At 43.3% G+C, this 103,868-nt stretch carries 76 protein-coding genes and 1 rRNA gene (1 of these 77 cut by a window edge); 18 read left to right on the top strand and 59 right to left on the bottom strand.

All coding sequences use genetic code 11. The annotated features are described in order from the left end of the window. From M3629_RS23855 to M3629_RS23825, 7 genes are all read right to left on the bottom strand, one after another. A 16S ribosomal RNA gene (locus M3629_RS23855) occupies positions 1-115 on the bottom strand; the annotation flags it as partial. A gap of 713 nt (positions 116-828) precedes the next feature. Continuing rightward, complete coding sequence (locus M3629_RS23850; RefSeq protein ID WP_251510903.1) at positions 829-993, bottom strand: DUF3934 family protein; 165 nt, start codon at positions 991-993, stop codon at positions 829-831. A 140-nt stretch (positions 994-1,133) separates the two neighbouring features. Continuing rightward, positions 1,134-2,354: an MFS transporter gene (locus tag M3629_RS23845; RefSeq protein ID WP_090923097.1), complete on the bottom strand. Its 1,221-nt coding sequence runs from the start codon at positions 2,352-2,354 to the stop codon at positions 1,134-1,136. Between the two features lie 21 nt (positions 2,355-2,375). Next, positions 2,376-2,981, bottom strand: coding sequence for a TetR/AcrR family transcriptional regulator (locus M3629_RS23840; protein ID WP_251510915.1), 606 nt, complete (start codon positions 2,979-2,981; stop codon positions 2,376-2,378). A gap of 129 nt (positions 2,982-3,110) precedes the next feature. After that, entirely contained in the window at positions 3,111-4,262 is a 1,152-nt protein-coding gene (locus M3629_RS23835) for a S1C family serine protease (protein WP_251510901.1), read from the bottom strand. Between the two features lie 12 nt (positions 4,263-4,274). Beyond that, a complete protein-coding gene (locus M3629_RS23830; RefSeq protein ID WP_251510899.1) occupies positions 4,275-5,483 on the bottom strand; it encodes a hypothetical protein in 1,209 nt (402 codons plus the stop codon). A gap of 346 nt (positions 5,484-5,829) precedes the next feature. Continuing rightward, positions 5,830-6,255: a VOC family protein gene (locus M3629_RS23825; protein WP_251510914.1), complete on the bottom strand. Its 426-nt coding sequence runs from the start codon at positions 6,253-6,255 to the stop codon at positions 5,830-5,832. 275 nt (positions 6,256-6,530) lie between these two features. On the opposite strand from M3629_RS23825, the gene M3629_RS23820 reads away from it, so the two are divergent. Beyond that, positions 6,531-7,286 (top strand): class I SAM-dependent methyltransferase, encoded by a 756-nt coding sequence (locus M3629_RS23820; protein WP_251510898.1) that lies wholly within the window; start codon positions 6,531-6,533, stop codon positions 7,284-7,286. A 122-nt stretch (positions 7,287-7,408) separates the two neighbouring features. Here M3629_RS23820 and M3629_RS23815 read toward each other — a convergent pair whose 3' ends face one another. Next, positions 7,409-9,574, bottom strand: coding sequence for a penicillin-binding transpeptidase domain-containing protein (locus M3629_RS23815; RefSeq protein WP_251510896.1), 2,166 nt, complete (start codon positions 9,572-9,574; stop codon positions 7,409-7,411). A gap of 175 nt (positions 9,575-9,749) precedes the next feature. Here M3629_RS23815 and M3629_RS23810 point away from each other — a divergent pair, with 175 nt between their 5' ends. The 5 genes from M3629_RS23810 (at position 9,750) to M3629_RS23790 (ending at position 16,738) form a co-directional block, all read left to right on the top strand. After that, complete coding sequence (locus M3629_RS23810; RefSeq protein WP_090923108.1) at positions 9,750-10,154, top strand: CBS domain-containing protein; 405 nt, start codon at positions 9,750-9,752, stop codon at positions 10,152-10,154. Positions 10,155-10,539: 385 nt separating this feature from the next. After that, a complete protein-coding gene (locus M3629_RS23805; RefSeq protein WP_251510894.1) occupies positions 10,540-12,816 on the top strand; it encodes a glycosyltransferase in 2,277 nt (758 codons plus the stop codon). Between the two features lie 18 nt (positions 12,817-12,834). After that, positions 12,835-14,022 (top strand): hypothetical protein, encoded by a 1,188-nt coding sequence (locus M3629_RS23800; RefSeq protein WP_251510892.1) that lies wholly within the window; start codon positions 12,835-12,837, stop codon positions 14,020-14,022. Between the two features lie 41 nt (positions 14,023-14,063). Next, on the top strand, positions 14,064-15,485 hold the full coding sequence (locus tag M3629_RS23795) for an MBOAT family O-acyltransferase (protein ID WP_251510890.1): 1,422 nt from the start codon (positions 14,064-14,066) through the stop codon (positions 15,483-15,485). Positions 15,486-15,499: 14 nt separating this feature from the next. Then, positions 15,500-16,738, top strand: coding sequence for an alginate O-acetyltransferase AlgX-related protein (locus M3629_RS23790; protein ID WP_251510889.1), 1,239 nt, complete (start codon positions 15,500-15,502; stop codon positions 16,736-16,738). A gap of 76 nt (positions 16,739-16,814) precedes the next feature. Here M3629_RS23790 and M3629_RS23785 read toward each other — a convergent pair whose 3' ends face one another. Then, on the bottom strand, positions 16,815-17,264 hold the full coding sequence (locus M3629_RS23785; protein ID WP_154891686.1) for a hypothetical protein: 450 nt from the start codon (positions 17,262-17,264) through the stop codon (positions 16,815-16,817). 209 nt (positions 17,265-17,473) lie between these two features. Between M3629_RS23785 and M3629_RS23780 the strand changes: the two genes are divergently transcribed. The 3 genes from M3629_RS23780 to M3629_RS23770 all read left to right on the top strand — a co-directional run bounded on the left by M3629_RS23780 (position 17,474) and on the right by M3629_RS23770 (position 22,260). Then, the gene (locus M3629_RS23780) at positions 17,474-18,076 is read left to right on the top strand and encodes a hypothetical protein (RefSeq protein ID WP_251510887.1); all 603 of its coding nucleotides are present in this window, start codon (positions 17,474-17,476) and stop codon (positions 18,074-18,076) included. A gap of 214 nt (positions 18,077-18,290) precedes the next feature. Further along, complete coding sequence (locus M3629_RS23775; RefSeq protein WP_251510885.1) at positions 18,291-20,528, top strand: S-layer homology domain-containing protein; 2,238 nt, start codon at positions 18,291-18,293, stop codon at positions 20,526-20,528. A gap of 280 nt (positions 20,529-20,808) precedes the next feature. Beyond that, positions 20,809-22,260 carry a CAP domain-containing protein gene (locus tag M3629_RS23770; RefSeq protein WP_251510883.1) on the top strand — a complete coding sequence of 484 codons (1,452 nt, stop codon included), beginning with the start codon at positions 20,809-20,811 and terminating at the stop codon, positions 22,258-22,260. On the opposite strand, the gene M3629_RS23765 is transcribed toward M3629_RS23770, so the two are convergent. Next, complete coding sequence (locus M3629_RS23765) at positions 22,248-22,622, bottom strand: iron chaperone (RefSeq protein WP_251510881.1); 375 nt, start codon at positions 22,620-22,622, stop codon at positions 22,248-22,250. The two genes, M3629_RS23770 and M3629_RS23765, sit on opposite strands and share 13 nt — an antisense overlap. A 141-nt stretch (positions 22,623-22,763) precedes the next feature. After that, a complete protein-coding gene (locus tag M3629_RS23760; protein WP_435368263.1) occupies positions 22,764-23,423 on the bottom strand; it encodes a M48 family metallopeptidase in 660 nt (219 codons plus the stop codon). Between the two features lie 234 nt (positions 23,424-23,657). On the opposite strand from M3629_RS23760, the gene M3629_RS23755 reads away from it, so the two are divergent. Continuing rightward, positions 23,658-24,416 (top strand): GNAT family N-acetyltransferase, encoded by a 759-nt coding sequence (locus M3629_RS23755; RefSeq protein ID WP_251510878.1) that lies wholly within the window; start codon positions 23,658-23,660, stop codon positions 24,414-24,416. A gap of 135 nt (positions 24,417-24,551) precedes the next feature. On the opposite strand, the gene M3629_RS23750 is transcribed toward M3629_RS23755, so the two are convergent. From M3629_RS23750 to M3629_RS23610, 29 genes are all read right to left on the bottom strand, one after another. Next, positions 24,552-25,454, bottom strand: coding sequence for an SDR family oxidoreductase (locus tag M3629_RS23750; protein WP_251510876.1), 903 nt, complete (start codon positions 25,452-25,454; stop codon positions 24,552-24,554). A 226-nt stretch (positions 25,455-25,680) separates the two neighbouring features. After that, positions 25,681-27,057 (bottom strand): amino acid permease, encoded by a 1,377-nt coding sequence (locus tag M3629_RS23745; protein WP_251510875.1) that lies wholly within the window; start codon positions 27,055-27,057, stop codon positions 25,681-25,683. Positions 27,058-27,416: 359 nt separating this feature from the next. After that, the gene (locus M3629_RS23740; RefSeq protein WP_251510873.1) at positions 27,417-28,517 is read right to left on the bottom strand and encodes a hypothetical protein; all 1,101 of its coding nucleotides are present in this window, start codon (positions 28,515-28,517) and stop codon (positions 27,417-27,419) included. A 394-nt stretch (positions 28,518-28,911) separates the two neighbouring features. Then, positions 28,912-29,979, bottom strand: coding sequence for a hypothetical protein (locus M3629_RS23735; protein WP_251510871.1), 1,068 nt, complete (start codon positions 29,977-29,979; stop codon positions 28,912-28,914). 244 nt (positions 29,980-30,223) lie between these two features. After that, positions 30,224-31,129, bottom strand: a complete 906-nt coding sequence (locus tag M3629_RS23730; protein ID WP_251510869.1) for a serine hydrolase domain-containing protein — start codon at positions 31,127-31,129, stop codon at positions 30,224-30,226. Between the two features lie 19 nt (positions 31,130-31,148). Next, positions 31,149-31,865: a class I SAM-dependent methyltransferase gene (locus M3629_RS23725; protein WP_251510868.1), complete on the bottom strand. Its 717-nt coding sequence runs from the start codon at positions 31,863-31,865 to the stop codon at positions 31,149-31,151. Positions 31,866-31,993: 128 nt separating this feature from the next. Beyond that, a complete protein-coding gene (locus tag M3629_RS23720; protein ID WP_251510867.1) occupies positions 31,994-32,242 on the bottom strand; it encodes an acyl carrier protein in 249 nt (82 codons plus the stop codon). Beyond that, the gene (locus M3629_RS23715) at positions 32,223-33,032 is read right to left on the bottom strand and encodes a helix-turn-helix transcriptional regulator (protein WP_251510866.1); all 810 of its coding nucleotides are present in this window, start codon (positions 33,030-33,032) and stop codon (positions 32,223-32,225) included. Before M3629_RS23715 ends, M3629_RS23720 begins: the two co-directional genes overlap by 20 nt. Next, positions 33,022-34,062 carry a BtrH N-terminal domain-containing protein gene (locus tag M3629_RS23710; RefSeq protein ID WP_251510862.1) on the bottom strand — a complete coding sequence of 347 codons (1,041 nt, stop codon included), beginning with the start codon at positions 34,060-34,062 and terminating at the stop codon, positions 33,022-33,024. Before M3629_RS23710 ends, M3629_RS23715 begins: the two co-directional genes overlap by 11 nt. 26 nt (positions 34,063-34,088) lie before the next feature. Beyond that, the gene (locus M3629_RS23705; protein ID WP_251510845.1) at positions 34,089-35,594 is read right to left on the bottom strand and encodes a class I adenylate-forming enzyme family protein; all 1,506 of its coding nucleotides are present in this window, start codon (positions 35,592-35,594) and stop codon (positions 34,089-34,091) included. A 19-nt stretch (positions 35,595-35,613) separates the two neighbouring features. Next, positions 35,614-36,936 (bottom strand): nucleotide sugar dehydrogenase, encoded by a 1,323-nt coding sequence (locus M3629_RS23700; protein WP_251510843.1) that lies wholly within the window; start codon positions 36,934-36,936, stop codon positions 35,614-35,616. A 20-nt stretch (positions 36,937-36,956) separates the two neighbouring features. After that, positions 36,957-37,928, bottom strand: a complete 972-nt coding sequence (locus tag M3629_RS23695; protein ID WP_251510840.1) for an NAD-dependent epimerase/dehydratase family protein — start codon at positions 37,926-37,928, stop codon at positions 36,957-36,959. An 11-nt stretch (positions 37,929-37,939) separates the two neighbouring features. Further along, positions 37,940-38,563: a PIG-L deacetylase family protein gene (locus M3629_RS23690; RefSeq protein WP_353056774.1), complete on the bottom strand. Its 624-nt coding sequence runs from the start codon at positions 38,561-38,563 to the stop codon at positions 37,940-37,942. 54 nt (positions 38,564-38,617) lie between these two features. Next, on the bottom strand, positions 38,618-40,417 hold the full coding sequence (locus M3629_RS23685) for an ABC transporter ATP-binding protein (RefSeq protein ID WP_251510837.1): 1,800 nt from the start codon (positions 40,415-40,417) through the stop codon (positions 38,618-38,620). Then, complete coding sequence (locus M3629_RS23680) at positions 40,414-42,201, bottom strand: ABC transporter ATP-binding protein (RefSeq protein ID WP_251510836.1); 1,788 nt, start codon at positions 42,199-42,201, stop codon at positions 40,414-40,416. Before M3629_RS23680 ends, M3629_RS23685 begins: the two co-directional genes overlap by 4 nt. A 10-nt stretch (positions 42,202-42,211) precedes the next feature. Continuing rightward, positions 42,212-43,027 carry a 4'-phosphopantetheinyl transferase family protein gene (locus M3629_RS23675; RefSeq protein ID WP_251510835.1) on the bottom strand — a complete coding sequence of 272 codons (816 nt, stop codon included), beginning with the start codon at positions 43,025-43,027 and terminating at the stop codon, positions 42,212-42,214. Continuing rightward, positions 43,011-43,460: a 3-hydroxyacyl-ACP dehydratase FabZ family protein gene (locus M3629_RS23670; protein WP_251510834.1), complete on the bottom strand. Its 450-nt coding sequence runs from the start codon at positions 43,458-43,460 to the stop codon at positions 43,011-43,013. The genes M3629_RS23675 and M3629_RS23670 overlap by 17 nt, the downstream gene beginning before the upstream one ends. Before the next feature lie 10 nt (positions 43,461-43,470). After that, entirely contained in the window at positions 43,471-43,881 is a 411-nt protein-coding gene (locus M3629_RS23665; protein ID WP_251510833.1) for an acyl-CoA thioesterase, read from the bottom strand. Continuing rightward, positions 43,878-45,080, bottom strand: a complete 1,203-nt coding sequence (locus tag M3629_RS23660) for a glycosyltransferase (protein WP_251510832.1) — start codon at positions 45,078-45,080, stop codon at positions 43,878-43,880. Before M3629_RS23660 ends, M3629_RS23665 begins: the two co-directional genes overlap by 4 nt. Positions 45,081-45,100: 20 nt before the next feature. Then, a complete protein-coding gene (locus M3629_RS23655) occupies positions 45,101-45,559 on the bottom strand; it encodes a hotdog fold domain-containing protein (protein WP_251510831.1) in 459 nt (152 codons plus the stop codon). A gap of 84 nt (positions 45,560-45,643) precedes the next feature. Then, a complete protein-coding gene (locus M3629_RS23650) occupies positions 45,644-46,855 on the bottom strand; it encodes a beta-ketoacyl-[acyl-carrier-protein] synthase family protein (protein ID WP_251510830.1) in 1,212 nt (403 codons plus the stop codon). Continuing rightward, positions 46,852-48,129, bottom strand: a complete 1,278-nt coding sequence (locus M3629_RS23645; protein WP_251510829.1) for a beta-ketoacyl-[acyl-carrier-protein] synthase family protein — start codon at positions 48,127-48,129, stop codon at positions 46,852-46,854. The genes M3629_RS23650 and M3629_RS23645 overlap by 4 nt, the downstream gene beginning before the upstream one ends. A gap of 17 nt (positions 48,130-48,146) precedes the next feature. Then, positions 48,147-48,899: an SDR family NAD(P)-dependent oxidoreductase gene (locus M3629_RS23640; RefSeq protein WP_251510828.1), complete on the bottom strand. Its 753-nt coding sequence runs from the start codon at positions 48,897-48,899 to the stop codon at positions 48,147-48,149. Further along, on the bottom strand, positions 48,896-50,194 hold the full coding sequence (locus M3629_RS23635; RefSeq protein ID WP_251510826.1) for a twitch domain-containing radical SAM protein: 1,299 nt from the start codon (positions 50,192-50,194) through the stop codon (positions 48,896-48,898). The genes M3629_RS23640 and M3629_RS23635 overlap by 4 nt, the downstream gene beginning before the upstream one ends. A 14-nt stretch (positions 50,195-50,208) precedes the next feature. Then, positions 50,209-50,595, bottom strand: a complete 387-nt coding sequence (locus M3629_RS23630; protein ID WP_251510824.1) for an acyl carrier protein — start codon at positions 50,593-50,595, stop codon at positions 50,209-50,211. A gap of 26 nt (positions 50,596-50,621) precedes the next feature. Next, positions 50,622-51,875, bottom strand: coding sequence for a hypothetical protein (locus tag M3629_RS23625; RefSeq protein WP_251510822.1), 1,254 nt, complete (start codon positions 51,873-51,875; stop codon positions 50,622-50,624). 21 nt (positions 51,876-51,896) lie between these two features. Next, a complete protein-coding gene (locus M3629_RS23620) occupies positions 51,897-52,151 on the bottom strand; it encodes an acyl carrier protein (protein WP_251510820.1) in 255 nt (84 codons plus the stop codon). 381 nt (positions 52,152-52,532) lie between these two features. Further along, positions 52,533-54,314, bottom strand: a complete 1,782-nt coding sequence (locus M3629_RS23615; RefSeq protein ID WP_251510818.1) for a SulP family inorganic anion transporter — start codon at positions 54,312-54,314, stop codon at positions 52,533-52,535. 183 nt (positions 54,315-54,497) lie between these two features. Next, complete coding sequence (locus tag M3629_RS23610) at positions 54,498-54,827, bottom strand: ArsR/SmtB family transcription factor (protein WP_251510816.1); 330 nt, start codon at positions 54,825-54,827, stop codon at positions 54,498-54,500. 131 nt (positions 54,828-54,958) lie between these two features. On the opposite strand from M3629_RS23610, the gene M3629_RS23605 reads away from it, so the two are divergent. Then, on the top strand, positions 54,959-55,678 hold the full coding sequence (locus M3629_RS23605) for a suppressor of fused domain protein (protein ID WP_251510814.1): 720 nt from the start codon (positions 54,959-54,961) through the stop codon (positions 55,676-55,678). A 211-nt stretch (positions 55,679-55,889) separates the two neighbouring features. Here M3629_RS23605 and M3629_RS23600 read toward each other — a convergent pair whose 3' ends face one another. From M3629_RS23600 to M3629_RS23560, 9 genes are all read right to left on the bottom strand, one after another. Further along, entirely contained in the window at positions 55,890-57,467 is a 1,578-nt protein-coding gene (locus M3629_RS23600; protein WP_251510812.1) for a glycoside hydrolase family 43 protein, read from the bottom strand. Further along, entirely contained in the window at positions 57,464-58,363 is a 900-nt protein-coding gene (locus M3629_RS23595; RefSeq protein ID WP_186375587.1) for a carbohydrate ABC transporter permease, read from the bottom strand. Before M3629_RS23595 ends, M3629_RS23600 begins: the two co-directional genes overlap by 4 nt. 15 nt (positions 58,364-58,378) lie before the next feature. Further along, the gene (locus tag M3629_RS23590; protein ID WP_251510810.1) at positions 58,379-59,353 is read right to left on the bottom strand and encodes an ABC transporter permease; all 975 of its coding nucleotides are present in this window, start codon (positions 59,351-59,353) and stop codon (positions 58,379-58,381) included. A 312-nt stretch (positions 59,354-59,665) separates the two neighbouring features. Continuing rightward, the gene (locus M3629_RS23585; RefSeq protein WP_251510808.1) at positions 59,666-61,339 is read right to left on the bottom strand and encodes an extracellular solute-binding protein; all 1,674 of its coding nucleotides are present in this window, start codon (positions 61,337-61,339) and stop codon (positions 59,666-59,668) included. 152 nt (positions 61,340-61,491) lie between these two features. Beyond that, positions 61,492-63,096: a response regulator transcription factor gene (locus M3629_RS23580; RefSeq protein ID WP_251510806.1), complete on the bottom strand. Its 1,605-nt coding sequence runs from the start codon at positions 63,094-63,096 to the stop codon at positions 61,492-61,494. 11 nt (positions 63,097-63,107) lie between these two features. After that, on the bottom strand, positions 63,108-64,910 hold the full coding sequence (locus M3629_RS23575) for a sensor histidine kinase (RefSeq protein ID WP_251510804.1): 1,803 nt from the start codon (positions 64,908-64,910) through the stop codon (positions 63,108-63,110). Positions 64,911-64,991: 81 nt separating this feature from the next. Next, on the bottom strand, positions 64,992-65,699 hold the full coding sequence (locus tag M3629_RS23570) for a DNA alkylation repair protein (RefSeq protein ID WP_251510802.1): 708 nt from the start codon (positions 65,697-65,699) through the stop codon (positions 64,992-64,994). 439 nt (positions 65,700-66,138) lie between these two features. After that, positions 66,139-68,316, bottom strand: a complete 2,178-nt coding sequence (gnpA, locus tag M3629_RS23565) for a 1,3-beta-galactosyl-N-acetylhexosamine phosphorylase (protein WP_251510800.1) — start codon at positions 68,314-68,316, stop codon at positions 66,139-66,141. A 2-nt stretch (positions 68,317-68,318) separates the two neighbouring features. Then, positions 68,319-69,347 carry a glycoside hydrolase family 88/105 protein gene (locus M3629_RS23560; protein WP_251510799.1) on the bottom strand — a complete coding sequence of 343 codons (1,029 nt, stop codon included), beginning with the start codon at positions 69,345-69,347 and terminating at the stop codon, positions 68,319-68,321. Between the two features lie 178 nt (positions 69,348-69,525). Here M3629_RS23560 and M3629_RS23555 point away from each other — a divergent pair, with 178 nt between their 5' ends. Further along, the gene (locus M3629_RS23555) at positions 69,526-70,500 is read left to right on the top strand and encodes a helix-turn-helix domain-containing protein (protein ID WP_251510797.1); all 975 of its coding nucleotides are present in this window, start codon (positions 69,526-69,528) and stop codon (positions 70,498-70,500) included. A gap of 158 nt (positions 70,501-70,658) precedes the next feature. Here the strand turns inward: M3629_RS23555 and M3629_RS23550 are convergent, their stop codons facing one another. The 3 genes from M3629_RS23550 to M3629_RS23540 are packed head-to-tail and all read right to left on the bottom strand — an operon-like array spanning position 70,659 to position 84,309. Then, a complete protein-coding gene (locus M3629_RS23550; RefSeq protein ID WP_251510795.1) occupies positions 70,659-78,377 on the bottom strand; it encodes an S-layer homology domain-containing protein in 7,719 nt (2,572 codons plus the stop codon). 21 nt (positions 78,378-78,398) lie between these two features. Continuing rightward, positions 78,399-83,573, bottom strand: coding sequence for a hypothetical protein (locus tag M3629_RS23545; protein WP_251510792.1), 5,175 nt, complete (start codon positions 83,571-83,573; stop codon positions 78,399-78,401). Between the two features lie 34 nt (positions 83,574-83,607). Beyond that, on the bottom strand, positions 83,608-84,309 hold the full coding sequence (locus tag M3629_RS23540) for a S1 family peptidase (RefSeq protein WP_251510790.1): 702 nt from the start codon (positions 84,307-84,309) through the stop codon (positions 83,608-83,610). A 220-nt stretch (positions 84,310-84,529) separates the two neighbouring features. On the opposite strand from M3629_RS23540, the gene M3629_RS28750 reads away from it, so the two are divergent. Then, entirely contained in the window at positions 84,530-87,667 is a 3,138-nt protein-coding gene (locus M3629_RS28750) for an ATP-binding protein (RefSeq protein ID WP_251510789.1), read from the top strand. After that, positions 87,664-88,782, top strand: coding sequence for a response regulator (locus M3629_RS23530; RefSeq protein WP_251510788.1), 1,119 nt, complete (start codon positions 87,664-87,666; stop codon positions 88,780-88,782). Before M3629_RS28750 ends, M3629_RS23530 begins: the two co-directional genes overlap by 4 nt. Positions 88,783-88,889: 107 nt before the next feature. On the opposite strand, the gene M3629_RS23525 is transcribed toward M3629_RS23530, so the two are convergent. Continuing rightward, positions 88,890-90,062 (bottom strand): DUF4317 domain-containing protein, encoded by a 1,173-nt coding sequence (locus tag M3629_RS23525; protein WP_090923180.1) that lies wholly within the window; start codon positions 90,060-90,062, stop codon positions 88,890-88,892. A gap of 283 nt (positions 90,063-90,345) precedes the next feature. Between M3629_RS23525 and M3629_RS28745 the strand changes: the two genes are divergently transcribed. Next, positions 90,346-90,426 carry a putative holin-like toxin gene (locus M3629_RS28745; RefSeq protein WP_353056773.1) on the top strand — a complete coding sequence of 27 codons (81 nt, stop codon included), beginning with the start codon at positions 90,346-90,348 and terminating at the stop codon, positions 90,424-90,426. A gap of 393 nt (positions 90,427-90,819) precedes the next feature. Then, positions 90,820-91,989: a glycoside hydrolase family 27 protein gene (locus tag M3629_RS23520; protein WP_251510787.1), complete on the top strand. Its 1,170-nt coding sequence runs from the start codon at positions 90,820-90,822 to the stop codon at positions 91,987-91,989. A 200-nt stretch (positions 91,990-92,189) separates the two neighbouring features. On the opposite strand, the gene M3629_RS23515 is transcribed toward M3629_RS23520, so the two are convergent. Beyond that, entirely contained in the window at positions 92,190-93,026 is an 837-nt protein-coding gene (locus M3629_RS23515) for a helix-turn-helix domain-containing protein (protein WP_251510786.1), read from the bottom strand. A 199-nt stretch (positions 93,027-93,225) separates the two neighbouring features. Between M3629_RS23515 and M3629_RS23510 the strand changes: the two genes are divergently transcribed. Next, positions 93,226-94,761, top strand: coding sequence for a carboxylesterase/lipase family protein (locus tag M3629_RS23510; RefSeq protein WP_251510785.1), 1,536 nt, complete (start codon positions 93,226-93,228; stop codon positions 94,759-94,761). Between the two features lie 215 nt (positions 94,762-94,976). Here M3629_RS23510 and M3629_RS23505 read toward each other — a convergent pair whose 3' ends face one another. Together M3629_RS23505 and M3629_RS23500 are read right to left on the bottom strand one after the other, a co-directional pair. Beyond that, entirely contained in the window at positions 94,977-96,794 is a 1,818-nt protein-coding gene (locus M3629_RS23505) for an ABC transporter ATP-binding protein (protein ID WP_251510783.1), read from the bottom strand. Continuing rightward, the gene (locus M3629_RS23500; protein ID WP_251510781.1) at positions 96,787-98,523 is read right to left on the bottom strand and encodes an ABC transporter ATP-binding protein; all 1,737 of its coding nucleotides are present in this window, start codon (positions 98,521-98,523) and stop codon (positions 96,787-96,789) included. The genes M3629_RS23505 and M3629_RS23500 overlap by 8 nt, the downstream gene beginning before the upstream one ends. A 130-nt stretch (positions 98,524-98,653) precedes the next feature. Between M3629_RS23500 and M3629_RS23495 the strand changes: the two genes are divergently transcribed. Next, positions 98,654-99,490 carry a MerR family transcriptional regulator gene (locus M3629_RS23495; protein ID WP_251510779.1) on the top strand — a complete coding sequence of 279 codons (837 nt, stop codon included), beginning with the start codon at positions 98,654-98,656 and terminating at the stop codon, positions 99,488-99,490. A 126-nt stretch (positions 99,491-99,616) separates the two neighbouring features. Here the strand turns inward: M3629_RS23495 and M3629_RS23490 are convergent, their stop codons facing one another. From M3629_RS23490 to M3629_RS23480, 3 genes are all read right to left on the bottom strand, one after another. Beyond that, positions 99,617-100,195 carry a DUF4256 domain-containing protein gene (locus M3629_RS23490; protein ID WP_154960336.1) on the bottom strand — a complete coding sequence of 193 codons (579 nt, stop codon included), beginning with the start codon at positions 100,193-100,195 and terminating at the stop codon, positions 99,617-99,619. A 77-nt stretch (positions 100,196-100,272) separates the two neighbouring features. Next, positions 100,273-103,653 (bottom strand): HEAT repeat domain-containing protein, encoded by a 3,381-nt coding sequence (locus M3629_RS23485; RefSeq protein ID WP_251510777.1) that lies wholly within the window; start codon positions 103,651-103,653, stop codon positions 100,273-100,275. A 148-nt stretch (positions 103,654-103,801) separates the two neighbouring features. Further along, positions 103,802-103,868, bottom strand: the final stretch of a protein-coding gene (locus tag M3629_RS23480) for a sensor histidine kinase (protein WP_251510775.1). Its footprint extends 1,310 nt past the window's final position; the window shows 67 of its 1,377 coding nt (coding positions 1,311-1,377); its start codon lies beyond the right edge, outside the window — the gene reads right to left on this strand; its stop codon occupies positions 103,802-103,804.

The following is a 103,868-nucleotide window of genomic DNA, read 5'->3' as shown; positions in this document are numbered from 1 at the left end:
CACCCGTCCGCCGCTAACCATCCGAGAAGCAAGCTTCTCTTCAAGTCCGCTCGACTTGCATGTATTAGGCATGCCGCCAGCGTTCGTCCTGAGCCAGGATCAAACTCTCCAATAAAGATGAATTTCAAAGCGTGGTTAAACGCGGTGAAACTCATCGGGGTATTGAAAAGAGCGATAAGCTCATTTTGAATCTGACAAGATTAAATCTCATTGTTGCTTTCAAAATCATACAGTTCGAAGACTTGTACCGATTTTTCCAGCGTCGATCTTGCAAGCAAGATCGTTACTCACTCGTTGTTCAGTTTTCAAAGATCAAACTTGTTCTCGCCACCGAAATCAGTTCGTTTCAGCAACTCTTATATAATATCATGTCCAAACCAACTTTGCAAGCTCTTTTTTAAGTTTCTTTCGAAGCTTATTTTATTTGCTTGCCGCACCGTCGAAGCTGTGTTTTCTTGGCCGGAATAAGAATATAACATGGTTAGCTTCCCGTTGTAAAGTGTTATTTATGAATTTATTAATTCCATATTACGGAATTACTTTTGATGGTGAATATACTCCATATAAATACACTATGTTTTAAAGTCACATTGTCCTATGATACCAGCTGCTTACCTTAAGAACTAAACAAAGCAGTGCACCTTAATATTTACCTCTCTCTATATATATTTAGTACTTTCTTAAATGTCTGATCCATTAATCCCCCTTCCCCTAAGCCTGCATAAAAAAAACAACAGTTCTTCAGATATGATTACCACATCCGAAAACTGCTGTTTCTCTGGCAAACGGTGCACCTGTCTCCACTCTGCCTCTTCACATGTCCGTTTACTAGGACTTATCAGCAGCAGAGTCGGCGTTTTCCTTATTCTTGGTTCCCTTGCTTTTATAAGGTTTCGGAGCACTCTTCGCTCGGTTGGCACTGGCTTGCCAGCGATTCCAACCTTTTTTGCCCGTTCCGCGGCCTGTGCCGCCCTTACCTTTTGCTTTGCTCATATTATCACTCCATTAATCCTGTCTATGTCTAAAAATGATCTTCCTCGGTAATGTTCCAATGTAACTCAGCCCATGTGGTTCACTTCCAGCATTTCTTATTATACCAAACTTGAAGTGTTCACGTTTTATATTTAGAAGAATTACACTTGAACCTTAGGTTCTTGTACCGATTTAACACTTCTTAGCACACGTAAGGATAATAAGAAACAGATGCCAAGCACCGCCGCAGCCGATACATACGGATAGTTAATATTCACATCAAACAACGCTCCAGCTACGATGGGTCCAGCGATGTTGCCCAGACTTGTATACGCGGAATTCAGGCCAGCCACAAACCCCTGTTGTTCTTCAGCGAGCTTGGACATCTGCGTACTGATTGCAGGGCGTAAAATATCCATTCCCAAAAAGACGATAAATGTTACAACAACGATTAACCAGTACGTGTGAACGAACAAGGTTAGTAATACAAACACGGAAACAAACAGCAAACATACCGTGATAACCTTCTTTTCCCCAAATGTGTTCAGCAACCAGCCAATCAGGGATACTTGCACAACTGCTCCTGCAATGGAACCAAATGTAATGATAAACGCGATATCTTTGGTCGTAAAACCAAACTTGTGATCCACAAACAGGGAGAATACCGTCTCGTAGTTAGCCAAACCAAAAGCCATGACAAATACGATGATTAGACTGAAAAAGTAAGGTTCCCGGTAAGAGTTGATAAGCTGAGATACCATACCTGGTGCTTTTACTTTCGCCCCGCTAGTTTCAGGTGTAGTCTGCTCACTCGCGCTACGCTCGGATTCAGGCAAGATAATCAGTGTAATGATTGCAGCCAGCAAACCCGCAACCCCTGCCGCATAAAAAGGAACCCGTATGCCGAACTCGGCAATATAACCGCCGATCCCTGGCCCGATGATAAAACCTGTTGTGATCGCTGCATTAATAAGCCCCATGCCTTTACCGCGTTCTTCTTCCGTTGTGATATCAGCCGTATAAGCCATAACCGCAGGAAAGATCAACGCCGCGCCAATACCGCCCAGCATTCGGGCTGCGAAGAGCAGATAAGGCGCATTCACCGCACCGAACATAAATTCTGATACCGCAAAGATCAGCATCCCGAATACGATAATCTTTTTGCGTCCCCACTGGTCTGACCAACGACCTGCTGCTGGAGAGAACAAAAACTGTGTGAAAGAGAACGCCGCGAACAGAAGTCCCATCGTAAAGCCCGTAATATGAAGCAAGTTCATGTAAGCAGGCATGATCGGCACAACCAGACCAATACCCATAAATACGAGAAAAATATTCAACATCAACAGCAGCAACGCGCCCCTGTTACGTGTCAGTAAAGCCATGATTCCATCCTCCATCGTTGTCTAATTATGCTGTTTATCCTTGGCAATCCCGTGAAGAAATACACTGGCGGCCTGACGATACAACGCAAGAGCCTCGCCCGGTTCCAGCTTACGCGACATTTGACTAAGCCCTATAATGGTACTTTCCAAAATCAACGCAAGATACTCTACATTCTGATCATTGAACTCCCCGCTGTCTATTCCTTCTTGAATCAGCTGCTTATTGAATTGGATGTGCCGCTCAAACAATACTGCGATTCGTTCTTCAATATCATTCTCTTTCTTCTCTCCAGTGAAGAACTCATCAGCCGCTTTTGTTAAAGGATGGTTGATATCATCCATAATGAGCTGTTCCGCCAGTCCATAGATTTTCTCGGTGGAAGTGTGATACAGATGAACTTTTGATTTCCAGCTTGCTTCCCACTCCCGATCCCATTCATCAATGAGATAGAGGAAGAGCCCTTCTTTGCTTTTGAAATGATAATATATATTTCCCTTGCTACTTCCAGTCGCCGCGACGATGTCCTCAATAGACGTTGCTTTATATCCTTTTTGTACAAAAAGGGCTTTGGATGCATCCGCAAGTTTTTTCTTGGTCTGCTCGGACTGGAGCTGCTTTTTATTCAAACTCACTCACTTCACTCCATTCTTATATACTGAACATTCGTTCTGTATTCTAGCAAATATATGTTTAATCCGCAATATAAAAAGGAGAACCCGCCATGTGGCAAGCCCTCCTTTTATTCACGAATCCATTTATTTCTTCTTTTTACCCTGTCCATGTAATATCTTTAATTGGCCATTCTCGTATCCGACCTGATATGTCACGTTATATTGAGTCGTTACGTATTCCCCATCCTTGCGCTCCTCGGCAGCGATCACACCGCTCACTTCCATCTCTTCCTTACTCGTACTCGCAGACGAAATTTCCTCCACACTAACATAGCTCGTATACGTATAGCCTTCACGAAATTTAGCGTAACTTGTGCCCTTCTGCCAATCACTTCCGAGCAACGCATAGGCAGATACATAATCACTCATGTTCAGGTAGTTGTAAAAATCAGCAACCAGTGCTTCCGCTTCAGATAAAGCAGCGGACGACGTCTGCGAAGATGAGTCCCTTACCGTTTGTGCCCCTTTGGTATCAGGTGAGCGCTCTGACCATTGTTGCACCTGCTTCAATACACTGGTGATAGGAATGCTGAACCCTAGTCCACCTTCCTGTTTAACCACCGTCGAATTAATCCCCAGCACTTCTCCCGTTTCCGCGTTAATCAGCGGACCGCCGCTGTTACCGTTAGTAATCGGAGCAGATATCTGATACAAGTTGGTATAAATATAAGGCGGGATTTCAAAACTGCGGTCAAGTCCGCTAATAATGCCGGTAGTTACCGTATTTTCAAAACCAAGCGGACTGCCGAGTGCCAGAATTTCATCACCAACCTCCGCTTTAGCTGACGCAATAGGCAGAGGTTCCATTTTCACAAGATCAGGGACTCTGACAACAGCAACATCCGTCTCTTCGCCAAAACCAATCACTGTCCCCCGATATTCCTGATGATCCAAGGTGCGAATCGTCACTTCTTTGGAACCCTCGACGACATGCGCATTAGTGATGACATCGCCCTTGTTATTATATAAGAAGCCTGAGCCCAGACCATCGCTACTTTCAATCGTAACTACTTTTCTCTGACTATCTTCAATAATCTGTTTACGCGTTTTCTTTTCTGTGATTTTAGATGTTGTTTTTGTTTTGGGTTGCTCCGCCTGTTTCGAGGAAGCCACAGCCAGTTTGGGAGCTAGCGCCATCTCATCTGCTGTATGCTGGTGAATCCAGAATACGCCTCCAGCACCAGCACCAATAATGATTGCACTGGAAAGGATCGTTCCCCATACACGTTTGCTCATTTTGTCTTCCTCCTACTCCACATACCAAGATGCATTCGTAACTGTCACATTCGCGGCTTCATATACCCCATAATAGTAGGTTTCAAAATATCCTTCTTCGCCTACATCCAATATAGCTGGGTATACATAAACATCTGTCTCACCGATGTAATCGCCATTCGAGGAATTGATGCTAACAATAAGCGCCACGGATGATATAGGGCGTGTTCCCTGATTAAACACCGACCCGCTGATATACAAGTCTCCATACTCATCCAGCTTAGCAGACAGATCCGTTACGTATACAGCCCCTGTACGATTGCGAAGTTCCTCTTCAGCTGCTTGCTGTTCTGCAAGTCGAATACGTTCTTCCTCTGCTTGCTCAAAAGCTTTCTTCTCACGCAACACTTCATCCCGGTATTTGGTCAGCTTCTGATCCTCAGGCGCATAAGATAATCCATTGTCCACGGTTTGCAGTGCTGCTGTAAAATCACGCTTCTTCACTTGCTGCTCGGCCTGCTTATAACTGATACCTGCCAGCTTATCCGTAATCTGTTTCTTCACTGCTTCGGCTTCTTTACCGTTCAGCTTGGAGATCGTTTTGAGTTTATCAGCGAGTGCCTCGACGGTTGTTAACTGATCAATTTCCTTTTTCACTTTCAAAACAGCCAGGGTCACCTTTCGATTGTTCAAGGCTGACCTTACCTTATCAAACACCGGCTCTTGGCGTTCGTTTAATGTTTTAGTCGCGGTTTGAATCATTTTGTCCGCTTCCGACAGCTTACCTGTTTTGAGCAGACTCGCGGCTTCGTCCATTTGTTTTAGTAAATTATTTGCTTGCTCTGTAATTTTACGATCCTGAACGAGTGCTCCTACATTCGGTCTTTGAGCGAGAGCTTTGTCCAGCAAATCCAGAGCTTCTGAATATTTCCCGTCCAGTGCAGCCTTCTCTGCCTCAAGATGCAGTGTCTTCACATGAGCGTTAATCAGATTCTCCTCATTATAATAATACGCTAACAACGCCCCCATAATTGCTGCAAGTAGCAGCGGGATAATCCATACAAATGGACTGCTCTTGCGCTTGCTCATCGTTCCGGTTGCAGATGCATTACGTGGCTCCAGTCCTGAAGGCTCCGACCAGATTTGCTCCTCTGTGGAGCTATCTTGTTTCAATCGGGTTCCACACTTCTGACAGTGGTCTTCCCCAGAGCTATTTTTCGTGCCGCATATGTGACAATACATCCTGATCCCTCCAGCCTAAACGTATGTAAATTTAGATATATGTTATCTTTTGTTTTTCTGTTGTCGTTCTGTTACTTGATATCACTCCAGAATATGTGTTGCCTAATCTCGGGGTGAATCGACATTTATCATATAGCAAAAAGGTAAAATGCACCATATATTCTGAAGGAAAAATAAGATATATAGTAAGGATTCATACTGATCACTTATTTTGTAGCCTAAAAAAGACCTTCCTGTTTTTAAGGAAGGCCTTCATGTATATTCCGCAAGTCCATCTGATGCGGATCTATTTAGTTTCATTCATTTATCCATTCAGCGATAGTTAGAGGGCACAATTCATGCTGATCTATTCGGGCTGATTCGAAGGGAACGCGCTCAAATTGATATAAGAGACTTCCCATAGATGGTTGTCCAGGTCTTGAAAACTCCGTCCATACATAAATCCATGATCTTGAGGTTCGTTATATCGCTTCGCTCCAGCATCAAGGGCAGCTTGTACAATCGCATCCACTTCTTCACGGGAAGCAACAGATAAAGCGACGATCACTTCTGTTGTCTCAGCCGCGTTCGCGATTTTTTTCGTGATAAAGGATTGGAAACGTTCCTCCACCAGAAGCATTGCAAAGATATTTTCTCCGACAATCATACAGGTAGCCTTATCGTCCGTAAACTGGGCATTGAATTCAAACCCCACTTTCGTAAAGAAATCAACCGATCTCTTCAAATCCCGGACTGGCAAGTTGACAAAAATCTGATTAGCACGAACAGCCACCATTGATCACCTCGGATTCCTAGAATAGATTCCACCCCAAAATATCACCTCGCGTATGCGCTGTCAATTATGTATAATGGGACTATTCCAACATGTGAGGTGAAAGGGATGTTGTTCCCAATCGTTCGAAGTAATTAAATGTCGGGCTGGATCAAAACGCGTACCAGCTACCAAGGGGTAGCTCTGTCCTTTTGAGCCTGTTCGATGTGTAGATGAACGATGATTGAAAACAACAAATCCTAAATAACACATCACATACTGGAGGAAGAATTAATATGACAAAACAGTGGGATTACAACACATTTTATGAACGTGTCGGTCAACAAAATGGATGGGATTTCAGCACGATGAAGGTGATCTCTGAACCCACTGACTGGGACTTCTATGATGAGGTGACTCGTTGCACACAAACATCCGATCTGCTGCTGGACATCGGCACAGGTGGAGGCGAAGCCGTGCTCTCCATTGCTGAACATGCTCATCTGCTTGTCGGCATCGATTTGGCTCATGGAATGATCGAGACAGCTCAGCGAAATTTAAAGCGAACTAAAAAATGCTCCAATGTGCGATTCACTCAGATGGATGCGGACAACTTACAGTTTCCAAAGTCATTCTTTAATATCGTTTCTTGCAGACATTCCGCATTCTCCGCGTCAGAAGTGTACAACGTTCTCGCAGAGGATGGCGTATTCCTGACCCAGCAGGTCAGCGAGCACGATAAATTGAATGTAAAGCAAGCATTTGGACGTGGACAACATCTCGGAATAAAGCCCGGAACACTACTGCAAAAGTATAAACAAGAGCTGAAACATGCAGGTTTCCAGCACATCGAGGTCCGCGAATATAACGTAACCGAGTATTACGCTACACCGGAGGATCTCTTGTTCCTGCTGACACACACGCCTATCGTTCCTCAATTTGGAGAACTCGCGTCCGACCTGGATATCTTTGAACACTTTGTTCAAAATCACCGCGACGAAAAAGGGATTCGCACCAACTCGGCGCGGTTCATGATTACAGCCAGAAAATGATCTGAAATCTATTATGAAATTTTAGTATATAAAGTAAAATGAAAAACGCGTCTTGGCGACCTGTATGGTTCAAGCCAAGAACGCGTTTTTTGGTTATTTCTTATCGTTGCCAGATTTCATAGTCACGGCTCAAGCTGAAGTTTCTCCAAGAATGGTTTCAAGCGATCTACCACATAATGGCTGCCACCGCGCCCGTTCACCTCTTCGATTACGGCTGCCAACAGGAACGACGGTGATTGGGTATCAAAGGTAACGAAAAATCCGTTCTCCTGACCTTGCTCACCCTTCTTCGCTTTCAGTTCGGCCGTTCCTGTCTTGCCTGCAAGACCGCCAGCAATCGAGCTGAGGGCATGTGCCGTTCCGCCTTGACGAGACACCACCTGTTTCAGTGCGTCGGTAACGGTATTGGCTACATCCGGTGTGATAATCACCTCAGGATCGGGGGTCTCTTTTCCAACAATCAATACAGGTTTCACTAGCTTGCCTTCATTCACAAACGGCGTAAACGCAGTAGCAAGATGAATCGGCGACATTAACATCTCACCTTGACCATACGAAGTGTCGGCTAGCAGTACCTCGGAAGAAAGATCCCTGTTCGCCTCATTCGCATACTGACTAGGTTTCAAATAGAGTTCATCCAGCCCGAAATTGTCACCAAACCCGAACTTTTGAATGCCCTCGATAAACTTGGCGCTCCCCATCTCAGTCGCTTCCATTGCAAAATAAATATTGTCGGAGTATACGAGGGCATCCACCATATTTACGGGACTCAGGCTTTTCACCCGCTTGACGTAATATCCGCCCCAGCTATCATTCTTCCGCCATTGCAAACCAGAAATCTCATGGGTTTTGTCCGGTGTGGTCACCTTCTCCATCAACCCTGCAGCCGCAGTAATCGCCTTGAAGGTTGAGCCGGGAGCGTATCGTGTCGTTACTCGGTTGATAAAAGGAAGCTTCTCGTTCGCCGAATAGGCATCCCACTCGGCCTGCGTCAGACCGGTAACCATTTTATTCGGATTGTAGGAAGGCGCACTCACCAGAGCAAGCATATTTCCGTCCTTCGGATTCATCATCACCATCGCTCCGGCATCGCCGCCACCCGCCAGCGTTTGATACAGCTTTTTCTGCTCTGCAGAGCTGATCGTCAGCTGCACATCCTTACCGTCGACTGCATCTTTGCGGATCAATTCGGAACGCGTGTTGCCCGCTTCATCCGTAATCTCAATCAGACCGCCACGCTCCCCGCGTAGCTGCTTCTCCATGGACTGCTCCAGTCCAGCTTTGCCGATCCAGTCTTCCGCACGGTAATACCCTTCGGTATCTTTATCCAGGTCTTCCTTCGTGGCCTTACGTACATATCCGATCAGATGTGCCGCTGCTTCACCAAGCGGGTAATACCGAATTTCCTTACTTTGCAGAGCAACTCCGCTAAGAGAAGAAGGGACATCAAATTCCTCTGTCGAGGCCATTGGCACAAAAAATTCCGGTTTCACCCATGTCTGACCAAGTGTCTTCTGAATGGCTTCTACGGACACCTTGTAATGATCCGCGATGCGTGCAATCATCTGATCCGGGTTCTCTCCGAGCTTCTCGGGTACGATGCCCCACTCATTCATTGTGCCTTGGGTTGCAAGCGGCAACCCGTCACGATCTACAATATCCCCTCGATTCGGGAATAACGTCTTCACCCGAACTTTGCTACCTTTCACCATGTCACTGAGGATCAGGGACGGCTTCCAGTTAATCTGCCAGACTTTGCTCCCGTCCTCCAGCTCCTGTCGAACTAAATTAAGCGTATGTGTCTCGTTGACTTCACCTAAAAAGGTGGTCAGGTGTAGATCATAATCGGTCTGGTAGAGATCAGGGTTACTAGCCCCTTGTTCTGCCTGATTCGTTCCCTCTTTGTCCGTTGTTGCTTGTGATTCAACCTTAGTCTCGGTTCCACTTTCAGTCCCTGTTGTTTGAGCGCCAGAGTCAGCTTCCATTCCTGTCGTATTCGCTGCTGTCAGCTCAGCTTTAACAGCAGAGACCTGCATACCCGAGTAGATTGCATTGTATTTCTCAATAAACTGTTCCTTGGACATACCTGCCTCTGTCAACGAAGCAGGTGACATCAACGAATACAGCTGGCCGAACTCTTTCTTTTGTAAATGCTCTATGTACTGATTCACAGTTGTCTGCGGTTTCGGTTCCTCCGGTTTGCTATTCTGCATATAAAGATACATTCCAATACCGCCTGCAAATAGAATCGGCAAGAGTCCATATAATAATTTACGTTTCGATTTCATGTCACATCACCTCTACTCTATACTATAAATTTCCTGCGTCGATTAAACAATGTGACAAATCTGATGAATTTGTCATTAAAAATAGCCTTAAGCTCACATAATATGTTTAAATAAGAATAGTGAATTACATACTAAAGCTTTTTTGCGATGCAAAAGGCTGAAAAGGAGCCCGATGATGGAAATCAGCTATTTTTTACTCCCAAAAGCCGAAGTGGCCTATATCGAGTCTACCGCTTCCATGAAAGATGCTATTGAGCAGTTGGAATCGCACCACTACACCGCCATTCCCGTAATTGATCCGGATGGAAAATATGTTGCTACTCTGTCCGAAGGTGATCTGTTATGGAAAATGCGTAATACGCCTGGATTAACATTTGATAATATGGACCAAGTGCAGGTCGATGAGATTAGCCATCGTGTCTATAATGAGTGCGTGTACATCGAAGCAGAGATGGAGGATATGCTGACTCTTGCGGCAGACCAAAACTTTGTGCCCGTGGTGGATATAGATCGGGTCTTTCTTGGAATCATTCGTCGTAAGGATATCATTGAATATTACACCCGCAACATATCCGATTAATAAATCTCGGGTAGCATGGAAGTGCTACAGTGAGATTACGGTATCTGCAAAAGATCAACCAAAAAAAGGCGAGCCCATAGGCTCGTCTTTTTTATGTAATCATTCCACTAACGTAACAATTTCCACATTATGGACTTAAAATAAAAATGTTGCTAATTTCGCATGAAATAAATACAATAATCTTCACGATTCGACATATTTCGTCATTACCAGACTGTATTTAAACACCAAAACATGTCGTTTCCATCACATATAATGGATTAATACACAATTTCATTCATTTCTTTTGTTCAGAATTCGTTCAGAACGCTATTGTACGATAGACATATGGTTAGACTTGATGAACGTTGATTACTTTCACCAATTATAGAGAGAGGTATGCACCTTGAATCGTTTAAGCACACGCAAAAAAATGCTGGTTACCGCAACGGTGATCATGTCTTGTATTTACGTCATATGGCGTACCTTCTTCACCATTCCTTTCGGCCATGGCCCGCTTGCCGTGACCGCCGGTCTTGCCCTCCTGATTGTCGAACTCATTGGTATGTTTGAACTCGCTGTGCATTTTTATAACATGACCCGGCTTGAATATCCTGAACTTCCTGTCGTTGATGAGTCATTGTATCCTGACGTTGATGTTTTTATAGCTACATATAACGAACCTGCATCCTTGCTTTTCAAAACGATTAACGGCTGTCTCAATATGGATTACCCGGACCGCTCCAAAGTACATATCTACCTGTGTGACGACTCCAATCGTCCCGAGATGCGAGAACTGGCTGATCATATGGGGATTAACTATCTGACCCGGACAGAGCACATCCACGCCAAAGCTGGAAACTTGAACAACGCCATGAAACATACTTCCTCCCCTCTAATCGCCACGTTTGATGCCGATATGATTCCGAAGCATGATTTTCTGACGTCCTGCGTGCCTTATTTTCTGACAGGAGAAAAGATCGGCTTCGTGCAAACTCCGCAAAGCTTCTATAATCCCGATCAGTTTCAATACAATCTGTATTCCGAAGCTCGAATTCCGAATGAACAGGACTACTTCTATCGCGATGTGCAGGTCGGACGGAACAAGTCCAACTCCGTTATCTACGGCGGAACCAACACGGTACTTTCGAGGCAGGCACTCGAAGATGTGGGCGGTTTCTATACTGGTTCCATTACAGAGGATTTTGCCACTGGCATTGAAATGCAGAGCAAAGGGTATCGCTGTTTTGCCACCAATAAAGTACTTGCTTCCGGACTTGCTCCCGGTGATCTGAAAAGCCTGATCAAACAGCGCCAACGCTGGGCACGCGGATGTATTCAAACGGGCAGAAAAATGAATATCTTGTTCAAGCGCGGACTTACGTTTGCCCAAAGACTGAATTATATCTCTTCTATAACCTATTGGTATTCCGGTCTTAAACGAGTGCTGTATATCATGTCACCCATTCTGTTTGCTGTGTTCGGTGTGCTCGTGGTGAAGTGTACCATTTTGGAAATTCTCGTGTTCTGGCTGCCGATGTATCTATTAACGAATATGTGTCTGCGCATGTTGTCAGGTAATATTCGAACTACGAAATGGACGAATGTATACGAAACTATTCTTTTTCCTTCACTGCTACCTGCGGTCATTCTGGAAACACTGGGCATCACCATGAATAAATTTGCAGTGACTCGTAAAGACGGTGCTCATAACGATCGTAGCTACCAGCTCAAACAGATCATTCCACATCTGATCTTGGCTGTGCTCTCTATAATCGGCATCGTCAACTGCATTCACTGGACATTTAGTCAGGGCACCATTGGATTTCTCGTTGTTCTATACTGGCTGTTGATTAATTTCTACAACATTATGATGTCGATCTTTTTCCTGAGCGGACGTAAAGTGTTCCGCAACTATGAGCGTATTCTGGCTGCTGTGGACTGTACACTAACAACTGAAGGTGAAACGCTGTCCACGGTTACGCATGATATTTCGGAAGGCGGGATGGCCATCGTACTGGATACACCGAGATACATCCCGAGCGAAGCCGAATTTGCTGTACGTCTGGTAACGGATCATTATTCAAGCGAGTTTACAGCCAAGGTAACGCACGTAACTTCATTCGGTAATAAGTGGAAGTATGCATTCAAAGTGCACGAGATTACAGAACAGGATCAGCGTCAGTTGTTACATATTGTGTATGACCGCGAGCCTACGCTTCCGCAGAAGCTGGATAAAGATATCAGTACATTTGAGGACATCCGTCTGAATTTTGTAAAACGCGGACAAGTGGGCCTCATGTCCAACCGCAAGCTGGCACGCATTCCGCTGAACCATGAACTGGACACACCCGAATATGGAACCGTTATGCTGATGGACTTTAACTATGAATTTTTGCTTTTGAACATATCACGGCAGGAAATGGTCTATGAGCTTCGTTTGCCGCTTGCCGAGGGACTCGTTCTTGACTGTATGTGGGTGAAGTCGATGCGAAGCAAACATGGCATTCTGTACCAGATCAGAAATATTCAGGACATTGCCCGAAATGGACAAATGCCTGAACTGGAAGCTCTTTTGAAACAATGGAATGTGGCGTATACCGAGGCAGACAAACCGACACGCCCAGTACAGAATAAAAACTTCATCTCGAGTGATGAACTCGACGAGATGGCCTATTTATAACATGGAGGCAAAGAACGCATGAGTACCAAATGGCAGCAATGGCTGCTTGTCGCAGTCCTCACAGGTTTATCAAGCTTATACCTCATCACTGCTACTGCTTCGGCTCAGCCTGATCAGTTGCAGTGGAGCGAGAGTTCTATAAAGGTATGGAATAATGGAGCCAAAGTGCAGTCCAAGCTGAATCGTACCGGCAGCTTACAGATTAACACCTCGACACAGGAGCTACAAAAAGGCTATTACTCCGCCTATGTATATGAGCTGCAAAACAGAGATTGGTCGGGCTACAGCGAGTTAAGGTTTTCGATTCGCAGTGATTCCGATCAGACGCTGCCGCTAAACGTTGTCATCACACGAACGGATCAATCGGCACTGACGGTGGCGGATCAGCGCAATGTCATCCTCGTTCCCAAAGCAACCAAAGAGCCGAAGCTGGTTCATCCCGTAGATGGGTTGATAAGACTGGAGCCCGGGTTTGAGGGGGAGGTTCGTGTTCCCTTTTCCAGCCTCATGGTTCGAAATCATGCAGCTACGGTTGGCCGTGTCACACCAGAGAAAATGCTGAGCTGGGGCATCACAATGACCACGACTGAGAACGCACAGCTGAATTACCGCGTTGGAAATATCAAACTGGTACCTAGGAAAGAAGCTGTTGCAGAAAACCAATTATCTTCTGTAATGATCAAAGGTGATGAACGAGTCGTGAAACCAGTGGCCGGTGAATCGGTTGCAACGTATACCGTTAGTGGCCTGCAGGCGACAGCATCGAAAGCTTTGGAAACGCCAGAAGTAGAAGTGAATTTCCAGCTTGCTCATCCTGTACAGGGTGTAACCATCACATCGGATGGCCTACTAACCATTGGAACGGAAGCCGCAAAAGCCGAGGTGGTGACTGTTCGTGCGCTGGTGGACCAGAAGTGGAATCTCGATTATACCGTTAAACTTGATCGTTCCACGGCGATGCAGATGAAGGAAGCGGATGGAACACCGCGTTTCATCCCCTCGCCAGGCCAGGTTTCCAAAGTACTGAAACCTTCCACCGTATGGTTACAGCCATGGATGGAATGGATGATCCGAATCGGCCTTCTTCTGATTGGACTCGCGGTGGTTATTCCATATTGGCTGTGGCGCAAACTTCAGCACGGCTCACAAGCGGGGAAGCAACGTTCGATGAATCATCGCAGGTCCAAGCGGATATTTAAAATGTAGCTTTTTTATTTCATCATTAACATCATCAAGGAGGAAAGGCAGTGCTCTTTTCCAGTGTAGTCTTCTTATTTTATTTCTTGCCGCTTGTGCTCGGGCTGTATTATATATTGCGGTTTTCTGTGACGCTGAAAAATATGTTGTTGCTTGTGGCAAGCCTGTTCTTCTACGCATGGGGTGAACCACGCTTTGTGCTGGTTATGCTGGTCTCCATCGCACTGAATTACGTTTTCGCACTGCTCGTGGACAAGTACCGGGATCGGCGCACTGCCGCTTATACCGTTATCACCATGATGCTAGTTGCCAATCTGGGTATGCTGTTTGTTTATAAATACCTGGCGTTTGCCCTGCGCATTGTCAATGAAAGTACAGGCTTTGGCCTCAGCATTCCGCATATTGCGTTGCCGCTCGGCATTTCCTTTTTCACCTTCCATGCGATCTCCTACGTCATTGACGTGTACCGCGGACATGGAAATGTGCAGAAAAATCCGTTTTATGTCGCCCTCTATATTTCCTTCTTCCCTCAGCTTGTAGCTGGGCCCATTCTGCGTTACAACATGATTGCGGATCAGATGATGCATCGGAAGGAAAGCTGGGACAAGTTCGCGGTCGGCTGTTGCCGGTTTATTGTGGGTTTGAGTAAAAAAGTGCTGTTATCCAACAGCATGGCCATTGTGGCCGATCATGCATTCAGCATGGGCGGAACAGGCGATATCGCTTCAAGTCTGGCTTGGCTGGGAGCGATTGCCTATACATTGCAGATTTATTTCGACTTCTCAGGTTATTCGGATATGGCGATTGGACTCGCGCTTATGTTTGGTTTCAAGTTTGAAGAAAACTTCCGGTATCCGTATATCTCACGCTCCATCACCGAATTTTGGCGCCGCTGGCACATCTCGCTTGGCACCTGGTTCAAGGAATATGTTTACTTCCCGCTGGGAGGATCACGCGTTAGCAATAAAGATAAAATGATCCGCAATCTGCTGATTGTCTGGGGTCTGACGGGCATCTGGCACGGGGCAGAATGGACATTTGTCATCTGGGGTCTAATCAACTTCGCGTTCATTGCACTGGAGAAAATTTTCAACCTGGATAAGAGCACACGGTATGCTCCGCTCCGACATTTCTATGCCATGTTTATCGTAGTTATTGGATGGGTGATTTTCCGTTCACCAGACTTGTTACAGGCTGGCAACTACCTTGGCAATATGTTCGGACTGTATGGCAACGGGTTCTGGAGCGATACGACCTGGATGTTCATGAAAGAATACGCCCTTTTCTTCATTCTCGGCATTCTGTTCTCCACACCACTTGCCTTACGGATGAACAAATGGATGGTGGATGGTGTACGCTTCGGTAAACCGCTTGAACTGCTTTACCCGGTGACCATTATTGCTCTGTTCCTTGTGTGTGTATCCTACTTGGTCAAAGGAACATACAACCCGTTCATATATTTTAATTTCTGAGAGAAGGATTTCATATGCATAACTTTTTTGCCAAAAAGAGAATGACCGCCTTCCTCTTCATTCTTGTGCTCGCCACGTTCTCGATCTTGAATATGATTCATTCTTTCGAGCCCTTGAAAAAAACACTGGCGTCAGCGGACTACCGCTTCTCGAATGCCAAAGGTATCATCAACGAACTGGATGCAGATATTAATGAGCACGTTTTTGAAAAGTTTGGATTCGTGGAAGCCTACGGATACTTGCAGTCACTCATGTGGAAGAACGAAGAGAACAACTTCGAGGTCGTCAAAGATACGGAGGGTAAGCTTCACTATACGTATTTCGCCACGGGGCCAACGGATACGACAGAACTTTCTGATCGGGTTGCCGAGCTAGGGGCACAATTGGGGTCAAAAACCAAGCTTACGTATGTCATGACACCGGACAAATATGTACGTGGTTATACAACATTTCCGGAAGGCATCCCTTATAACTACAATAACGAAACGGCCGACGGTTTTCTGGATCATCTGAAGCAGAGCGGAATCGACACGCTGGATCTGCGCGAAGGATTATTGGAGAGTGGCATACCGGCGAAGGATTTGTTTTTCACAACCGATCATCACTGGAAAATCAAAACGGCCTTCTGGGCCTTCGGCCAGCTGGTTCAACATCTGGACGGGCTGTACCATAAGCCGCTCGATCCCGAGCATTATTTTACAGACATGAATAACTACAATGTAATCCCTTATAAGGATTTCTTTATCGGCTCACAAGGCCGCAAAACCGGGAAATTGTACGCCGGTGATGATGATTTTGATCTGATTTATCCTAAATTCAAAACCAACTATTCTTTTTATTTTAAAACAGGTGAGACGGAAGCTACCTTAAATGGTCGATTTGAGGATGCGTTGCTTACGACATATCCCCTGAATGTGAAGGGTGCTCCCTACGACCTGACAGCGGACAAATACTTTACGTATCTGTATGGCAATCAGGGTATCGTACATGTGACGAATAAAGACAATCCAAGCGGACTCAAGGTCATGTTTATCAAGGACTCCCTCGCCGTACCTATGATTTCTTTTCTCTCGACGGTTGTCTCCGATGTGTATCTGATTGATCCAAGATATTATACGGGTGACATTATAGATTTTGCGAAAAAGACCGACCTGGATCATGTCTTCGTATCGATCTCACCTCAAGATCTCGTCGATGAGTTTTTCCCTTACGGGAAGAAGAACGTAGAAGGCCCATTCAACAGCTCTAAGTAAAATATCGTTCATCAAATTGGAACATGCAAAAGGGTACTGCCTTGGCCTTCATAGCCACGGGAGTACCCTTTTACTGTTACAGTGTGGTCACTTCCGCCAAACCGAAATACCACTCCAGAAAGGCATTGAAATCCGCCCATTGCGGCTTGCTCTCTCCATTCAGGAAACGTTCGATGGACTCCCCCAGTTCAACCAGCACAACCTCGTCGGTCTGGCGATTATAGAAAAATCCACCTTCCCCTTCAAAGCTATCCAGCGGAATATATGCCTCTGGTAACCCCAGTGTAAGTTGCGATATATGCATATCCTGCAGATATACGGTATTCTCGATCACCCAGCAGATCTGGTAGAGCTCCTGATGCCGACTATAGAATGTCGGTCCATCCTCTGCATGAAGGTAGAATTGTGCAAAATCCGAGTTCAGATCCATGTCCAGCTTACGCAATGCTTCCTCATATTCAGCTGGCACATCTTCATGCCACCAGCCTTTTACGCGGCAATGTTCAATGACTTTAGTGGATAACATCAAAAGCCCCCTAATCCATGTTATACGTCGTTTAATATTACATTCTGACCCCAACGTTTTTCTATTTAGAGAGTAGCACGATTGTAGAGGACTGCACAAATGGGAGAGTTGGAGTTAAGGATAAAGCTTTAGATCCTGAAAACATATTGGTGAAACTTTCCTCCTGCATCTCCGTCTAAATAAAGGAATACACCTCCAAGGAGATGACTATGCGAATAAGTTGCAACCCCGGTTTTCCCGGCAGTATGATCGGTTCCATTGATCTGAGACCAACCAAGCATAACCAGCCCCCGTCCACGACAAGTCAAATTTCACAGTATGTTGATTCTGGACTGATTTCTATTCCCTATGTGACCGATCCGGAATTTGGATCACACTTTGATATGATGAAGATTATGAAAGGTACATATCAGGAAGAGTTCCACGAAAGCTACGATGTTGAATTTACGATCGATGTGGATCAAAAAGGTTATATTACACAGTTTGAGCATACCTTCCCACTGGAACGTTACATCGATCTGATTCGAACCCAGTCGTACCGGGTCATTCAGACGAACTGGCGTGGCCAGTCCTTTCATGTGATGACCTACAGTTATACGGAAGAGGTTATTAACCCGAACAATGTGATTTTCCGCTGTACGAATGCAGAAGATGTCTTCGTTGTGGCCGAGCTTGTCCCTTTTCGAGCAGGTGGCGTTGTGGAGCAGCCGAACAATCTGCATCTTCACTTCCGCGCATTGATATCAGCACGAGATGACCTATATCCCATTGATTATATGTGTCAGCCGGATTTCGACTTAAATCTGGAATGAACGAGTTGGATATGAGCGATATGAAAGAGGAGCATACGTTATCCTGCATCTAAGGATAGCCTGTGTTCTTTTTTTAATCCTTTCATTCTGGATTCACCCTAAGCAAAATCAACGAAACAGACGATAACATATATACATAAAGTTACTATACATAAAGTTACATTTGCGTATCCCTTTGGGTGTGCACTGAAGATGAGAGGAGTTTTAAAGGTTTATGATGGGTACAAAAATGAAAATCAGCTCACTGCTTGCACTGCCACTCGCTGGCCTGTTATTGCTTCTGGGCGGAACACAGACCGCTCATGCAGAACAGATCGATAGCTTGCTTCCCGAGCGTAGTCAGCAAGAAATCGACCAAAAGTGGAATGAGTGGATGAGGGTTGATCAAACGCTCCCTATGTTTACTGAATCACCTTCTACCGCTTTCCCTTATTCTGCCGGACTGCTCAATGAGAGATATCTGGAGCAAGGTCTGAATGCTGCCAACTTCTATCGCTTTATCGCAGGCATGTCTGGAGACCTGGTACTCGATCCGGCTTTGAATATGCAAGCCCAGCACGGAGCTGTTGTTGTCTCCACCGGAGGGCAGCTTAGCCATTCCCCTGAACAACCGGCAGATATGCCGAAGGATTTTTTTGATAAAGGCTATACCTCAGCTTCCTCATCTAACCTGCATGTCACCAGCAATGACAAATTCAATGTACTGGCTGGAAGCATCAAGGGCTACATGAATGACTCGCATGCATCCAATATTGATCGGGTAGGTCATCGCCGCTGGATTTTAAGCCCGAAGTTACAACGAATCGGATTTGGACTGGCTGCCCATCAAGAGGAAGAACAAACTCGTTATTATAGTGCCATGCAGGTTTTTGACAAAAGCAGAACTCAGGTGACACCGTATAACTACAGCCTGTTTCCCAACCAAGGTGACTTTCCCATTGAAGCCTTCGGCGCACTTCAAGCCTGGTCCGTTCAATTAAATAATGACGTGTTCGCAAAACCTGAATTGGAAAAGGTTCACGTCGAAATGATCCGAACCTCTGATCAGCGGAAATGGACGTTTAACCAGCAAGAGAACACGGAATTCCCTTTCCCTTTCGAATACTACAATGTAGACCCCTCAAACAAACGCTGGTTTGAGCAGGCCTATTTTAATGTCGAGACATCCAATTTCGGCGATAACAGCGCTATTATTTTTCGTCCTGACGATGTGCAGTTGTTGAAAAACGGTGATACCTTCCAAGTACATATTACAGGTCTGCAAAAGAAAGACGGCTCTCCCGCTGAAATCTCCTATACGACACATTTCTTCCATGTAGACGGCGGGCAGGATCCGACTTTAACCAAGATTACACCTGTAAAATCAAATCTAACTTTGCGAGTAGGAGACACTGTAGACACCCCCTCCGTAACAGCGATTCTCGGGGATGGAACGTTATACTCTCCATTTTCCAACCTGACCTACACAACATCTTCGGATAAGATCGCGATCCGGAATGGCAAAATTGTCGGAACAAAGGTCGGTAAAACCGATTTGCGAATCCGTTTTGCCGGGAAAGAAACGGTTGTCACGGTCATAGTTAAAAAAATGCTCCATTATACAGATATTCAGAATCATTGGGCCCAGAATGATATACTGTGGGCTATTCAGCAAAATATGGTTACCGGGTATGAAAACGACACCTTCAGGCCCAATGCTCAGGTGAGCGAAGCCGAGTTTCTTTCCATGCTGTTTAATATGTATGCCAACTCCAAATACCTACGGTATATGGATAAGACCGATGCTCCGGGTGCGAACTGGAGTGATCGTTACTATACCTATGCATCCAGACTCAATCTTCCTCTAGAGGCCAGCATTCGAAACCCTAAGCTACGCAATCATGCGCTGAATAGAACAGAGGTTGCTATTATTGTCGCCAGTCTTGGCGGTAGAAACTATGTTAACGATGAGGACAATATTCAGTATTTGCTGAACATGGGGTACTCCTCTGGCAAAACATCAGCCACTGTCGAAGGTTATGCAGGTAAGGAGTTATTTACTCGCGCAGAAGCTGTTGTGTTTCTGAGGAACTTGAAGGGAAAAGGATTTCAGCCTTGGGGTAGACCTGAACAAGTCACCGCAACAGGCGACAATGAGAAACAAGGGAACCTCCCGGATGGTACAGTTCAGGCCGAATATACGGTTGATCACATCTTGACTTTGCGAGGTACGTTTAAAGCCTATGCCGGTCACACCATTCCGATTGATATCAACGGACCAGCACCAGAGGTACTGCCTATTCAGACCGAAAACGTAACGCTGGATGCAGACGGAAGCTTCAAACTGACGGTCAAGGTAAATGAACAAAACACCAAACATCTTAACCTGTACTTGAATGTAAAAGAAGATTACGCCTACTTTATTCGTGTAGAGGAAGGAAAAATGGCCATTAACGAATACACGGAGAATTAAGAACGTTAAGAACAGCATCGTTAAACCAGCATTAGACTTCGGGTTCCGGTTAAACTGAAACAGCACCTTACGAACAAGCAAGCATGGGAGATCGTTATCCGGCTTGTACGTTTCGAGAGGTGCTTTTTTCATGGAATCAACGGTTCATTTACGCATAACTTCATCCAATGGTACAAAAGGTTCATTTTATTAGAATCAACTAACTAATACATCCTCTACTGTCGATAAAAAACAATGAAAGTATATTATTTACATTTTAGAAGTAGAAGGAGATTAGAAGATGTTTATTCGGAAAAAGGTTATTCGCACACTGCTTACGCTTCCTCTAGCTGGTCTAATGTTCGTACTACTCGGTGCACAGCAGACCTTAGCTGCCCCCGTCGACAGCTTGTTGCCGGAGCGAAGTCAGCAAGAAATTAATCAAAAATGGACGCAATGGATGTCCAACAAGGATCAACCCGCTACATATATCCAAACCCCTTCCACCACAGTACCTTATGTTGCTGGCGTATTAAGTGAATCTTCTCTGCAACAGGCACTAAATGCGGCCAACTTCTATCGTTTCCTTTCGGGACTGGAAGGCGATCTTGTGCTGGATGCTACGCTTAACGTTCAGGCTCAACACGGTGCAGTTCTTGTCTCTACCGGTCCTCTAAGCCATTTTCCGGCTCGACCTGCCGATATGCCAAAAGATTTTTTTGACTTGGGTGCCAAATCAGCCTCCAGTTCCAATTTATATGCTTCCTATGGCGCTGCCGGCAATCTGGCTGTTAAAAGTGTGGAAGCGTATATGGACGACTCCGACGCAAGTAACATTGGCGCACTAGGTCACCGTCGCTGGATTCTGAGTCCGCAGTTGAAAAAAGTCGGCTTCGGAATCGCATCCCGGGACAACAAAAATTATGCAAGTCATTTTAGCACCATGCAGGTGATGGATACCAGTCGGGCAGGAAAGCTGCGCTACAATTACAACCTGTATCCAAACAAAGGTGCGTTTCCGATTGAAGCTTTCAATGTGTCGCAGGCCTGGTCTGCACAGTTGAACCCGGATGTGTTTGCAAAACCTTCAGATTCGGAGGTTCAGGTAGAACTTACACGAACGTCGGATCAGAAAACCTGGAATTTCGGTGGGAAAACTCCTGCCAGCAGTGATCCTGCCAAAGCGTTTTTCAACGTCAATACCGATGGATATGGATATAGCTATGCTATCATCTTCCGTCCGGATAACTTAAACGCATTGAAGGATGGAGATACGTTTACCGTTCGAATTACCGGATTGAAGAAAAAAGATGGTTCCAACGCAGACATCGTTTATCAAACTCAATTTTTCACGGTTAGTCCCTCCGCAGAGGAACCTGTGACCGATCCAGAGAATCCTGGAACGCAGCCCCAAGATCCCGGAACACAGCCTGAAGAACCGGATACCGGTAATGAGGTAATTCTTGATGATCGTCATGTACAATTCGAATATACAGCGGAGCGCACCTTGAACGTACGAGGAACACTTACAGCATATGCGGGTCAAACGTTCTCCTTTCAGATTCATGGACCGTCACCAGAAGAAAAACATATCCGTACGGAAACCGTCACAGTGGGTGCAGATGGCCGTTTCAATCTAACGGTTCGCAGTCTCGGTGTGTCTGATCTGAACATCTACCTACAGGTGAGTCCCTACTTTATGTATCTGATCCCTGCGGCCGGCAACTCTGATGTTACCTATTATTTTGAGTAGAAAAAGTCCACATTCTCCTTCACTCTGAATTCAACAATCTGGCGAATTAGTTCCTCCGGCAATGGCTCATCAAGTGGGAACTGAACGGAACCCTTCGCGCCCTTAAACCTGGAGAGTTGTTCCTTGAAGGCCAGAATACCACTGGGTGCAGGATAGAACCCAATATGTTTTGTGTATGCGGCAAAATGAACCAGATTCCCATGCTGCGCATATGTAGGCATTTTGTAACTAATCTTTTCTTCAGCGAGCGGAGCCGCTTCCTGAATGATCTGCCGTAACCTCTGTAATTTTAGTTGCACATCTGCTGGAAATGCAGCAATATATTCATTCACTAGTTCCGAGTGCTGTCCGTTTTGATCCATCTTGTGCTCCTTCCACCACGTATGTTTCAGTGTCGTTCGCGGCGAGTAATATTGGCTCTATTGTACTACATCAGATCATATTCTTCTGCTGAAGTTGAAAAGATTCTAACAAAAAAGGACACTCGTCTGAGTGTCTTTATACTACAACGTCATGGCCCTTCCATTACGCATCAGATAATCTTCTTTGTCCTTGTAATCCGGCATAATACTACCTACCCGCCGCCAGAACGAGCGATCATGATTCATATGATGAATATGGCACAGCTCATGGATGATAACGTAATCAATGACCTCTGGTGGCGCCATGGCAAGGCGGTAATTAAACGTCAACTTTTTGTCCCAGCTACAGCTCCCCCATTTCGTAGGAGAATCTACGATATCAATAGACTTCGGCTTCACCTTCAGTTCCTGCTGATAACGTATAATTCGCTGCCCAATCATGCGTTTGCATTCTGCAAAATAAAACTTTTTCAAATTCGCACGCAGTTCTTCTTCTGTTAACCCCTCCACCGGAATTAATTGATGCAAGGCATGGGCTTTGCCAAAGAGCAAGAATGCCCCCTTGCCCTCATTCTCATATTCCTTGGCCTGGGGACCATCCAGCACTTGCTGCATGCGAGCTGATTTTTGTACAATTACGGCTCCATGCTGCATAACCAGTTGCCGGATCACTTCCTCATTCGTGCCATTGGGAGCCTTAATGGTGACCATGTAAGGCAGATCCATAGTGATGGATGCCTTTTTTCGTTTGCCTAATTCGATATGACATGTAATCATATGTCCCTGAATCTCTATGTTAATCATTTGGTGTACTCCATTTCCACAATTTAAGCACTCTGTTGATACATATTTCCAACTGTAAGTTCCATTTATCCTTATATTATTATAGCATTCCAAACTGTCCTGCAAATGGTATACTCCTCTCAAATGTGTAACACCCGAAGGATTTTAATTGAATTTTTATACAAAAATTTGTATTATTATTTAATTGGAGTCATTCATCGTTTATAGAAAACGTTAGGAGGAGGATCAAAAATGTACGCAACAGAGCATAAACATCGTCTGATTGAAGAAATGACACTCAACCACTGGCAGCCTTTATCCACCTCCCTGTATGACGGTTGGGTGCTACGTTTTGCGAAAGGATATTCAAAACGCGCCAACTCCGTTCAACCGATCTATCCTTCTACTCTGGATGTGCATGAAAAGATCAAGACATGTGAAAATATCTACAGTTCCAGCCAGTTAAATACCATTTTTAAGATGACACCGTTTGTTCAGCCCAAAGAATTGGATCAGCTTTTACAAGATAAAGGTTATATCGTTGTGGACAAAACGCTCGTACAGCTTCGAGAACTGATGGATCTGAAATCTCCTGAACATTTGGAGGTACGCATCAATGAGCAGTTAACGGAGGAATGGTTAGATCATTTTTGCCGTTTAAATGCAACCAGTGAAGAGTTTCGGGGAACCATGACACAGATGTTATTCAATATCCGAGCAATAACGGGATTCATCACCCTGTCTGTTGACGGCTATGTAGTGGCTTGTGGGCTGGGTGTGGTTGAACGTGGATTCATTGGACTGCATGACATCATTACAGATCCGGACTACCGTAACCGCGGTCTGGCGGAGCAGATGATTTTGCATTTGTTGCATTGGGGAAAAAGCCATGGTGCTACTTCAAGCTATCTGCAAGTGGTCGAGGGCAATGCGGCCGCACGGAGACTATATGCAAAATTGGGATATACCGACGCCTATTCGTATTGGTACCGGGTTAAGAATTATACATAGTCAAACAGGCCAAAGCAGAGCGACTCTGCCTTGGCCTGTTTATTTGAAATCTTCATCGAATGGATTGACATCCAATTCAAATAATGAAGTTATCTCTCGAAATTATCTCTATATCAATATATAGCGTTCACCCTATTATGGACTAACCGTACCACCATTGGCATTCAATGTCTCTCCGCTCACATAACTGGATTCCTGACTCGCCAGGAATACGTATGCCGGAGCCATCTCAGCAGGCTGCCCTGCCCGGCCTAGCGGTGTGTTGTTGCCGAATTCAGCCAGTTTCTCTACAGGTTGTCCACCAACAATCTGTAGCGGTGTCCAAACTGGACCTGGCGCAACGACATTCACCCGAATACCTTTGCTCCCTACCTGCTGTGCGAGCGCTTTGCTGAACGTATTGATCGATGCTTTTGTTGTTGCATAATCCAGCAAAATCGGAGATGGTTTATACGCCTGAATCGACGAAGTGTTAATGATCGAACCGCCTGCTTTCATATGTTTGACTGCTGCTTTATTGAGCCAGAACAGGGAATAGACATTCGTTTTAAACGTCGCATCGAACTGTTCCGTTGTCAGGTCTTCGATCTGCTCGACAAACTGCTGTTTGCCAGCCACATTAGCCAGAATATCGATGCCGCCTAGTTCTTTGACTGCCGTTTCAATCAACTGTTCACAGTATTTCTCATCCTTCAGATCACCTGGAACAGCAATGGCTCTGCTGCCCGCTTCCTCGATCAGTTGCACCACTTCCTTGGCGTCCGCTTCCTCTTCCGGCAGATAGGAGAGTACAATGTCCGCACCTTCACGCGCATAGGCAATCGCCACCGCCCGGCCGATCCCGCTATCTGCACCGGTAATGACCGCTTTACGGCCAGTAAGACGTCCGCTGCCTTTATACGTTTTTTCACCGCAATCTGGAACAGGAGTCATCTCACGCTGCAATCCCGGTTCATCCTGCTGTTGCTTCCACTCCTTCGTTGCCTTCGGGTATTGTGTCGTTGGATCTTGAATCGAATGCTGATCTTGCTTAGCCATGTTTGGTTCCTCCTCAGTTCGTATTTATGTTGTGAATATCGTTTGTGTAAAGGTATACTCTTTCCTTTGTAACCCAGTTGCCCGGTATTTAAACTAAAAAAACACTCCTTCAACATCCGGGACTCTTCGCGAGTCACCGAATATGTTGAAGGAGTGCATCATATCTGTTGCTACACAGGTAGCTTATCATTGGTTAAACGGATTACAGTACAGATGTGATCATTGTTTATTTGGAATCGTTAGCTTTGGACTGACGCCCGCCGATGCCGAATACATAATAACCAACCACTACAATCGCCATAAACGTTGCACCCACAATCAGCGGCAGACGTGTATCCGGGTTAAAGGCCATACCGATAATGACCAGAATCAGATACACAATAATAATGTAATTGCTGATGGGGAACCATTTCGACTTGAAGTTATGCTCGGCAAGATCCTGCCCCCAACGCTTTCTGAATCTGAACTGACTGAACGCCAGTGCGAACCAAGGCACCATGCCTGGCAATACGCTTGCGCTGTAAATATACAGAAACAGCTTCGAATCCGGCATCAGATAGTTAAGTACAACCCCGATCAGAAGAAGAGAGATGGTCACTACGATACTGTTGCGGGGAACCCCGCCCTTGGACAGCTTTTTGAAAAAGGCTGGTGCTTGTCCGTTCTCTGCCAGTGTGTACAACATCCGTCCTGCGCTGTATATCCCGCTGTTACATCCCGACATTGCCGCAGTTAACACTACGAAGTTGATGATACCTGCCGCTGCAACAATGCCGACTTTGGCAAAGGTGAGCACGAATGGACTTCCAGTCTCCCCTACTTCGTTCCACGGATACAACGTAACGATCACAAATATCGCACCTACGTAGAAAATGAGAATACGCCACACAATATTTTTTATCGCTTTGCGCAGTGTATGTTTCGGATTTTCTGCTTCTCCGGCCGTAATTCCGACCATTTCAACGCCCTGATAAGCAGCTGTTACGATACACAGCGCAAAAAGAAAACCTTTGATGCCTCCAGGGAAGAAGCCTCCATGACTAATCAGATTGGACAAACCAATCGGCTGCCCACCATTCCCCCATCCGAAGAATATAAGTCCTGTTCCGATGACAATCATCGCCACAATTGCGGTTACTTTGATCATCGCAAACCAGAACTCGAATTCGCCATAAAACTTGACGGCCGCCAGATTGGCTGCCGCAATAATGAGCACACCTGCCAGTGCTGGAATCCACTGCGGAATATACGGGAACCAATATCCAACGTAAATCCCGATCGCCGTAACTTCCGCCATGCCCACCGTAACCCAAAGGAACCAATAGCTCCAGGCCGTGAGGAACCCGGCAAGCGGACCAATATATTTGTGAGCAAATGTTGCAAACGAACCGGTCACCGGCTCCTGAATCAACATCTCCCCCATAATACGCATGACAAAAAAGATAATAATCCCGGCCAGCAAATAGGCCAGTAGCACGGACGGACCTGCCCATTTGATCGTGCTTGCCGATCCCATGAACAACCCCACGCCAATCGTACCACCGAGCGCAATCAGCTCAACATGGCGGGGTTTCAGCCCTCTCGATAGTTCCTTTGATTCCAAGTGATTCTCCCCTTTTCTTAAATACAGCTTCCAATTGTCATTTCATACTTCAATCCGCTCACATTAACGCAATGCAGAATTACTTCATCAAATTGTACGAGATGTGAAGCAGAAATACAATATGGATTATGAGGAAGTAAGAGTTTTATTAATAAAGTTATTTCTATTTCTGTCACTTCATCTGACTGTATGTATGCCATTCATAATTCGAATAATAATAATTATCGTCTTAGGAATAATAAAGAGAAAATCACTTAAACTGATCCTTACCAAGTAGACAGTTTCAAAAAAGGTTCATTAAAAGTACCTTAGCTTAAATGGGCGTGCTAAGGTATCATTCGTGTTATCACAGGAACGAATTAAGAAGAAGATATTCGTTCTATAATATTTTTAATTAACTCTGTCTCTTTTTCTATAACTCCTTCATGAAAAGCTTTCAATTTATCCAAAATTTTCAAATCAAAATTCAAATTATATTTAATCGCCATATTCCTAGCAATGTAACTCTTCTTTTCAATCTCAATCAGTTTGAATCTTAGTTGTTCACAACTAGTCATCAATGATTTTTCAGTCATATAATTTACTAATTCTTTGATTACTGTTTTATGATTAAGTAAAGCTTGGTACCTTCTGATATCTAAGGATTTTTTCTCATTTATTATTATATTCATGTCTTCAGCAAAAAAGGTATGAATATTTACTCCATATATAAACATTTCATTGTTTTTGTACTCATGCCAGTGCCAATCGTATTTAAACCCATTGTAATAATAATAATTTTCATAGGATTCAGTAATAATTCCATAATTAGAACTATCCTCACCATTGACATATTCCATTAACTTTTTAGAAACCTCAGTTATATTTAATGATACATCAACATGTTTTTTTACTCTTATCCTTAATGCCATTTTCATATCAACAGTCTCTACAATTCTTCGGGCAGTGACTAACTCATCGAACCCGACTTCAATACTCATATACTTTCCAAAATTAAAATTATCAGCTACAAAAAAAACCCTCCTACTTAAATCATATCCATAAATAATAGAAGCGTGAGTTCTATGATACATTCCATACACATCAGAATTTTTAATAAAATAATGATCTAAGTGTATTATAATATAATAACTTTGATCTATACTCTGAAGTACAAAGTGACATATCTCCTCAGAGGCAACTTCTTTTGTTACATCCTCTTGATCTAAAATTTCATTATTGCGGTACTCCGCAAGATACTTTTTACCTTCGATATACTTTACGTTACATCTGTAGTAATCAAAGTATTCTCCATCGCAAAAGTCCAAATATTGGTTATCCTTACAGTATGTTAATCTAAGAAATCTCTGATATATCCACGGTATTAGATGAAAATAATTAGAAATAATGGAAACAAGATTTGCATGATCACTATAGGTATTAATTATAGGATTAGGATTGAAAGGTAATTTTATTTCCACTAATCTCACCCTCCTTAACAAAAGCTTTAGATTCAATATAATCTAACAGACACAAACTTCAAATAAAGATCAACTTGTTTACGAACAATATCGTGGTAAAAGAAAGCCGTCTACCTGTTAAAATGTTTGCACTCATACAAACAACTGTAAAGGTGACGACTTCTTCGAAATCCAACATAATTGTATTGATTCTAGATTAACCTTAGGCGCTAAGAAAAGTTTAATAGTTAGGTGGTATGGATAAGCTTTCAGGAAAATAATGTGTATCAATGCTATCGACATTTTCTACATTCACATAACGAAGAATGGCATGGCTATTGCCACTCATAGCAATATCATGCCCCACAAGTAAGATGGCGTCATTCCCCGCCCCATTTTCCTGCTCAATAAACATTTACAAATAATATTTATCCGATAAAACATCATTATAGTTAGGCTCGTTTTCTTCTAGCTCACTGATCAATTCTTCTAAAATAGAAGTTTCTAGAACTTTAATTTGTTCAATTTTACCTATAATTGAACGAATCATCGCCTCATTCTCTCTCATATTGTATTTTATAACGCCGTTTCTGTTGTTTTTTGATATGTTTTCCAATTCTGCATACTTTTCATCGATATTCGAATTTTTCATAAGATAGTTTTTCTTTTTTAAATAAATTACCCTCTTAGCCATGGCACTTTTGTGTTCATATATAGTATGAAATATACGTATGTCAACTTTTTCTTTTAATTCAAGAATATTATATTCTAAATATTTAATAACATGATCATAGACCGATATTCCATAAATCCAATTAGCTGGAGAGTTGTAAGCACGGAAGTTCAAAGATGTATTGACACTATATCTTAATTCCTTCAAAGATTGTAATACTAGTTTAATATCAAACTCATAAGACTCATTTTCATCATAGCTCATTAAATAAACATAGGACCTATTGTATAGATTCCTATCCAGTGAGTTGAAAGCTTTATCAAACTCAGCAAAAGTGATAGTATACTCTCCATAAATCATGTCTTTATCGTATCCTGAAACTATAAATTCTTTTGATTCTCCAATATTGTAACCAATTATCAACATTTCATGTGGCATATTAACCGTTTGATAAGATTTTTTGTGTGAAATGTAGAATTCATCAATATATAAATAAATATATTGCTCTTTATTAATGGAATCAATAATAAACCCTTTTATACCATCTTTATAATTATCCATAAAAGTATAATTAATTTTTTGATAATTAAGTAAAGGACAATTTAAGAAAAACTCATACCAAGCAACGTTAGTATTATAAAAAGAGAAAAACTTCCCATCTGGAAAATCCCCCGCACACGCTAGTTGAATAAAATTACTATAAAACCATGCTTCCGTTGTACTGTTATCTTGCAATATCGATAGTGGGTATGCATTACATAAGTAACCATGCACATAAAACTCTCTTAACGGAAGTTTCTTTGTCATCATGCTTATTATAAATCCTTTCTTCAGCTATCTTAGACTGCTGTTATTAGAGCTTGCTAAATAGCGTAATAAAATTTTGAAAAAGAAAATATAGCAGCCACCGAAAATGAAATTTAACTCTTAAATGATAATTGAAACAAAAATTCTAGCACCACAGGTTCCACATAATTATTAGTTGATATTTAATGGATCCAAGAGTTAGTTAGAGCACTTAGTTGTGTTTTAAACAGCATGAATCATTGCTGTCCTAAGAGAATTCATTATTCGTAAGAATAACAATAACTAAATTTAGTTCAGGAACTATAAAAAGGATTTTATCCCCTGCCCCGTAAGCAAAGTACGCATGATAGCCTGAAACTGAACTTATCCACCAATATAACCCATAACCTGTACCTAAAGGAGGACCTCCGTTTTTATGAAGTTTTGTTGCACTGTTCAGCCAGTCAGATGAAAAAACTTTCTTTTCGTTATAAATACCCCTTTTAATACAAGTCAGACCGATTTTCATTAGATCATTTGCACTAAGACTTAACCCTATACCCCCGTAATACCTATTTTGAGAATCTTGGGTCCACGTAACATCTTTAATTTCTAGCGGGTCAAAAAGGTGTTTTTTTGCAAAGGCTAGAGTACTTATACCACTAACTTTACTTAATAAAGCCGATAAACAATGAGGATCATACTCGTTATAGTTAAACTCATTTCCAGGCTCAAAAATAAGCTTCGATGTACAGGCAGAGACAAAAGGATCACGTTCACTTTTAAAATTTTGGTGTGCAAGTTCACCAAATTTATAAGGAAAACCTGAAGACATCATTAGTAAATCTTTAATGGATATTTGACGTACTCTTTCATCCATAGCCCTAGTATGAATTTCGGGGAAAAAATATAACAATTTTTCGTTTACATTTGAAATATATTTCTTGTCTATAGCAATTCCAATAAGAATAGAGATGATACTCTTAGTTATTGAATTTATTTCAACTTGTATAGGATTCCCTTCTCTATGAAAAACAAAAACAAAATTTTCATCTTTTAAAACTAATACATCTTGGATGTTTTTATGTTTCAATAAATAATTACTCAATTTCACTTCTAGTTCGTTAGGGTTATCCAGTAATAAACTAATGATATATATTAGCAGTTTATTCAAACTAATCACTCCGATGTCATTAGCTTAGTTCTATATCATATTCTTTCGTAGCTAGATAAATAGAAAAAAACTCTGAACTTGGTACCTTAGTAAATGAAAAGCCTGCGTTTAATAACATTTTTTCTATAACCCAATCCATAGTTGAGAATTCTTCTTTAACGTTTGTTTCAACAAACTTCTTAAAATTTAAATTTTCAGATCTTTCCCAATTCAAGTCAACCCATTCTGATAACTTACGTTCATAATCTTGGACTCTAAAAGAATATATTTGATCAGCTAAGTAAAATCTCCCTCCTTTTTTTAGTATTTTATTCATTTTCATTAAAGCGACTTGTTTCCAGAAATCTGGTAAATGATGAAGAACTAAATTCGAAACTATAGCATCAAAGAGTTCTCCTGTATGCTTATAAGTTAGAAAGCCGGCATGTTCAAATGTAATATTAGATATTTTCTGATTATCTGCTTTTTGTTTTGCTCTTTCCAACATTACTTGTGCCACATCAATTGCATAAACATGCTTACACATTTTAGAAGCTTTGAGTGCATAATTCCCTGTTCCTGTACCAACTTCCAATATCCGGTCAGAAGGACCCAAATGAATATGATTTGCTATAGTTTCTGCTTCTTCTTGGAAATCCCGAAAAGAGGACATTTCTTCATCATATCTCTCAACACTATCAAGACTATTAAAATCGATTCCCACTTGCTGGAACTCATTGTATAGTAGCTCACTCATGTTATTATTCTCTCCCACTATAAATTTGATATTATTTCTTTCTCAGTGTTCCCCTTATTAACAGACAGAGTATAGAAAAGATATTTTTCCATTTCAATTTTTTAATCTTTTTATTGAAATATCATTTTTCATAAGTTTAAATGCTCTTTTAATCTATCAGTAATAAGATGAATATTGGTGAAATTCTCAAATAAGAGCTCTTCATCCTCAAAAACTACATCGAATTCCTCTTCTAATTTAACTATTAATGCAATACTTTTCATCGAATTAAGACCATAATCAAATAAGTTTTCAGACCATCCAATATCACAATCCTCTTTCTCCAGTGTCTCTTTTACAAGAATAAGAACTTTCGCCTCAATACTCAGATTCTCCATTTTTTATTTCTCCTTTCATCTTCAGATATGTAATCTTTTTACGATATTCCGTTGGAGAGCTATTATAGTATTTTTTAAAAACCTCACAAAAATGAGCACAAGAAACATAACCCACTTTACTTGCGACACTTTTTATTGGTTCATTGGTATTCATAATCAAATTTTTCGCTTTTTCCATTCTCAAATTTTTCAAGTACTTAACAGGGGATATTTTAAATACTTTAGAGTAAGTATTGCATAGATAAACGGAATTACATTGGAAAAGATCAGATAACTGCTGAAGAGTTATAGGCTCATGATAATTATTCCTTAAATAGCGATTAATCTTAATAAGCTTTGTATGGATTTTTCCGATTTTCGACTTTGATTGATGCTCATTATCAGAGTCACATTCTATTAACGAAATCAATAATTTAATTTTTTCTTTAATTTCAGACAGATCTATATTCGAATCTTGCTCCGCAGCATAAAAATTCCATATTTCATGAAATTGGTTGATGATACTTATATTATTGAATATATATATAGGCTTTTTTAAGTTACTTTTTGAAGTATAAAACTCAAAGTTCAGCCCTTTTATTTTCACGTTATTTTCGCAATTATTCAATATTTTAACTTTAGAACCAATAATTATATCATGTTTATTTAAAACCTTAGAAGTATTATGACAAATGACAGTAACAGGATCGAATATTTCATAAAAAAATAAATGATTTTCAGGAGAGATTAACACTGAACTCTTACCCTGCATTATTATCTCTTCTTTATAAGAAATAATGTTAATGGTCACGATCAGGACCTTCTTTCATACATTTTTCGCAAATTAACAAATTTACTTCCTTACCCATTTCTTGATATACCATATATTCCAAATCTATTATTTCTTTCAGCACTTCTACTGAAAAAGAGAATTTTTCAAAGGAGTACCTTGAAGAATAAAGATATTTAGCAACTACACTTCTTACTCTGTTGTATTTCTGAATTATTAGCTCTATTAACTCAATCACATAACTATTTCTCAATATGCGTTCAGCTCTATATTTCTCGAATTGCTTTGAAATCACTATTTTATTCAAAAAATCAATCAATGTTAGACATTTATCCTTTATAGCCTTCTCCTCTCTTATAAGAGTCTCATAATATCTCGCAAATTTTTTTATATCTTCAAGGCCTTTAATTACATCTTTACTAAAGTGTTGGAAGTTTTTTAAGTATTTATCTTTAAAATATATTGAATTCCCATTAATCTCATTAGATTGTCTCCCGTAAAATTGAAAGACTGTTGGATTCTCAGAGACATAAAAATTTTCTAAGTATCCTTGATACGACTTTGTTAAATCTTCTAAACTGATTTGTTTATACGTATAGGTTAAATTATCTTTATGATCATGTTCTAAGATGCTATACAGCTGGGTAGAGGAATCATAACCGTAGATAACAATAGTATGCGGAAGATGTTCCCTTAAGTAAGTATCTGATCTAATTGATTCATAATAGCAATCAATCCACATAATAATGGGTTTGTTTTCTTGAATTGATTTGATGATAAACGATTCAAAATTAGTCTCAACTTTTTGGTGGGTTTCAATAAAAACCCCCAAATTCAAACATATTTCATGAAAAGGTGATAATTCTTTATACGTCATTTGAAAATTAATAACTTCCTCGTCCGACGTAATGCAATAAGTAGGGATAGCATTGATAAGGAAATGGTCTATTTCCAAACCAAACAATTCAATGATAGGGAACAATGAGTTATAAAAACAATTTATAAAAAATATATCATTAAACGGTTTTATATTTTCAATTTCTAATTTCATTAGCTCACCTTGTATAAATATTTGAATTAAGAATGTCTTTTAATAATATCATTCAACTCTGTCCTGCTAATTTTTCCAGTTGGTGTCCGGGGAATTTTTTCAACAAACACCCATACTTTAGGTATTTTATAATTAGATAAATAGGGTAAAAGTTCAGTTGTTAAATGCTGTTTATCGAGATATCTACCTTCCTTGAATACAATCAAGGCTACTGGAATTTGGCCCTGGACGGGGTGTTCGTCATAAGTTACAGCTGCCTCTTTTATCTCACTGATTTGAGCGAGCTTTTCTTCAATCTCTTCCGGATATACATTTCTACCACCAACGATAATAATATTCTTACTTCTTCCCACCAGATGAATGTTAGATGATTCATCTAAATACCCAAGATCTCCTGTACAAAGCCATTTATCCCTAGTGAAAGCTCTTCGTGTTGCCTGTTCATTCTTATAGTAACCTAACATGATATTAGAACCTTTTATTAAAATATGCCCAATTTGTCCATTATCTAAAGTGTGCTCCCCTTGTTCATCTTCACATATTTTCACCTCCACTCCTTCTACCGCTTTCCCACAGGATAGAACACCGTTACTACTACGACCCATAATTGACACCCGAGGCGATGCCTCAGTCAAACCATAAGTCTGAAGAATATCTGCATTTGGAAAAAATAAATTTGCTCTTTTAAACAATGCCTCTCCTAAAGGTGCTCCGCTAATTACTATAGTTGTAATATTTACATTTAAATCAAGTTTGACAAGTTCCATATACTCTATTAATAAATGGAGATAAGTAGGTACCATAGCCATTGAATTAACTTTATATTCCGTAATTTTCTTGTAAATACTTTTAGGTGTAGATAGATTAGAACTCAGTAACAAGGGAGTTCTTGATTTAATGCATGAAAGTAATTGAGTTGTAATAGCTGAGCTAAAATATAGTGGCATTGATACTAAAAACATATCGTTTTCATTCAAATTAAGAGCGTTACTATGCGCTATCGCATTAGAATACACATTATTATGAGACAACATTACAATTTTAGGCAAAGAAGTACTCCCAGATGTGGGAAGTAAAAGTGCTAAATCATTTGTTGAAACTGCATTTAATAACTCCATTTTTACATCTTCACTTAAATACATAGATTCAGAATTGCGATCAAGCTCTGGAATGATAATACTCTTCATGTCCGGATGAAAAAACTCTCGGGTTGTTGTTAAACAAAAATCCAAATCACCTGCCTGATATATATTTAAAATTTCCTGCTTTTTGCTATTAAAAGGAATAGGAAGAGGTACGCATCCTGCCAGCAATACACCAAAAAACGAAGCAATGAAATTGATATTATTGTCAAAATATAAACCAATATGAACCTTTTCCGATGATTTATGGGAGTTAACATGTACGGCAACTTGCTTACTTAAGTTCAGCAATTCCCTATAACTCCACACCTCACCATTTGATTCTATTACTGCCACTTCATTACTATGAGTATTCGCTGCTTCCAATAATATTTGAGATATACTACTCAAATTTCTACACCCCTTAATCTTACAAGCTCCAATAATGAAGACCTAGCTCTTCAGCTTTTTTTCGTTCATAATTCCCTTTTATATCAATTAATACTCCATTTTCATTTTTCTCATTTCGAAACTTTTTATTAAGACACTCTAAAGAAATAGATTTATATACTTTGTGAGGTACTGCATAAATTATAGCATCCATATCCTCAAGCTCATTGTAGTCATACAATTTGATCCCGAATTCATGGAACGCATCGTTTATATCTGCTAATGGATCTGTAACATAAACTTTCGCTCCAAAATCATTCAAATATTTGATAATATCTATAACTTTAGTGTTTCTCATATCAGACACATCTTCTTTATATGTGAATCCTACAATCATAATTTTTGATTCTTTTATCTTTTTATCAGCTTGAATCAATTTTTTTATAGTGTTTTCAGCTATATATTTCCCCATATTTTCATTAGTTTTTCTACTAGCTAGTATTAATTCAGGAATATAACCTAGTTGCTCAGCTTTATATGTTAGATAATAAGGATCTACACCAATACAATGACCTCCTACAATACCAGGATTGTATTCAACGAAGTTCCATTTTGTTGCTGCGGCTTGAATTACTGATTTTGAATCAATTCCCATCGTATTAAAAATAATGGATAGTTCGTTCATTAAAGCGATATTTACATCTCTTTGAGTATTTTCAGTAACCTTAGCCGCTTCTGCTACTTTTATACTTGTAGTTTCAAATATTTTATCTGGTCTAAATATAATTCCGTATATTTGAGAGATGATATGTAAAGCTTCCTTATCTATTCCTGAGACCACTTTCATAGTATTTATAAGGGAGTGCCTTTTATCACCTGGTGTTATTCTTTCAGGGGAATACCCTACTTTAAAGTCGATTCCACAAGTTAATCCCGAATATTCCTCTAAAATCGGAATACAAATCTCTTCTGTCACACCTGGATACACAGTTGATTCATATACTACATAAGATCCTTTAGTTAAGCTTTGAGCTACTGTTTTACTAGCATCTTTAATGCAAGTTAAGTCAGGAGTTTTATCACTGTTAACTGGTGTTGGAACTGCTACAATATGAAACTTTGCTTTTTTCAAATCGTCGTCATTGCTAGTAAAATGAATGTTACTAATAATTAATTCATTCGAACATACTTCGTTAGCCGGATCTATACCTTTTTTATAAGAAAGTATCTTATTCTCATTTTTATCAAGCCCAATTACTGATGTTTTCTTACCAAATTCAACAGCAAGTTGTAATCCTACATACCCAAGTCCTATAATGGATATTTTTTCCTTCCCCGTCAAAATTGCATCGTAAATATTCATATAATCCGCCTTTTCTATTTTCAGATTGTAACTATGTTCTGACTTTTGTGATAGTCAACTATTCTTGATATGATATTGTCGAGATCTAAGAAGTCATGTGTAATACCCAAGTCATCTAGTTTTTCTATATTTGGAATTCTAACTCTGATATCATCAAATTGTTCTCCATAAACTTCTGTAGAGGGTATAAAGACAAAAGGCGAATTGCTATTTGTTACTGATTGCACTTTTCTAGCTAGATCGAGTATTGAAATAATGTTATTTGATCCAATATTAAACGTTTGATGATTAATTTCATTGTTATTCACAAGGTATGTTACTATTCTCACTAAATCCATAACATAAGTGAACGTTCTTATTTGATTACCATCATCATAAATTGTCATAGGCTCATTTTTTAGAGCTTGCATAACTAAACGAGGTAGTACCATACCATAATTACTAACTTGACGCGGTCCTACAATATTAAAACAACGGAGAATATTATAATCCAACTTCTGTTCTTTACCGTATGCATACAGGTAATTCTCTCCTATAGCTTTTCCTAAAGAGTAACTCCAGCGGAAGGATTGTCCAAGAATTCTGTCATCTTCTTCTTTCAAATTAGGCGCATTACTTTTTCCATAAATTTCGGAAGTAGAGAAGAAAAAAATTCTTTTATTATGCTTGGCACATATCTTAATGAGGTTAATTGAATTCAATACATTAGAGTCTAAACTTTTTAAAGGATTATCCATGATATACCTTACACCAACGGATGATGCCAAGTGCAATACAAGATCAGAAGCAGAAATTAACGAATCTAACAGTTCTGTATTAGAAATGTCTTCATTTACAAAACGAAAATTTGTATTGTTATAATTATGTTCTATATTCCTCTCTAACCCAGTTGATAAATTATCAATTACCGTAACCGTCTTACCTTCGTACAGCAAGGCATCCACGATATGCGATCCTATAAAACCAGCACCACCAGTAATTAGTATTTTCATAAGCCCTCCTATTAAAAGTTGATAATGAGTCTTTTTAAATAATATGCTTCAGCAGCAGATACTGAGATTTCTCTGCCTCTATAGTTAGCCATATTCTTTATTCCAGCTAAACTAACTGCATAGGTTTCATCAACTAGTTGTGATTCATAGAACTTCATCATTTTGATCTTATTTGGTAGTTCTTTTGTAATATCTATATAGAAATTAGGCTGAAAATCACCACCAATTCCACTCCAATTTATCTGGGGATATTCATACAAAATGGTCATCAATGGCATATGCTGTCCCTTCTTTTTACTTCTTAACGCAGCACAGCACGCTCTATACACTACTTCATGATCTTGATTAAATGATGGAAATGGAATCGCAACGATAGTTGGCATAAATTTCTCGATAATCTTCTCCAATTCTGTAATAATCACCGAAAGCGGTATCGTGTCTAATTTAAGATGCAGCGAATCGTCAAATAATATTGAGTAGTTGTTAATCGAACAATGTTCCATTAAGTTAAGGAATTCCGTCTTGCGCAGTTCGCTCCCCATTGTCATTTGAGCAATATAAACACTGTCACTGTTCATTTGGCTAATTAACCCTCCACAACCTAATACTTCGTCATCAGCATGAGGAGAGACCACCAACAGTTTATCTGATGAGTTAATAAGAATAATTCACACGTCCCTCTTGTATTTTTATATAGATATATCATCTCTTTCATACCATTCAGCTTGTTTTCTATACATTTCCATATACTTGCCTTTAACATTCATAAGTTCATTGTGACTTCCCTTTTCTATGATTCTACCTTTCTCCATGACAATAATTTGATCAGCAATTTTTGTTGATCCTAATCGGTGAGTGACGATGATTGCAGTCTTGTCTTTTGCAATTTCAGCAAATGTGTTATAAACATTTAGTTCCTCAATAGGATCGATAGCAGCCGTTGGTTCATCCAAAACAATAATATTATGATTTCTATATAAGCCACGCGCAATTGCTAAACGTTGCCACTGACCTCCTGAGAGTTCTACACCATTAAACTCTCTTGATATCATAGTATTTTCTCCCTCAGGAAAACGTTCATTCTGAAAGTCAATCCCTACTTCTTTTGATAGGCTCTTTATTTTACCTATATTGCTCTTTGCACGAATATCACTGATCTCTACATTCTCTTTAAAGGTCATTTTATATTTCTGAAATTTTTGAAAAACCGCTGATACATTCTTGAACAGAACACTCGGATCTACTTTTTTGGTATCTTGTCCCGCCAATTTGACAATCCCTGTACTAGGCACATAAATTCCTAGCAAAATTTTAACTAACGTTGATTTTCCCGACCCGTTTTCTCCAACGATAGCAATAGTTTCTCCTTCTGCAATCTTTAATGAAATATTATCTAATGACGGAGAAAGAGAACCTGGATAATAAAAGGATACATTTTCTATCGATACACTATTGTTCTTTTCAGGGTAGGCTTGCTCCCCCACCCGTTCCGGCATTTTCAGGAATCTGACAAAATTCTTTATAGTCCCCAAATTTTGCGACAAATTAGCAATATGTGTTCCTATTATTGCGTTCATTGTTCCAAACATAACGTCAATAGAAGCATATACTGCTGCAAAAGCACCTACAGAAATATTTCCTTTAAGTAAAGAACGGATAAAAAGAAATACTATACCTAAGTAACCCAACACAGTAATGAATCTCATTCCTAAATCCAACAAGCCTACTTTTTTCTCAGCTTTCCAAGTAGCCCTATTAAGTAACTGAACAGAAGTTGATAAAAGTTCTTTAAAGTAAGTTCCTCCACCTAAGATACGGGTTTCCTTACCTGCTAACTGCTTCCCATAGTACAGATACTCTCTTCTCAAAGGGGCAATTTCATCTTCCAATTTTGTGAATATAATACTCCGAACGAATTGAGAAAGTGCCACGGGTACAAAAACAAAAATAAGTGCTAATGCCAACGACGGATCAAGCGAATACAGATATATAAACATAAAAATAAAATAAGGAAGATAGTATGAGAATATAGTTGTAATCGTGAAAAGAAGTCCCAAACTGTTGTTAGCACCTAGTGATGCTTTATTGATGTCATCCAACGTTTCTACATTTTCATAGGCGATAGGATCAATTTTAGAAGCTTTAATATTTATCTTCTGATTAAAATAACCTAGGACTTTTTTAAAATAACTAATTCCCATGAAATTATTTAGACCATTAACAATCTGAGACAAAATTATGGTAGAGGCTAGAGCAATAGCCATAATAATCACATTATTAACGCTTGAATTATCGCTAATCGCCATTGACACAGAGTTAAAAAACAATTGGGTAACATAAGTTATAACCCCTTGCGACACCCCATTAACTACAGCAATAATATTATTAATAATGAGATATACTGGGCCGGCAGCAAATGCCATACCTAATACTCTTATAACAATCTCTGAGAATTTTATCTCATATTTTTTCTTATTCTTTTTAATCATTGATACCAGCACCTTTGACTGTCGTAGAGTTGAGAGTAGAGGCCATTTAACTGCATTAAATCCTGGTGCGCCCCTTTCTCAACTACACATCCGTTTTCAATTACAAATATTTCATCTGACAATTTAGTAGAACTTAAACGATGACTAATAAATATGGTGGTTTTTCCCTTGCCTAATTTTTCGAATTGTTCATACAGTTGACTTTCGCTTAGAGGATCAAGTGCTGCAGTCGGCTCGTCTAAAATTCTCAATTGCCCTGGATTAATCATAAATCGTGAAAGGGCGATACGTTGCCACTGCCCACCAGACATATCTACGCTCTTTTTTTTGAGTTTCCCAAGGGATGTGTCCCAACCATCGGGTAATTTTCTAACCATTTCTTCTAGGCCAAATATTTTGATGCTTTCAGATATTTTCTCCTCATTATTCTCCATACTGTTTACATCACCTAGAGCAATATTCTCTTTTAGTGTGAGATTATATTGAGAGAAGTCTTGATAAGCAATTGCACAAAGGGATTTAATTTCAGCTAAACTATATTCAAGTATTGATCGACCATTAATTAGAATTTCACCCTCAAAATCTTCATATAATCGCGTAATCAATTTGATAATAGTTGATTTCCCAGCGCCGTTAACCCCTACAAAAGCATAATGTTTCCCTTTTACAATCTTGAAAGACATATTTTTTATAATATATTTCGTTGTGTCAGGATATTTAAAACTAACATTAACAAACTCTAAAGAATCGAAGTTAATAGGATTCTTATGGGGTTTATCAATTGCTTCTTCTGTTTCCTCCATATTTCTAAATTTTTGTAGGTCCTTTGAGAATTCTATGTTTCTTGCAATGTTATCTAGTGTTTGCGTAAGTTCCATAGTCATTCTATTAACTAAATTAAATGTTGCACTTACCAACGATATAAAAATACCAATTGATATCGTCTGAGATAAAACGGATGGAAGTAACGCAAAAATAATAATTAGTGAAATTATGGAGGTAATTAGACCCCCCATTTTCATTTTCACAAACCATTTTAGTTCAGTTTTAAATATTAACTTCCTTGCTTTCTCATAATTTGACTTCCAAACTTCGTTCAGAACTTCTCCATAGGCAAATAAACTTCTTTCCTCTATACCATCTCTTCCAGTTAATACTTCCCCTAAATATTTATATCTTCTTTCAAGTTTAGTGGTTTCCCGGCTCGCTTCGTAATTAGCTCTACCACTCTTTAGAGCAACCCCAAACAAAGGAATACATACGAGTATAATAATAAGCCCGGTCCACCAAACTTTAGATATCAGAATAGATACAATCCCTAGGGTTGAGATAATTAAACCCATAAAATTAATTAAATTTTTATAAGCTTCTATAATTTCTATTTCAGGTTCTTTGAGAACTCGTTCAATTAAGTCTGCACTTTTTGTGTTTTCTTGATACATGTATGGTAATTTAGCATTTTTTACAAACAAGGGAACACTTAACTTTACTTTAAGAGAGTTGACCATTTTCACTTCGAAAAAGTAAATTGCTTTTTCTGAAAGCATAGAGAACGTTAATAAAATTACAATGGCTATAACGTCAGGGTATATTGTACTTATTTGACTGTCGTTATTAACAACTTTAAGTACAGAGTTAATAAAGTTAGCAATAAATATAATTTGTAGCATCGGTATTAATGCGTTGAGAATGCGTTGAACTAGCATGATTGACGCGTTCACAGGAGAATACCTGAAGACTATTTTTAATATATATAGAATCTGTGCTTTTTCTTGTATTTTCATTTTTTATCCCTCAGCTATCCGAATCGGGAGATTTCAATATCCCCCAACTTGATACTTTATGAACTTGACTAATTGCAACTTCGTTTATATTTAATTTTTTGCTTATTAAATCCAATATCATATCTAAAGATAAATAATATATACCTAATCTTTTTGTGATCGTGCTTACATTAGAGAAACATATCGTCATTGCGTAATCCTCATCAAAATTTAATTGACAGCACTCCCAGTTTTCGTCCTTAAGTAAGTAAGTTTTAGATATTTGATCATGAACATCAATGGAAAACGAATTCAAAGCTAATGAAAGCCCCATTCCTTTCGCTTTAACATAACTTTCTTTTGCTGTCCATATTCTGAAAAAGGATACTATTTGTTCGTCCCCTGTCGTGCGCTCTATATATTTATACTCATCGTGTGAAAAAAAACGTTTAGCTATATTTACGTTAATAGGACGTATTCTCTCAATATCTATTCCAATCTCATTTGTATCTAAGCAACAAACAATCCAATCATCTGAGTGAGATGTGTTGAAATATACATTTTCGAAATTTTTCAAATAGATTTTTCCATACTGATTTGTTTTGAAAACTAGTTCTTCATTCGTTTTTCCATATAGTTGTATCAAAGCAATGCGGATTAGCAATCTCGAGAACAGGGATCGCTGTGCATCTCTTGCTTCTTTAATCCCCTGTATCTTTGTTCTCTCTGACTTATCTAAAAACTTAATAAGTTGATCAAATTGTTGACTTTCAATAATTTGATCAATTTTGACAGCAAATATTTTAATGGAATTCTTCAAATAGTTATTATTAGAATAAGAATTCAAGGTAATTCTCACATAAATTCTTATTGTGCAATGCATCAAATGGAACAATTCGGAATAATATATTCCCTTCAAAAACGCTCTCTTGGTTGCTATCTTTGCCGTTCACTTTGGCTTTCAGTTCAAAATTCTCTTTAAATTCATCTTCATCATATATAAGAGACATATCCAGTTCCAAAATATCTCCTGGTTGAATTAATTTATTAAATTTCATTTTCTTTATACTAACCGGGAATAATGTATACGATAAATTGCTTTTTTTCCAAATATATATTCTACTTAGCTGTATTGCCGCTTCAGTCATATACGCTGCAGGCATGACTGGATTATTTGGAAAATGGTGTTCGTAAATATCTTCATTAATTGACAGGTACTTTTGTCCTTTAATAGAAAGCTCATTGATATCAATTATTTTATCTATCATTAGACTTCTCATCTCTTCAACCTCACTTACCTTTAAAATTAAGAATTTCTTGCGGAATCTTTACCGGTAGACCACTATGAATATCAATTGGCGTGAGCGTAGTCTCTCCTGAATAGTGAACTTCTCCTTTAACTTTAACTTCTGTTAAAAACGTTAATGTATAAAACTTCATATCTTTCAATTCTGTTCGTATACTTATTTCATTATCATAATAAACTGACTTTCGAAATTTTTGTTTACTCTCTTTTACTACAAAAAATATTCCATAATTACTGTTAAGAGATTTTATAGGAGCCACAAACTCCCTAAACCATTCTGTGAAACCCATTTCAATAAATCTACTCATATTTCCGAAATAAACAACCCCACCCGAATCAGTATCGTGCAAATAAATTGTCTGTCTAATCTCACTTATATAATTATTCTCAATCATATTTTCTTCTCACTTTTAATTGATATATTTTTTTGATATTTTATTTTTCTCCATGTAATCTTATTAGAAAAAACTGCCCAAACAGAACCAATTGATAAAATGACTGAAAGATAGGATGCAAAAACCAATTTTGTTTTTTCCCGAAGGCTCATTACGTTTCCATCAACATGCTTTGTATCAGGGTAAACACAAACCACAATACATATTGCATTAAGAATATGAAAAAGCGGCCAAAGGACTATAGAAAACCATGTTTGGAAAACGCCTTGAAAAAAAACACCTAAACCTATCATTGCGATAAACAAAAGTGCTCCAAGTAATCTAGGTAATGTAATCAGGAAAAAACCAAAGGCCCATAATTTTTTATAGTGAATTCGTGTATGTACCGACTGCCTCTTAACCCAACTCACCCATTGGAATCCTTCAATATCAAAATTTTCCTCTATGATCGCATAAGGAGCGTAAATAATTTTGTATTTATTATTTCTTACTGTTTTAGACAAGGTGAAATTGTCATGAAAGGCCTCATTCCACACTTTATCTATATTTAACTTTTCATATACATCCCTTCTAATTCCCATAGATAAGCCACGGGCGAAGCTAGTAAAAGGAAATGTAATTTGAGTAGCCGCCAAAAAATCCCAATACCTCGTAGCTAACTCCCAAGTTCCTTTCTTTTTTGCTACAACCCAGGCACTCCCGGAGGATAAACCACAATTCTCTAATTGTAAGGGTTTTACCATATTATTAATCCAGTGCTTATGAACGACCATATCTGAATCTAGAAATAAGAAAACCTGTGATTGAGCAGAGGCATTTTTCACACCTGTAAGTAGGTTGTTTATTTTATCTCCTCTATTCTCAAATCTAGAGTCTATTGTAGATGGAATAAAGAACATATTCGAATACCTAGGTATCCATATTTTCAATATATCGATTGTTTTTCCTTCAGAATCGGAACTTGTAAAAATAACCTCATATTGTCCTGAATAGTTTTGCTTCACCAAACTCTTCAAAGTATCCTCAAAACGATAATCTTCTCCTTTAAAAGGTACAACCACAGTAACAAAAGGGGTGTATGGTGAATTAATTTCAGATAATCTTTTTAATGTCTTTTTTCTTTCTAAAACAAATACAATAGATAACATAATTGGTAGTAAAAAGATAATTGTCATTATCACATTAAGTGCTAATATCATGTTTCCTCCCCTTACAACGATCAATTCAATGCTCCAATGATTTCTAATATTTTTTCTTTGTCAGTTAGTGTACTATTGTTAAGATATTTAGATGATATCCCTTCCTCTTGCTTAATAATGATATCCGCATCTGAAATAACAACCTCTTCCTCTATGCACACGCTTAGTTTAAAAAAGAAACAACGTTTTGAAACGTTAAATGAAACAAGATTTGCACGAATTCGAATATATTCATTACTTAATATGGGGCGTTTAAAGTATAAATTGCTTACACTTACAATACTGCCCCCTGATTTATTATTTGAATACTCTCTAGCTACTTTCCCAGCAGTTTGAAAGAATGCCTCCAAAAGTAAGTACATAGGTACAATAACAGGCTTGTCTAGCTCACAAAATTCTTCATTATCTTTATATATAAAACCGGATAATACTTCTGATGATGAAATCTCTAAATAATGAACCATTTTCATATAATCCATAGTATATTTATCCTTTTTTACTTAAATTAATTTCACTTCAAGTTGCTAAATATTTATGGTTCCCAGCCAGTATATTGTTGTTTGTTAGACCAACTTGGATATAACTAACGAAGCATTTTGTCCCCCTAATCCAAAGGAGTTAGAAATAGCGTGCTCAATATTTTTATCTTTTTTATTTTTCGGATTGTAGAATAAATCACAATTTTCATCAGCATCTTGAAGATGGATGGTTGGTGGGACAAATTTATGTTTTATAGCCAATAAACAAACCAAAACTTCCATAGCACCAGCCGCAGTCATAAGATGACCATGCATTGATTTTGTAGAACTAATATCCATTTTGTAAGCCTTCTCTTTAAAAACTTGTTTTATAGCTTTAGTCTCATAAAGATCATTTTTGATTGTTCCGGTACCATGTGCATTAATATAGTCCACTTGATTATATTCAATACCGGAGTCTTCCAAGGCTCTCTGCATAGAAAGAACCATACCTTTTGAATCAATATGCGGGTCTGTTATGGAGTAGCCATCCAATGCAGCTCCGTAACCGCTTACTACACCTAAAATTTCAGCTTTTCTCTTTCTTGCATTCGTCTCGCTTTCTAATAAAAAAAGGACGCATCCTTCTGACATGGTGAACCCTCTTCTGTTCTTATCAAAAGGTCTGCAATTGTCCTTAAGATTATCTTGTGTCTCTTCCAAAGCATCAAGCCTACTTAACCTCGCCACTGATATCGGATCGATTTTTGAGGAGATCCCCCCTACTATCGCAGCATCAATATCTTTATTTTTTATCATTTTATATGCTGATCCAATTGCTTGGGTAGAGGCGGAACAAGTGCCAAGATTGCAAAAGGACGGGCCATGTATATTAAAATATTTACTTGCATAATAAAGCAAAGACATTGGATTAGTTGCATTGATATCATTCACTTTTAGTTCATCATTACTCCCAAAAAGTTGCTCCAGATTAGATAATGAAGCGATATTGGGATCAGTTCCGATTAAACATCCGATACGATCTTTAGCATACGGTAGTTCAAGCTTCGATAATAAATTTGTTAATGTGTAATAGAACATTTTTCCTTGTATATTCATTTCTTCGGGATAAGAAATTGTACCTAATTCCTGTAATTCTATTTCTCCTGCATGTTTAACAGCAAAATCATCCGTGTTAAATCTAGATATATAGTTTATCCCGGAACAACCATTATAAAGATTCCGCTTAATTTCATCCAAATTATTTCCAATAGGCGTTAAGGCACTTACTCTAGTAATAACAACTCTTTCCTTCATGAAATATCTCCCTTCTCAACTATAATTGATGCGTAACCTCCGCCTAAACCAGCGCTATTAATTAAGCATTTTTTTATAGGAGAATCGTCTGACCTAATGAATTTAGAGCTTATCTCTAATTCAGGATAGATCGACATCTCATTCGATTTTATAGGTGAGATATATTTATTATTCAGTAGTGTTTGGACAGCCATGATACAATCCATCACACCTGAAGAACAACTAGTATATCCTATGTTTCTTTTAGAACTACTTATGTTAACTGTCTCATTTCCCCATAATTCATCAATAGCCTTTAACTCCGCTTCATCCCAATCTTTGTGAGAAGTTCCGTGTGCATAAATTACATCAACCTCTGATGTAGAACTATTGGATTGAGTTAATGTATTCACAATATTTCTTTTGAAGCCCTCTGCAGATAAAGAAGAAAAGTTCGAACCTGAATATATATTAAAAGATCCGCCATTTATGTATCCTAATATTTTCTTTCCTTCCCTCATGGCAGTTTCTTCTGTTTCTAAAACAAGCGCCGCTGCCCCCTCACCATAAATGACTCCATTATGATCCGAATAAAACGGAGTTGATAGATTTTCAGGATTATCATTTTGAGAAGTACGTTTAATAAACTGCTGTTTACAAAGCCAGGAAAACTCGTTTGGTTGAAACGGGCTAAACGAAGTCGCTACAATGCATCTGTCAACTAAACCACTTTCTATTTCCCTAGCTGACTGTATAATACTCAGAGTCCCCGAAGTGTCCCCGCTATATAAAAGATTTCCTTCGCCATGAATATCATACATTTTAGCTAAAAAGTGAGATGGTACAGTTGGAAGTAATTTCACCCCACTCAAAGGCGGAATTTTCTTTATATTCTTTCCTAACAAGGAAAAATCGAGACTCCCATCTGTATGACAGATCTTCTTAATTACACTCATTGTTTCGAAATCCAGATTAATCATGTTGTTTCCTAAAAACAGAGCTGAGTCAATATTTTCTGGGATACTATCAATTTTAGATTCTTCACAAGCCTGCATAACTGCAACAATTTCAAGCAAGTTGGTGGAATTCATCATGTTTTTCCCTGAAATATCCAGGTTCTTAGATGAGAACCCTTTTATCACACCTCCGAATTGACAATGATAGGAACTCTCATCGAATTGAGGTAATTTCTCAATACCAATCTTATTTTTTTCAAATGCTCCCCATACCTCACTAACATTATTTCCCAGCGAATTAATACATCCCATTCCTGTAATAACTACTTTTCTTTTCATCTCATTTGTGCTCCTTACTAACAGAGGTGCTTTCCACCAGTTACAAGTAACTGCACACCAGTAATATATGCTGCCTTTTCACTTGCTAGAAATAAAGCAGAATCTGAAACATCTTCTACAGAACCAAAACGGTCTAATGGAGTCTTTAAAAGTATATCTGACTTTACTTTGTCAGATATACTTTTAACAATCTCTGTTTCTATCAATCCAGGAGCAATACTATTTACTCGAATATTGTATTTTCCATATTCCAAAGCAAGCACTTTAGTCAGTGACTCAATAGCAGCTTTTGAAGCGCTATAGGCTGCTTGCCCTTTAGATGGTTGATATGATGAAACAGTAGTAATATTTAAAATAACACCTTGTTTATTCAGAATCATATTTTTCAGAACTGACTGGCAGTAGTTATATACACCTAATAAGTTTGAATCTATTGTATGTTTAAATGTTTCTTCAGCAGTTCCAAGAAATAAACCTCTAGGAATATAACCTGCATTATTAATTAAAATATCAATACGTTTTTCATCTGAAATAATATCATTTATAAACGTTTTAACTTCTTCTAAAGAGATACCATCCACTTTGAACGGTCTTACAAAAAAGCCCTGTTCGTTTAGACTTCTTGCAAGATCCTCAGCACTCTTTGAACTGGAGAGATACGTAAAATAAACTTTACAACGGTATCTGGCAAAGGCTTCGACTAATCCTTTACCAATCCCTCTACTCCCTCCTGTAATAACAACAACCTTATCCTCCAAGTTTAAATTCATTTAAGAGCACCCATTCCTTTGTTTTGATGTTCATTAAGCACCCTTAATTCTGGAAATACATCTAATAGATTTTCGTTTCTCAGTTCATCCAACTTAGCTGTATTCTCAAAAAATCTAGGGATTAAATGAGTCCAATCCTCAGAATTCATATAAGCTATTACCGATTCCCACTGATCTAATGATTCAGGATCGTAATCTTGATTTATATCGTTATAAGGCGCTTGCTGTCTTAACCATGATAAATGGTTAAGAATCTCTTCGGTTACTTGCTTTTTCATCTCTGATGGCAATAATTTGGCACTATAAAATTCAGGATAGTGAAGTAAGTTTATGCATATTTTGTCTAAATTAATGTAATTATTCTCATACATATACTTATGAATCTCGACAAGTTTCATAATATTAAATATACTCACTGTTATATTTATAATTAAATCTACATTTTTCTCCATTTTAACTATCTCAATATTTTTCAAAAATTTATCCCAATTCAAATTCTTCCGAACATATTCGCAACGTTCACCAACACCATCAATACTGACGTTTAATTGTATGTTCTCGAAATACCTCCACTGTTCAACTATATTCTTACTTCTATGAGATAAATTCGTTAAATTTGTATTATATTTTATTTCTGTATCAAATTTTTTGTGATGCCTCAATCTTTCTAGAATGTATGCATTTTCATTTAAAAGCAAAGGCTCTCCTCCAGCAAAATGGAGTTTATCAACGTAGGGTATATATTCCTCCAATTCTTGAAGAAAAGGTTCAGTGTTTTCTACACCCCTTACTTTTGAGGTTTCCTGTTCAGGATCGATTTGCCCTAAATTGATTGCATCTTCATACCAAGCTGAACTTGCGCTATAACTGCACATACGACACTTCAAGTTGCAAAGATTTGAAAAGCGCACATCCCAATGTACAGGCTTAGCATCATGCGCATATCCGTTCTCATCAGTAGTTTCTACCCAGTCAAGATATTTCCCATACTTTTCATTAGAATCTCTTCTTTGACTCCAGTAGCCTATTGAGTCTCGTTCATAACACTTTTTGCAATTGAAGCTAGGTTTATCTTCTAACATTCTCAATCGCAATTTTCTAATTCTTTCCCCTTGCCATAATTCTTGAAAGGAATGTTCATTCAAACTGCCATAACCCGAAGCTTCCGATCCCTCAAGTAAACTCATGCACGGAGACATGTTACCAAGAGCGGTTACATGAAGGTGAACCCAAGGAACCATACAGAAATGTTTGCTGTTCTGAATTAACTGCTCGATTTCCTTTCTATCCCTCATAGCACTGCCTCCACTTAAGAATTATTTGTTTTCTTTAATGTGTACTTCAAAAGATCATTAATAGTGATATGGTGATATATGCTAAACGGACTATCTAAACTTTGAATTACATCTTCTGAAATATCGAAATTTGACTGAATAAGCTGTACGGCTTCTTCTGTAAATTTACCATTATACATTCCGTTATTTGCAATTAAATTCGCTATATTCCAAAACTCATCATCTTCCATTGTCAAATCAAATTCTTGCTCTAATCTAAATGTAATTTCAAGTGTTTCCGTTGATTCCACAGTGTAATCTACAAAGAGCTTCTGATTTAATTGAATATCGTTCGGCTCAATATCTAAGCTTTCTGCAAGCACCTTTTTCAATCTTTCAAACGCATTTGTTTCATTTAACATTGTCAACACTCCTTTTGAAATTTTAGTTATGATTTTACCTCTGTCGTAAATAGACTTTTCGGATTTAATAAATCGTTATATTCAAATTCAAAGCGATAATTATCATTTCCAGTTATAAACAAAGCTGACTTTGTGAAATTATTCTCAAAATCATTTTTGTTTTCTCGCATCCCTTTTACGTTAACTACAAAAATATTAGTGTCCTTTTGCCTAACACTAATAGAATGATAATTTTTCATTCCATAATTACTTCCGGCATATACTATAATATTCTTGAACACTCTGTTCCCATACTCTCTGGTACCAGCAATCATGTGTCTACCAGGGTAGACAACAATTCTAGGCGCTTCGTTTCCACAATTACATTTCCCATTCATGTACTCTGCGTAATCACCAGGTTTATATCTAATAAAAGGCATATGTTTTTGATATAGTGAAGTTACAATCACATTTCCCAAATCCCCTGGCTTTTTGATTATATTGTTGTCTTCATCCACGATTTCAAGTATGACCATATCGTCATTTACATGAAGGTGACCTTCTGTGCAATCATAAGCTATACCCCAAATTTCACGTGTTCCGTAATTATTAACAACTTTACATGAAAAAGTTTCACTGTATTTTCTTTTTTCATCATCGGATATATATGAACCATTATTTTCAATTATTTCAAGTTTATAGAATTGATAGTTATGTTCATGGTTTTTTAAGTAATTATGATAGTACTCCATGATATAACCGTTAACATGCCACCAACTTTTATCACTACGATCTAAATAATTAAGTTCAGTAAGTATTTTTTCTTTTTGCATCTTTGGCTCTTCAAATGGGAACGGATACAAAGTATCTTTGAAGGTGTGCATGAAATAAAAAAAGTCGTTAGGTTTTGCATCGTATATATTGTTTCGTAATTTCCAGAGACTCCTACCTAGAACCAATCTTTCTGAAAGCGTTTTAAATGATGCAAAAGGTACCCCACTTGTTCCACTTGTGTACTCAACTGTCACAGATTTAGTTGGGAAATTATACGTGTATTCCTTTTTGAAATCTTTATTCATATCAAATAATTTTTCTATTGAATATTGAGATATTTCTTCGCTCACAAATTGATCATAATTATTTTTTATATCGCCCTTGGTTAAAATAGGCATGCTTTCAAATATACTAACAACTTCTTCCTTGCTGCACTCTGAGACTTTTTCAGGAATAATACTTTTATAATAAGGAATGTTTTTCTGGCATTCTTCAAGCAAAGATCTTAAAGCCTCTAATTTTCTCATAATCACAGCTCCATTATTGCTTTACTTAACGAGTTTTGAAATAACTAACTCAACTAACGATTTATATTTAGATAGATTAACTAAATCAATTTCAGTCTCATCAATTTCAATATCAAACTCCATTTCTAATTCGGCTATCAGTTGTATAAAATTCATCGAGTCATATGCTAATTCTTGTATTAAATCTGAATCCTCATTTATTTGATCCAACTTCACATTCTTACCACAACTTACAATTATACTTTTCAATTGTAACTCAATATCCTTTACTTCCATCTGGTTCACCCTCTCTAAATATGATATTATTCTCTAAATAAATAATATTTTATTTAACATCCAAATTCTAACATGGAAGTTCAAAAAAAAATACATATTCTGTATTATTCGATATCTATTAAAAATCCATACTAATATTTAGTTAGTAAAAGTTTTTTTCGAAAATCGGAAGAATTTGATGCTCCATTAAAAGAGAATCACATATCCAAACATCAGATGGTAACGTTAACAATTACTTTTCCAACGTTTTCAATCGTATTCAAAATTCACCTCGAAATACTGTTCTCGCCGATATAAATCCCGTTTATATAATCCCTTTTACGGATAAAAATATAATAATATACATTTTAACATAAAATACCTATTAATGTTTCAGGAAAACTACATAAACCGTTTCGTTTGCACATGTAGAAGATTAGATGACTCAAACTTTCTTTTACAATCAGCGGCTAAGCTATCATCCGACAAGGCGCTGCACTCCCGAAAAGCAAAATGTTTACACCCTCTACACTTCTCTACGTTCAGATGCTTTAATGCATAATGAATGGCCTCTCCGGTGTGTTCAAACCGATGTGCAGGATTAATCCGCTCCAGCAGCCCTGTTCTCTTCAGCATTTCAAGTGGTTGCTCCTGAAGACCTGACAACAGTACTACCCCGCCTGATCGTTCAAAATGTTTGATTAAACTAGCCAGGTTAGCCTCTCCTGTTGTATCTATAAAAGGAACTTTTCCCATGCGCAACAAGAGCATGCCTGGGCGCTCCGGAAGTGAATCCACAACCGATTTTTCAAACATATCCGCTGCACCAAAAAATAATGGCCCTTCGATCGTGTACAGGCTGATCTGTGGACAATCATGTCCTTCCCGTACCATATGAGCCATAACTTTCTCATGTTTATGATCTGGATCGGGTAGCACCTTGGCTACTTTTAGCATTTCGCTCATGCGTTTCACAAAAAGAATGACCGCCAGAATCAATCCCACCTCCACCGCAGTCGTAAGGCTCGTGAATACAGTAAGAAGAAAGGTCAGAAGCAAAACAAGCGAATCCCCTGTTCTGGTTCGTAATACATAAACAAACGATTTTCGTTCACTCATATTCCAGGCCACCAACATTAGAACCGGTGCCATGCTGGCAAGAGGAATATGGGAAGCATACGGTGCAAACAAAATCAGAACAAGCAGAACAACAACACCATGAATTACACCAGATAAGGGAGACACTGCTCCTGATTTAATATTCGTTGCCGTACGAGCAATGGCTCCTGTCGCCGGGATTCCACCGAACAATGGTGTGACAAGGTTGGCAACTCCCTGCCCGATCAGTTCCCGGTTGCTGTTATGGCGGCTGCCCGTCATGCCATCAGCAACTACAGCAGACAGCAATGATTCAATCCCGCCCAGCATAGCAATGACAAAAGCAGGCTGCAGCAGATTCACGATACGCTCCCACGTGATCTCCGGCAGGTGGAACCCAGGTAAGGTTCCAGGAATTGTACCGAAGGATGAGCCAATTGTAGCTACCTGATCTTTAAAGAAGACCGCAGCGACAACGGTTGAACATATCAAACCCAGCAGCGAAGCAGGCACTTTGGGTGCAAACTTTGGCACAAGCAGAAGAACAGCCAGGCATACCCCCGCTGTCAGCAAACTGTATATATTAATCGTACTGATATGCATCCCGATCTCTTTCATATTGGAGTAAAAATCCTCGTGTTTCGTGACACCCGTAAGTCCTAGCACATTCACGATCTGTCCGCTAAAAATCAAAACGGCGATGCCTGCTGTAAAGCCAATCGTCACAGGCCTTGGTATAAATTTGATCAATGCTCCTAGTTTAAATACACCCATAACAATGAGCATCAGCCCTGCCATCATGCCAGCAATGAGCAAATTTTCATAACCATACTGCATGACAATGGCAAAAAGGATCGGAATGAATGCTCCTGTTGGCCCGCCAATCTGAAACTTTGACCCGCCTAGTAGTGAAATCAAAATGCCTGCAATAATGGTGGTATACAATCCATATTCCGGCTTTACTCCAGAGGCAATGGCAAAAGCCATACCTAGAGGAATCGCAATAATACCTACAATCAGCCCCGATATCAGATCCTTCCGAAAATCAGCTATTCGATAACCCGCATATCTTCCGATGCCTTTCATGCTCCATAACCTTCTTTTCTTCATATATTTGAATATTTGAATATAAATTGAACACTACTCCCTGATATATGCCTTGTCAAATGCAAATATCACACTTTCGCAGAATTATACTCCCGCACTCTAATCACAAACAAAAAAAACAAGAGTCTCCGTGCAAACTTTCGGTCGCTCCTGTTTCCTGTGTCAATTGTCTTTACGCATATCCTCCAGCATCGAAATCGCATCGACCAGATGATTATCGAAGATCTGCTTGGCAACGGCCAGCAGTTCCTTAATCAGCGGATCACGAAGGGAGTAGGTGACTGTAGTACCTTCTTTCATGCCCTGTACTACATTTTTGCTGCGTAGTACAGCCAGCTGCTGGGATACCGCAGAACCTTCCGTTCCAAGAATGCTTTGCAGTTCATTGACGCTTTTATCTCCTTCACTCAGCAACTCCAAAATGCGAATTCGCATCGGATGTGCCAGTGCTTTGAAGAAATCGGCTTTGAACTGTTGTACGTTCTGATTCATACCCTTTGCTCCTTCAATCGAACTCATCAACATGTTCCTATCATACCATAGAACGAAGTCCAGACTTCCATTCACACGATATGATATGATGAAAAAGCAAGTCTACTTTCCTGTACAAAGGAGCGGTAAGCATGTCCAACTCATCCGAATATTCTCCCTCTGGCGTCCCTATTCTTCGGCATCAAGATATGGATCGTGAGTGGCAATCTACTTCTTACGCAGAAGACGAATGGCTTCAGCGAATTGAGAAACACGCGGATACATATCTTGGCGAAGCCGACTCTGTGTTCCATGAGCTGGTGTCCGATAGAGTTCATATCGATGTCCATATCATTCGTCCAACACCTGAGCGTAATTATTATACGTTGTATACCACAGGCATGAGCGCCTTGCCATTGAACACCCCTGAAGATGCAGAGGAGTATAAGTATGCAGAACTGATGATATGTTTACCTCCAGATTGGCCTCTATTAGAAGAAGAACTGGAGGAAGAGGATAATTACTGGCCGATACGATGGTTGAAAACGATGGCTCGACTGCCACATGACTATGATACCTGGCTGAGTTGGGGGCATACGGTACCCAATGGCGACCCGGCCATGCCATTTTCCAACAATACAGATATGTGTGCCTTTATCGTACTGCCTCCGCTTGAGACCGATGAAGATTTCTTGACACTTGAAATGGAGGATGGCCATGCTGTGCACTTCTATGCGATCCTTCCCATTTATCTAGAGGAGCTTGAACATAAGCTAGAGTATGGCTTGGATGCTCTGCTTGATCAATTTGAAGCACATCATGTTAATGAAATAATGAATTTGAATCGGGTTAACACCTGCGAGCATACGTAAAAACATCATTCGAGTCATAATTGAAAAGAATTCAAATGAAATGTTCTGCAACCATCATTATTTACTCTTCTTAACGAACATCAAAAAAGCTCAATACAGTATGCATCTGCTGCTGGACTGAGCTTTCCTTTATTATGATGTGAACTTCGAGTGCTGTGTAGTTCCACTTCTAGCGCTAAACGTTGATATTCAACGATTCGCCCGTCACATATCAGTACGAGCCATATTCGAACCAGTCAAAGTCCGCCACCTGATCAGAAGACTTGCCATTGCTGCTACTAAACATACCGATACAGCACCCAACAAAACCACCAGCCACTTCCGTGCTCAAGCTGGTCGTATCCACTTGCCCTGCAACCAGATGATACTTACTTCCATCTGTACTGTAGTAGAAGCTGAGTTGCTGTCCTAGCGCCACCATTTTAATGTAAACACGCGGAGTTTCTCCATCCAGCACAACTTGGCCAACCTGTGATTCCTCACCACCAAGCCACGTCATTACCCGCAGCACCTGCTGCTCACCTTCACATGCACGTTCGATTCGCACGTGATACTGGTCATTCTGGATAACCACCAGACCCGCCGTCTCATATTCATGTTGCGGCACAAATTCCATCGCAGTCGCTGCAACATAATCCATATGCCGCTGCCGTACACAGACAAAGCTGGAATTCTCAAGTTCCTTCAATGTTTGCGGTTTCAGCTTCAAACGCAGGTAACCTTTGCGTTCAGTCAACGAGTACAGGTTCTCCTGAGGATTACGCAGGAACATCCACTGCAGGCCCAATTCATCATTGTCGAAATTTTCACAGCGCAGATCTGGTTCCACAGGTACTGCTGGCAGATTCAATACCCCCTGCTCCTCCAGTTTGCCCAGCCCTTGATTGACGACAGGCCAGCCATCTTCCCATTCCACTGAAGCAATGAATGTCTCACGACCAAGATTACTGAAAGCCCCACCATAGGGTCTGGAAGCCAACATCACCATGAACCATTGACCGTTAGGTGCCTGTACCAGGTCAGCATGTCCAACATTAATAACCGGATAATGCTTGCCCATATGACGATGCGTAATAATCGGATTATTCGGATTGCCGACGTAACCTTCGGTCAGACTGTTGCTACGTGCAATCGTAACCGCATGGTTCAGACCTGTGCCACCTTCGGCAATCATCAGGTAATAATACTCACCCATTTTGTACAGATGCGGTCCTTCCGGCCAAATCACATCTACCATCGCCCCACGCCACAGAACATAGCTGTCTCCGACCAGCTTCATGCTACCCAAATCCAGTTCACGAAGCCATACTTCCCAGTTTCCGTTGTAACGGACGCCTTCCGAGCAAGGCCGTGTACCTAAATAGTATGCTTTGCCGTCTTCATCGAAGAATATGGTTGGATCGATACCTTCTGCACCTTCAATAAAATAAGGATCAGACCATGGCCCAGCCGGATCGGTAGCGGTTACAACAAAGTTCCCGCCATGAGATACATTCGTTGTGATCATATAAAAGAGCCCATCATGATGCCGAAGCGTCGGTGCAAAGATCCCTTGCGAATGCCCTGCGCCCTCCAGATTAAGCTGAGACTCACGATCCAGCACATTGCCAATCTGTTTCCAATGAACCAGATCACGGCTGTGAAAGATCGGAACGCCAGGAAAATAGGCAAACGTGGATGTGACCAGATAAAAATCTTCCCCTACCCGGCAGACAGACGGATCTGGATAAAATCCTGGCATGATCGGATTGTTAAACGTGCATTGCTCGCCTTGATTAACATTGTTCATTCTTTTACCCCTCCAATGGTGAGTCCAGTGACAAAGTATTTTTGCAAGAATGGATAAAGCACGACAATAGGCATGGCTGTCACAATGGTGATGGCTGCCCGAATGGATACGGGGGTGACCATATTCGTCACATTTTTGTACTGATCCACATTGACCGTTCCCCCTTGTGACGTTGCCGAAGATAACAGCTTCATCAGTTCATATTGCAAGGTGGTCAAATTGCGGTTACCTGCCGTATAGAGCATGGAGTCAAACCAGGAGTTCCACTGACCTACAGCAATAAAGAGAGCCACCGTAGCCAGCACCGGCTTAGAGAGCGGAAGCACAATGCGCATAAAGATGCGGAAATCTCCTGCACCATCCATTTTCGCCGATTCAATCAGCCCTTCCGATAACCCCTGAATATAGGTACGGATGACAATCATGTTGAATACCCCGATCAGTCCGGGAATAATGTAAACCCAGAAGCTGTTCAGTAGCCCCACTTGTTTGATCAACATGTATCCAGGAATCAAGCCGCCGCTGAAATACATCGTAATCACAAAGAGTGTCGTTACAAACTTGTTGAACATGTATTCCTTACGGCTCAGTACATAAGCCAGCATGGCTGTACAGAAGAGCTGTACCACGGTTCCAATGACCGTTCTGGCAACTGAAATAAATGCCGCTTGGGTCAGATGTGGATTTTGGAACACGGAAACATAGTTTTGCAGCGTCCACTCTCTCGGCCAGAGATAGATTCCCCCGCGAATCGTATCCAGACCGTTATTGAAAGATACGGCAATGGTGTTTAAAAAAGGATATAACGTAACAACCATAACAAGCAACATAAATATGCCATTGGTAATCGAGAAAATAGAGTCACCCAGGCTTCGTTTTCCACTAATTCGATTCACAGCAGACCCTCCTTATCATATCAACCGCTCTTCCCCAAGAGATTTGGCAATCCCGTTGGCGATAAAGATGAGCACCAGACTGACCACACTTTTGAAGATTCCTGCCGCGGTGGCAAGTGAGTAGTTTCCAAGATTAATCCCGTATTTAAGGACAAAAATATCAATCGTCTCGGATACATCCTGCACCAGTCCGTTCCCCAGCAAATATTGAATCTCAAAGCCTGCATTCAGTACGTTACCCACGTTAATAATCAGCAGGATAATGATGGTTGGTTTGATGCTCGGCAGTGTGACATTCCACATTTTGCGGAAACGACCTGCTCCATCAATGGATGCTGCCTCATACAGACTTGGATTAATGGACGCCATGGATGCAAGATAAATAATCGTGCCCCAGCCGATCTCTTTCCACATACTGGACAGACCCACAATCCCCCAGAAATACTTGGGTTCGGCAAAAAAATTGATCGGTGCATCAATCAGCCCCAGCTTGGTCATCAGCACATTCACAATCCCGTTTTCCGTTGACAATACATTCGCAACAATGCCCGTTACGATGATCCATGATAGAAAGTGCGGAAGATAAGAAACAGTCTGCACGACACGTTTAAATAAAACCATCCTTAGTTCGTTGAGTAAGAGTGCCAGACCAATTGAACCGGCAAATCCAAGAAACAGACTAATCAGACTCATCGCCAGTGTGTTACGAATGACACGCAAGAAGGTCGGGTCTGTGAATAATGTTCGGAAATGATCCAGTCCCACCCAATCCTGCTCCATAAAACCAATGCCCGGTCTATAATTCTGAAAAGCCATTAGCCAGCCCCATAGAGGCCCATACGCAAAAATTGCAATAAACGCAATGAAGGGGAATGACATCCACATCAATTGGCGCTGACTTTTCATTCTGGACAAGTTATACCCGATCCAGCTTTTTCCCGAAGGAATATGACTGGTGTTGACCGAGGACTGCAACTCCTTTTTAGCCATGCTTTTCTCTCTCCTTGATTCCGAGTTTTATCTATATCATCCGAACCGGGATTCGGATGATTTCGAATCCATTCCTGTCCAATGGGTACACTCTATGTCTGGATTAAGAAAGGCTACAGGATATCCCATAGCCTCTCTGCCTTGACCTTAGCTATTACCTCCTGATACCGCTTCTCGTATTACTCTTCACACCACTTATCATGCTATTTGTCATATTTCTCTTACCGCAGTACTTTTCGTAAGGCTTATCGTATTGCTTATCTTGCTTCTTATCGTATAACCTGTCTCACTACTTGCATCTGTTTCACCTGTTTAACCCCACAGCTCTACACGTCTGCGCACCTCTTCCGTGAGTGCATCCTCATACGCTTTGATATCCGCACTTTCTTTCAGTGTGGATTGATATTCTTCCCACGCCTGATCGAACTCTGCCGGTGAAGTCATGATCACTTTAGGCAACCATTTGCGCTTCACATCGTCCATCTTCTGTCTGGCGATGGTTTCTGGTTTATTCGGTTCAAAATTGAACGTATAGATCGGGAACCAAGGTTCGTTCTCTTCTGCAGGCTCCAGGAAATCCGTAAATTTGGTGTATCCGTAAGCCTTGAGTACTTTTTTATCAATGTCATTCAAAGTGGCAAGGTATTCTTCAGGCTGTTCTTTCGGGTCCATCGCATTTTTACCGTCTGCTGTCATGCCTTCATGGTGAGGGAAATAGACCAGCGGGCTTCCGGTGTTGGCGAGTACCCAGTCCGGATCTTTCGAATTGGCGCGTTGCTCCTCGTTACGGGAGAATACACCTTTGTCATCCACCTGATAATCCACATCTTTCTGTCCCCACGTTCTCAGAACTTCCGTCTCTGGATCAAGCAGGTCGTTAATGTATTGAAGTGCTCCCTCCACATCCTTACAGCTCTTCGTGATCGCAAGTCCGCCGTTGACGTTCAGAATCGGCTTATGCTGATAACGGCCTTTTACATCTTCGGACAACGTAATGGACAGTGGTACATAGGTTCTTTCATACAGCTTTTGTTTGACCAGAGAAGCCTCTGCATCGAGGAACTGCCATCCCTGATCGACCATTCCCAGTACGCGTCCCGTTGAAATTTTGGAAATGTACTGATCGTAGTTGGCTGTGAACGTCTCGTTGTCAACAAGCCCTTTGTTGTAGACCTCATTGATCTTTTTAAAATAAGCCTTGGCTTCCGGAATCGTATTGTAGTTTTTCGCTGTTAACGTAGCCTTATCAACAATTGCGGCTCCTTCATTCGGATAGCCGGCCAGGAACAGCGGCGGGTTCTCCAAGGCGAAGTAACGCCAGTCGTAAGAAATGATCTCGAATCCGATGGTCGGCTGGCCGTTAATCGTTGGATTCGCCGCTTTGTACTTTTCGATCAAGTCGAAGTACTGATCCAGCGTTTTGATCGTTGGGTAGTTGGCCCATTCCAACACTGCTTTTTGAATCCAGAACGCTTCCCCATCATGGGATACTTTCATGGACTCACCCTGTAAATTTCCGAATTGCGGAATGAAGTAGATATGACCATCCGTTGAATTCTTCATTTTCTTCCAATTGTCACCAAGATAGTTTTTGATATTCGGATATTTGTCGATGTAGTCTTCAAGTGGCACAAGCGCACCCGCCGATACTAACTGCTGTGTACCATCACTTCCATCAATAAAGTCTGGATATTCACCACCTGCAATCATGACCCCGATCCGTTCTTTGGCGGTTTGACCGGTAAGCCAGTCCATCGTGACCCGCACACCTGTTTTTTCCTCAATAGCCTTCATCACCCGGTTATCATCAGGTGCGAGCTTGCCTGGTACAGCAAAAAATGCGGAAAACTGCTTCAGTTCCTTGCCGTCTGCCGTCTTTTCTTCCGATTTGGATCCCCCCGGTGTACAACCAGCGAGCACAACCGTAAACATCAACGTCAGCAGAATGAGCTGCCTTAATCTTTTTCTGACATCCTTTTTCATCATGACCCCTCCAGCGAAGTATGTTGAGAGACGCTCTTTAGAAAGCGCTTTCCAAAGGCTGATTTAAAATTATCATTGTTATCTGTCCTGCTCAACGGGACAAATTATAGACCTCATCCCAATAATTCCAGATATGCAAAAAATCCTGCTCCCCCTCAAGGTGTGCAGGATGATGAATCCGAAGTATGCATCGTTTGTGCCCTTTTTCGATACTGGGCAGGCGTCTCTCCCTTGATTTTCTCAAACCGGTTAATGAAATAATCGGAGTCCCGATATCCTACCTTCGTTGCGATCTCATAGACTCTATAATCCGTTCTGCGCAACAATCGAATGGCCTCGTCAATACGAATCTGATTCAGGTAATCACTGAAACTCACGCCGTAATGCTTTTTGAAAATCTGTCCGAGATATGCACTGTTCATGAAAAAATGCTCTCCGAGCAGCTTTAAGCTAATATTTTCCATATAATGCTCATGAATATACGCCTCGACTCGGCCCAGCACGCCCATTGCATTCCATTTCTGCCGCTCTTTCAGCTTCTCTGCACATGTGTACGAAAAGTCACTCAGATTCTCGATATTCTCTTCCATGGACAGCATGGCATAGTTCGTCTGCAAAAATGTGGACTGCATCCATTGCTCATCTGAATTCAGATCTGTATCGTCCCTGTTCACCAGTCCAAGCAACGTGTACGCCAAATAATGAAGATGAATGCCCACGATGCCCGGCTCGATCCGCTGCTCCAGAAAAAAATGAAAAATAGCCTGCGCATGACCGCGTATATCTTCGATCCGTTGCTCCTCGATTGCCTGAATTAGTCCGTCGAAGAGTTGCTTTTCCCGTCCAGCAGGTTGATTGGTGAATACGCTTGTATCCATATGCTCAAAATAATAAATCGGCCCATATGCGCTAAAGAAACGTAAACTTTTGATCTTACCGCAAGAATAATAGGACTCGTGCAGTTCCTCCAGCCTGTGCACTTCCTTGCCGACATAGATGGCTATGGATGCACCCTGTATCTGACTTAGCTCTGTATACAGCCTTGTGACGTATTGTTCCAGTGATAATGCCTCACGCTTCAGCAACAGGTCGGTCACAATATGCAGCACTCGGTTTTTCTCACCTGTAAAAGATTTCAGGACATAGCCTGCATGATTCTGATTAATATGGGCTTCCACGAGCAGACTTCCATCGTTCTGCTGTTGTTCTCGCTCCGATTCCGTTTCAATCATCAAGCATCGCAACTTCGTCGTTACATCCCCATATGAGACCTGGATACTGGCGAGTGTATCTTCATCTGCCGTTCCAAGCAAAATCGATTGTACCTGTTGAGTCATAACGATATGTTCCTGTTTTTCCTGATGCCGCTTTTCTTCTGTTCTTTCCATGAAAGCCTTGCGGAAGGCCTCCAGCACTTGCAACAACTCATCCTTCACGATCGGTTTAAGTATATAATCGTTCACCTGATATTTGATCGCTTGTTTGGCGTACTCAAACTCATAGAAACCGCTAAGTAACACCATCTTCATCTCGCCGCCGTATTGTTCATAGATGATTTTGGCAAGTTGCATGCCATCCATTTCCGGCATTTTAATGTCGGATATGACGAGGTCGGGCCGCATTCTACGGATACATTCGAGTGCCTGCACCCCATTAGAGGCCTGACCACAAACTTGAAACCCAAGTGAATTCCAATCGATCAGCAAAATCAGTCCTTGGCGAATAAATGGCTCATCGTCCACAATCAGCACGTTGATCATATTCTCGCTCCTTATCCCTGAGATGCTTGTACAAGCGGAATTTGTATGCGAATCGTAGTCCCCTTGTACCTTTCACTGTCAATGCTTACTTGCACACGTTCATCGAAATACATTCGAAGCCGAATATATGCATTCATCACTCCAATGCTGCTCAGTTCGCTAAGCCGTTCCAGACTCGGATCAAGCAACATCGTTCGAATGAGTTCCAGTTTGTCCTTCTCCATGCCAACTCCGGTATCTTGGATCACAATATGTAGTTGCTCGTTATACTTCTGGAATCTGACTTCCACGACTCCATCATTCAAGCCGCCTTCAATACCATGGATACAAGCATTTTCGACAAACGTTAACACGGTCAGCTTCGGAATCTTCATCTCCAATATCTCAGCATCGGTAACGTCAATAACGAACTGTAACTTCTCGCCAAACCGATATTGCTGGATCACCAGATAACTTTCGACAAAACGAATCTCATCTTGAATGCTTACGAGATCATTGCCCCAATTAATCGTTTGCCTGAGCAGCAATGCCAGCTTCTGAATGATATCAGAGGTCTCATGTTCATCCTTGATCAGACTCCGCATGCGAATGGTTTCTAGTGTATTAAACATAAAGTGTGGATTGACCTGACTCTGTAGCGCCTTTAATTCCGCCTGTTTCTTGGAAAGTTCAAGCGCCTGCCGTTCGACCTGTCCTTTAAATACGATCTCGATCAGATTCCTGATTTTGATGACCATCATATTGTAACTATGGGTTAAGCTACCGATCTCATCCTTTCCCGCAGGTTCTGCAATGACCTCGAATTGCTCCTGTTTAACTTGATCCAGATGCGTTGCAATTCGGCCTACCCTGTGAACAAGGGATCTGGAAATAAGCCAGATAAGTAGTGTTGGTACCAGCAGATTAACAATAATCAGCAGAAGCAGATTGAATCTGGAATCCACGATCTCCGTCAGAAAATCCAGCTTCTCTCCACGCACAATAATCTGCCAATTTTCCGATACGACAGGAATCGATTCTGTGGACTGTCCCTCATCCTTCGACATGCCAGACATGAGATGGAACGGCTTCCTTGCCTGATTCATCTGTGCATCATTGGAGAAAATAATCCGATCATTCGAAACGATATAGATTTTGCCGCCCGCTCCCTCATTTTTGAACGATTTGTTAATGAAGGCGTAGTCGAGATCTACCTTCAATACTTTCTCTACCTGTTGTTTCCCAAAATAATTGAGTTTACGTATTATGCTAACCTTACGGCCGCCTTGGTTTTGCGACATCTCTGCCTGCTGCTTGTCAAAATAGGAATAAATCATCATCTGGTCGTCTGTATTCATGAGCGCCTGATACCATTCACTTTTCCTTATGTCATCATTCAGCTTGATAAAGTTGCCGCCATTCACAAACGTATCGTTATCTACGTAAAACGTCACCTGATTCACTTGCTGATAGCTGTAATAATAGCGAACCAGATTGTTGCCGCTCAGCATATCATAATATGCAAAATAATAGTCTTCTTGATTGTTGTATTTGGACTCCATAAACCGATTCAGCGTAGCATCCGTATATAAAAAATTGGATACGTACAGGCTGTTATCCAGGCTGTTCCGCAGATTAAAGCGAATCCGTTGCTGCATTTCGTTGATCCGGCTCTGTTCTTTGGCTTCAATCTGTCCTTTGATGCTTTGATAAAATACCGCATTGGTCGCCACCACAGGAATCAGCACACAAAAAATAAACATTATGTATAACTTCGTTCTAAGACTCCAATCATCCAGTAACTGAATACGCTTACACTTTAAGTTGCGTTTCATGTCGTTGTTGTCTCCCCCACCCGTGTCATCCATTACCACCATTATAACGAGCCATGATGATAATGGAATACACGTTTCGGACTAACATCTTACATATTTGCGTTTAAAACCAAGCTGATTGCGGTCCAGTGCCTTTTGAATATTATCGGAAGCACTGATCTGCTTGCTTTTCGGCTTGTCCAGACCAACTTCAAGTGGCCCAACCCTTTTGGCCGTTTCCACCGCTAGCTCATGCAACGGAACATATGACATAGCGACAGTGTAGATAAATAGATTCATGGCTATTTTTGCACGTTCAGGCGCACTGTGTATCGTTTGTTCTACCTGCTCAAGCATCTGTCTAAGTTTACTTTCCTCAAACTCGTTATCTTTACGGCTACCTAAAAGCCAGCAATAACAACTCCATCCGCCGGACATTCGCAACTCTTCTCCGCTCGCAATCCAGGTGTCTGCAACTTCCTGGGCAATATCCGTCTCCGCTAAAGTTACAGCAACGATATAATCGGACACCATGTAGAAATACGCCGCATCCATCCAGCGATCAAAATCGGCGTGGGTCATCGCTTTCGGGTCAGCAATCACACCTGCAAAGTACATGGCATCATAGTTGCCTGTTGCATACAATTGCTCAGCAAGCGGCTGATTTTTCTTGATTTGCTTCGCCATCGGTTTCATCGCCCCTGTCGCAACTCCAAACAAGGGTTCATGCGCACCGTTAGATATATAGATCTTTTTTGTACGTTCTTTGCCCAGAGCCTCAAGCTCTTGCATAACCTCGTTTACATTCATGTGAGCAGCTCCTTTGGAAGGATTAAGTTTACACGGACACTCCGATGACAGAAAATCCTTCTAATCGCTGTTATCCCCAGATTTTTTTCGATTCCCTCTTTCAAGGAAAAAATCCGGTGATAAAGGCGACCGCTTCGCTTTTTCAGTTTTTTTCTGTCCTCTCCGTTAAAGTGTAAACTGAATCCGTTTAGTCCCATAGTAATTAAAATCAACTCGCGCTATACATAGCTTCAAGTTTTGACATAACTTTTTATTAGTCTAGCACATGAGGCCGTGTGTCCATACATGCAACATTTAATACTTAACGCAAAATGTGTTGGCGCCACAAAAAGCCCAAGACTTATAGCGTATGTGCTACAGGTCATGAGCTTTTTTTGTATCGGGACTAATCATTTTCACGATCGATTCAATGGGAGTACAATATGCAAAGTAGCTGATGTTACACCGATGCCTGCGCCCCAATTCGGGTGATGATGGTATCAAATGGAGCGATATCAAAGCTCTGCATCCCCTGCTCCGTGTCAATCGTCGTCTTCTGCGCCTGATCACTGTTGTTGATCACAACCAGCTTGCCGCTCTCGGGATAATACGCACACTCCGTATATACATTATCCGTAATATACTTATCGTTGTGTTGTTCATTACCGGCGAAACGGATCAGATTCAGCAGCAGTCTGGCATTCGACCAATTAAATTCAAACGAAGAGAGATAAATTCCTTTTCCTTTGCCAAAAGTATGTACAGTCAGCGCAAGGTTCCCTTCCGTTTCCAGCACCACCTCGGCCGTTCCATCGGTCAGATAACGATGCGGTTTGCCTTTCACTGTTGCACCTTCTGGCACAAGCTCATGCCGATCCTGCACATCATAGGCCCATTTTCCATGCACTACACGCGCACCTGTATCCTCATCCACCCCAAGCACATGAGCCATTCGGAAAAAGGTATCATAACCTTCCACAGCCGACGGCTGGTTGATGCCAATAAATGTGCCTCCTTCGTGCACCCAACGGGTGAGCTGATCCACACAAGCCGTGTCATTCCAGTGCTCACCACCGCTCCATGCAGAACCGGCTCTTCCAGCATTAATGACGACATCCACCTCGTTCAGCACGCCTTGGCGAATATCTTCAAAATCAATAAAGCGTACATCAACCGGCAACCCGGCTAACGCCTCATTCACATGAATCAAGTCATGCATGTAAGTCTCATGAAAATGTCCCGACAACGTCCAGGATCTCAATCGGCCCCAGCTATGAAGCACAGCCACACGCGTTTGAAGCTGCGCAGGTTTACCTGCCTGGTGCAATGCTTTGATCTCCCTGAACTCATCTGCGACCTTCTCGATATATTCCACAAAATCAGGATAAGGCTCTACCAAATGCAGGTATCCGCCCAGGCCAATCCGGTCGATTTTCTCGCGCAACAACGCGCGCCGGATGTTAATCCAGTAGTTTTTGGCATCAAGCGTTGGGTTCCCTTCCTCCTTGAAGGTAGGTAATCCACCTAACCCGACAGGGAACAGATAAGGATGCAAGCGAATTTCATGTGTTTCAGCCTTGACGCGTGAACACATTCTGGCCTCATAGCCAGAGAACACACATTTGATCATGCCATCGAAGCCGAACTCTTCAAAGCGGTCGTTGTACGGCTCCATGCCCACCCAGCTGTCATCATAGAAAACATAAGCCAGCTTGCCATGGCGATGCACGATATCAATCAATTTTTTGCCAAAATCAATGACAAAATCATTGATAAATGCCATCCAGTCCAGCTTTCGCTGCCCCGCAGGCATATGGCTGACCTGGTACTTTCCGCCATTCACAAAATCCTCTGCTGTGAGTGCGTAGCCATATTTTTCAGCAAATAAATCAAGCCCTCTTGAACTCACCGTGAAATCGTAAGAGCCCCAATCCGAGAACAGATGGCGGTTACGCTCATCACTGCCCCAAATCCAGGCAAAATTATAGAAGAGCGACGTGAATCGAACAACCGTTGTTTCGGGGTGAGCAAGGCACCATTTTTCCATCCAATCCAGCAGATAGGCCTGCGTGTCCGCATAGATCGGGTCGATCTGCATCAGATGCTCCTTGTCCCAGTTGTTCGTTGTGTGATTATACATAGAAATTTCTTCCCAGATGCGATAGACCATGAAACTTACCGTGTATTTATGCCAAGGGGCGATGCCCGTAATGACCACGTTGCCGGATTCCCTTTCGTAATTCCACTGTGTCTTCGGCACTTCCTGCCCCGTCGTCCTGTCAACTACCTGCCAATACTTTAACGCTTCCTTCGAATCGTTCACCTTGAATTGTTCGGCAAAAAAGTCCTCCATCAAATAGATGGAGACATAATCCTGCACGGCCACCTTCGGCTGGGTAATCAGAAAACATTGCTGGAGCTTATCCTGGTTCATGGATGCCCACTCATTATGATCCCGTATGATACAGATCGTCGAATAAATACCGTATCCGGCCTGAGTGATCTCACCCGACAACGTTGTCCCGTCACTGTCCCTTATGACATCAGCTCCCCACCGCTCAGCCAGCTCCAGGGTCAACGCTTCATAACCGGCTTCTCCCGGTAACGTGAAAGCGCCTTTGGTTGATTTCGGCAACATGTTCACTCTCCTTGTCGCAGCATATCCGACAGAAATGCCAGTGCCAGTCCCTGACCCCAGCCTTGAATCCAATCTTTCGGAATGTTGCGGTATCCATCGCGATCCTTCATCACAGCCGTTCCGCCGGATACGCCTAACACACGCCCGTCTGCACTGATATTGCTCAAGACGCCTTGCAGCGCTTTTTGCACATATTTCGAATGCAATGGGTTGCCGTTATTAATCATCGCTGCTGCAATACCGCACGATGCAGATACTTCATCATAAGATTCCGCATCATCCAGCACAGTACGCCATAAGCCATCTTCCGTCTGCAGCAACTTGAGAGCCGCAAGTTGATCGCGCAAAGAACATTCAACGTCCATACATTGCGGATACAAGTACCACTCTTTGAGCTGTGGTTTCACCTGTGACATTGTATAAGCCCCCCACGCATTTGCCCTTCCCCAATAAAAGCCTGACATATGATCCTTGTTTACGTTGTTATAACCGTGATACCACAGACCGGTGCTCGGATCTTGAAGGTATTTGATATGCCAGTAATACTGATTCAGCGCATCCTGGATCATCGCTTCATCCTTCAGCTTACTGCCCACCCGCAACAAGAAAAATGCAGCCATAAACAGTGTATCTGCCCAGGCTTGTTCGGGAAAATCATTGGAAGTCGATACGGTATGCTGTAACACCCGATCACCGAAGCGAAGCGCATGATTCTGCAAATAATCCACTTTGCTCATCGCGATATCCCAATATTTCTGATCGCCCGTCTCTTCGTATAACGTGATTAGCACATGCCCCATCGCACACGTATTCACGGTCCAGCTTGGCAAGCCAAGTTCTATATATTCATCCGCCCACTTCACAAGCCTGTCCAGAATCTCCGAATCACCTGTCGACTGGTAAGCTCTCGATACTCCGTAATAAGCTACGCCGCAGGGCCAATCCCATGTTAAATCCATATCCAGTGTTTTTCTCGTTACGTTTTGAAGAACGTTTAAAATTTGTTCACGGTCGTATTTCACTTGCAGCATTGTAATTTCCCCTCTCCTGCGCACACTCCTTAAATTGAGTTTAAGAAGTGACCGTCCTGTGATGTAAACGCTTTACTTATTTCATTGTACGCAGTAAAATAGTCTGCATCTAAGCATATTCGTAACAAAACTGCGCAATTTCGATCATTTATAATCCGACGAATAGGAGCAGCCGGACATGCCCAAACCGAAAAAACCTGTCATTGAATACCGCCATTACAGCCTGCCCATAGACTTTCCTGTTCTGCTACTCAGCGGGGAGCGCTGGAAAATCTCTGATATGAAGAGTGAACACCTTCATTTCCATAATCATATGGAGATTGGCATCTGTTATTCCGATGGAGGTGTCATGGAGATCAAAGGAGAAAACGTGCCTTTCCGAGCTGGAGATGTTACATTCTTGCCTCGTTATCTGCCCCATACGACATACAGTTCACCTAATACGTCAAGCAAGTGGGCCTATCTCTTTTTCTCGCCAGAGGAACTGTTCCAGCATTCATTAAAAACACCGCAGATTAACATGGAGCCCAATCTTCGAGCCATTCAGGCAAGCCGATGTGTGTTACATAAAGATCAATATCCGAAGGTATATATGTTGGCGACATCGATTGTGGAGGAAATACAGCGGCAAACCCCATTCTATCGAGAGAGTGCATATGGACTGTTAATGTCGCTGTATATTGAGTTACTACGCATTCATGCCATTGATGAGAACGGGCTTAGTCGAGAGCAGAAGCTGGAGCGAGAACAGAAGCGTGAACCGGAAAGGCAGAGCCGTCAGCCTGATCTCGTTATATCCCCTGCTCTGGAATATATCACGAGGAATTATATGATGCCTGTGACGATTGACGAGCTTGCAGAACTGTGTCATCTAAGCACCACCCATTTTCGCCGCAAGTTCCATGAGATTATGGGCACGACCCCTCTTGATTTCCTAAACAGTACACGGGTGGAAGAGGCATGCAAACGATTAAAAAGTACCGATGCCTCCGTGCTCTCGATCTCCGAACAAGTCGGGTTCAGGTCCATTTCCAGCTTCAACCGCTGCTTCGCCAGATTAATAGGTGAGTCTCCGAAGGCTTGGCGTACAGGCGCTCACATGGAAGCCCGATCAGCCAAAGCCTCTATTTTGGCATTTACAGGCTGGGTCTAAACCACATAAAAAAATCCCGAAAGTCATTAGAGACTTCCGGGATTTTTGATTCGTCCTTATTACCAATTAATCATTTTTCACATAACTTATTTCTGTCTCTTACAGCATGCTCTCATTGCTTCTTGCTACGTTCAATATCGAAGAAGTACAGGAGCTGTTTACATCAAGTCCAGTTCTACAAGTAATCTGCGTACAAGGGTTGCCATCTCGGCACGGGTTACCGGAGCCTTCGGCTCAAGCTCCGTTGCCGATTTGCCTTGAATGAGTCCCAGCTTCACGGCTTGCGCGGCACTGTCTTTGGCCCATCCAGACAAGTTGGATACATCCGTGTACCCTTCAAGTGCGCTGACAGCACTGCTTGCTGCCGGTGCTGTATGTCCTGCCATCTCATAGGCACGTATCAGCATCACCATCACTTGCTCGCGTGTCATCACATCCTGTGGCCCAAACCGGTTACTACTATATCCTGTCATCAGGCCGTAGGTTGTCGCCGTTGTCACCACATCGTTATACCAGTCCTTCACATGTACGTCTGTGAATGGAACAACCGCACCCTGAGCCGCATCCACACCCGGCTTCAGACCGAATGCTCTTACCATCAGTGCTGCAAGTTCGGCACGTGTCATGCTGCGTGCAGGCTCGAAATTTGTAGCGGATACCCCGTTCACCACCAGACGTGATGCCAGATCATTTACAGCCTCAGCTGCCCAGTGATTTTTCATATCACGGAACGACGCTTCATAATGAACAGGCAGATACACACTGTTAGTCATACTGCTTGCCATCGCAATCATACGTCCTTCTTTGACTTCAAAACGCGTCGGTACATGACGCAGACTGCCGTCCGCTTCAAGTACAACAACTGTGGAAACCGAACGCTCATCCTCACCCTGAGGCAAATTCAGTTCTTTCGTTGTCATGCTCAAAAGCTTGTTAATTTCAACGGTTTTGCTTCCATCACTTGCAATCATATCAAAGGCTACAGGCGTTCCTCTCGGTACGATGCGACCTTCCTTCGCCAGTTTGGCAGCTTGTTGTTCATAGATCGCTTCAGGCTTCCCAACATTCATACTAACTTTGATATCCTCGGCTTTCTGCCCAGGGAATGATGCTTCCAGTGCCTTCACATCGAGTGATTTCCAGTTCAGTCGATAGCTGCCCCAATCGCTCTCCAGATCCATCGCAATGTTTTTGGCAGCGAGCTGTTTAATCAGGTCGGCATCGAGATCAAAACGCAGCTTCTCCATCTGACCCGTTACATGCAGACGAATTCGCTGATCTTGCTTCGCAGCTTCCAATAAAGCCTCCCTTACTGGATGAGCAAGAACCGTTGGACCGTTAGCTCCTGGGGTAACGTCCACCAGCAGCAAACCTTCTTGCTTCACCCCATTCAGTTCCAGTGGAGCCTTGAGGTCACGGCCTGCGGCTTTACTGTCGATCACGATGCCACCCACGGTTAACGGGCCTGAAGGTATATTGGATGCAGGTGGTTTATGATTCCCTGTTGGCGTTACATCTGCATCCGCCGAGATTCGTTCATTGACTTTCACAGCTGCGGAAGCTGCCGTGACAAGCTTAGGTTCTTTGACCGTACGTTTGGCGATGACCACCCATTCGCCTGGTTTGGCTTTGATGATTTTATCGGCAGGCAATGTGCTCCACCCGCTGATATCCTGCTCAAACGTAGGCAGCATCACCTGTGTTTGACTCGTAAAGATACGGTACGCCAGTTCACTGCCAGCCATGTTCCCTTTGTGTCCGGCTGCGCTGATCGCCACACGTGTCTCTCCTTTTTTGCCTGTGCCAATCGTTGATGCTTTAATCGTATCCATGTAATTCGGTGGTGCCGTTCCCGTCTTCGGTGCCTCGACAGAGACCACATCCATGGTGCTCAGTTCGGTACCCTGCCAGTTATAATCTGCCTGGATCAGTGCAGCCCCGACACGTTTACCGGTGATCATTCCACCCTGTTCCAAGATTGCATTCGCGTCCCCGTTAATGATGCTATATGTCATTTTGCTGCTGTCTACAAGCTCGCGTGTGCCATCTGTGTACTCCACATAGGTCTGAACCGGTGCTTGCTCTCCGCCTGCAACAAGTCCTTCAGGCACCATCATTTTCAATCTGCGTGGCAGTTTGAAATCTCCGTTCAACACCTCAACGACGGCTGAGTTGACATTGCCAGCAGCATCCTCCGTTTTGATCCGTAAACGGGTTTTCAAACGACTGCTGTCCAATGGAACTTCATGTTTGAAATCTCCATTTTCGTCAGGCTTGAACTGTGCCAATGTTTTGTCAGTATCCGCGTCCGTTACGGTAATCTGGGCATCGGTCATCGTCGTACCTTGCACGAGCGCTGCGCCGCCCTGTGCACGCGCACCTTGCGAAGGTGAATCCAGATAGATCATTGGGGCCGTGGTATCCACGGTGATATATAACATCGTTACCGATATGTCCCCTGTACTGGTGTTTCTCGCCTTGAGCTGGACGGCATACAAGCCATCCACTGCAAAGTTAAACTGCATCTTGTCCGTCGTGCTCAGGTTGTACGTTCCCAGCACGCCATCATCTGTAGAAGCCTCTACAACCACGTTAGGTTGATTGGCAGCCGCGCTCACGGTTACTTCATTTGAACCGGTCACTACTTCTACTTTGTTATTCACCACTTGTGTATTGTTCAATGAGAGAACCGGTCCTGTCGGTACAGGCAAAAGTTTTCCATCACTGTACGTCGTAGTGGACAGATGCAGGTTGCCTTTGTCATCCGAGGCAGGTTTACGCGCAACCGTAACGCCCATGCGATACGTTTTACCCGGCTCCAGTCCGGAATGACGAACGCTCTTATCTTCCGTCTTATTCGCGTCATCATCCATCACAATGGTACCGTCTGCATTGCGGAGCACCTTGCCATCCGGTCCCAGTTTAGGTGTACCCAGTGCATTCCAGCCACCGACAGTCACATGATATTTGCCATCCTTCAGCGAAGCTTTCAAATCGGATTCATTGTAGCCTTCCTCACCAAACGGGTCATACAATTGTCCTTGTTCATCCGATGCAGTCACGATATACGTAAACTCGTCGGCTTCTTCCGCAGCAGTTTTAGACATTGCCGGGAAAGCAAGCTCGAACATGCCGTTACCAATGCTTTTCGTTTCTACAGATGGCACGGCCACCGGGGCCAGTGGATCGACAAGCATGTAGGCCTCTTCAGACGACAGGACAGAGAACGCCATATCCGTCTTAAGCTCGGTTCGCAAATAATATTTACCTTGTTGCAGCAAACCGCGAAGATCGGCTCCGCCCAAATAAGGGATTTTCTTCACGTCAAAGGTCATCTCACCAGAGGCACGGCCATCTGCATCAATGTCAGCACTCTCGATTTCAATGCCTTTGGCGATCATGATGCCCGGATCAACCTTCTCATCCGGTGTCACTGCGGCTTGCAAACGGTCAGAAGATAGATACAGATCCACAGTATCACCTGCTGAAGCCTTATCCACCGTCCAGTGCGCTGTGAATTGATCCGCATCTTGCGGATTCATTTCCAAAGCCGTGGAACTCAGTTCCGGGAGTACCGGAATGTTCATCAGCTTGGATTTGACGGACTGACTGGAGGTTAGTGTCCAGCTGCCTGTTTTTGCATCCTCTTGCGGAATCGCAATATAAACGCGGCGCACGTCCGTGCTTTGTTGTTCTTCCTTCTTGGTTACGGTTGTGCCGTCACCCTTGAGATCACCTTCTTTTGGAGCTTTGATGATCTGTTCAAATGCGGTTGCATTTTTGTCTGTTGCTTCACCAAATACGATGTTGTACGTACTTCCGTCAGCCCGTTTCAGGGCTAGCGTTGGTCTGGTCGTAGTAAAATACTCCACTTCCAGCAAGGCATCCCCTGTTACTCCGTTCATTGGGATAACATGAGTCTTGCCTCCATTGGAAGTACGGATGCCGCCAATACCAAGGTTCTGGGAGCTATCTTCGATCATATCGATGCCGTCTTCAATGGCAGTATATCGAATCTCATAATGCTCAGGCTCTTCATTTTCCCATGAAGTTGCCAGCGTTTTAATGCCGGTACCGATCTGTAACAGACGTGGCCCCTGCTCTGGGTCGTTAATCGCCAGATGTGCGAGTGCTTCGTTGTCCAAGGCTGAGCCATCCGTCATAAACGATATTCCGCCGCCCCAATAATACTTGATGCCCAGCGTCAGGAACAACAGCGAGATGCCTGCCCACAACTGGTCGTTGTTAGCTCCCGCCCGGACACCAAAGCCCATGCCGCCGACAACCGGCACCGAACGTGGCACCTGTATTTTGGAACTGACCATGCCTTCAAAATCAACACGGCCCTTTTCCAGATTCTCACCGATAAACAGACTGGCACTACCCACAATTACATCCCAGCCGCCGACATCAATCTGCGCACGGGCACGAATAAACATCGGACTCACCCACTGTGTCTGGATCAGCGCTTCAGTCAACATTGGAATCACTTTGCTGCCTTCGCCAAAACCCAGTTTGCCGACTACTTTGAAACCTGTTGCTTTCAAGGTCAGGTCCACGCTACCCGAGAAAACGGCAGGTTTCTGACCAATCTCCATGTCGATGCCTGCTTCAAGGGTGAGCGGCAAACGCTCTGTCCCGCCAGCGATGGTCATCGCAAGTTCACGAACCGCTCCGCGCAAACTTGAGATTTTCGTAGCGGGATTAATACGAATTCCCGGATCAGGAAGGTCTGATCCAAACGCAATGACGTCAGGAATAATCCGTCCATCCGGAACACGCTTGAAAGCAAGCTCTGCACTGATCGAGAACAAGTTCTCCAGCTTGGCTTCAAAGTTAACCCCGTAGGAGTTCATCACACCGTATTTATTCGGGTCTTTATAATGCGTAACATCGATGCCGCCTTTGATGCTGTCTTCCGAGCCTGGCTTGAACAAACCAATGCTGTTATCCAGTTGGAACTTCAATGCGGATTCGATCCCTACAAACCCCGATTTGTTGAACATGACGTTCTTCACTTCACCATCGACGATAAACATTTTTATCGCACCGCCAAAAGAAACGCCATCCTGTCTCAATATGAAATCATTCAGCTTCAAGCCAAACCCGTTCAGCGAGAAGGATGGCGTGGTGAACAACGTATGTTTATTAAAATATACATACGATACAAGCAGTGTGCGATAAGGATTGAGCGCATCACCGATCATACCGTTCGCCCACGTCAACGTGCCGTTCAGCGTCGGGTCTTCCGGGTTACGCCCCTCTTCCCATGCTTGCTCTTCTTCGCTCAATTTCGATTCGGTTCCAAGCGACTTGTCGAATCCGTTATAGAAATCGACTGTCCATTCACCGGAATGAAAGACAAAACCGCTGTTCGCCACACTTAACGTGCCGTCTCCGCCTACGAAGAGAGCCTGCAAGAACGGCGTGTCCGTATTCCCTCTCAGCCGATCAGCAAGCGGGAATTTCCCGGTGGAGATCGTCAGATCTTTACCTTTGTAGGCAACACTTTGGTTCAAAATTGCCGGTTCGGTATCCGATTGAACGGTGTATTGGGCGTTCGCCCCCGTACCGGACTGCACGATTTTACCGCGCACTTCGAGCACAACTTCCTGCTCTGCATCTTCGTCCAGTCCATCTTTGAACGTTTCGAACGCTTTCTCATCCTCAAACGTTTCCACTGCATATACGGGTGTTCCTGATGCATCCAATGCTCCAGCAATATCCAGCGCAGGGTCAAGTTTGCGTGAAGCAGCGACCATCTCCTGTTTCGCTGCCACAAACCTTGCTCTGTCCTGATCAAGTCTGGTTTTGAACTGTGCATCCGTCAGATTGCCATATGTCCATGGCAGCACATCTGCAAAAGCTGCTTTGTCACGCGCAACTGCGCTCAAATCCAGTTTGGTTTTATATACAGCGAGAATGCCTGCCTGACGAACCCGATTCTCTTCGTTGTCCGTTACAGCAAACGTCTGACTTGTTGTGAAGCTGAGTGCTTCCGCCAGCTCGGGGATCGTTTTGTCCTTGTAATCGAGCTGTACAGTGTACTCCCCAAGCGGGAGAACGGAATCATGCAGTACTTCCAGTGTTGTACCATCTGGATTCACCTTTTCACCACCGCGATAGATCAGCTTGATATCTCCAGCAAATCCATTTCCGAGCGGTTGGGTTGTCACGGAGCGGGTCACTGGAACCTTGTAACGATCCCCGTTCTTCACATTGACAAGATACATATCAAAATTAGCTGCGGACGATGTCGCTGCGTTACCGACATTGTATGCCGCAATGTTGGACACATTCAGCGTGATGTACTTCTCATCCTTACTGAACGTTTCCTCCGGTGACAGAGCGTACACCAGCGTTTTGCGAAGCTCGCCAACGGGTGGCAGGAAAATAAAACCGGCTCTCGACGATTCATAGATTGCACGAATATCCGCTTCAGGAAGCCCCTTGCTCTCACTGATCGTTGTCTCCAGCTTTTTCTCCGTTTCGGGGCTGTTCACGGTCACCATGTATTGGCGTGTTGAAGGCCAGGCTTTGCCCGTTCCCTTTACCCGCCACTTGGCCGCAACCACTTCGCCCGGTTTATATGGTATAAACTCCACGCCTTGCGCAGCTTGCTCTGGCGGAACGTCTTTGCGGAACGTGAGCTTCTGGCTTCGTGTGTTCAGTTCCTTGCCATCCTCATCCACAAAGTTCAAACCGTTCTCCAGGGTCAACGTAACATCAATCTGGCTATGGTTCATGCTGAACATTTCCAGATTCTCGATCTCGGTGTTGACTTCAAACACACCATCACGCACGTAACCTGTCTCATCCTCGTTGGTCTCCAGCTTCTGTGTTGGATCAAGGAATCGTACGTCGAACACTTTCTCCGGCGATACGATCTCGCCCAATCCGTACACAAGCTCATAGGTGTGCTGACCGCCCGCTTGTACCGCATCAGGTTCCCAATAATAAGCTACAGCTGTATCAGCTGTGCCATATTTATTCGTATCCTGGGTATAATCCAAATTCTCGTCGGGTTCATAATCCCATTTCGTGCCGGCTAGATTAGCCCAATGTCCAACGATCATCTCGTCAACAATGTTGATGCCGCCCTCAAACAAGTTGTTGAAACCGTAGGCAATCACGTTCGTTGCAGACGGATTACCCGGTTCCAGCTTGTCTCGCATAACCCAGTAGGCTGGCAGTTTGTGCAGGTTATAGGCCTGCTCGTCCATGTTTTTGTTATACCCAAGCGTCTCCGGCTCATGAACCAGCTTACGCTCTACCGTCAGCGGAACCGAGTAGTTCTGCCCAATCTGAAAAGCCGGTCCGTCATTGCCGCCAACCGATGTGTCGAGCAATACACGCGAGCCGATTTCCACTTTGGCATTCGTTGTATTTTCCACAACGTACTGGACACGTGCGTTACCGCCCTGATCCTTGTCTTCTTTCAGCAACAAGGTAATAATCTGGCTAATCCGAATCCCTTGTACGGTCCACACGGTAACGACACTTTGTGTACCATCATTTCCTGTAACAACCTTCGGAGGAATTACCTCCGAGGTCCAGTTCGGTGCCATTTTATAGGGATTTCCGAAGATCAAATCAACTCCGTTAATCTTAAACGTAGTAAATGAGGTCTCCGGATTATCTCCACCAAAGATCATGTCTACTCCGTTGTCTTTTTTACGGATAGGTTGTCCGTCTTCCGTACGGATACTGAAGCGGCCACTTGCATTATCCACGGTTACTTTAATAAATCCGTTCTTGATCGATGTTGTTCCCGCAGCAGAAACCGCAGCGGCAGCAATATGGAGCGGCAACATGCTGATCAACATTACTGCAGCCATCATCGCCGCAATCATCCGTATGATATTCTTCCGTCGCATGGGTGAACCCCTTCCGTTTCTCTAATTGGCCCGGTTAACGAGCAGTGTGGAGTAGACGCGTTCGCGCTCTGAATTTTGCACTACGATGGTGTACCATCCCGCTTTGGGCAGCGTTACTTTGAAGTCTTTGCTGACCAGATCCTTGTATGTTACTTTGGTCGCGATGTACTTCAGCTGTCCTTCCCGCACCAGTCCCGGGAAATAATACACGTCGTACGTGCCAAGTTCATTCTCCAGCTTGGTTCCGCCCACGGAGCCAACTGTGCGGAAGTTACTCACATTAAACGTAATAACTCCCGTATTTACGATCGCAGTTTCCGATTCAGTATCCGACAGTGGCAACCCGTTCGCTGTCACAAACATGCCGTCACTTGAACGAACAAATACCGTTTGCAGGGCGTAACTGACGTTACCGAGCTGATCCTTGGCGGTGTAACGCAGGGTGTGTTTTCCCGTAACCGTCAGGTTCAGCGGTTTGTCTACGTATTTCCCACCCTCCAGCACGTATTCTGCAGCCGTCACCTGAATGTTCTCTGGCGAAGATAGATTGTCACTCACGACCCAACCACCCAGATCCGCTGCCAGGTCAAAGCCTGGTTTATTTTGCAACAGCGTTGTGGAGGCTTTGTTCAATCGAATCGTTGGCGCCGTATTATCCAGACCCTCGATCGTGAATTTAACCTCTCTCTTGTTACCAAGCAGATCTGAGAGCAAGATGGAATGTTCGCCATTGGTTGCGTACTCGGCGCTAAAACTTGTTACCGGTGTTGCTCCAGCATAGATAACATTGCCCTCAATTGCCGATTCTGGCATCGCCAGACCTACACGTACCTTACCTTTGGAATAAGCCTGATCCCCAATATGCACAAGCTTGCTACCATCGATGACTTGTCCGTCGTTATCCACCCGAACCATCGTCACTTCATCTACAGCAGGGATAGAACCGACCAGTGTTGAGATCGCTTCGGATTCAATTTTCGCGCTGTTCCCGGCTGCATCCGCCAATGTGAAACGTGCTTTGCTGCCTGAAGTCATCACAATCGAGGATTGATTGGTGCCTGCACTGTTCGAAACGACCTGATAGTCCGGAACCTGTCCTGCCTTCGGCAACACCTGAGCTACGATCAGATTCGATGCAATCACATTGCTTGTTGTCGGGACTGCAAAATGAGTAAATTCCCCGCTCGCGTTATAACCGTCCCCTGCACTGTCCACCACAGCCGTACCGCTGCCATAACGGATTAGCGCTTTGAGATCTGGATGATTGTAATGTAGCGTAATATCCGCTTCTGGCGGTGTTGTATCAATATTGGTCACTGTAGCGGTTATACTTCCAGTGAAACCAACCGCATCTTCGTACTCAAATGTAAATTCGCCGTTTTCTTTGAAGTTTTTGTACGATGTCGCCAGATTGGTGATCCGAATCGGTTCGCTGGATTTCAGACTCACTTTAACCGTTCCATTCGTCGCAGCAATGGTGGAATACTTCACATTCACCACTGGCGGCGTGTCATCAAAGTTGGAAACGACGATAAATACAGTTGCCGTACTGCTGCCATCCTTGACGGTAAAAGAATAACTTCCGTTCCGGTAAATCTTGAAACGTTTGTTCGCCTCCAGCGTCTCCGGCATTTCCGGGTTACTACCCGTTGGCTTCACGGTCTTGCCATCTACCAGATCAAATACGATGTCCTGGCCTTCGTTTTGCCCGCCATCCTGAACTTTCTCTCCGCCGCGAACCGGCATGATCTGCTCCAGGGAAGCAAGTGCATAAGCCGGTGCATTCTGAATCTGAATTTCAGGTGTTACGATTTCACTGATGTTGTCATAGAATCCTTTGAATTTCACACGAACCTTGGATCTTAACTGTCCAGGATCTTCGGTGTCTACCGGAACACCCACATAGTTCGTATAAGGCAGCCAAGTACTCCAGTTGTCTCCTCCATTGGTGGAAACCGAGTAGAAGTACCCTTCCTGTGCCGGCACATCTACGGTTAATTCCATAATCGCTGTATATCCGTCATCCCCCGGCCCTTCGGTCCGAATCAAACGTGCGCTGCCCACAGGCGGCTCACTGCTTAAATAAAAGACGGAGAATACGCCGGTGGTATGAAACATTTTGCTGTTCCCCAAACTGTCGCTGGCATGTACATACAGGCGATAGTTGCCGTTGTCCTTCTTGTTATCTACCTGAAGGGTAATAAGGCGATCGGCAGGTGACGTGCTCCATCCTTTCCCGTCCGGGTCCGGTTCCTGCTCTTCTTGTCCCTCGACCACCTTGATCCATTGGTAACGAATGTTCTTCGCAGCCACACCGGCAAAGTCAACCAGTGTATCGGATACATCGATCTGCACGGATTGCTCCGGCATCGGATACAAGTAACCTTGTGAACCAAATTTTACATTCGGAGGCAAATGATCAAACTTGTATTCCTGATAATAGTAGTAATACCGTCCTGTATCCTGCTGTTTTATGCGTACATGAGCGTACCATGTGCCATTCAGCGTTTTGTCGGCAGGGAAGCTGTACTTTTCGGCATCTACATCACCCAGCTTCGTTTCTTTTGGTGCGTTTTCAAAAGCAGTCCATTTGCTGTTGCCCGCAGGCCGCTCGGAGCTTTGTGTGTACTGGTATTCAATGGTGTCGATTGGAACACCCGCTACCGTAAAGTCCGGTCCGTCATTGATCGCATATGTACCCGGGTAAGCTTTGAATTTGGTAGAGATGACGAGCACATCCACCGCCTTGGGTTCAGCCGTTGCTGAGTGGCCCGCGACATCCTGTGCTTTGACATGCAGCTCATAACGGCCGCCTTTGGTAATCGCCGGGTCTTTCAAGGTTGAGATTTCGGCTTCGCCTGCTACATTCAATGCGGCATCCTGCCAGCCGGAAGCAGCCACATTTTTGCCAGCCGCTACAAACTGATATTGAACCTTATCATTTTTAATAGAAGATGTCGGGTCGACCGCCTTGACGGTGATCTTCACGTTGTCCGAGTTGTTGTCTACAATATTGCCGATCTCAACGTTCGGGTCATCGTTATCAATCTTGAGCAAGCCTACATGATACGACCAGTTGGAATCATCCTGCATGTAATCAGACAACGGCCATTGCGCAACATTGCCGTAATCCGAAAGGTTTGGCAGTATATTTGAGCGATAATATTCCTCCAGCTCCGCAGGTGTTGCATCGGGATGCTGGGCAAGATAGGCTGCACGTTCTGTGCTTCCTTTGTCATATTGCATCCGCTGACGGGCCGAATCCCAAGTCATGTCTGCCGTCCATGTATGCAAGTACCAGTTCCCGTTCAGGGGTGTGCCGTTATTCGGCAGTTCGACTTTGGTACCGTTCTGGCCCGCTGACAGTGTCACGCCTTCATATCCTGAAGAGTACAGTTCGTCCGATGGCTGCTTCTGTGCGAGCGAGTATCGTTTCACGGCTGCAAAGTGATCATTTTTCCCTGCAAAAGGATCAGCCTGGCTCTGATTCAACACGTAGTATACTAGTCCTGAACCGTTGCCTGGGCGGAACAAACCTTTGCTCGGCTGACCGTTCAGATCCGGATCAAACGCCTGAATGGTAAATGAACCATCCCCCACGTACTGACCTTCGGGAATAACTTCTCCATCCTGATTTTCGTAAACAAAATTCACTTCAGGTGCCGTATTGTCCACAGACAGATCCGCCCAAGCGATCTTCTTGACCGGTTCAACGAGCACGTTACCAGCGTAATCTGTTAGTGCCTTCCCGTCTCCAGGATTGCTGGCATGCTCCAGTGCAGCGGTCTCCAGCAGCGATGTTTCAATACTTTTGCCGTCTGGCACAGTCATGCGGAATGTCCATGTATTGGTGTTCTGACCACTGACATAGGCCGCTGTCAATCCGTTGGCGAATTTGAGTCTGGTATCCTCGGTGGGTTTAAATGCACTGATGACCTGCTCGTTGAGATACACCGTAAAATCAACAACATCGCCCTTGTTCAGAACAAGCCCTGTCAGTACCTCTGGTTGCACGCCGTTGCGAGATCCGGAGTACTGGGGTACGCGTGCGTCGATAATCGTTCGGAAGGTACCGCCGGGCTGTGCGTTATCCGCAAAAGGAATCGTCCCGATTCCGTTAAAGGCTGCAACCGGATTTCCTGCCCCATCGACGAAGCCAGCCGCATTCATTCGTTCCAGAAAGGTTGGACGATCTGCCTCCGATGGTGCGCTGAGACGTTTCGGATCAATCGGAATATTTCCCGTACTATCATTCAGTGTAGCCTGATAACGGAAATTAAAAGTGGATCGTGCTTGAGTGTTCCGATCCAATCCACCTAAAACAAAATCACCATAACCATTGTCTGCACTTGTCAGATAATAGGTAGAAGGTTCAAATCCGTCTCCACCTGGATTACTGAACAGTTCGGTTCGCATGAAGCTGAATTTGCCATCAACTCGCTCCGAAGCATTCTCTGCGTCCGAAGGAAATACTGGCTCACTAAAATTCAGCGCCAAATTCATAGAACTGCCCTGCTTCAGGAACAATTCATTCTTCTGCACAGCCGGATCGGCATTGAACCGAACCACTCCGTTATGTGTGAATGTGTTGCCATTATAGGTAGGTGGTGTAATGTCCGCGAAATAAAGTTCGATGTCATCAGCTCTGACAATCAATCCTCCATAACCGATTTGGATATCGATCATATCGTCAGAATCGAAGGAAATCCATGAAGAATTTGCAGAAGAATACGTATCTGTTCTATATTTTTCAACACCGTTAATATTTACATAGATTGGCCCCCTGATGAATTTTGGGAAAACAGTCTCCACAGACCCAATCTTGAGGAGCATTTTGGCTTGCCCACCTTGGGCCAAGCGTTTAAGTGTCGGATTGGCAGCAACTGAAATTTTGAGATTTATTTGACCTCCATCATTTATTTTGACGCTTCCCGCAGTCACTGAGTCGCCCCGATCCTTCTTCACCGATGTTCCCGGCGCGTCAGAAGCAAAGATACCAAAACTGTTCGCTTCCATCTTATCGATATTGTTGTTCCAGGAGGACATATCTTTCTGATTTATGATTTTTCCGCCACCGTTTGGTATCCAAATATCCTGGTAGCCTGCTGCTGCGAAAACCGTGCCCATCTGTGGCCAACTAACCGATGTTAGCGTAATCAGTACGGCTAGCAAGCAGATTCCTAACTTTTTGAACATGCAGAAATTCCCCTTTTCCCCGTTATGTATTCGATTACTTCAAAAGCTTGCGTATATCTTCTACCGTCACACAAATATGGATGCCATTCATGGTGCGAAATGAGCCGGAGATGAGTCCGATGACACGCCCCTCCTCGTTCAGCAACGGGCCACCTGACATGCCTGGTGATACTTGCGCGGATGTCAACAGGCGAATGACGTCGTTCACCTCAGCCGTTGGAGCATTAACGATGCCCTCCGTGATGATCTTGCCATCCTTAAGCGGATAACCAATCGCAAACGACCGCTCCCCATGTCTCGCGGAAGGTTTATCATCAGACAATGCAAGTACCGGACGTTTTGCAGTATCTTTTACAGACAGGAGCGCCACATCGGTATCTTCGTCAGCACCAAGAACCCTGAGTTTCTGCACAGAGCCATCTTCGAACACCGCCTCATACGAAACCGCATCCTTCACAACATGTGCGGCTGTGAGCGCTTGTCCGTTCCCGATCAGGGAACCGCTGCCCACGGTCTTAAGTGTGCCGTCCTTTCGATACGCTTTCAGATAGAAAACCGCTTGGGCTGCCGAGGAATAGACCTTTTCGGCTCCAAAAAGCGCCTTGGTTTGCGTACTCCCTTCTGCATGAGCAATCGAAGGTTCTCTATACCCGCTCACACTCACAATCATGAGCAGCAAGACCGTTACCCCAACCATTAAGTTCCGCAAAAACGCCGTTGTGATTTTCCTCTCCATGCTCACCACTCCATAAGTCCATAGTTGCGTAAAGATAGGTCTTTTGATGCTTCTATTAAGTTCTTTCGACATATCACGCACCCGAATTATACAAGATTACAATAAACAAAAAATAAACAAAGAAAATTGTCGAAATTCAATTGCACCCCCTGGGGATATCCGCTACAATGCCGATAGAATACTAGAGATGATTGGTAATCTCCCAAAGGAGTAGCAGAACGTGTTATTACGAATTTCAGGTGTTGTTCTCACCGTGATCCTTGCTGTTACGTTGCTGGTTCTATCCACGGCAAGAGAACCGCAAGCTGCCGCGCTCCATGCCCGTCAAGGCATTCTGGATCTATCGACCTGGAATCCGAAACTTGAGAATCGCATCAGGCTGGACGGTGAATGGGAATTTTATTGGAAAAAGCTACTGCCAGCTCCAGCTCATATCGCGGATCAAAAACAACAAGGAACACTAGCATCCCCTGATGCTTATGCCGAGGTTCCTGGTACTTGGGGACCCGTTCGGGTAGGGGATGAACGATTACCGTCCTACGGTTTTGCTACATACCGGCTTGTCCTAAGAAATACACCCGTTGAAGGCACTCTTGCCATCAAGAAAAGCAACATTCGCTTTGCCAGCGAAATTTACGTCAATGGCACCAAACTAATGGAAGACGGACAAGCCGTGGAAAAAAATGCAGGATACCAGGCAGGCAATTCACCACAAATCGCATTTTTTCCGTATCATGGCGGTGATATTGAAATACTGGTTCGGGTCGCCAACTATGACTATCCGAATGCAGGCATCTCGGGTCCGCTTTTTTTTGGAGAACAGGCTACCATGCTAAAAAGCCATCAGAACCGCACGGCCATTGAGCTGGCAACTATGGCTGTACTGGCTACCATATCCATCATTTTTCTCATCAGTTATTTGGGATCTGCGCTATATCGAAACCGGGATGACTCTCTGCTACTGCTCGGCCTGGTATGCCTGTTGTATGCCCTCTACAACGGCATGATCAGTGAACGAGTATTGGCGGCAGCAAGCACAGATCTTTCATTTAGTACGTTATATAAATTAAAGGATTTTTGCTCCGTTGCCTGTCTCGGCTTGTTGATCTTTTATTTCTACCGTTTCAGGACAGGCATGTTCTCGGGGGTAGTTACCTCTGTAACCCTATTTATTTTTGGCGCATATATCAGTTTGCTCGTACTCTTTCCTATCTCCGTCTACGTGTTAACCGCACCTTATGTTATCGGACTGTACACGTTGATTCTGCTATGGCTTCTGGTGCAATGTGCTTTGCGGTTTGTGCTCAGCGAGAAGGGAGAACGATTATCAAGCTTTCTATGGTACGCAGCCATGCTCTGTATCACGCTGTACTGTCTGGACATCAACCTGTTCTCGATCTCACTCAAAGAAAACGTTAATATCGGGCAGGTATGTATCGTATTGTTCAGTATCCTGATGTTGTTTCTAGCCGTCTTGCGGCTCTTCGAGGCCTACCTTACGGTTCGCTCTCTGAAGGATCAGCTTCTCCTACTCGATCAGGTTAAGGATGATTTTCTATCCAACACATCGCATGAGCTCAAAACACCGCTCAACGCCATCGTTAATATTAGTGAAAGTCTGCTCAAAGGTTCAGAAGGCCCGCTCACCGATGAACAAGCACATAATCTGGCGATTGTGACGGGCAGTGGCCGACGTTTGACGTACCTAGTGGATGAGCTGCTGGACTATTCCAAAATGAAGCATGGGGACATTTCATTGCACCGTTCAGCTACAGACCTGTCCTCGTATGTCGAATCGGTGTTGCGCATGCATTCCTTCCTGCTTGGTACCAAAAAGGTGGAACTAATTAACGACATCCCAGCCTATTTCCCGGCCATTTATGCAGACGGGAATCGTCTTGTTCAGATTCTGCATAATCTGATCGGTAATGCCATCAAATTCACGGAACAGGGTTCTGTCCGGATAAGCGCTACACTCGTCCAGGGAAAAGCAACACTGCGCATTACCGATACCGGACGCGGCATCAGCCCCCACAAGTTGGAGCATATCTTCCTGCCTTTCGAACAGGAAGCAGACGCGGGGCCAATGGCTGCCGGAGGCACGGGTCTGGGTCTAAGCATCACACGCAAGCTTGTTGAGATGCACGGAGGAACCATTCACGCCGAATCAACGCTGGGTCAAGGCGCCACATTTATTTTGACGTTCCCACTGGCTGAAGGTAAAAAAGAGAAACGTGCCAACGTGACGCCTTTCAGCATGGCGCCTACGGTTTCGGGAAATCGAGCACTGAGATATGAAGAACCTGTCATTATGCAAGGGGTACGGAATGAGTGGATTCTCGTGGTTGACGATGATGCAGCCAATCTGCAAACGATCGTGAGTATGCTGAAGCTGGAAGGGTACAGTTATGCCGTTACATCCCGTTCCCAATCGGTAATGATGCTGCTGGACAAACTTCCTGCCGTGCATCTGGTGATTGCCGATATCATGATGCCAGGCATATCAGGTTATGAATTGCTTGATCGGATTCGGGAGCGCTTCTCCCCTTCCGAACTCCCTGTGCTCATGCTAACCGCAGGCAATAAAGCCCATCAATTAAAGCTTGCGCTGGAGAAAGGTGCCAACGATTTTGTATCCAAGCCTTTTGAGTCGGAGGAATTGCTTGCACGGATCGGCGGTCTAACCCGGATGAAAACATCTGTTCAGGCTGCACGCAATGCCGAAATTTCCTTTTTGCGGTCCCAGATTAACCCGCATTTTCTGTATAACGCCTTGAATGCCATTGCCGAATTATGTGTGGATGCGCCAGATGAGGCAGAACGATTGATTTTACAATTATCCAGTTATTTGCGGGGCAGTGTTCACTTCAAACATCTGGATTCCAAAACCAGCCTGGAGAACGAACTGGGTATGATCGAGGCCTATGTAGCCATTGAACAGGCACGCTTCGGATCAAGACTCGAAGTCATTATTGATGTAGATGCTGATGTGGATCGAACTATGCAGATTCCGCCGTTGATTCTGCAGCCCTTGATCGAAAATGCTATTCGGCACGGTCTAATGTCCCGTGTTGGCGGCGGCCGTGTGATGCTATCTATTCGCAATCTCAGCGAAACGGAAACCAGATTTACCATTGAAGACAACGGCATAGGTATGACGAAACAGAAAATGAAAGAGCTCCGCCAGGTCGCCGATGGTAGCACAGGTGTCGGTTTATGGAATATATCCAGCAGACTCAAACTGCTGTATAACAGGGATTTTCGGATGGAAAGTCATGATGGTGAAGGAACCCGTATTACGCTCGATCTTCCCATTCAACACCAGATTATGAAGGGTAACGGGGGGTACATTACATGATAAAAGTAATCATCGTAGACGATGAGGATCTATCGCTCAAACGACTAAAACGGATTTTGACTGAAAGTGGAGCCATTGAGGTATGCGAAGTATTCCATGATCCCGAGAAAGCTTGTGAATATGCAGCAAATCACAGTTTTGATGCTGCTTTCCTGGATATTACCATGCCACGAATCTCAGGGATGCAACTGATCGGCGAATTGCGCAAGCATCACCCCTCCCTGCCGATCGTGCTGGTGACAGGATATGAGGAATATGCCGTACAGGCTTTTGAAAAAGAAGTCATCGACTATATCATCAAACCTGTGACAGCCGAGCGTGTAAGTCGTACGATTCAGCGCTTGCAGCAACTTCTCCGGGACACAGCTGTCTCATCGGAGCCGGTATCCCCATCCCCACGTCTGACTGTGCGGATGTTAGGCGAATTTACCGTGCTTGATGGAGCGAATGTGGACATCCCTGTGAAGCTACGAACGCCGAAAACAGAGGAGTTACTCGCGTTTCTTTTATGTGCGAAGTCGACTAGCCGTGATGTACTGGCTGATACGTTATGGAAGGATCTCAGTCCGCAGAAAGCCTGGACTAATATCAACTCAACACTTTACTACGTCCGGCGTGCGGTTGGAGATAACAGCGATGTTCCCCTTATCCAGAAGGATCGCAACGGGATTCGGATTGACCGGGATTCCATCGATTGTGATCTGTATGAGTTTGAAGCGTTATTTCGCCAGATCCGTCAAACTTCAACCTATTCACCTGAGATGTTCGAAAGAATAGATACCTTGTACCGGGGTGAACTTTTGAAAGGGCGGCATTATGAATGGGCACTCGCATGGTCAAGGCAGCTCGAGAGGGACTTCATCACAATGATGGAAACGGCTGCTCAATATCATATCCAGCAAAAACAACCCCTGCGTACACTGCATTATTTGGATCGAATTCTGCAGATCGATTCGATTCGGGAGGATATTCACCGTGAAAAAATCGTGATCTATCTTTCGCTGGGTCGGCGGACTGAAGCCCAGTGGCAATACCAGTTACTCGAGGAATCGCTTCACGAGGAGCTTGGCTCCCGCCCAGCAGCCGATATTCAGCTGTTGTTACGTCAATCTTAGCTGAGACAGACACAAAGACAGAGACAAACAAACCTAAGACAACAAAGCCCAAGCCTGGCGGAATGACCGCAAGCTTGGGCATTTTGAATGTTTAAGCTGAAATTAAGTTACAGATTCTCCGTAGCCAGCGTGAATCCTTCAATCACCGCATCTTCATCCACTTCAATCATAATACAGCGTCTTCCCTGATAGTTGACTTGTCTCACATATTTGAGATCCTGCGGACTGATCGAGATGGTCGCCACCTTGGTATCAATCTTGATTGATTTGGAAGTGTACTTCGGCATCACGCTGTTCGCCTTCAGTTCATAGTTTTTGTTGTCGACGATGGTTTCGAATGCACGTTCCACCTTCTCGGTGGTCAGTTCTTCTACGCCGCTGGCTGTAAGCAGACGTTCTACGTCTTTGTAATCCAACTTCGGTGGCTCTTCCTCATGGGATTCCTCGTTCACTTCAATAACCCGGTTGATCTCTTCATATACATGAGCCAGGGTTGTGGCATCCATCTGCTCACCCGTGATCTCTTTGACGATATCCTCAAATATTGCACGCTCCTCCAAGGCCGTCACCGAACGTTCCCCATTCAGCACATTTTCAACAAAATGAGGGTCCGGGAAATTGGATTTGCCCGTGCAGTATAGCACACGATTTACGTCGGAATAGTTGTCCGTAACGCTTGGATACAGGAAACCCTGTTCCGGTGTGCTTAATTTGATGATCGGATCAACGATGATGTTATATTTGAATTCCCTCTCTACATAATCGAAGAGCAGCGTCTTCCGCTGTTTCTCCGTGGAATTCACACTACACAGGATGAAGGGATGAGCAAAGACCTCATTTTTCTCGCTTTCCTCTGTTGCCTCATTTCTCGCCTTCGTTGGCAGATAATACTGCCCTTTAATAAACGTAACCACCATATCCCGTTCATACTTGGCATCAGCCATCATACGATCGACAAGCAACAGCATCAGATCCTGCCACTCATCCGGGTCACCTGTGACGAGTGCCTGGTGAAGCATCACCTGTGCCGGCTCCTCCGCTTCTTCTTGGAACTTCAGTTCGAACAGTTTCTGATCCAGTTCACCTGTCAGCAATTTTTTGAAATTACCCATGTATAACTCTTGCTTCTCCCGATCCACCAGTTCAAACGGATGACGTTCCCAGTGATAGACTTCATTGGTTTCTTTCGTAATATAGACATTCAGGATGTCGTAAATGTTCAGCAGGTCATGATCCAGCTTGAATTGTTTGCGAATGTGCGCGACTTCTTTTTTATTCATGATTCGTTAGACAACTCCTCAAGTAAATTGGCTTTACAAGTATAAACGATAAAAAAAAGCTTCGCCAGAAGGAGGTTTAATGTTCGTGGTTTTGTACAGGACACAACCCTGTAAAACAGCAAAAAACACACCTTTGCAGGGGTGTGTGCATTTTAGACGATCTATACTAAACTGTACTTTGCTTGGAATGGTTCAATTGCCAGGGAATATATGGTACAATCACATAGCAATGGAAAGGCTATATGGGCGGTCGGCTAATCTCCCGGGAGGGAGGTGATGCCTTGTGACAGTATTTGAATCCTTGATGCTGATGCTTACCTTTGGTTTGCTGATTACAGCACTACTGTCCAATAAAGACAAGTAGACCGCCCCCCCAGCTAAGGATGCGGTCTACCAATGATTCGTACCTCTGCTTAAAGCCCACCGCCCTTAAAAGCGGCTATTGCATGGAGAGTCGTGTTGACGCACGGCTCTTTCTGCATTATAAGCTCTTTCTGCCCTTATTATAACATGGTGATTTGATATTTCAATTGGCATAGCACAATTACTCTCAGCCTTTTTCCTTCATTTTATTAACCTAAACAACATTTGTCCATGTCCAAGCAACGTCAGACTATGGTTGAAATGCCCTTAATCCGTTAAGTTCATGATAGTTATACATGATAATTAATCCCCCTATTTGTAACATGGAGAAGATGGCATTAGGTTGTTTTCAAAAAATTTAGGAATCAGGACAAGGAAGGAAGCGAGTCAGATCATGAGTATTAACACCAATGCAATGATGGGATTTGCCCCTGCGCTGGGCTGGAATTCATGGAATACGTTTACGTGGGACATCAATGAGCAATTGATTCGGGATGTTGCCGATGTGTTTGTAACGGAAGGATATCGTGACGCCGGGTACGAGTACATTGTCATTGACGATTGCTGGAGCTTGAAGGAGCGAGATACGGACGGCAATTTGGTCGTAGACCCTGCCAAATTCCCGAGTGGAATGAAGGCGCTTGCAGATTATATTCACAATAAAGGCCTGAAGTTTGGCATGTACTCTTGTGTCGGTACACATACTTGTGCTGGATATCCAGGCAGCTTCGAGCATGAATTTCAGGATGCTGCGCTGTTCGCCGAGTGGGGCGTGGATTATTTAAAATATGACTACTGCTTCAAGCCGCGCCATATCTCTGGCGAATTGTTATACAAACGCATGAGTCTTGCGCTCAAAAACTGCGGCCGCGATATTCTTTTCTCCGCCTGCAACTGGGGAGAGGACAATGTCTACGAATGGATTCGTGAATCAGGGGCCCATATGTACCGTTCCACCGGGGATATCCGTGATAACTGGAATTCGGTCAAAGAGCTGGCTCTTTCACAGCTAGGAAAACAAAGCTACACGGGCTCCTTCTGCCACAATGATATGGATATGCTTATCGTTGGCATGTACGGCGGAAGTAACAATGACTTTATCGGTAGCATTGGCGGCTGCAACGATATTGAGTACAAAACCCATTTCTCCCTCTGGTCGATGATGGGTTCACCGCTTATGATTGGATGTGATGTACGCAAGGCCAATCAGGTCACCAAGGACATTTTGCTGAACCCCGATCTGCTTGCCATTAATCAGGACGCAGAGGCACGCGGGGCTTACCGCATCAAACCTGAGCCGCAATGGTTCCATACCGATGATGTATTCATGCTGGTGAAGGTGCTTACGGATGGTGATCTGGCGATTGGTTTCTTCAATCTGAGCGACAGCCAGCGCGAACTATCCTTGCAATTTTGGGATATGGGACTGCCTTACGCATCAGGCTATTCCCTGTCTCTCTATGACTGCTGGGAGCACAAGGAACTCGGTGTATTCCGCGAGCGTTATGCTCCCGTCGTAGCGGCCCATGATTGTCTCGTCGTGCGAGCCAAACTGGTGAAATAAATGGCACAAAGCCGGCTGTGCACCACCTGTCAGGTTCCGCTCACTTCCGACGACGTCGGCATCTATCTGAAATTAGTCTCATTAACAGCCCGGCAATTTGTCTGCATTGATTGTCTTGGGGTGAAGCTGAATTGCGGGCGGGAGCCGATTGAGAAGCTCATTCGTTACTTCCGTGAGTCCGGGAACTGTGCACTTTTTCGCTAAACGTTACTTGTAAATGTCTTACTAGTTATTTTTTTCTGGTGCAACATCATATATGCAGATGGCGTGTATGATGTTGCCTTTTTGAATACCCTAGAAAAATAAAGCGGATCATTATATCCTACCGAATATGCTATGGATTGAATGGACAATTGAGATGACTCAAGGAGCTCGCAGGCACGCCGGATACGACATGCCGTTATGTACGTTGACACCGATTCACCTGTAGCTTCCTTGAACTTGCGGAACAGGTAACTTCGCTCCAGATTTACGGCCTGTACAATCTCTGCTACCGTCAAGGATGATTGCCAGTAGTTTTGCTCGATATAAGTTTTCGCCATCCATACCTCATCTCTGGTTTCTGTCTGCTTCTCGCTCGGAAAAAATTCAATGTAATAGGACAGTAACAGCTGCAAACGTGCATCCGCTCTTAATACTTCACTTGGTGATGCACCTGCATTCCAGGCCAAATGAAACCACATCTCCATCGTTTCCGGTGCGGCCGGCAGTACAGGGTGCTTAACCGATAGTTGTGTCAAATCTACGATCCGCCCTGCGTTTCGTCCGTCGAACTCAATCCATACGTACTCCCACGGGTCCGCCGGATCGGGGTAGTAATAGATTTCTTTTTGCGGAAAAATGATAAAGCTCTCTCCGGCAACCAGCCGATAATGCTTGCCTCCGGTTTCCAGTGTACCCTGCCCTCGAATGATGTAGTGTAGCGCATAGACGTCACGTACACCTGGTCCCCACTGATGAAGGTTTACAGGTTTGTGTCCGCCACTGATAAAAAAAATCTGGTTCGCCCTGCCCCCGTCTCGCCATAATGTGTCCACGTCAGCAACTCCTTTCGTGATCCCAGTCATTATATATCATTATGAGGGGTTATTGGTTTAATTTCGATGCTGGAAACAACGCTTCAAGTTGCTTATGATAGAGACAGAGGGCATATAGCCCAGCAGATTTGTAAGCGCAACCAACCGTCTTGGATCGACATACATGAACGATGTTCAATTCAGAGAGGAGAATGTTGTGTTGCTTAGAACTGTTACGGTCGAAAATGGTCAAGTTCAGGGACTGCCTGCCGCAGATCCACGTATTACAAGCTTTAAAGGTATTCCGTTCGCCGCGCCCCCTGTAGGCCGGAATCGCTGGCGTGCGCCACAGCCTGCTTCCGATTGGGATGGTGTACTGCAAGCCTTTGATTTTGCACCGACCTCCATGCAGGCACCAACCGTCATTGATGATAATAACATCTATACGCGAGAATGGGCGGTTGATCCTGATCTGCCGATGAATGAGGACTGTCTGTATCTAAATGTGTGGACACCTGCCAAACGAACCGATGAGAAACTACCGGTCTTTGTCTGGTACTTTGGTGGGGGGCTCCAAGTCGGTCACACGGCCGAGATGGAATTTGACGGTGAACGCATTGCGCGCAGAGGCATTGTGGTCGTGACCATCAATTACCGCTTGAATGCATTTGGTTTTCTGTGCCATCCAGAAATCAGTGCGGAGTCACCTCACGCACCGGCGAATTTTGGACATCTGGATCAGCAGGCAGGAACAGCCTGGGTGAAGCGTAATATTGCCGCGTTCGGCGGTGACCCGGATCAAATTACAATTGGGGGACAGTCTGCTGGCGGTGGCAGTGTTCTTAGTCAGATGACCTCTCCGCAAAATAAAGGCCTATTTCAGCGAGCTGTCATCATGAGCGGTATTGCAACAGAGTTATATCCAAACGTTCCTGTACCCGCTGTTCGCAGTACGCTGCGAGATGCCGAGCAGAAAGGCGTTGAATTTTTTCGTTTCCTTGGTGTATCTTCTCTGGATGAAGCCAGACAGCTGGATGCCGTCACACTACGGGATAAAATTCTGGAATATCGAAGCTTCTGGGGAACGGTCATTGATGATCAGTTCTGTATAGGTGATCCGTTCACTCGTTTCATGCAACATAAGCGTGAACTTGTTCCTGTCATGCTTGGGCATACGTCCTCCGAGTTCTGGACCCGGCCTGCGGTAAACAGTGTGGAGGAACTGAAACAGATGGCTACAGAGCTATTTGGCGAGGATGCTCCTGCCTTTTTAGAACGATGTGAAGCCGATACTGGCGATCTGGATCATGCCTTACAGCTGGCTTCTGTGCGCATGATTGAACATGCGATTCAGCTTGTAATCCGTTCTAATAGCGGTCATCCGTCGGAAACACCGCTCTATTATTATAATTTCGACGCAGACATTCCGGGCTGGGATCAACCAGGCACGTTCCATTCGGTCGATCTGTGGTTCTTTTTTGAAACACTCGCCAAATGCTGGCGTCCTTTCACGGGTAAACATTATGATCTGGCACGCCAGATGTGTAACTATCTCTCGAACTTCATTGCAACAGGTGATCCCAACGGCTTGGACTCCACCGGTAAACCACTTCCCTACTGGATTCCGAGCAGCACCGAGCAGCCGTATCGCATGGAATTTGGTGATCTGGCCCAGCTACAGCGTGCCGTACCGGAACGTGTGCTTGAATTGATCATTGAGCAGTATTTTAAAAAGCAGACTGAACCTGTAGTTTGATGTAGTTGCTGTACACCACATCGTTCTTGAGCAAACTTCAGAATATTCGTCCTAAACGCATATCTGCTTCTTCCTTCAGCAAGTATCTGTCCGACAAAAAAGAGCCATGCAATATGCACGGCTCTTTTGGTCTTGTCTATCTTATATTTCGCTATTTTTCTATCTTACCATTTAGCTGTTTTACTGTTTTACGAGCACTCTCTGGATCAGTCCCATTAATCCCACTCAAAAGCTCCAGTATACAATTGATAGTATGTGCCTTTAGCCGACAGCAACTGTTCATGGTCGCCACGTTCCTTGATCTTGCCATGCTCCAGCACCATAATGGCATTGGAATTCCGCACGGTAGACAAACGGTGGGCGATCACAAATACCGTTCTGCCCTGCATCAGATTATCCATCCCCTTCTGAACCAGCGCTTCGGTACGTGTATCGATAGATGAAGTGGCTTCATCCAGAATCATGACCGGCGGACTCGCAATCGCTGCTCTGGCAATCGCTAGCAACTGGCTCTGTCCCTGTGACAGTCCATTGCCGTTACCATCCAGCCGGGTCTCATACCCGTCAGGCAGACGTTCAATAAAACTCGCCGCATACGACAGCTTCGCCGCCTGAATGACCTCATCGTCACTGGCCTCCAGCCTTCCGTAGCGAATATTCTCAGCGACCGTACCCGAGAACAGATGGGTATCCTGCAGTACAATTCCCAAGGAACGCCGCAAATCTGCTTTGCGAATACGCTGAATGTTGATGCCATCATAGATGATCTCACCTTCAGTTATATCGTAGAAACGATTGAGCAGGTTGGCTACAGTAGTCTTGCCTGCACCCGTTGCACCCACGAACGCAAGCTTCTGTCCAGGCTTGGCATATAACGTAATATTCTGGAGCACTTGTTTCTTTCCGTCATACGTAAAACTGACATCCTTAAACTCCACTTTGCCTTTCAGAACAACGCTTGTTCCGTCCTCCAGTTTCCAGACCCATCCGGCCTGATCCTTGTTTTTCTCCAAGGTCACACGGCCTTCATCTGCTTCAAGCTGTTCATCCATCATGTTAAATATCCGCTGAGCCCCTGCAACAGCTACGACAAACATACTGACCTGCGAGGAAATCTCGGCAATTGGCATTGTGAAATTACGGGATAAACTCAAAAAAGCTGCAATAATCCCCAGACTCAGACCGGCGTTCCAGCCCGATATGGACATAGCTCCGCCCGCAATAGCCACAAGCACGTAGATTAATGTCGACAGATTCTCATTGATTGGCATGAGAATATTCGAATATTTGTTAGCTGTCGCCGAGTCGTCAAACAATTTATCATTCAGATGTGCGAATTGTTCCATCGCTTTTTGCTCGCGTCCAAACACCTGAACTACCTTTTGCCCATGGATGATCTCCTCGATATATCCATCTACAACCCCGATGGACTCTTGTTGCCGGAAAAAATGATCGGTTGCCTTGGTACCGACGGTTTTGGTAACCCAAAGCATCGCGAGTGCACCTAGCACAACCACGATCGTTAAAGGCACATCAAGAAACAACATCGTACCGAGAACGACCACCACTGTCACGGCAGTGGACAACAGCTGGGGCAATCCATCCGTCAGCATCATGTTCAGCGTATCCACATCGTTCGTGTAATGACTCATAATATCCCCGTGGGCTTTACGGTCAAAATATTTAATCGGCAACTTCTGCATGTGATCGAATAAGCGGTCACGAATCCTCTTCATAATCTGCTGTGAGACGGTAATCATCAGCCGTTTCGAGACAAATGTACTGATGACTCCAGCAGCATAGATCACAGCCAGAATGATTAAAGCCTGTAACAAGGCATCAAATACTGGATTTTGATTTCCAAGTAGCGGCGTAATAAAGTCGTCGATCAGCAATCGCAGAAAGGCCGCTGAAGCAACAGAGACGGCAGAACTCACCAGCACCAGAATCAGCGCCAGTGTCGTTCTGAATTTGTAATACTTAAAGTAGGTTAGCAGACGTTTTATCGTCCGGCCATATTGAATGTTATCCATCCAGTGCTTCACCGCCTTTCGTCTGTGTATAATAAGCCTCTTGATAAATTGTATTTCGACCCAGCAGTTCCTCATGGGTTCCGATATCTACCATCTTGCCTTCATCCAGCACGACAATCTGATCGGCATCTTCCACAGATGCAATACGCTGGGCAATGATAATTTTGGTTGTATCCGGTATGCTTTCTTTGAAAATGTTGCGAATTAACGCGTCGGTCCGTGTATCTACCGCGCTGGTGGAATCGTCCAGAATCAGAATCTTCGGTTTTTTGAGCAAAGCTCTGGCAATACACAGTCTCTGTTTCTGACCTCCCGAAACGTTCGTACCGCCTTGTGCCAAATGAGTGTCATATCCTTCTGGAAACGTGGAAATAAACTCATGTGCCTGCGCCGCTTTGCACGCTTCAATCAACTCTTCATCGGTAGCATGTTCATTGCCCCAACGCAGATTCTCCTTAATCGAGCCTTCAAACAGGACGTTTTTTTGCAATACCATCGCGACCTGGCTGCGAAGCAAACGTAGATCGTACTTCTTCACATTGACACCACTGACAAGCACTTCACCCTCACTGGCATCATATAGACGTGGAATCAACTGTACCAAGGTAGATTTTGAACTGCCCGCAGCTCCAATAATACCAATCGTCTGTCCCGAGGAAATTTGCAGATTGATGCCAGACAGGGCATAATTCTCGGCTTTGCCTGAGTAACGGAAGGACACATTGCGGAATTCAATCTCGCCACTGTGCAGCTCTGTAACTGGCGATTCAGGGCTAGTAATGTCCGGCTGTTCACTTAACAGGTCATTAATTCGGCCCGCCGAAGCGCGAGCAATGGCAACCATAATGACAACAATACCCAGAGTCATCAAACTCATTAGAATTTGCATGGAATACGCGAATACACTCGTAAGCTCCCCGGTAGTCATGTTTCCGCCCACAACCAGTTTGGCTCCAATCCATGAGATCATCAGCATCACGGCATACATCACAATTTGCATCAATGGAAGTTCATACGACAGAATGCGTTCTGCCTTAGCCATCTGTGCAAATATTCGCTGGGATACGACCTGAAACTTGGATACCTCACGCTCTTCTCGCACATAGGATTTCACAACCCGGATACCGCGTACGTTTTCCTGCACAACTTTATTGAGATCATCGTAACTGTCAAAGGCACGCTCAAATATCGGAAAAGAATACTTCATGATAATCATCATGCCAATTGCCAGCACGGGTATAACAATCACGAACCATGTAGCGATGGACGGGCTGATACGATACGTCATAATCGTTGCAAAAATCATCATGACCGGGCTGCGGAAGGCAATCCGGATAATCATCAGAAATGCATTTTGCACATGCGTAATATCCGTAGTCAGCCTGGTGACGATCCCTGAGGTCGAGAATTTATCCATATTGGAGTACGACAGCTGCTGCACATGACGGAACAGGTCGTAACGCAAGTTTTTGCCAAATCCCGACATTGCGATTGCAGAATGTTTACCCGCCAGCGCCCCAAAGACCAGAGACACCAGGGCAAACAACACCAGAATCAAGCCGTACTTGGTTACCTGATTCATCTGGCCCCCCGTGATCCCCTGATCGATCAATTCAGCCATAAACAGCGGAATAATGACTTCCATGGCCACTTCACCAAGTAAAAACAAAGGCGTCAGCCACGTATCCTTTTTATATTCACGTACACTTTGCAGTAATTTCCTGACCATAAGCATTCTCCTCATCTAAAATAAACACGCTGATCTGCGATCTAAAGGTAGATCGGCGGTCAGAACAGCTGTATTATAAACTGTATAGCAACTATACAGTCAATCACCTTTTTTCGACCTGGAGGTACTTATGCATTCCAATGAAATGTTATCCATTAGCGCTTTTTCCAAGCTGTCAGAAGTTTCACGCAAAACCCTCATTTACTACGACCGCATTGGTCTGTTCAAGCCTGCCTATGTGGCGGATAACGGTTATCGCTATTACAGCCACAGCCAGTTCGAAACGATCGGCGTTATTCATATTTTCAAAGAGCTCGGCATGTCCCTGGAGGAAATTCAGCAACATCTCGGTGAGCGTTCTCCAGAAACGACTCTTCAACTTTTGCGCAAACAGGAGGAGAATCTACAGTTGCAGATTGCCAAACTGACTCAGGCCAAGCAAATGATTATTCAACGTGCGGAAAATATAGAGCAATCCATGCACCTCGACACCAGCCAAATGCATGTCATCTGGCAACCTGAAACCCCCTTGCTGCTGAGCCGCCGTATCTACTCATCCAAAAAGGAGTTCCCTGAGGAACTTTGGGAGGATTTTCGAGTACGTTTGAACAAGGAACATGCCCCGCTCGGTTATCCCGGTGGCGTCATCATTCCTAAAGCGGATCTGCTACGCAAGGATGGAAATATGATCTCCCATATGTATAGCTATATGACAACAGAGCATCATGAACAGGCGTATATGCCGGAGGGATATTATCTTGTTTCTTATGCCAGAGCCGACTATGGAGATACCGAGAGGTTTTTTCCGCAAATCTTTGATCATATAGAGAAGAAACAGTATGTCATTAAGGGTGATGCTTACGAGGATTACATGCAGGATGAGATTGTGCTGCAACATGCGGAGGATTATCTGGTTCGGGTTATGGTGCATATTGAGGAGCCAAATGACAAAGGAGATATAGCTTAACTTACTTAACTTAACTAGGCTTAATTAAAACCAAAAAAGGAACAATTCGCAACCTGCCGAATTGTTCCTCTCTATCCCTGTTGGGACTGCCCTATTTCATCTAACCTAATCCAAACTATATTTCATTTACACCCTTAACAAACCACGGAAACCTCTTGCAGCGTAATAGGACTCTGCCCCGTTATGGTACATAAACACGGTATCGTAACGGCGGTCGCAAAAAATGGCTCCCCCCCGCTGTCTAATATGTTCAGGTGTCACCACCCAGCTGGATGTTTTCAGATCAAAGTTCCCCAGTTGCTGTAGTTCACGATACTGGGGCTCATCCAAAAGCTCAATGCCCATCTCGATGCACATTTGAACAGCGCTATGCTTAGGTTTGTTCTCTTTGCGTGCATCCAGTGCAGCCTGATCATAACATACACTACGGCGACCCTTGGGACTCTCTGGTGAACAGTCTATAAAGATATATTCACTTGTCTCACTGTCCAACTCCACAACATCCGGTTCGCCGCCCGTCTTCTCCATCTCGTGCAGTGACCATAGTTTGTCCGGGTTTGCTTCCAGTTTAGCCTCTACGTTAGCCCATTCCAGATCGGAATGACGACTCATATTCTTTTCAAAACGGGTCTTTAATGCCTTGAACAATTCATCACGTTGTTCCGGTGACAGATCTTTTTCATTTTCAATGGAGTTCATGGTCATCCTCATTCTCCCCCGGTTCATTAGCATATAGTGGTGCAGCGCACTTATTCTACTCGATTGTAGTGAAAACAATGATGTTATTCAAGTATTGTCCAACTGTCCAACGCCAGCAGACGAACCGCTTCTTGTTCATGCTGTCGGTAAGCTCTTAAGCGATTGCGGCAATCCTGATTCCATAGTAAGTCCTCACCAGCGACCTTGAGCAAAGATAGTCCAATCCAGGAAGAAGCAATATCCGTCCGCGTTCTCAACACATCTACGATGTGGAGTAGCTGCTCCGGTTTCCAATATCCTTTCCCATCAAGCACCGTACGCTTAATCTGCCGATCGACCGATTCAAGTACATACGGATGCGCATTAACGATATCAATAACAGGGTGTAACCCTTCGACCGCCTGATCCGGCTGGCTCCAATCCATTGCAGCCAGGTGCAGACGAATCGCCGTTAGCTTCAGCGATTCATGATGCTGAAGAGTCCTGATAATGGATGCATATAATGGAGCAAGTCGCCTTTTCACCGATATAGAACCCGAGACAAGCTGATCAATTAACTCCAGCAAACGTTGACGATGAGGTAAATCCCGCTCTCTACCTGCGTTCCAGTCGTCCTGGGCCTCCACTTCAGCCAACTGCCGGATGACTTGTACGACCTCATCATTCACTTTCCCGTCCCTGCTAACCGTGACCAAGGCAAGAATCGCGGCTTTCCAGCGCGTACCATCCTGTAGATCGATTAGTGCTTTGCCAGCACAATCTGCAATTACCTCTGCACTCACAGTTCCCCAGCGTGACATGGCATGAAAAGCTTCCATCGATACAATTGGGTCATCATGAGCTGCAATCTCGGTAATCCATTGTAAATATCGCAGTCGCGCTTCCACCGGAAGTTCATCGGGGCGCTGATTCAGCAAACTGCGTGCAATGTCCCGATCCGGAGAAGATGCCATAACACTCATCATCGCCCAGCTTCGCTCATCGTCCAGACATTGTCTGGCCGCATGACCAATGGCAATAATGACATCCTTGTGCCGCTTCGGCTTCTCAAATTCACGGATGAGTAAGGTCACACTTTCACTACTTTTATAAGTTCCCAGCAATCGAACCGCTTCTTTCCGCACCGTAATCTTGAGTTTTTCCCGGTCCAACAGGCTCGAAAGCATAGACGTGAGCAACACCGGATTCACCCTGCGTGCGCACCTCGGAATGGAGTACATCGCTACTCGTGCACGATCTCCATCCAGATTATTTAACAACACAGGTAGGGCGTCTTCCGGTTCCTCCGTTAACGAAAAAGCATGCAGGGCAGCCTCCACGATATGTACTTCCGGATCAGTTAGTAGCTTCTCTAGCAATGGATTCGAGCGATAATCCGGCATACCCGCCAAACTCCGCATCGCATTTGCACGCTCATAGAAGTTTCGCTTATTGTCTTGTGCCACTCGGTCAAGTAGCGAAGCCAGCGCTTGTTGCTGACGAGGCAACCAGCGATAAAAGCCATGATATGCTGGAACCAGATAGATGGTTTTCCCCGTTAAATGCTTGCCTTTGAGGACTTTGCCAGAGATAAACGGATCAAGCCACTCCTGACGTTTCCGGTGTAAATGCTCAAACACTTCATAAAATGTGATGAATGTCGGATCAAAATCCAGCAGTTCCCTAACCCGATTATCCCTAGTCTTGTAGGGAGCGAGCCAGTACCTGACGGCTTGAGCCGCTGACTTTTTACTCTTCACCAATTCCTCGAGCAGGTCGTGCAGTTTGGGCAGTCGATCAATCGCTTTGCCAAATGCACTAGCCATCTGTAGAACGACGTAGTCACTCTCCCGCTTGTTCGCTTCTACACCTATAGCATAGATCTCGTCAAATAAGGTTTCGAGTGCGGCCTGCGGCAGACTGTTCCACTCTCTGGAAAATAACATAAACTGCCAATCACGCATCGCCATGCGCTTGATCGCTCTAAGCGCAAATTGGAACAAGGGACGCCCAGGTTCACTTGCATGCTCCAGCAGCATGTCAAAAGCCAATTGCTCGACTCCCTTTCTGGTTCCATACGAAGTATCTCTGGCCTCAATGACACTGTCCACCAGGATCGTCAGATGTGGCACATGCTCTTCCTTAAACAACGTGACCGGACATCTCGATAGTTCTGCCATTACCATAAAACGTACCGGGTCCTGATCGTTTTTCACTCTCGTCAGGAACCGTAACGTGTCCTCCATCCCACTACGGGACAGAGCCGTGCTTTGAATCAGCCGGGAATAAGCCATAGCACGCTCATCCGCGTTCGATACCTGAACAGCCTGCTCCAGCGTTTCTCTAACTTGTGCAATCAGACGACGTGCTGTCATTTCAAACGTTCTGCCCCGGTCTTCCCGGACTTCTCGCAGGGTAAGCATGCGAACCGCTTCTTTGTCGCGTAACTGATGCGGCAGTACATCGAGCAGGGCCATAGGGAACATTCGATTCGTTCGCTCCTGCACCGGGTACGCTGCATTAAATAACGCTTCACGGCTTGAAGGCGCGAGCGTATCCAGCACCTTTGCCACTTGAAAAGGTGCTTCGGCAAGCATAGTCACCAGTGCAGTCCATTGTGCAGTGGTGAAGTATCTTCTCTTTTTCAACACACCCGCCGGAACTCCGTTATTCAGAAGATAAGCCCTTGTCTCTTGCCTCGTAAGCAGTTCAAACACTTGCTCAGGACTGGTCCCAATCAGAATACCCAGTTGATTCTTAATCACAGGATGAATCTGTTCTTTGGGACCATAAGACAATGCATATTCGAGCACTGCTGTTGGTCTTAATATACTCAGCTTCTCTACCGCCGTACTCATCTCATACCACACACTGGACCTGTCGCTCTCCGATACTTGATTCAAGTTATTTTCTAAGTAAGCAGCGACCAGATCCGGGTTCCGGGTTGTTATGGTTCGCCAATTATCAATTGCATATCCAAGCTGTGGCAATCGTGTGCGAACCGTTGCTTCACCACACATGGATAGCAGGAAAATAGCGTCATCTGCGCCCCAACGTTCCAATACGACCGGCAACAGCCGTTCTGCCCAGTCCTGTCTGGTATACTTCACAATGCTCCGCAACAGTTGCTGACGACAATGGTGCGACATCGAAACGATCTCGGTTTCAATGTCATAACCCGGATCAGTGACCACCTCTGCGAGCATCCGGGCAGCCCGGCCCCTGACCCCAGCCTTGGGATGATTTAACGCATGTATAACAGCTTGTGCATCCTTTACCGCGCCAGCTCCGGTTAATGCCAGATGTGCCTCGTATGCTGTCCCGCTGTCCAGCAACTCAATCAGCAACGCCGCGTAATCTTTCGGGGCCACAGCCAGATGATTCCGTCCCAGCCGCGCAATCTCTTTCATTCGGTTCGAATAACCAAGCGAGTCCAGTTCTTCTAAAACCCAATTTTTACTCAGTGGAGTATGATTGTTCTTCACGAAACTCTCTCCCCTCATGTTGTCACATGCACTTTCATTTCCACTTACAATTTTTTTATGCCACTCTTCTATGTGATCTTTCTATAGCTCTCTAATATAAACCCTTCTTAACACTTGGAAGTTACGTACCGAATAAGCAAAAGTGGTATTATTTCTGCCGAAACTCCTCACCTTCCTGGTCCAAATATGACCTCTGATCTTCTTTGCTGAGAATA

It is taken from the genome of Paenibacillus polysaccharolyticus (assembly GCF_023714295.1).
GTDB classification, from domain to species: Bacteria; Bacillota; Bacilli; order Paenibacillales; family Paenibacillaceae; genus Paenibacillus; species Paenibacillus polysaccharolyticus_A.
The sequence above is the reverse complement of the archived record's forward strand: the minus strand, read 5'-3'. Positions and strand labels throughout refer to the sequence as shown.

Excerpts from the sequence above, each read along its gene's own strand:
- M3629_RS23850 (WP_251510903.1), bottom strand. The coding sequence starts at position 993 with ATGAGCAAAGCAAAAGGTAAGGGCGGCACAGGCCGCGGAACGGGCAAA.
- M3629_RS23845 (WP_090923097.1), bottom strand. The coding sequence starts at position 2,354 with ATGGCTTTACTGACACGTAACAGGGGCGCGTTGCTGCTGTTGATGTTG.
- M3629_RS23835 (WP_251510901.1), bottom strand. The coding sequence starts at position 4,262 with ATGAGCAAACGTGTATGGGGAACGATCCTTTCCAGTGCAATCATTATT.
- M3629_RS23830 (WP_251510899.1), bottom strand. The coding sequence starts at position 5,483 with ATGTATTGTCACATATGCGGCACGAAAAATAGCTCTGGGGAAGACCAC.
- M3629_RS23820 (WP_251510898.1), top strand. The coding sequence starts at position 6,531 with ATGACAAAACAGTGGGATTACAACACATTTTATGAACGTGTCGGTCAA.
- M3629_RS23815 (WP_251510896.1), bottom strand. The coding sequence starts at position 9,574 with ATGAAATCGAAACGTAAATTATTATATGGACTCTTGCCGATTCTATTT.
- M3629_RS23810 (WP_090923108.1), top strand. The coding sequence starts at position 9,750 with ATGGAAATCAGCTATTTTTTACTCCCAAAAGCCGAAGTGGCCTATATC.
- M3629_RS23800 (WP_251510892.1), top strand. The coding sequence starts at position 12,835 with ATGAGTACCAAATGGCAGCAATGGCTGCTTGTCGCAGTCCTCACAGGT.
- M3629_RS23790 (WP_251510889.1), top strand. The coding sequence starts at position 15,500 with ATGCATAACTTTTTTGCCAAAAAGAGAATGACCGCCTTCCTCTTCATT.
- M3629_RS23785 (WP_154891686.1), bottom strand. The coding sequence starts at position 17,264 with ATGTTATCCACTAAAGTCATTGAACATTGCCGCGTAAAAGGCTGGTGG.
- M3629_RS23780 (WP_251510887.1), top strand. The coding sequence starts at position 17,474 with ATGCGAATAAGTTGCAACCCCGGTTTTCCCGGCAGTATGATCGGTTCC.
- M3629_RS23775 (WP_251510885.1), top strand. The coding sequence starts at position 18,291 with ATGATGGGTACAAAAATGAAAATCAGCTCACTGCTTGCACTGCCACTC.
- M3629_RS23770 (WP_251510883.1), top strand. The coding sequence starts at position 20,809 with ATGTTTATTCGGAAAAAGGTTATTCGCACACTGCTTACGCTTCCTCTA.
- M3629_RS23765 (WP_251510881.1), bottom strand. The coding sequence starts at position 22,622 with ATGGATCAAAACGGACAGCACTCGGAACTAGTGAATGAATATATTGCT.
- M3629_RS23755 (WP_251510878.1), top strand. The coding sequence starts at position 23,658 with ATGTACGCAACAGAGCATAAACATCGTCTGATTGAAGAAATGACACTC.
- M3629_RS23750 (WP_251510876.1), bottom strand. The coding sequence starts at position 25,454 with ATGGCTAAGCAAGATCAGCATTCGATTCAAGATCCAACGACACAATAC.
- M3629_RS23735 (WP_251510871.1), bottom strand. The coding sequence starts at position 29,979 with ATGATGACAAAGAAACTTCCGTTAAGAGAGTTTTATGTGCATGGTTAC.
- M3629_RS23725 (WP_251510868.1), bottom strand. The coding sequence starts at position 31,865 with ATGAGTGAGCTACTATACAATGAGTTCCAGCAAGTGGGAATCGATTTT.
- M3629_RS23720 (WP_251510867.1), bottom strand. The coding sequence starts at position 32,242 with ATGGAGAATCTGAGTATTGAGGCGAAAGTTCTTATTCTTGTAAAAGAG.
- M3629_RS23710 (WP_251510862.1), bottom strand. The coding sequence starts at position 34,062 with ATGAAATTAGAAATTGAAAATATAAAACCGTTTAATGATATATTTTTT.
- M3629_RS23700 (WP_251510843.1), bottom strand. The coding sequence starts at position 36,936 with ATGAATATTTACGATGCAATTTTGACGGGGAAGGAAAAAATATCCATT.
- M3629_RS23695 (WP_251510840.1), bottom strand. The coding sequence starts at position 37,928 with ATGAAAATACTAATTACTGGTGGTGCTGGTTTTATAGGATCGCATATC.
- M3629_RS23685 (WP_251510837.1), bottom strand. The coding sequence starts at position 40,417 with ATGATTAAAAAGAATAAGAAAAAATATGAGATAAAATTCTCAGAGATT.
- M3629_RS23680 (WP_251510836.1), bottom strand. The coding sequence starts at position 42,201 with ATGAAAATACAAGAAAAAGCACAGATTCTATATATATTAAAAATAGTC.
- M3629_RS23670 (WP_251510834.1), bottom strand. The coding sequence starts at position 43,460 with ATGAGAAGTCTAATGATAGATAAAATAATTGATATCAATGAGCTTTCT.
- M3629_RS23665 (WP_251510833.1), bottom strand. The coding sequence starts at position 43,881 with ATGATTGAGAATAATTATATAAGTGAGATTAGACAGACAATTTATTTG.
- M3629_RS23660 (WP_251510832.1), bottom strand. The coding sequence starts at position 45,080 with ATGATATTAGCACTTAATGTGATAATGACAATTATCTTTTTACTACCA.
- M3629_RS23655 (WP_251510831.1), bottom strand. The coding sequence starts at position 45,559 with ATGGATTATATGAAAATGGTTCATTATTTAGAGATTTCATCATCAGAA.
- M3629_RS23650 (WP_251510830.1), bottom strand. The coding sequence starts at position 46,855 with ATGAAGGAAAGAGTTGTTATTACTAGAGTAAGTGCCTTAACGCCTATT.
- M3629_RS23645 (WP_251510829.1), bottom strand. The coding sequence starts at position 48,129 with ATGAAAAGAAAAGTAGTTATTACAGGAATGGGATGTATTAATTCGCTG.
- M3629_RS23640 (WP_251510828.1), bottom strand. The coding sequence starts at position 48,899 with ATGAATTTAAACTTGGAGGATAAGGTTGTTGTTATTACAGGAGGGAGT.
- M3629_RS23635 (WP_251510826.1), bottom strand. The coding sequence starts at position 50,194 with ATGAGGGATAGAAAGGAAATCGAGCAGTTAATTCAGAACAGCAAACAT.
- M3629_RS23630 (WP_251510824.1), bottom strand. The coding sequence starts at position 50,595 with ATGTTAAATGAAACAAATGCGTTTGAAAGATTGAAAAAGGTGCTTGCA.
- M3629_RS23625 (WP_251510822.1), bottom strand. The coding sequence starts at position 51,875 with ATGAGAAAATTAGAGGCTTTAAGATCTTTGCTTGAAGAATGCCAGAAA.
- M3629_RS23620 (WP_251510820.1), bottom strand. The coding sequence starts at position 52,151 with ATGGAAGTAAAGGATATTGAGTTACAATTGAAAAGTATAATTGTAAGT.
- M3629_RS23615 (WP_251510818.1), bottom strand. The coding sequence starts at position 54,314 with ATGAAAGGCATCGGAAGATATGCGGGTTATCGAATAGCTGATTTTCGG.
- M3629_RS23610 (WP_251510816.1), bottom strand. The coding sequence starts at position 54,827 with ATGAATCAGAACGTACAACAGTTCAAAGCCGATTTCTTCAAAGCACTG.
- M3629_RS23605 (WP_251510814.1), top strand. The coding sequence starts at position 54,959 with ATGTCCAACTCATCCGAATATTCTCCCTCTGGCGTCCCTATTCTTCGG.
- M3629_RS23600 (WP_251510812.1), bottom strand. The coding sequence starts at position 57,467 with ATGAACAATGTTAATCAAGGCGAGCAATGCACGTTTAACAATCCGATC.
- M3629_RS23590 (WP_251510810.1), bottom strand. The coding sequence starts at position 59,353 with ATGGCTAAAAAGGAGTTGCAGTCCTCGGTCAACACCAGTCATATTCCT.
- M3629_RS23585 (WP_251510808.1), bottom strand. The coding sequence starts at position 61,339 with ATGATGAAAAAGGATGTCAGAAAAAGATTAAGGCAGCTCATTCTGCTG.
- M3629_RS23580 (WP_251510806.1), bottom strand. The coding sequence starts at position 63,096 with ATGATCAACGTGCTGATTGTGGACGATGAGCCATTTATTCGCCAAGGA.
- M3629_RS23575 (WP_251510804.1), bottom strand. The coding sequence starts at position 64,910 with ATGAAACGCAACTTAAAGTGTAAGCGTATTCAGTTACTGGATGATTGG.
- M3629_RS23570 (WP_251510802.1), bottom strand. The coding sequence starts at position 65,699 with ATGAATGTAAACGAGGTTATGCAAGAGCTTGAGGCTCTGGGCAAAGAA.
- gnpA (WP_251510800.1), bottom strand. The coding sequence starts at position 68,316 with ATGTTGCCGAAATCAACCAAAGGCGCTTTCACGTTACCGGGAGAAGCC.
- M3629_RS23560 (WP_251510799.1), bottom strand. The coding sequence starts at position 69,347 with ATGCTGCAAGTGAAATACGACCGTGAACAAATTTTAAACGTTCTTCAA.
- M3629_RS23555 (WP_251510797.1), top strand. The coding sequence starts at position 69,526 with ATGCCCAAACCGAAAAAACCTGTCATTGAATACCGCCATTACAGCCTG.
- M3629_RS23550 (WP_251510795.1), bottom strand. The coding sequence starts at position 78,377 with ATGCGACGGAAGAATATCATACGGATGATTGCGGCGATGATGGCTGCA.
- M3629_RS23545 (WP_251510792.1), bottom strand. The coding sequence starts at position 83,573 with ATGTTCAAAAAGTTAGGAATCTGCTTGCTAGCCGTACTGATTACGCTA.
- M3629_RS23540 (WP_251510790.1), bottom strand. The coding sequence starts at position 84,309 with ATGGAGAGGAAAATCACAACGGCGTTTTTGCGGAACTTAATGGTTGGG.
- M3629_RS23530 (WP_251510788.1), top strand. The coding sequence starts at position 87,664 with ATGATAAAAGTAATCATCGTAGACGATGAGGATCTATCGCTCAAACGA.
- M3629_RS23525 (WP_090923180.1), bottom strand. The coding sequence starts at position 90,062 with ATGAATAAAAAAGAAGTCGCGCACATTCGCAAACAATTCAAGCTGGAT.
- M3629_RS23520 (WP_251510787.1), top strand. The coding sequence starts at position 90,820 with ATGAGTATTAACACCAATGCAATGATGGGATTTGCCCCTGCGCTGGGC.
- M3629_RS23505 (WP_251510783.1), bottom strand. The coding sequence starts at position 96,794 with ATGGATAACATTCAATATGGCCGGACGATAAAACGTCTGCTAACCTAC.
- M3629_RS23500 (WP_251510781.1), bottom strand. The coding sequence starts at position 98,523 with ATGGTCAGGAAATTACTGCAAAGTGTACGTGAATATAAAAAGGATACG.
- M3629_RS23495 (WP_251510779.1), top strand. The coding sequence starts at position 98,654 with ATGCATTCCAATGAAATGTTATCCATTAGCGCTTTTTCCAAGCTGTCA.
- M3629_RS23490 (WP_154960336.1), bottom strand. The coding sequence starts at position 100,195 with ATGACCATGAACTCCATTGAAAATGAAAAAGATCTGTCACCGGAACAA.